The sequence below is a fragment of the Mycobacterium sp. pR1184 genome (assembly GCF_041287235.1).
Taxonomy (GTDB): domain Bacteria; phylum Actinomycetota; class Actinomycetes; order Mycobacteriales; family Mycobacteriaceae; genus Mycobacterium.
In genome coordinates this window covers 1-104,820 of record NZ_JBGGKR010000020.1, presented here as the reverse complement: position 1 = coordinate 104,820, position 104,820 = coordinate 1, and the positions used below count along the sequence as shown (strand labels likewise).

Sequence of the window (104,820 nt, the reverse complement as noted above, 5' to 3'; positions counted from 1 at the left end):
CCAACTTACCCGGCAACCCACCCAGATCAGTAGCACTCTTACGACGCACCAACTCACGCGCCTTACGCGCCGCAATACGCGCCCGGGCCGATGACGCGGTCTTGGCGACGACGACCTTGGCTTCGGCAGGGTTTGCCTCGAACCAGTAGGTCAGTTTCTCGTGGCACAACTTCTGCACGTAGGAACGAACTTCGGCGTTGCCCAGGCGAGTCTTGGTCTGGCCCTCGAACTGCGGCTCGGCGAGTTTGACCGAGATCACCGCGGCCAGGCCCTCACGGATGTCATCCCCGGTGAGATTGGCGTCTTTTTCCTTCAGCAGCTTCTTGTCTTTGGCGTACTTGTTCACCACCGACGTCAACGCACTACGGAAACCCTCCTCATGCGTGCCGCCCTCATGAGTGTTGATCGTATTGGCAAAGGTATGCACCGACTCGGAGTAACCCTCGTTCCACTGCATCGCCACCTCCACTTGACGCCCCGGTTCTCCTCCGGACAATTCGATGACGCTCTGCTGGATCGGGCTCTTGGTGCGATTGATGTGCTTGACGAAATCGACCAGACCGCCCGGGTAGTGAAACCTACGCGTCTGTGCTGAATCGGTCTCGATCGCACTGGACCGTTGATCCGTCAACGTCAGCACCAGACCCTTGTTGAGAAAGGCCATCTCTTGTAGTCGTCGTGCCACCGTTTCCGCGCTGTAGAGCGTGGTCTCGAAAATGTCGGGGTCGGCCCAGAACCGCACCGTGGTGCCGGTCTGTGCGGTCTGCGCACCACGGGTCAAGACGCCCGGAACGGAATGGTCGTAGTACTGCGACCATTGATAACCGTCGCGGCAGATCTCGACCTCGAGCCGAGTGGACAGCGCGTTGACGACGGAAACCCCGACACCGTGCAGTCCACCGGAAACGCTGTAGGAATCCGAGTCGAACTTGCCGCCCGCGTGCAATTGGGTCATGACCACGTCGACGGTTGGGATTCCGGTCGCGTGCATCTCGACCGGAATCCCACGCCCGTCGTCGGTCACCTCGACACCGCCGTCGGGTAGCAGCGTGACCTCGACACGCCGGGCATGGCCCGCCATGGCTTCGTCGACACCGTTGTCGACGACCTCCCAGATCAGGTGGTGCAGGCCTCGTTCGCCGGTGGAACCGATGTACATGCCCGGCCGCTTGCGAACGACATCGAGGCCCTCCAGGATCGTAATCGATTCCGCACCATAGTCTTTCGGAACGCCCTTGCCGGCCATCCGTCGACTCGCCTAGTCGTTGCGGGCGGGGACGAAGTCGATCGGTGCGCCCGCGGGAATCAGCTGCTCGGTCTGCGCGCTCTCCTCGAAGTTACGGATGAGACGGCGGGCGTGCTGCATGACCCACCACCGGACGAAGGTTTGGTTGACCGCCTCGCGTTCCTTGGGGTCTTCGAGAAGATTGATAATGCGGGCGAAACCGAGCGGGATCTCGGGATCGTGGAAATGCTGTTGACGTTTGAAGCTGATCTTGAACTGGGACCATTTGACCGCGTGGAGCTCTTCGTTGAGCCACACCATGCAACCTTCTCGGCCGGATTCCTCAGCGCCGCCGAAGAATTCGCGTTGATCAATACCATCTATGATGCGGTCGTCGGGGATCTCGCATCCAGCCCAGCGCAACAGCGTCGGGAACATGTCGGTGACGTGCACCATCTCGTTGCTCTCCCGGACGGCGACGTTGTCCGGCCAGCGGATCAGGCACGGGGTGCGGATGCCGCCCTCGGCGGAGCTGAAGTACGAGCCATCGAAGAAACCAGCGGTACCCCGACCCAGCAGATGATCTTCCGGGCCGTTGTCTCCGGCGAAGACGACGATGGTGTCGTCCGCGATGCCCAACTCCGTCAACGTATCAAGGATGCTGCCGAAGTCGTGGTCAAGCATCAACAACGAGTCGCCCCATTCGCCGTTGCTGCTCTTGCCCTTGAACTCCTCGCGCACCACCATCGGAAAGTGCATCAACGAGTGGTTGTGATACAGGTAGAAGGGCTTACCGGCCTCGACGCTGCGCTTCATGAAAGCCTTTGCCCGCCGGTCGTATTCGGCGTCGACCTCACCCTTGAGTTTGACGGTCAACTGCTGATCGGTCGCGCGCACACCGTCCTGCTTGGTGCCGTCATACATGTAGGAGTAGCCGTCGCGATCACCGTCGTACCAAGGGTCATCCGGCCACAGGCACTCGTCGTAGGTGCGCGCCGGTCCGTACCATTCGTCGAATCCGTGGTCGGTGGGCCAGCGGCCGTCTTCGGCGCCGATGTGCCATTTGCCGTAGCAGGCCGTGGCATACCCGGCCTCGGACAAGATGTCACCCATGGTGCGCTCCCAGGCCACGATCCCGCCGTCATTGCCGCCCAGGGCGATGGTGTGATTGCCCGAGCGGATCGGGTAGCGGCCCGTCATCAGCGCTGATCGCGTCGGGGTGCATTGGGGTTCGACGACGAAGTGCGACAGTTTCAGCGCTTCGGCGGCGAAGGCGTCGATGCGGGCGGTATCGGCGCCGCGCAACATCCCGCCGCCGTAGCAACCGAGCTCGCCGAGACCGAGATTGTCGACGTGGAAATAAACGATGTTGGGTTGTTTGGGCATGGCTGTGCTACCTCTCAATCGGGGAAAGCGTTGTCGTGGTGAGGAACTGACGCTGACTACGGTGGCGGCGGTGCGTCCTCTCGCGCGGCGGTGGTGACCAGCGAGCATCTGTCACCCCGATAGCGCACGGTCTCCAAGTCGAACGGCGTGCCGTCTCGCAGATGGGTTAGGCGATGCAGCAGCAGCAGGGGTGCCCCGGTGCGGATCTGCAGGAGTTTTGCGGTATTGGCGTCCGCCGCAACAGATTCGACAGTGATCTCGGCCCAACCGAGACGCACCCCCAGTTCCTGCTCGATGAGCGCAAAGACATCTTGCTTGTCGAGGTTGGCGTCCACCGGGATGGCCCCGACCCGAAGTGAGGTGGTATCCAGTGACAACGGCAGACCGCCGACGGAACGGAGTCGCTCGATGAACAGTATCGGAGCGTTTTCCGGCAACTGAAGTTTGGCTGCCACAAACGGGGTGGCGCTGGCTTCGCGCACCGAGAGCACCTCGTTGTCCACCGGAAGCCGGTGCCCGGCCAGCGATTCCGCCAAGCCTTCCAGGCGGTCGAGGTGCTGGCGCAGTTTTGCGCCGGTAACGAATGTGCCCGAGCCCTGCACCCGGGTGATCAGCCCTTCGCCGCGCAGCAGTTCCAGAGCTTCACGGATGGCGTTGCGGCTGACCCCGAGTTCGGCGGCCAGTTCGGACTCCGACGGCAATGGCGGTCGCGCAGCAGCCAATCCGCCGTAGACGCCTTCGAGGATCTGACTGCGCAACACGTCGCGGACCCAGCGTGCGGCGTCGGCGCGCGTGCCGGCGTACTCCCGGGTGACAGGACGGGGAAAGTCCTTGGGAGGAACGTGCGGGCGCCGTGGCATGAGCTCACTGTGCCACCAAACGCGAGGGCGGCGGTTAGCGGAATGTTACGCCACTTGTCGCCGCGTTAAGCCCTAGGCCAGGTCATATGAGCTGGCGTTAGCGACATTGTTTCGCCACCGATCGGGCCCGGGGTGTCAGCCGGCGATACAGCGGAATCCGATGTGGGTGGTCGCGCTGTCCTGTGATTGCGACGAGCGCGCCGCCGGGCGGTAGCGGTGGCAGTATTCGGGCGCGCACAAATGCGAGCCACCCTTGAGCGTCTGCATGACCGATGGATCACCGGTCGCGGGCGTCGGACAGCAGCTTGGTGACGCGTTCTCCGGATCGTGGCCCGCGCTGTAGCGGGTCGTGGTCCATTCCCAGACGTTGCCGATCATGTCGACCAGACCAAAAGCGTTGGGCGCGAACGTTCCCACCGGGGAGGTGCCCACCCAGCCTCGGGCGCCGTGGTTGAGGTAGGGAAATCGGCCCTGCCAGGTGTTTGCCATGAGTTGACCGCCGGGGGCGACGTCGTCACCCCATGCGTAGGTCGACACGGCACCGGCCCGGGCGGCGTACTCCCACTGCGCTTCGCTGGGTAGCCGCCGTCCCGCCCAGGTTGCATACGCTGCGGCGTCGGGGTAGGCCACCTGCACCACGGGGTGGTCGAGTCGATCGTCGATCGTCGATCCCGGTCCGAACGGCTCTCGCCAGCAAGCACCGGGCATCCATGTCCACCATTGCCGCCAGGCACGCAGATCGACCGGTCCCGAGGTTGGTGTGAAGACGAGCGCGCCCGCGACCAACTCCTCGGGCGGCACGCCCGGGAAAGCAGCCGGGTCCAAGGCGCGCTCGGCGATAGTGAGATAGCCTGTCGCCGTTACGAATTCGATAAATTGCGCATTGGTGACCGGATGACGCTCGATCGAAAACGGCCCGACTCTCACGTTGTGCGCGGGCGCCTCCTCTGGGTAGAAGTCGTTGGACCCCATCAGGAAGTCGCCGCCGGGAAGGGCAATCAACTCGGTGAGCATGACGCCAGGCTATGCGGTCCGCCGTCCGTCCGACGGATGCCGCGATCTCGGTGTCCCCTGGCGGGGGTGAACCCAGGCCCGGCTACATGCCTGCCTTGCTGGCCATATCGATGGCGTACTGGTTCACGAAGGTGCCCGCCGGCGGATCGCCCTTGCCGCACGATCCGTCGGATTCACCGGGTCGCTTGATCCACAAGTAGGCGTCGGCATGCGCGCCCGCCGTTGAGGCGGTAGGCGCAACGCCGAGCGCCCGACCACTGGGGTTGCACCAGTTGAGCTCGGAGTCGGGGGCGGGGCCGGCACCGTTGCGTGACGTGTCGATCACGTAGTGTGAACCATTTGTGAGCCCCGAAATCGCCTCGCCGTAACCGATTTCGTCTTCGGTGGTGAAGAAGTTCGCGGTGTTGACGCTGAAGCCCCGGGCGTGGCCGACACCGGCCTGGTTGAGTCGGGCGGCCATGTCCTCGGCGCTGTGCCAGCGCAGGTGACCCGCATCGACGTAGACGGCCGCGTTCGGGTCCCGGGTGAGCGTGTCGACGGCGTAGCGGATCAAGTCGAAACGTTCCTGGCGTGCGTCACCCGATAGGCAGTCGGCCATCGCGAGCGCATCGGGTTCGACGACGACGGCTACCCGCGAGGCGCCGATGCCGGAAGCGATGCCGTCGATCCAGCCGCGATAGTCGGCGCCTGACCCGAGACCGCCCGCGGCGAAGCTGCCACAGTCGCGGTGCGGAATCCCATAGATCGACAAAACGGGGATGGCGCCGGCAGCATTCGCGTCGCCGACGTACTTCCCGACCGTGCCCGCCGATCCACCCGGCACGATCCAGTACGCCTGCGGTGTGTTGGCGACGGCGGTCAACTGGGGACTCGGCGGGTTCGCGGCCTGCGCCGCGCGCATGGCCGCCGAGGTGGGGTTGACATAGAACGGCGCACCGGCCAATGGGTTCGCGTCACTGGCCAAACGCACCGGCGGAGCGTACCGGGGACCGGCGGGCATACCCATGCCGGCAACGACCGCGACGGTCAGGACGGGGGCAATCCACCGCGCAAACGCGCCAGCAGCTGAGGACATCACCCAGAGAAATTAGCGCTTCGCGGTATGGAGCGCGAAGCCGGGTGATCTGCCCCACGGCTTGACTCGCACATGCAGGTCTACCAGTCCCACGTCTGGCGTTCGATCTCCGCGGCGGCGCGGAACAGCAACGCCTCGTCGAACTCCCGACCGACGAATTGCAGCGCCACCGGAAGCTCCTGAGCGCCACGGCCACACGACACCGAGATCGACGGCAGGCCCGCGTAGCTGAAAGGGATCGTGTATCGGCGCCCTCGGTCGAATGCATCGGTCTTTGTGTCTAGGCGCGGTGCCACCGTGGGCATTGTCGGTGTCACGAGAAGGTCGACCTCGTCGAGCGTGGAGCGCATGGGTGCCGCGTCGGAGAAGCGGCGCGCAACCGCCGCGTCGTAATCGGCCCGGGTTAGCTTCGCTGCAGCTGCCATGTCAGCACGCACGGCGGGCCCGAAGATGCTCTTGTCGGGGGCCTCGCCGTAGATGTCGCGCATCGCTTGCGCAAACTCCCAACGCAGGATCGTGAACGCGGCGGTGAAGTCGAGCATCGTCGCAAGGTTCTCGATCTTCACGGTCATGACGCGTGCGCCGAGGCGTTCGAGCACCGGCAGGATTCGGCGCACAGCCGCATCCACGTCGGGGTCGAGGCCGGCCAGGCTGAAGTTTTCGATTAGGCCGATACGTAGGCCTGCGATGCCCCGGTCAAGGCCGGCCAGGTAGTCGGTCTTCAAAGCGCGCCGCGAGTACGGATCGCGCGGGTCGTAGCCCGCCATGGCGGTGAGCATCACCGCGGTGTCGTGAACCGTGCGTCCCAGCGGGCCCGCGACGTCGAGCAACGGCGCGCGAGGAAATGCGCCGTACAGGCTGACGAGCCCATGGGTCGGCCGGATGCCGACGACACCGTTCCACGCCGCGGGCACTCGTACCGAGCCACCGGTATCGCTACCGACGCCGGCCGCCACGATGCCCGCTGCAACCGCGGCGCCTGTTCCACTCGACGATCCGCCCGCCGACCGGTCCGGACGCAGCGGGTTGTGTATGTCGCCGTAGTAGACGTTCTTGCCGTCGATACCCGCGGCGAACTCGTTGAGGTTGGTCTTGCCAATGCTGACCGCACCCGCTTGGGTCAGTTTGGCGACCACGGCCGCATCCTCGGTGGGCACGCGGTCGGCGAACACATGCGAACCGACCGACGTGAGCACACCCGCGGTGGAGTAAAGGTCCTTGATCACAATGGGGATACCGTGCAACGGGCCGCGGTCGGCGCCACGAGCAAGCTCCGCGTCAAGGCGCGCCGCCAGGTCCAGTGCTTGCCCGGCGGTGACGGTGATGAACGCATTGAGCCGCGGCTGCAGCTTCGCCGCGGCATCCAGCGCGGTGCGCGTCAACTGCACCGACGTCACCCGACCCGCGCGGAGCATCGCACCGGCCTCCGCGATCGTCCGCGGGGGACGCATCGGCACAGCGGCGGGAGTACTGGGGAGTTCTGTCACAAGGGCTGTCGCTGCGACCGTTCCTGCCGCCGCCAAACCTGCCGTCAGCAGGCGTCTGCGAGACATGCTTGCGTGGATCGCCATACGGCTCCTCGGGTGGCGGGCACCGTCACTTCATCGCCGATACCGGCCTTGAACACTGGAAGGCGCATCGCGTCGGTGTCCCTCGATCGATACCGATTACGTTCGGCACGTTGCCAATCGGATATTTCCCGGGTGTCACGCCCATATGACGGCAGCAAGCGACCAGACGCGTTGTCAATTGGAACTCAAATAGCCCTGTTGTGTTGGTGAAGTGCCCACAAGTCGAGTAGCCGACTACTCGTGCGCCGGTTCGGTGATCCGCCATAGCGTCATCAGCATCGCCACGAACTACACCAATTTCTGGAAAGTGCGGCCACCGTGGACATGACGAGCACCCCATTGGACGAATTGATCACTCCGGTCCGGCAGGACGACGGAAATCGGCAACCGGAAAAGGGCCTGGCGCTTTGCCTCTCGGGCGGCGGTTACCGGGCGATGGTCTTCCACGTCGGCGTGCTGTGGCGGCTCAACGAGGTCGGCCTGCTGCCGAAGCTCGACCGCATCTCCAGCGTCTCGGGCGGTTCCATCACCGCCGGCGTTCTGGCGAAGAACTGGGAGCAGCTGGCCTGGGACAGCAAGCAGGTCGCCGGCAACTTCGGCGAACAGTTCGTCAAGCCCGTGCGAAAGATGAGTGCAACCGCGGTCGACGTTAAAGCGGTGCTCGAAGGCATGCTGCCGTTCGGTGATTCCGCCGCGGGCCGCGTCGCGGCAGCCTATCGCAAGCACCTCTTCGGTGACACCAGCCTGCAGCAGCTACCCGACAAGCCACGGTTCATCTTCAATTCGACCAACCTGGAGTCCGGGGTGCTGCTGCGGTTCAGCAAGCCCTATCTCGCCGACTACCGCGTCGGCCGGATCATGAATCCCGACGTACCGCTGGCGGTCGCGGTCGCCGCGTCGTCGGCGTTTCCGCCCGTGTTGTCGCCGTGCACGCTGCACCTCAAGGGCCAGACCTGGATCGACGAACAAGGCAACACCCTGACCGAACCCGGCTTCCGTGACGAGATCAAGCTGACCGACGGCGGCGTATACGACAACCTCGGTTTGGAGACTGCGTGGAAGCGATACACGTCGATCATCGTCAGTGACGCCGGCGGCGAAGTCGCCGCTGACGACGATCCCCCGACGGATCCGCTCCGACAGACGGCTCGCGTACTCGACCTCATCCACAATCAAGCCCTTGCGATGCGCAAGCGGCAGGTGATCGGCTCGTTCAAATCCGGCCTGCGACAAGGCATGTACATCGGCATCCGCAGTCAGGTCGCGAAATACGGCGGGGCGGTGCTGCCGGCCAACCCCGATCGCACCCGCGCACTCGCCGAGGTGAAGACGCGGCTTGCGCCGCTGTCCGACGCCGACCAAGAACGACTTATCAACTGGGGCTACATCATCTGCGATGCCGGCCTGCGGACGCACATGTCCGGTGACCTCGTCGATCCCGAGACGACCGAACTGCCCTATCCGAACGAGGCGTTGACATGAACGGGGAAAACTCGATCTCTCGAAAGTTGGTCGATTACATCCTGGTTGGCGCCGGCTCGAGCCGACGATACCTGCAGGGCTCACCGATCTTGGGTGACGTGTGGACCGCGTACGTGCAAGACCTGAGCAAGCCGGTCGACCTGCTGATCACGTCCTACAAGGGCAGCTCGTCCAATGCCCTGGCCGCTGAAATCTTCAACCGCCTGCAAGGAATCCGTCGCGGTGTCGCTCATGACGACGACGCGAGGGTCGCGCCGGTGCAGAACTATGTGGCCGCCCGGTTGTACTTCGACGAAGTGATCCGGGTGTTGATCCCGATGACGAAGTGGTGGCTCGATCCCAAGACCCGCAACGAAATCGACGCGTGGATGAGTTCGGATCAGTCCGACGGCGAATGCGGATCCGACAAGATCGCTCAGACGGTCGCCGATGTGCGGGTGCTGGTCGACGCATGGAACAAGGGTCCCCAGAACCTCGACGAATTGTTCAAGGATCCCGCGGTCGGGATTCGCAGTCGGCGCACCGCGTTTGAGCGCTTCGTCGCGTTATGCGCGCTGGTATCGATGGTGCAGCGGCCCCCCGAGGAGACGGACCGCGAGCCGATGGCGCAAGCCACGTTGACCAAAGTCCAGAAGAGAAAGCAGGGCCTGTTGGTCGACACCAGCAACGACGACTTGCGCGAGCTCGTGGTCGGCCTGATCTCCACGGAGATGTCCCCGGCAGATGACGCAAAGGTCTGGCAGATTTCGCGCAACCGTCCGGCTTCCACGGCGATCATGAAGTCGGTGCCCGCCGTGAAGGCTGATGCTGCCCGCCGGTTGTTCGAACTCGACTGCAGCGGAATCAACTGGGCGGTGGTCGATTCCGGGATCGATACGCATCACAGCGCGTTTGGTAAGCACCCGGTCCGCAAGACATACGACTTCACCTACTATCGCGAGGTCGTCAACCTCAGCAATGTCGACGACGTCGTTCGCAAATGCAATCTCAAGGCGATCGAGATCGCGCGGAAGAACAGCCCGCTTCCGTCGAACGCGGACCGCAAGCTGAAACAGATCGCCAAGGCCGCATGCGAGGGACAGCCGATGCGGTATGACCTCATTGCGGAGTTCCTGAAACTCGGCGATGACGACACACCGCCACCACCGCCGACCAGCGAACACGGCACTCATGTCGCCGGCATCATCGCGGCCGCGGTCGACGAAGCCGGCGGAAATCTCGTCACCGGTATGTGCCCGGGTATCGGTCTCTACGACTTGCGCATCATCGGATCCGACAAAGAGGACACCGAGCTGGCGGTGATTGCGGCGTTACAGTTTGTCCGGCACACCAATGAATTGGCGGGCGAACTGCAGATCCAGGGTGTGAACATGAGCCTGTCGATCGAGCACGACGTACGCAATTACGCGTGCGGGGCGACCCCGGTCTGCATGGAGGCCGAACGACTCATCGACAGCGGTGTGGTCGTCGTCGCGGCAGCCGGTAACTTCGGCTACCAGAACATCATGGTCAACGACCAGCCGTTCAACAACTACCTCGCCTTCAGCATCACCGACCCTGGCAATGCCGAGCGCGTCATCACGGTCGGATCCACCCACCACTACAAACCTTTCACCTACGGCGTGAGCTACTTCTCCAGCCGCGGGCCCACCGGTGACGGACGACCGAAGCCAGACCTCGTCGCTCCCGGCGAGCGCATCTATTCCCCGGTGCTGGAAAATGATTGGGGCTATCTAGACGGCACCAGCATGGCCGCACCTCACGTCAGCGGCGCCGCGGCGCTACTGATGGCACGCTATCCAGAACTCGTCGGACGTCCCGACAAGATCAAGAAGATCCTCTGTGAGACCGCCACCGATCTCGGACGAGAGCGCACCTTTCAGGGTCACGGCTTACTCGACGTCCTTCGTGCATTACAGAGTCAATAAGGTGAATTCAGATGGCCAACAACGTTTTCAGTCTCGAAATTCTGCCCGCCAAGAAGGGCGACTGCCTACTGCTTCGGTACGGGCCGAAGGCGAACAAGAAGCAGAAGCTGGCGCTGATCGACGGTGGCCCCAGCGGCGTCTACACCAACCACCTCGAGCCGCGTCTGAAGCAGTTGCGCGACGAAAAGGGCGTGCCGGCCGGCGAGCCGATGCCGCTGGACTGGGTGATGCTCAGCCATGTGGACGATGACCACGCCAACGGACTGGTGCGGCTGACGGAGGAGCTCAGGGCGCTGCCGGTCAACAGGTTCGTCAAGCCACGGCGGTTGTTCCACAACACATTTGACAAGATCATCGGCAATGACGCCGCCGAGCTGAAGAAGGCCACCTCGAACGGGTACGGAACTGCATCGCTGACCGGGGACATCCCGGTCGACTTGGTGCCCGACGACGCGAAGGTCGACGCCGACACCTTCAACGACGCGCTGATGGTGCTCGCGGGCATCGAGCAGGGCATCGACCTGGCCGGCAACGCTGAGGTGCTGCAGATACAGGTAAACGATGGCGAGGGCGGGTTGATCGTCGCCAAGGATGGCGGCAAGGCGATCGACATGGGCGACGGCCTGACCTTGAACGTCATCGGGCCGATGCTGCCCGAAGTCGAGGCGCTACAAGAAGCACACCGAAAGTGGTTGGAGGAGCAGCAAAAGCACCCGAAGCCGCCGGCTGCCGCGCTGGCGGCCTACGTCGACAAGTCGGTGCCCAATCTTTCCAGCATTGTGGTGCTCGCCGAGTTCGGCGGGAAGACGATCCTGTTCACCGGCGATGCCCGCGGCGACAAGATCCTCGAGGGAATGAAACTCGTCGGACTGGGCGACGGCTTGCACGTCGATGTGTTGAAGGGCCAGCACCACGGCAGCGATAACAATTACACACAAGAATATTTCGAGAACGTCACCGCCGATCGCTATGTGTTCTCCGGCAACGGACAACACGGAAACCCCGAGCGCGAAACGCTGGACATGCTGCGCAAGGCACGGCCGGGCGAGGACTACGAGATCTACCTGACCTACGAGATCGCCGACATCGACGCGCTCCGGCAAGCGGACTGGGAAATCAAGCAGCAACGGGCCAGCCGAACCCGTAATCCCCTGCCCGATTGGTCACCTGCCAGGCAGGGTCTCGTGGCGTTCTTCGAGAAGTATCCCGACATGGCGGCCAAGGTCGTGCCGCTGGGGGGCGATGTACCCCGGCACCGCATCGATCTGTTGGGCACGCCGTAAGCGGCCGGTCACGCGGCTCGGCCAAAGTACAGCTCTTGGGTTGCGACGCAGACCAATTGGCCCCGGCGGTTGTACATTGTCGACGTCGTCAGCCCCCGTCCCGCGACACCGCTGGTCGACACCTGATCCGAGAGGACCCAGTCAGCCAGGTCGACCGGCCGGTGAAACCACAGTGCATGGTCGATGAGAGCGTTGAAGGTACTGACCGGCGTGGCCCGCCGCATGACGAGTGCCGGCTCGACCATCGTCGTTCCGGAAAGGTAGGTCAGCAGGCAGCTGTGCAGCACCTCGTCGTCGGGCACAGATCCGTTGGCGCGCCACCACATTCGCAGTCGTGGCGACGGCTCGGCCAAGTCGATGGCAAGACGCGGCGGGGGGTCGACGTAGCGCAGCTCGAAGGGCCGAGGCGCGACCCAATGACCGTCCAGTTCGTCCGCATGGGCCGCCAACTGCTGCTGCATCGACGCCAGCGATTCGGGGTCGGCGACGTCGGGCAACGGCTGCTGGTAGTCGAGCGACTCGAATGGCACGTTGAAGGACGCGAGCGCTTCGAGCAGGATCTGGCCATCCTGGCGGGCCGTGATCTTGCGGGTGGACAGCGTGCCGCCGTCACGTGCGACGTCGACGTGCAGTTCGACCGGGTTGCGGGCATCGCCGGCTCGCACGTAGTAGACATGCACGCTGTGCGCCGCACGGCCCGGCGCAGTGCGACTCGCCGCCATCAGCGCCTGGGCGGCGATGTGGCCCCCCACGATGTGATGGTCCGGGTTGTCCAGCTGGGTGGCGACGAAGTGGTGGTCGTCAACGCGTTCAACGTTGAGCGTGTCGATGACATCGGCAAGGGTGGGCCAGTCGTAACTCACTCGGGGATCTTGTCATCCGCTGCACCGGTGCAGCGCCCGGCGGTCAGGATTACTCCTCCACGTCTCCCGTCACGGCTACCAGTACGCGCCGGAATCGTTCGACCAGCTTTTCGATCGCGGTCGCGGTAAACACGCGCGTATCGAATTCGACGCGTAGACCGATTTCGTGGCCTGGCACGGCTTGCACCGACAGTGGGTAGTGGTTGTATTCGCGGTTGGTAAAGCCACTTATCTGCAACCCGTCGACGGCGGCCAACCCTGCAGTGTCGATGGGGTAGTTCTCGTACACGAACATGGTGTCGAATAGTTGAGTGTGTCCCGCCACATGGTGGATCTCGTTCAGCGGTAAGTGTTGATGGTCAAGGGTTTTCGTATAGGCGCTTTGCAGCTGTGCAAGCAGGTCGGCGATGGTGGTCTCCGCGCCGAACCTCGCCCGCACCGGGACGGTGTTGATCAGCAGGCCCACCATGGATTCCGCACCGGCCAGCTCGGTCGGCCGTCCCGACACCGCCGTGCCGAATGCCACATCGGCCTGGCCGGTCAGCGTCATCAGCAGCTGCGCCCACGCGGCCTGCAGGACGGTGCTGACGGTCGTGCGGCACGAGCGCGCCAGCTCACCCAACGCCTTGGTGGTCTCCGCGGACACCTGGAATGACGCCGTACCGCGCGGACCGATCGCGGGCCGACCCGGCGGTCCCACCAGGCTGGGAGTGTCGAACCCGTCGAAGACCTCGCGCCAGGCTGCCTGAGCAGCGGCTCGATCCCGTTCGGACAGCCACCTGACGAAGCTGCGATACGACGGGGCCGCCGGCAGCTGCGCGCCGTGATAGATGGCAAAGATTTCCCGCAGCAGGATCGGCTTCGACCACCCGTCGAGAACGATGTGGTGGTTGGTGAGTACGAACCGATACCGGTCGCCCGCGGTGCGGATGACGGCAGCGCGGAACGGCGGTTGGGCGGCTAGGTCGCAAACCGCGACACGTTCGGCAGCACAGAGCTGCTGGACCTGTTCCTCGACGTCAGCATCGGCGGGGTTCAGCTCGACGTACTGCCAGGCCAGCACCGGATCGGCGAGTAGCACCTGCACCGGTTCGCCGAAGTCCTCGACAAAGCGCGCCACCACGTTCGGGTGGCGCGTGACCACCGCGCGCACCGCCTCGCGCAAGCGCAGCGGGTCGAGGGCACCGCTCACGGTGATATCGAGCTGCACCGCGTACAGGTCGTCACTGCTCTGTGTGCTTCCGGTGAGAAACAGCAGGCCCTGCTGCAGTGGCGTCAACGGCAGCACGTCGCCGATCCGGTACTGGCGCGCCAGCTCGTCGAGGTCGCGCTGGGTGAGCGGAGCCAGCGGGAAGTCGGACGGCGTCACGCCGCCCCCTCCGCCGCGCACGTGCGCGCACATTCCGGTCAGCGCGTCGAACCAGAGCTCGCTGAGCCGGCTGACCTGCTTGTCATCCAGCGCGGAGCGCGCCCAGGTCCAATTCGCCTGCAGGTTCGGGCCGGCCTCGGTGTCCATGGTGACGGCGTTGAGCTCCACGGTGTGCGCAAGCGGCATCTCCACTGCGCCCGCAGCACCGGCCAGGGCGAAACTGTTATCGCTGAGCCGCCACAACCCGTTGGTGAGCTCGGCCGCGCCACCCAGACGACCCAGGTAGTTGAACCCGATCCCGTGGTCGGGCCAGTCCAGATCGACGTCAGGGCTCAGGTAGCGCAGCAGTCCGTAGGTCAGGCCGTCGGGCAGGGCCCGAAGCTGCTCCTTCGCGTCCTTGATGACAGCGCCCAGGCCGTCGTCCCCAGCCACCACCTGAGCCCAGGACAGCCCGCCGACCGTGAGGGCCACCGGGTATTTGGTGGTGAACCAGCCCACCGTGCGCGACAGGTCGACATGCGGAGCCAGCTCCTCTTGGCGCCCGTGCCCTTCCACATCGATGCCGATCGGGGCCCCAGTCCCCAAGAACTGCCGCCACGCCAGGCCAAACGCAATCAACAGAATGTCTTGGACGCCGGCATGAAACGCCGCCGGGACCTCACCCATCAATAGGCGGGTCGTCTCGACATCCAGTGACACCGACAACCGGCCGGCGCTGACGTAGGTGTCCGCTGGCTGTAGCGGCGGCAGCGCGGCCGGGATCCCTGCCACCTGGCCCCACGCCTCGGCCCCAGCCGTGACATCTGCGCTCTTCGCATGCTCGGCCAGCAGTGACGACCACCGGGCAAACGACGTCCCCGGTGCCGGCAGCGCCACCGGCTGTCCACCGTGATGCTGGGCCCATGCAATGTTCAAGTCTTCCAAAAGGATTCGCCACGACACACCATCGACGGCGAGGTGGTGGATGATCAACGCCAACTGCTTCGTCGACTCGGCCCACACCGCACGCATCACTGCCCCGGTATGCGGGTCCAGGCGCGACCGGGCCGCCACCAGCGCGTCGGCAGACAGCTCGTCGACGGTGTCCACGCAGCCGCCGGCGTCCACCGCCCCGGCTTCGGGCACCCACAACGACCAACCGCCTGTGCTGTCGTCGAGGCGCAATCGCAGCGTGGCATGCCGGTCCAGCAACGCCTGCAGGATCACCACCGCGTCGGCCTGCGTGACATCCTCGGGAGCTTGCACCACGACCGTCTGGTTGAACTGCTCGACGGGGCCCTTGAGGCCCTGCAACCAGCGCATGATCGGGGTGACGATGACCGAACCGGTGCCGTCGTCGACCACGCCATCGTCGTCGGCGATCACCGTGGCGACCTGCGCGAGCCGAGCCACCGTCTGTTCGACGAAAACGTCACGCGGACGGCACATTAGGCCCGCCATGCGGGCACGGGCCACGACTTGCATCGACAGGATGCTGTCGCCGCCCAGGTCGAAGAACGAGTCATCGACACCGATCCGGTCCACGCCCAATACCTGGGCATAGATGCCGGCCAGGATTTCCTCGACCGCGCCGGATGGAGCCCGGTAGTGGTCGACATCGGAGTATTCGGGTGCCGGCAGGGCGCGGATGTCGAGTTTGCCGTTGACCGTCAATGGCAGTGCCTTGAGCACCACGACCGCGGCCGGCACCATGTAGGCCGGCAACCGATCACCCAACTGGGTGCGGAGCTCAACCGGGTCGGCGTTTCCGCTGATGTAACCCACCAGCCGCTTTTCGCCGGGACGATCCTCGCGCGCGATCACCGCCACCTGATCGACCCCGTCCAGCTCTTGCAAAGCCGCCTGGATCTCACCGAGCTCGATGCGATACCCGCGGATCTTGACCTGCTCGTCAGCACGCCCGACATAGCGCAGCTGACCATCGGCACCCCACGCCACCAGGTCCCCGGTGCGATACATGCGCGCTCCGGGTTGTCCGAACGGACATGCCACAAACCGCCCCGCGCTCAGCCCCGGCCTGCGCACATACCCGGCGGCCAGCCCAGCACCGGCCACATACAGCTCGCCGACCACCCCGGCGGGCACGGGCCGCAACCATGCGTCGAGCACAAAGAACGCAAGGTGCGCCAACGGCACTCCGATGGGGCTGGCGTTGCTGTCGACGTCATCGTCGGAGATCTCGCGTAACGAGGCATGCACCGTCGTTTCGGTGATGCCATACATATTGATCAGGCGCGGCAGTCCGCGATGCCGGTTCAGCCAGGTCGTCAGACGGTTGGGTTCGAGTGCCTCTCCGCCGAACACGACGGTCTGCAAGTTCAGTTGCTCTCCCAACTCCGGGGAGATCGCATCGGCCGTCTGCAGCGCGTAAAACGCCGACGGCGTCTGGCTCAATACGCTGACCTGTTCACGAACCAGCAAGGCGTGCAAATCTTCTGGCGAGCGAGCCACCGAGTCGGGCACTATCACCAACCGCCCGCCATACAACAGCGAACCGAAGATCTCCCACACCGAAAAGTCGAACGCCAATGAATGGAACTGCGTCCACACTTGGCCCAGCGCCAACTCGGCGTCCAGCGATCCCAGTAGCCGCGTCACGTTGCAGTGCTGCACGGCAACGCCTTTGGGCGCTCCGGTCGTTCCTGAGGTGTAGATGATATAGGCGATGTCTTCGGCCGCCGGCGCCGGCAACGCGATATCGGGCTGGGTATGCACCGCGGGGTCATCGACGACGATGATCGGTAGGTCTGTTCCGTCCAACCGAGTCCGCACGTCGTCGGTGGTGACCGCCGCAGCCGGCGCCGAGTCGGCCAACACGAACTCGATCCGCGAGGCGGGCACCGTCGGATCGATCGGCACATATGCGGCCCCCGTCTTAAGCACGGCCAAGATCGTCACCACCGCGTCGGGCGTACGCGGAAGCAACACGGCCACCCGGGTACCCGGGCCCGCGTCATACTGAATTAGCAAGTGCGCCAACCGGTTAGAAGACTCGTCGATCTCGCGGTAAGTCCACGACCGATCCCCGTAGCTGATCGCCACCGCCTCCGGGGCACGGACCACCTGCACGGCGAACAGGTCAGGAATCGAGACAGCGGACAACTCCGGCTCGGCCAGCATCGCCCGGTTGCCCCACTCGCCGAGGCAGTCGTGCTCACCCCGATCGAGCAGATCGATCGACGACAACGGCCGTGCGGGATCGGCGATCATCGCCGCCAGCACCTTCTGCAGCCGATCGATCAGCCTGTCGATGGCCGCACGGTCGAATACGTCCGTGTCGAATTCGACGCGAAGGCTCAGTAGCCGGCCCGGCGTCGCCACCACCGACAGCGGATAGTGGTTGAATTCGCGGCTGTCGAACCCGGTGACCGCCAGGTCATGGGCGCCCATCAGGGCAGCGGCGTCGATCGGATAGTTCTCGTACACGAACAGCGTGTCGAACAGCTGATCGTGTCCGGTGGCACGGTGGATGTCGGGCAACGCCAGGTGCTCGTACTCGAGGGTGTCGTTGTGGTGGCGTTGCAGCTGGTCCAGCAGATCGGCGACAGTGGTCCTTGCGGTGCCGTTGGCCCGCACCGGCACCGTGTTGATCATCAGTCCGACAATGGATTCGGAGCTGTTCAGCTCGCTCGGCCGACCCGAGACCGCGCTGCCGAACGCCACATCGGCCTGGCCGGTCAGCCACATCAGCAGCTGCGCCCAGGCGCCCTGCAGCACGGTGTTCACGGTGGTGTGACACGCACGTGCCAGCTCGGTCAACGCCGCTGTGGTCTCGGCGGACATGTCGAAGGAGGCGACCTCGCGGCGTCCGGTTCGGCCGGGCGCGCCCACCAGTGTCGGGATCTCGAAATCGGCCATCGCATCTCGCCAAACCCGTTGTGCAACAACGCGGTCCTGGCTATACAGCCAAGTCACAAAGCTGCGATACGACGGAGCCGCGGGCAGCTGCGCGCCGTAGTAGCTGCCGAACACCTCGCGCATCAGGATGGGCAGCGACCAGCCATCGGCCACGATGTGGTGAATGGTGAGCACCAACCGGTAGTGCTCTGCCGCGGTGCGGATCAACACCGTCCGGAACGTCAGCTTGTCGCCCAGGTCGCGGACCGCGGCACGCTCGGCCGCGCACAGTCGCTCAATCTGCTCATCGGCGTCGCCGCCGGTGGGGTCCAGTTCAATTTCCTGCCAGCCCATAACCGGGTTGGCCGGGATAACCTGCACCGGCTCACCGAAGTCTTCGCTAAACCGGGCCAACAGGTTTGGATGCCGGTTGACGACCGTCTGTACCGCCTCGCGCAGACGGTGCGCATCGAGGGTGCCGGTGACCGTGACGCGCAGCTGCACGGTGTACAGGTCGTCGAGGTCCGCCGCGAAGCTGGTGTGGAACAGCAGGCCCTGCTGCACCGGGGTCAGGGGCAGCACGTCCTGGACGTCACCGCGGGAGCACAGTTCGTCGAGCTGCTGCTGGGTGAGACGGGCGGGGGCGACATCAGACGGAGTCGGTCCGCCCCCACCGGCTTTGACGTACGCGCAGATACCGGCGAGGGCCTCAAACCACAACCTGCTCAGCCGGCGGACCTGCTCGCCATCCAGCGCGGAGCGCGCCCACGTCCAGTTCGCCTGTAGGTGCGGGCCGTCCTCGGTGTCTACGGTGCCGGCATTGAGTTCCACTGTGTGCGCAAGCGGCAGGGGGACCGCCGCGGCCACCGCCGCAACCGACAGACTGTCCCCGTCGATCCGCCACAGCTCACCGGGCAGGTCGGCAGCGGCCCCGAGGCGGCCCAGGTAGTTGAACCCGATGACCGGCTCGGACCCGCCGAGATCAACCTCGGCGTTCAGGTAGCGCAGCAGACCATAGGTCAGCGGATCGGGCAGGGCACGCAGCTGCTCCTTGGCGTCCTTGACCAGCGTGCCAAGAGCGGCCGTGCCCGCGGTCACCTGCCTCCACGACAGGCCGCCGACCGTCAACGCGACCGGATACTTGGCGGTGAACCAGCCCACCGTGCGCGACAGGTCCACCTCGGGCGACAGCTCCTCGTGACGCCCATGGCCTTCGACGTCGATACCGATCGGCGCATCCGCGCCGCTGCCAAGAAACTCCGCGAACGCCAGCCCGAAGCCGATCAGCAATATGTCGCCGATTCCGGTGCGAAACGCCGTCGGCACCTCACCCAGCAGCAGGCGGGTTGTCTCGACGTCCAGCGAGTCCGACAACTGGCCGGCGCTCTGATAGGTATCCGCTTCGGGTTGCACCGCCGGCAGCGCGGCCGGCATCACCGTGACCTGTCGCCACGCCTGCACCTGCGCCGCTACCTCGGCGCGGTGCGCATGCCCGGCCAATAACTCCGACCACCGCGCAAACGAAGTCCCGCCGGACGGCAATGTTACGGGCTGGCCAGCACGATGCTGCGCCCAGGCAATATTGAAGTCTTCCAACAGGATTCGCCACGACACCCCGTCGACGGCCAGGTGGTGGATGAGCAATGCCAGCTGGCCGGTCGAAGTCGCCCATACCGCGCTCAGCATCAGTCCCGCCGACGGGTTCAACCACGAGCGTGCCCGCACCACCGCCACTTCCGAAAGCACGTCGACGGTATGCAGGCAGGCGCGGGCATCGACCGTCCCGGCTTCGGGTGCCTCGAGCGACCAGTTGCCGTCCCCGTCATCGTCGATGCGCAGTCGCAAGGTGGCATGCCGATCGAGCAGCGCTTGCAACACGACCACCACGTCGGCCTCGGTCACCCCGGGCGGGGCGGAAATCACCACGGTCTGGTTGAACTCGTCGATCGGGCCCTCGATGCCGTGCAGCGCGCGGATGATCGGGGTAGCCACCACGGGACCGATGCCCTCGTCGATGACGCGGACCTCGCCGTCGGCCATCGCCGCGACCCGGGCAAGCCGCCTTACCGTCTGTTCGACGAAGACGTCACGCGGACGGCACATCACCCCGGCCGCGCGTGCGCGGGCCACCACCTGCATCGACATGATGCTGTCGCCGCCGAGCTCGAAGAACGAGTCATCGATCCCGACGCGCTCGACCCCGAGAGCCTGCGCGAAGATGTCGGCCAGGATTCCTTCCACCGCATCGGCCGGGGCGCGGTACTCACCGACGGTGAATTCGGGTGCGGGCAGGGCGCGTTTGTCGAGTTTTCCGTTGAGCGTCAACGGAATTGCGGGCAACACCACAACCGCGGCGGGCACCATGTAGGCCGGGAGCCGATCCGCCAGCGCGGTGCGAATCTCGGTCGGGTCGGCGGTGCCCGTGATGTAACCGACCAGCCGCTTGTTGCCGGGACGGTCCTCGCGGGCGATGACCGCCGCCTGCTCCACTCCGTCCAGCGCAGCCAGGGCGACCTGGATTTCGCCGAGTTCGATGCGATACCCGCGGATCTTGACCTGCTCGTCGGCACGGCCCAGGTGCCGCAGCTGCCCGTCGGCGCCCCAGCACACCAGGTCGCCGGTGCGATACATGCGTGTGCCGGGGGCCCCGAACGGACACGCCACAAACCGCGATGCGGTCAGCCCGCCGCGCCGCATATACCCCAGGCCCACGCCGCGCCCGGCCAGGTAAAGATCGCCGACCACTCCGGCGGGCACCGGCTGTAACCACTTGTCCAGCACGAACATCGCCGCCCCGGGTATCGGCGACCCGATCGGCACCAGACCCTGACCCGGCGTCAGCGGCGTACTCATGGACGCACACACCGTCGCCTCGGTCGGACCGTAGGCATTGATCATCACCCGTCCGGGTGCCGCCCACCGATCCACCACGTCGGTCGGGCAGGCCTCGCCGCCCACCACCAACACCGTCGACTCCAGCCCCTCCGGTGACAGCAGCGCCACTGACGACGGGATCTGAGCCAACACGCTGACCTGCTCCGCGACCAGCAACGCGTGCAGATCGTCCGGGGAGCCTGCCACGGACTCGGGCACCACCAGCAGTCGCCTGCCCCGCAGTAGCGCACCCCAGATATCCCACACCGACAGGTCGAAGGCCGAGGAGTAGCACTGCGCCCACACCCCACCCGGCGGCAGATGTTCGTCGAGCGCCTCGATCAGCCACGTGACGTTCTGATGCGCGATGGCAACGCCTTTGGGTGTCCCGGTGGTGCCGGAGGTGTAGATGACGTAGGCGACGTCTTCGGGCGCGGGCGTCGGAAGTGAGGTGCCGGGCTGGGCCTCGATGGCGGGATCGTGCGCGTCGATGACCAGTAGGTCGGAATCGTGCAGTCGCGAGCGCAGTTCGGCCGTGGTGATCAATGCGCTCGGAGCGGCATCGGAAAGCATGACCTCGACCCGCGCGGACGCATGGCCCGGGTCGAGCGGCAGATAGGCTGCCCCGCTCTTGAGCACCGCCAGCATCGCCACGATCGCGTCGGCACACCGGGGAAACAGCAGGGCCACACACTGTCCCGGGCCAATTCCATGACCGGCCAATAGATGCGCCATCCGGTTCGCGGCTTCGTCGAGTTCCCGATACGTCATGGAGCGGCCGTCGTAGGTCACCGCTACGGCCTCGGGGATACGTGCCACGTGCTCGGCGAACACCGACGGAATCGACCCCGTCGCGGTGGCCGGCTGGGTGAGCGCCGCGCGATGCGCCCACTCGTCAAGCCGGTCCTTGTCATCCCGGTCCAGGATGTCGAGGGCCGAGATCGGCCGGTGCGGATCGGCGGCCATCTCGATCAGCACCTGCTCCAGACGCGCCGCGAGGTGGGCGACGTCGAAGCTCGAGTACGGTTGCCCGAGACCGGCCGTGCTGAGCGACAGAAAGTCGCTTGCCCCAATGAAGAAAAGCCCGAAGTGCTCCGCGGGCCCGTTGGCGGTATAGGTCGCGGTTGCCGGAGCGCCATCGAGCTCCAAGGTCAATCGGGACGGGATGAAATTGATGCCCACCCGGTTCGCCGGCTGTCTGAGGCTGTGAAGGTTGCCTTCACCGTCAAGCTGGTGAACCGGAAAACGCTGATGCTTCAACAATTCCCGGATCTGGACGTCAACGTGCTGACAAAAATCGGCGACTGATGTGTGTGGTGAAGTTTGCAAAACCAGCGGCACCACACCAGCGAGCATCCCGGGCAGCGTCTTCGACTCGGGACGCACCCGCCGGCTGACCGGGAAATCCAGCGCCACTTCTGAACCGCTTCCCGACCACGCGTGCACCAAGAGCGCGGACGCCGCCGTGATGACCGAATAACGCCGGATGCGCAGCTTTTTGGCCAGCTCTTGCATCCGGCCGACGGCGGTCGCGTCGAACTGAACCGACGCCGACGGCGAACACGGATCTCGGTCGGCGTCGAGGTGACCGAGCTGGTAATTCTGTCCCCCTTCCGGGGGAAGGTTCTTGACCCAGTACGCCTTGTCTTCCCGAAAGTCGTTGGATACTTCGTATCCCGACTCGAGATCAACCAGATCCTGCGCCGACCCGAAATAGGCTGGGGGAACGGGCGTTCCAGCGGCCATCGCCGAGTAGACGGTTGCCACCCGACGCGACATCAGCGCCATGCCCAAGCCGTCCAGAACAATGTGGTGACAGCAACCGAACAAATAGAATTCATCGCTTCGCGTCTGGAACAGGGCGAATTTGAGCAGCGCGCCGTTCAGCGCCATCGGCGTGCGCTGGATGGCCGACGCCCTGCGCCGGACTTCCGCAACCGGATCGGGGACGCCGACCAGATGATGGAACTCGAGCTCGACGTGCGGGTCCTCGATCGGCCTTTGGACCACCCGGCCGTCGATCTCGAAGAACGAGACCCTACTCGGTTCGGCCTCCGCGACCGTCTGGCGGATCGCTCGCTCGAGAAGGTCACGGTCTACCGAGCCGTCGATCTTCACCAACAGACCAAGTTGCCAGTCCGTACCGGCATCGCCCGATTCCTGCGAGAGCCAGATGTCGAGTTGTCCACGGGTCAGCGGCAGCGCGAGGCCATCACGTCCCATCGACTCCCCCAAGACTTAACCCACTCGCCCCCGTACCCCGAGTGACTGATGATCAAAATCCTGCCCCGTCGCCGACCCGTCGCGCAGGGCTTCTGCGGAATGTCCGGTCATTCTGTCGGAAGTGGTCGCGACGCCCCCGCATCCACATACACCATCCGACACGTGACTCAAACCCAAGCGAAGGTCATTAAAAGTTGCATGATCTTGACTTAGACGCAGGGTACCCGTCGTCGTCGTTAAGGGATTGATACTCAGCATAATTGACCACGGCCGGCTGGCCACCGACCCGCAAATCCGCTGGTAGGGAAATTTACCGGCACTGGATCGGAGTTCGAAACCGCATCGCGTGAGGGCGCGGCGCTCTACCGCGCCGCTGCCTATCGGCTCATTCGCCAACGCGCGGCGCAGCCCGGGACTAAGCTTGGATTCGATTCGGGGGATTCACGGTAAGCAACGCAGCTGATCTCGGGCGATCAACCTTAGCGGAGGCGCCGTAGGACGCGGTGTGCACTCGTGCCGCTGGGGAGGGGCGTCAATGAACCGACGGTCGGACTATGTCTTCACCGAGCTCAGCCAACACACTGATGACTGGGTCCCGGTAATACAAAAGTATCTCGACTTCCTGGTCACAGGCGACGGCCGCAAAGCGCATTGCCCATTTACCGAGACGATGCTGGTGAAGCGCCAATTCTACTACGACACAAGCGATCTGCTTCTAGACGAAGAGGAATTCTTCCGCGCGATAACGGAGTTGCGTGAATTTCACGCCATACATTCCGATCGCTATCTGGTCGTCGGGGTGGCATATCAGAACCGAGAAAACTTCTTCGAAGCAATCGCCGCCAATGGCGAAGTGTGGCGGCAAGCACTGCGACTCGACCTGATAGCCGCTGGTCGGACGATCGCGTGGACGCACCCGAAAAATCCGATCGGCACCCATACGGATCGGGACAAACCCGCCGATCCGCTATGGGTCAGCGATATCCCGCTTCTCATGCTCAGAAACCTCGACAAGGGCGATGAGCCGTTCATGGTGAACGCTGATTCCAAGAAAGCTTTCGTGCTGGGTATGAGGTATCACGAGACGATACCGATCGCGGTAAGCCCCACGATATGTCCGGAGCTCGAACAGCACTACAAGGTGAACGCGCTGGTGCAACTGATGAATCATGTCCGGCTGTCCACCGTCAGATCGGTATCAGCAGATTTGGACGGCGAACTCACCACGGTATTGAAAAGCGGAAAAACCTACGCGCACAGGTGGAAACCCGAACTCATGACATCGGAGGTCACCCAAAATGCCTGACCTACCGAGCACCCGGACCTGTCCAGAACTTCGACTCGAATAACGCCCGTCGGGGGAGTCCTACCCCAAATACCTGGCGACATCGCAACTCCTAGGGCCGGAGGGAGACGCGAGGTCCGCGATTCAAACAAGGTCGAGAACGCATCCCCCACTCGACCGAGCAACTTCTCACCCGCTAATCACACCTACCGCTGCGCCCTGCACGGCGAGAGCGGGAAAGTTCTCCTCCCCAAATAGGTACTGGCTACCCGAAATAGGGCCGAAACAAGGTGGTGCCACATGGTCTTCTACTCAGCGCCTCAGCGTCCTGATTCAAGCGGGCGGTCGTAGTGACAACCGCCGAAATGGCTCCCACCATACGGCCGACGAACGAGGTAAGCGCGATCCCGCGAAGCTTCCCACCTCCTAAGTTCGCGCGGCCGACCGTCGCGATGCCAACCGTGCTGCTCTGGCTTGGGTCATTCGTTGTGTGGTGGGCCGCGACGGCCGCGGTCTTCTACGGGGTGAGCCCGTGGTGGTTGCCGGTCACCGTCGTCGTGCAAGGCCTCGTCACGTTTTCGATGTTCACCGTGTTGCACGAGTCGATTCACCACGTTGTCGGCCGGCCGATCTGGATCAACCAGCTCTTCGGTCGGTTGTCGATGCCGTTCGTTTCGTTGTTCGGAACCTTTCCGGTGCTTGCGTTCATACATCACGCGCACCACCGCAACACCAACGAAAGTATCCGAGACGACCCGGACGCGTGGAGTTTGTCCGGCCCACGTTGGCAGCTGCCGTTGCGCTGGTTCACGATCGACGCGTGGTATTGCTGGTTCTATCTGACGCGGATGCGCCAGCGCCAGCGCCCGCGCAAGGAGACCCTGGGTTACGCCGCGAATGTCACCATGTCGCTTGCCCTTATCACCACCCTGATCATTCTCGGCCACGGGCGTGAGCTGGTGCTCGACTATTTCATCCCGCAGCGGATCGGGATGGGAATCCTCGCCTGGTGGTTCGACTGGCTGCCTCACCACGATCTCGTCACGACGAAGACCGACCGGTTCCGGGCCACCCGGGTGCGGATCGGTTGGGAGCGGGTCATGTGTATGTTGCTGCTGTATCAGAACTATCACCTCGTCCATCACATCCATGCGGCGATCCCGTTCTACCTGTATGTCAAAGCATGGAAGGCCAGAGAAGCCGGCTATCTGGACCGAAACGTGCCGATCAGCACCGCGTGGGGGCGCGAGATGACTCCCTCCGAGTACCGCGCGGGGCAGAGATCGGTGGCCAGGCAATCAATTAGCTAGGCTTCCAACCGATTTGAAGCATTTCGATGGACAGCTTCTTCGAACAGGTCCGCTGTCTTCGTGACGCTTTCGGCGGGCGTGGTCATCCGTTCGGCGAGTTCGCGGGCGCGAGCGGCGTAGGCCGGGGTCAGGATTAGGCGCAGATCGGCGACCAAGAAATCAGCGGTGGTCGCCGAAAAGCGCCGAGCGGTACCCACTTTGAGCCGTTTGATCTGAGCGCCCCAGTACGGCTGATCTGCCGAGCTCCACAAGATCAGCGTGGGAACTCCCGCGCGCAAGCTTGCGGCCGTCGTGCCAGATCCCCCGTGATGCACGACCGCGCGGCACACGGGGAAGATTGCCGCGTAGTTCGCCACGCTGATCAACTTGACGTGCTCGGGGTGAAGGACGCCGGCGAAATCGGTTCCGCCAAAACAGATCAGTGCTCGCTCATCCAACTCTCGACAAGCTGCACTGATCAATTCGACAGTAGCCGACGGTGATTCGACCGGGATGCTGCCGAATGCAAAGCATACGGGAGGCGTTCCGGCAGCGATCCACGATGCGACGTCTTCGTCGGCTTCGGTTGTCAGCTCCATCGTCAGGGCGCCAACGAATGGGCGGCGGTCGCCCCATCTCGCCCATTCGGCGGCCAGCCCGGTGAACAGCAGGCCGTCGTAGGCCTGAATTTCCAATGGTTTTCGTTCGGCGATTCGCTGCTCATACCGACGTGTTGGCTTCGGCAAGCCCAGCCGGGACCGCTGGGTGCTCTCCACCTTCTTCGTCGAGCACCAGAACAGCCACTCCATCGTCTTCATCACTATGCGGAACAGCGGCGCGGGCAATGACGGGACGAGCTGACCGTTGGACCGCATGGGGAAGTGATGCAGCGCGGCCAGCGGGATGTCGTAATACTCAGCGACATTAGCGGCGGCTTGCTCGAAGTTCAGGCCAGTAGACAGCAGGTCCGCGCCTTCAGCCAGCGACAGCAACGTGCTGCCCACGACGTTCCAATACCGGATTATCGGTTCCCATCCACCGCGGATCGCCTTGACCGGAGTCCGGAAGACGTCGCGCCACATGTTGCGCAGGAATTCGTCGTCGTAGAATTCCCGCACCTCGGGACCGTACGGGACCGCGGTAATCCCCGCTGATTCAACGAAACCGACGAGTTCGGGCGGTACAGCCATGATGACGTCGTGGCCCCTGCGCAGCAATTCGCGGCCCACGCCAGCAGACGGCTCGATGTCGCCACGAGTTCCATAACATGCCAGGGCAAACTTCAAAGCCGATCCCTCCCCCTCACCGATGCCGGATGTCGGCGATGAGGACGATGCTAGCGAAGCACGTCCTCGGAGAATCCGGCAGCACGACCACCGTCATCGCTTGTACCCATAGCTCAGCAGGCGGCCGTGCAGCATCTGGTCAATCGGCTGAGATCCGGCGCACCGCAACTACATTCGCAGGCACGGCCTCGGCTCGGCCGGGCCGATGCAAGTCGCGGCGCGCAGCTCATGGATTGTCGGCGCTGGGAGAAAGTTCGGCGATCAGTGTGCGGACGTGTTGAGCGATAGCGTCGCGGATGGCACGAACAATTTCGACGGGCTGACCTGCTGGGTCGTCGAGTTCCCAGTCGCGGTAGGCGATTCCGGGGAGGTGGGGACCGATGTCGCCGCAGCCCATCGTGATCACGATGTCGCTGGCCTGAACAAGTTCGGGAGTGACGAGTTGGGGGGTTGCGGCGGCGATGTCGATGCCTAGTTCAGCCATCGCCGCGATGGCACCGGGGTTGATCGTGTAGGCGCGTTCGGTCCCGGCCGAGCGAACCTCGATGCGATCGCCAGCGAGGTGGGTGAGTAAAGCGGAGGCCATTTGAGAGCGCCCGGTGTTGTGCACACAGACGAACAAGACGCTAGGTTTGGCACTCAACGGTCGGCGCTCCTGGAAATCAGCCCAGCGCTAGCCGCTGCTGGGCCAACGACAGTTTACCCCTCGCTCTGCGGGGCCAGCTCTGTCGGCGATTCGGACCCAAGCTGCTGTGCTGTCGAGACGCAACGAAGATTGACAAGGCACGCCTACCTACTTTGACAAGACTTTGGCGCGTCGCGGAGGCCTGTCAATCTTCGCTGCAAAACCCCGCTCAGCGGGAAAGCGCGTGGCTTGGTGTGGTGAGTTATCGGGCGCGGGGGCAATTCGCTGCAGGGCGGTGCGTACGCCGCTGCGTTGCAGCGAGATTCGCCTGCCCACGCTTACTAAGCCGGGAGCTGGCGCAGGGCTGATGTCACTGTGGTGTATCGCTAGCCTGCTGCGACTGGCGGCTGTTCCCAGACGGTTCGCCAGTCGTGTTCTTCGCCTTGTTTGTTGTGGTGCAGTGTTTCTGATGGTGCGCTGAGGTGGATGGCGGGGTTGGGCATGGTGAAGAAGTCGCCCTTGCCGAGTGCAGACTGGCCGGCGCCGGTGTCGACGTAGCAGTAGCCTTCGCCCGAGAGCGCCGCACCGGTGTCGGTGACCTTGAGGTAGTGCAGCGCGTTGCGGGCGGCGGCTTTGGCGCCGTTTTTCGCGAAGATCGCCGCTTTGGGCAGTGGGCGACCCGATGGTGAGGTGATGGTGGTGGTGTCGCCGATGGCGAAGATGCCGGGGTGTGACGTTTGCATGGTGGTGGCCTCGACGCTGATCCACCCGGGTTTGTCCAGTGTCACGGCAGGTTCGTGGGGCGGCACGAAGACGAGAAGGTCGAATGTGGTGACGGTGCCGTTGCGGAAGTGGATCTCGTTGCGCTCGGCGGTGATGTGTTCGACGGCGTGCTCGCCGAAGAAGTCGATGCCGTTGTCGTGGAGTAGCTGCACAAGCTCGGGCCCGGCGTAGGGTCCTGCCGACGGCATGGGGTGTTTTTCGGGGCTGTAGACCGAGATATCGGTGTTGTGGCGATTTCCGTTGTCGCGCAGTAAGTCTGCAGCCAGCAGTGACCCCTCGTAGGGTGCGACCGGGCAGCGGTACGGCTGCGCTGTCACTAGGAAGGTCAGCTTGCCGCCGGTGAATGCGTCGAGGGCTTGGTGGGCACGTTCTGCGGCTTCGGCGCTGTAGTAGTGCACGGCGGTGCCGGCGTCGACCGCCTCAGTGAGCCCGGGGATCGCGTCGATGTTGTTGCGGGCGCCGGTGGCGATGATGAGAGCGTCGAAGGCCAGGTCGGTGCCATCGGCCAGGGTGACGGTGCGCGCTTGCGGGTTGATGTTCTGCACGGTGCCGGTGACAGTGACAAGTCCGTCAAGAGAGGCGGCGCTGGGGTGGATGGGAACGCTGTCGATGTCGCGCCAGCCGCGCATCACCCAGGGCAGCGTGAAGCCCAGGAAGTGGGAGAAGTCTGTGTCGACGACGGTGATCTCGACGTCGTCGAGGCTCGCCCCGCCGTTGCGGAGTTCGGTGATGACGCTGAGTCCGCCGATGCCGGCACCGAGGATCATTAATTTCTTCGTCATGTCTGCTCCTGTGTCGGGTTGCACGAAGTGATCGAGTTGGAGTTCGCGTGGTGATCAGGCGTGGTTTCGGGGCCGTTCGAGCTGATGGAACTGCGGGGTCGCTATCAGCGCGGTGACCGCGTCGAACACCCGCAGGGTCTGCTCGGGGTCAGGTGGGGCGCTGAACACCGGTCCGAACATGGTGCGCTCCCCGATCGAGAGCAACGGGCTACCCGCAACGTCGCCGTGCGCGCGTTGACTGGCCTCGTGCGATTCACGGATCACCGCGTCCAGGGCCGAATCTTCGAGCACTGCCGCGGTGATGGTGTCTGCAGTGGCGACGCGGGCGACCTGGGCGACCAGGTCCTTATCGACGGCTGCTGAATGGTCGAAATATTGCTGCCCGAACGCGAAATAGGCGTCATAGAGCGCGTCGGGCCCGCCGTCGCGATTCACCGCGGCCATCAGCCGGCCGACCCTGCGCGAGTCCTGCATCCGCGCCTGCTGCGTGGGCGGCAAATCACGACCCTCGTTGAGTACAGCCAGGCTCATCAGCCGCAATTCGATGTCGAAACCGGCTTTGCCGGCTGCCTCGTGAAGCCAGCGTGCGGTGTTCCACGAAAACGGACACACCGGGTCCAGCCACAACACGACTGCAGCACGGTCATCCTCGGTTGATCGGACGCTAGTCATATCCACTCCTGTTCTTGGTGGGCATTTGTTCTTGGTAGGCATTGCCCCGCGGCGCGGATAGTGCGCCGCTGCAATCAGTAACGCCAGCACCTCTCGATACCATACCCCCTATGGCATATCTGGTGGAGCGCTGGGGCGGAGGCCCGGCGTACGGATGCGGTTGTCCTTGTATGGCGGGTGCGGGCGTAGCCGATTGATGGGGCCACACGCTGGCAATGTGACCGCCGCCAAACCGCAGCCCGATACCCCCGGGGTAGAACGAACTGCGGATCAATTCACCTGGAGGACCCATGGTTCACGACGCCGAACGTATGGACGCAGTACTGAGCAGACTGCGCCGCGCCCAAGGCCAACTCACCGGCGTGATCAACATGATCGAACAAGGCCGCGACTGCAAAGACGTCGTCACCCAACTCGCCGCCGTCTCACGCGCCCTCGACCGAGCCGGCTTCAAAATCGTCGCCACCGGCCTGCGTCACTGCATCACAGACAACGAACACGGCACCCAGACACCGCTCACCGAAGACGAACTCGAAAAACTCTTCCTCTCCCTCGCCTAACAGCGCGACCCGAAAGCTACTGCCGTGCAACGGTTGTGTAGACATTGCTGGCCGGTAACTCGTCAAGCGGCGGCCGATCGGTGAGTCCATGCGGGCTATTCGCTGTAGCGGGTGTGTGGTGGCGGATTCAAACGAGCTGGTTGCCGAGGGCGCGAAGGGCCCATTGGTCGATAGCGTTATCGAACGGAGTGCCGAACACGTTGAGGTCGACCGTATTCAGAACCGGGTGTCATGCGGCTCCCGCGTTCCCGGTGCCGTCGCGCATCACGCCATCCAGCATCAGCCTGATGGCGCCGAGTTCTCATCTCGCGACAGGAGCACCAAGTCGGCCGCTTCCTCGGCGTCTTTGAGGAGAGGCTCGCGCGGCGTGCGCCGGAACAGTCGTCGCACCGGGCCCCGGCGTCGAAGAACCGAGGTCATCGGATTCCTTCCCATGACCGATCCCGGCCGCGTGCATGGTATCCCTTTGCGCCAATAACTCAGCAGCACAATGTGATTCGTCTCCGTGCGGTTACCGGCCACCGCCGCCGCCCCCGCAGCCTACCCTTTACGACGCTAGCGCACGTCCGCTGCTCTGTCGTCGGGCCATCTCCTCAGTCCGTCGCGACGCGTAGCCGGTCCTGAGACTTCATTGCGGTCAGCGTGTTAAGACACTCCAAGCTACTTTGACAAAACTGCGGCGTGTCGCGGCGTCTTGTTAATCTTCGCTGCATATCGACATCAGTGCGGTCGTTACCGCGCCATGTTGGCGAAGCGCGACAGATGCAGCTGATGCGCGACGGTGACCGTCTTGGTCGGGCCGTTGCGGTGCTTGGCCAGGATGAAGTCGGCCTCTCCCCCACGCGGATCGTCACGCTCGAAAGCGTCGGGCCGGTTCAGCAGGATGACCATGTCCGCGTCCTGCTCCAGCGATCCGGACTCGCGAAGGTCGGACAGCATCGGCTTCTTGTCGGTGCGCTGCTCGGGACCACGGTTCAGCTGACTGATCGCGACGACGGGAACCTCGAGCTCCTTGGCCAACAGCTTGAGATGCCTTGAGAATTCGGACACCTCGAGCTGACGCGACTCGACCTTCTTGCCCGACGACATCAGCTGCAGATAATCGACCACGACCAGGCGCAGGTCGGCCTTCTGCTTGAGCCGACGCGCCTTGGCCCGGATCTCCATCATGGTCAGGTTCGGCGAGTCGTCGATATACAGTGGCGCCTCGCTGATTTCGCTCATCCGCCGCGCCAGCCGCGTCCAGTCGTCATCGTTCATCCGACCCGAACGCATGTCGGCGAGTTTGATTTTCGCTTCCGCCGACAGCAGCCGCATGACGATCTCGGACTTACTCATTTCCAGCGAGAAGATGACGCTGGCCATCCGGTGCTTGATCGAGCACGACCGCAAAAAATCTAATCCAAGGGTGGAGTTATGCGTCGGAACCATCGCGTTGCTCGCCAGGTACATGTGGCTGTCGTTGTCCACTTCGACGCACCGCACGGGAACCGACTCGATCCGGCGGACGTCCACAATGAAGCGTGATCCAGAGCGCTGGGTGTTGACGGCGGCCCGACGCTCCTTGTGCACCAAGGCTTTCCGCTGCAACCCAAACACCGTGTCGTCCGTGGAGAACGTCAGCGTGTAAGCGATGCTCGACGACTCGTCGCGGCCTCGCACCGGCTTCGTCGAGGTTTGGCAGCGATAGCCAAGGCTCACGACCAGCTCGGCGACATCGGACGCCAGCCGCTGGTTAGTGACCGAGAATTGGACGGCCCCGCCCGCCGTCACCGTGCCGTCCGTGTCGAGCAGGCCCGCAAGCAGAGCACGCCGCTGTGTCTCGGCCCCCCGCAGGTATTGCATCGGAATGTGCTTGTTACCAAGCACTCCCAGGGTCCGCAGTCGCGCCTGCAACGTCCCCACCGCTGAATGGCAGTTCTGGCACAAACGCAACCCGCAGGACCGCCCCCCACAGCGAACGCAGCTCGGAGCCGGCACCGGAGCAGAGACAAACCTGGCCCGGCCACCGCAGGAGCGTCCACAGGTGCGCACCTGGTTGGTCTGGGGAACGAACGGCTTGCCGCAGACCACGCACGCGCGGGGCGCCGTCTCGGCCTCGGCAGGCAACCGCAGCTGGTAGCGGTACTTAGCCGAGGACGACGGAACCGCCACGAAGCCATCGGCTTCGATGCGCATGATGATTTCGGGATCGGCCGTGGTGATCTGGGCGGCGGCACTGGTGCCGTCACCAAGCCAGGCGCCGAGAGTATATGCGGGGACTAAGAACTCGCGCTCCGGCAGGTTGAGTGCACGCGCGTTGACCACGCTATGGTTCAGTCGCCGGTCTTGAGTGTCGCAGCGCAAAGTTCCGGCGATCTCGGCCGTGGTGCGCACCGCCGCGAAGGTGCGCTGATTCTTGTAACGGTTGTAGCCCACCGCCGCCGCTTGTGCCGACTTCCTGGAGGCGCGGGTATCGGTCAACCACTGATGCTCGGCGTCGGCGACGATCACCGTCCCGTCGGAGAACTCCACCTCGTAGCACGGGCGCCCGAGCATGATTTCGGTGGCGGCCACCACCCGCGTCGGCAGCCCGTCGCCGCCGATCAGCTCGTCGCCGACCGCGACGTCACGCATGGTCGTCCAACCAGTCGGCGTGGGCAGCGGCGTGTCCAACGCCAAGGCCTTCCCGACTCCAGGTCTCGCCGCGACGATGATCATCTGCCCGGCGTGCAGACCGTTGGTCACCTCGTCGAGTTCGGTGAAACCGGTCGGCACGCCGCGCGCGACTCCGCCGTTCGAGGCGATGGCGTCGATCTCGTCCATCGTCGGCTGCAGCAGATCCTCGAGCGGAACGAAATCCTCCGAGGTTCGCCGCTCGGCGACTTCATAGATCTCCGCCTGGGCCCGGTCCACCACCTCGGCGACGTCGGCGCCCTCGGCACCGGCGTAGCCGTACTGCACGACCCGCGTTCCGGCCTCCACAAGCCGGCGCAGCAGCGCCTTCTCGGCCACGATGTCCGCGTAGTAGCCGGCATTGGCGGCGGTCGGCACGGTGGAAATCAGGGTGTGCAGATAGGGAGCTCCACCGATCCTGCGCAGCATTCCACGGCGGTCCAGTTCGGCGGCCACCGTCACGGCGTCGGCGGGCTCCCCGCGGCCGTACAAGTCCAGGATCGCGTCGTAGACGTTCTGGTGGGCGGGACGATAGAAGTCGCCGGGCCGCACCCGCTCGAGCACGTCGGCGATGGCGTCCTTGCTCAGCAGCATCCCGCCCAGCACCGACTGCTCGGCGGCCAGATCCTGCGGCGGTTGACGGCTGAACTCCTCGCTGGGTGGCGACGAGTCCATCCCGGGCGCCAGGTCATCTACGACAGCCACGGACTCACACCTCCCTCAGGTAAACATGATACGAACATACATTCGATAGGCGACACTCAACAACGTCGATCAGGGCACTCCCACTCCGGTCCCATGCGCCCGCAAAGCCTTGCGCCGGGAAGACCGTAAACGTTGCTGGCCTGCTGTTAAAAGGGCCGCTGTTCATAAGGCTGTGCATCGTGTGTGCATATCCATCGACACCTGTGTTGAGTGGGGTGTGGAGAACCTGTGGAACAAAACGCGGCACTGCGACATCCCTGCAGATAAGGGTCGTACAAGGGCGGTGGATTCGTGTGGAGAACAATCTCTTCGGCGTGTCGTCGCAGGTTACTGCGCCGGGCGTGTTGGCTTTCGGCCATATTTTCGCCGCGTTACGAGGGGGTTAAGGGGTCCACTCGGGGACGTTGCCCAAATAGTTCGCCAGGCGGACCATCCACAGGGGAACCCGGTGGTGCGCTGAGGGCACGACAAAATCCGGCGGCCGTCGATTAACGACAGCCGCCGGATATGAACGAACGGTGCTGAGTTAGCTATCCGCGACGACGTTGAGCGCAACGTCGACATTGATCTCGGGGTGCAGATGCACCGCGACCGAATGGGTGCCGACCGCCTTGATATGCGACTTGGGCAACCGAATAATGCGCTTGTCGAGATTCGGGCCGCCGGCCTTCTTGATTGCTGCGGCGACATCCCCGGCCGTCACCGAGCCGAACAACTTGCCCGAATCGGCGGCCGTCTTCACCGGCAGCGAGACCGGACCGAGTGCCTCGATCGCCGTCTTGATCTCGTTGGCGTGGCCGAGATCGCGCACGGCCTTGGTCTCGCGGGCCCGGCGGATCTCGTCGGCCTGCTTCTGTGCGCCGCGTGAGGCAACGATCGCCAGGCCACGCGGAAGGAGGAAGTTACGGCCGTACCCGTCCTTGACCTCGACAGTCTCGCCGACGGTACCGAGATGGTCGACGTCGGCCGTCAGAATCAGCTTCATCGTTTTCGTACTTTCGGTTAGGTCCGGCGGTTATCGCGCCGACGACGTGAAGGGCAGCAGAGCCACCTCGCGGGCGTTCTTCACCGCGATCGCGATGTCGCGCTGGTGCTGCACGCAGTTACCGGTGACCCGGCGGGCCCGGATTTTGCCGCGCTCACTGATGTAGGTGCGAAGCAGTGTCGTGTCCTTGTAGTCGATCGATTGCCCCTTCTTCGAGCAAAAGACGCACTTACGCGTCTTGATCGGCTTTTCCGGGGCCGGGCGCCGTTTCGTGGACTTGGGCATGTGTTTTTACTTTCCGTTTGCTACTGGTCTTGTGTGGTCCGAAGGTGTTTGACGTCAGAACGGAGGTTCTTCGTCGCCGCCGGCGAAGGAACCCGATGCGGGGGCACTGCCCCACGGGTCGTCCGCCGGTGCGCCGCCGCCCGACTGCGCAGGAGCCGACTGGCGGGATCCGCCGCCGCCGCTGCCGAATCCGCCGCCTCCGCCGCCACTGCGGCTGGCCTTGTTGACCTTGGCGGTCGCGTAGCGCAGCGAAGGCCCGATCTCGTCGACCTCAACCTCCATGACGGTGCGCTTCTCACCTTCGCGGGTTTCGAACGAGCGTTGCTTGAGCCGTCCGGTGACGATCACCCGTGATCCACGGGTGAGGCTTTCCGCGACGTTCTCCGCAGCCTCGCGCCAGATGTTGCACCGCAAGAACAGCGCCTCGCCGTCTTTCCATTCCCCGCTTTGGCGGTCGTACATCCGGGGGGTGGACGCCACGGTGAAATTCGCGACGGCAGCACCCGACGGCGTGAACCGCAGTTCAGGGTCGGCAGTCAGGTTTCCGACAACGGTGATAGTGGTGTCACCAGCCACTGGTGCCTCCTGGGTCTGTCCTGGTTCTCGGTGGTTTCGCTGAGCCTACGCAGCCGTGCCGACGGCCGGAACTCAGTGCTTGTCGGTGCGCATCACCTTGGTGCGCAACACCGACTCGTTGAGGCTCAGCTGACGGTCGAGCTCGGACACCGTGGCCGGGGCCGCCTTGAGGTCGACGACGACATAGATGCCTTCGGCGTGCTTGGCGATCTCGTAAGCCAGCCGGCGCTTGCCCCAGATGTCCACCTTGTCGACGGTTCCGCCGTCTTTGCGGACGACGTTGAGGAACGTCTCCAGGGACGGAGCAACGGTGCGCTCGTCAAGTGTGGGGTCAAGAATGACCATGATTTCGTATGGACGCATGGAAACCTCACCACCTCCTCTGGTCTAAGCGGCCACGGCCGATCCGTGGCAGGAGAGTCGCCTGCGTCGGCAACCGCCCCAGGGTACCGGACTACCAGCCGACCAGCGAAATCCGTGCAACGAATATCTCAGCCGCGGCCGAATAGGGGTGGTTACTGCCGTGCTTGCAGGTATTCGTTTGCTCGGGCCACCGTCGCCTCGTCGGCTTTGGCAAGCGCGCCTGAGTCGAACGGCGGCTGTGGGTCGTATTCGATGATCAGCTGCGCGGCCTGCGCGGCGACGCGGTCGACGAGCAGCTCGATGAGCCGCAGCGCCATATCGATCCCGCTGGACACTCCGGCGGCAGTGATGATGCGCTCCGGTCGATGCTCGACGACACGGTCCGGGACGTAGCGCGCGCCCAACTCGTTGAGCAGATCCGCGGCGCGCCAATGCGTCGTCGCCGTCAACCCGTCGAGCAGTCCGGCACCGGCGAGCAACAGCGCTCCGGTACACACCGAGGTCGTGAAGACGGTTCTCGGGTGCACCGCCTGCAACCACCCGCAGATGGTTTCGTCGTGGATCAGCTTGCGGGTCCCGATGCCACCAGGCATGACGACGACATCGGGGGCGTCGATCTCGTCGAAGGTGGCGTCGCAAGCCACGCCGAGCATGCCGTTCTCCGTGCGCACCTCGCCGCGCCGGTGCCCGATGAACGTCACGTCGATCGACGGAATGCGTTGCAACACTTCATACGGTCCGACGGCGTCGAGTGCGGTGAAGCGTGGGAACAACGGGATTGCGACCAGCATCACGCCTGCCTTTGACCGATTGTCGTCTCGAGTTCGGTAGCGGTGTCGAGCGTAGGCGCCGATACGGCCGGCCGTCGTGCCCGGGGCGGACGCAGCCAGTCCGGCAACCAGCCGGGTGGTGCATCGGGAGCACGGTCGAACGGCCCGCCGGCCGGGTCATCCACCCGCCCGTTCCACCGCACCAAATCCTCGCCGGGGCGGTAGATCTGGCGGATCACCAACGCGCACAACACAACAACGGCGATGTCACGCAACAACACCGTCGTGGTGAAAAACTGCTCCGGCAGCGAACGGTTCGGGTTCCCGTACAGGTAGTACATCCGCGGCACCCACACGACCGCGTCGATCGTCATCCACGTCAGCAGCACCCGGCGATGTGGCAACGCCAGCACCGCAAGCGGCACCAGCCACAGTGAGAATTGCGGGCTCCACACCTTGTTGGTCAACAGGAACGCGGCCACGACGAGAAACAGCAACTGCACCACGCGTGGCCGTTGCGCAGCGGTGAGCGCGATGTAAGTGATTGCCACACAACAGACGACGAACGACACGGCGACCACGGAGTTGAGCACCGCGGGCGGTTCCCAGAAGCCCAGCTTCGGATCGAAGCCTGGCCAGCCAGTGAACGACTTGACGACGTTGTACACCGAGTCCATGTCGTCGCCGCGTCGGGTGTTGAGTCGGAAGAACTCCGACCAGCCGCGCGGAAACAGCACCAGCACAGGCAGATTCACCAATGTCCAGGTCAGCACGGTGGCCAACACCGTACGAACCAGCGCACGAACACGGCCGGTACGGATTGCCAGCACCAGCATCGGCCCCAGGAACAACAGCGGATACAACTTTGCCGCCGCACCCAGCCCGATCAGCACACCGGCCAGCACCGGTTTACGTCGTGCCCAGGCGAGCAGCCCGCTCATCGCGAATCCCGTTGCGAGCGCATCGAAATTAGTGAATATCTGGAAGATCAGCAGCGGCGAGGCGGCCACCAGGGCCGCATCCCAGATGCGGCGGCCGGACAGGCCCGCAGTGGCCCACACGGTCGCCAGCCATGCCAGCGCCAACCCGAACGCGGCGATGTCGAAGAACACCACCACCTCGGCGATCACCGGAAGCGGTGCCACCTTGCTCAATGCGGTGTAGGTCTTGGCCAGCGCCATCGACACGTACTGGTAGACCCCGGTCAACACCGGATACTCCATGTAGCGCACCGCGGGCTTGCCGTCATAGCGGGTCTGCGGTGCACCGCTGGAATCGGTTTCGATCCAGCTCGACTTGTACGGAAACTTGCCCTGATTCAACAACTCCGCGCCGTACAGCGGAACCGTGTCCGAGTAACACAACTCGTAATAGGCGCGCTGATTGTCCCAATTGGCCACGCGCTGATCACCGGTTCCGGTGCCGGAACTCTGCAGGCACGCCGCCTTCGTCGACCAGCCCAGCGCCAGGAACACCAGGGCGAACACGAACATCACCCGAACCGGCGTCATCAGCCGAGCCCGGCCGATCAGCGCGTGCCGTCCCACCGGCCCGCCGACGGCATCGGCTAAGGCGGCGCCCAAAGAGTCTGTGCGGCTGGGGCAGTCGCGATTGTCCGCGCTACGCAGATCATCGGCCAGCGTGCGAGGGGAAATGGTGGCGCTCTGCTGCTGAGCGCCGGTCACGGTGGCGGTTGTCCGAATGGCGGCGGAGCCGGTTCGGGCGGTGGTGCCTGTCCCGGTGGTGGCGGCGGCGCCCCGGTGATCGTCGTCGGGGGGCCCACCGGGATGGTGATACCCGGGGCGACTTCGATCGTGGGCTGGATGACGGTCACCTGGGGTGGCGGTGGTGGCGGGGCCGGCACTCCCGCGTAGCCACCGATCTCGGTCGGCTTGGGGAAGGTCTCGTTGGGGGTGCCCTTCAGCGCGCCGTCCATCGTCGACTTCCAAATATCCGACGGCAACCCCGACCCGTAAACCTCTGCGCCAGAAGCGGTTACCAGCGGCACATTATCCTGGACCGTCCCGACCCACACTGCCGTCGACAGGGACGGGGTGTATCCGACCATCCACGCGTCCTTGTTGGCCTGGGTATCGCCCAGCTGCACCGTGCCGGTCTTGGCCGCCGACGCCCGGCCGCCCGATAGGGCATGGCCTCTCGAATAGGCGGCGATCGGTTGCATGGCCGCCGTGGTGTTGTCCGCGACCGCCTTGTCGATCCGTTGGTCGGCGCCCTTGTCGGAGGTTCCGGCGTCGAAAAGCACTTGGCCCTCGGCATTGACGACCTTTTGCACCAGGTGCGGCGGGTGGTACACGCCGGACGCGGCCAGGGTGGCATACGCCGAGGCCATGTCGACCGGTCGAGTTTGGTACTGGCCCAGCACAATTCCGTTGTTCGGCGGACCACCCTTGCCGTCCTCGGACAACGTGTGCGGGACGCCGGGGAAGCTCTTGGCGACGCCGGCCTGGTGTGCGGCGTCGGCGACGGCCGCCGGTCCGTTCTTGAGTTTGAGCATCAGCCGGTAGTAGGCGGTGTTCAGCGACATCTTCAGTGCTTCGGCGATATTGCAGGTGCCGCAGTTTTCGCCGTCGACATTGGTGATCTTGATGCCGTCGACCGTCAGCGGTGAGCTGTCGACCTGGTAGCCCAATCCGATGCCCTGCTGCAGCGCCGCGACCAACGCGAACACCTTGAACGACGATCCGGTCTGCAGCCCGGCCTGCGCGAAGTCGAAACCGTTGGCGTCCGAGCCGCCGTAGTAGGCGCGGATGGCGCCGGTGTGCGGGTCGATGGACACCACCGCCGAGCGCATGTCAGGGTCTTGTCCGTCAAGGTATTTCGAGACGGCCTTCTCCGCGGCCTGCTGAGCCTTGGGATCGATCGTGGTGGTGACCTGCAATCCCTGAGTGTTCAGGGTCTGCTCGTCGATGTTGAACAGCTCCATCAGCTCTTTGGTGACCTGACGTTCGATCAGGCCGTTAGGGCCGGTGGTCTGGTTCTGTGCGCGCGCCTGATCCGGTGGGACGGTCTGAGGGAATTGCTGTGCCGCACGATCGCTGGCCGATAACGCCTTGGTTTCCACCATGCCGTCAAGCACCCAGTTCCAGCGGGCCTCGGCACCCTTGGGATCGACGGCCGGGTCCAGCGAGGACGGCCGGCGAATCAGCGCCGCCAGCAGCGCTCCCTCGGAAACGGTCAGCTGGTCGACGGGTTTGTCGAAGTAGGCCTTGGACGCCGCCGAGATCCCGTAGGCGCCGCGCCCGAAGTAGATGATGTTCAGGTAGGCCTGCAGCACTTCGTCTTTGGACCACTCCCCCGACATCTTGGTGGCGATGACGAGTTCCTTGGCCTTGCGCAGCAGGCCCGCGAACCCGTGCTGCGCGGAGCCGACGAGCGCGTTCTTCACGTACTGCTGCGTGATCGTCGACCCGCCCTGCAGGTCGCCGTTGCCGAACAGGTTGTTCTCCACCGCGCGCGCAAAGCCGGTGAAGTCGAACCCCGGGTTCGAATAGAAGTTACGGTCCTCAGCGGCGATGACGGCCTGGCGCACGTGCACCGGCACCTGGTTGATGTTGACGTCGATCCGATTGCCCTCGGGCGGAACGATTTTCGCGATCTCCGAGCCGTCGCTGGCCAGGATGGTCGAGACCTGGTTGGTGCGGATGTTGCCCGGCTTGGGAATGTCGACAATGAAGTACGCCATCGTGAAGGTGACGATCGGCAACAGGATCAGCACGGCCGCGCTGAGATAGGCCGCGCGGCGCACCCAGCGCCAGTTGATCTGCTCGGTCCAATTCGGCGTCGCCGCCCGGTGGCTCGGCACATCGGGGCCCCCGGCATCTCCGGGCCTTCGCGGCGGAGGCGGCGGCGGAGGGCCTTCCGGCGGCCGACCGGACATCGGGCGGTCTCGCCTCGGCGGGCTCGACGACCGGCCGTCGAGCGCGGCCTTCACTTCCTCGATCGCATCGCGGGGCGCGGGCCTGGATCCCGGAGCACCCAGGGCGGCTTTGACCTCGTCGATCGGGTCGGACCGACGGGGCGAGCGGTCGTCGGCGACCGCCGGCAGGATCGTCGTCTGCCGATCGTCGGGTGGAACGCGGCGACGAGTCCCGGCATCGCCGCGATTCGCCGAGCGATCGGACTCGTCCGGACGATCGGCGTCGGGTTCCTTGCTCATACGCTCAGTCGCGGACCTGCTCGGCTCGTCGGGCGACTGATCGTGGCGCCCTTCGTTATTCAATGGCCGCGCTGGCGCCGTTGCGTGCCGTCCGCGGACCGCGGGTTCCCTTGGGAGGGCGTTCCGCGCCGAGCACATACGACTTGACTAGGTGGTTCCAGCTGCAGGTTCGACATACCTCGACCACGTGAACCGAGAACTCCGTGAACTTCAGCGCCAGCAATACCAGCTCCTCTGCGGTGCGGGCCGAACCCGACACCGCGCCCAGGTGATCACCGAACACCCAGGACACCAGCGTGAGCTGTTCCTTTCGGCAGATCGGGCACATCACCTGGCTCGTCTTGCCGTGAAACTTCGCGGCGCGCAGCAAATAGGGATTCGCATCGCAGACCTCGGTCACCCCCGTGCGGCCCGAGTAGACCTCGGCCAGCAGTGAGCGGCGCCGAAGCGCATAGTCCACCACTTGTCGCTGCAGTCGCACGTTCACCAGAGTACGTCCCCCTCCGCACCGCGGATACGCAACCGAGGCTGTCGGCACCGCTGCGCCGCGGTAACAACAGGTGACTTCTACGATCATCCGCATGGCGAAATGGCTGGGCGCACCCCTCGGCGGCGGAGTGACCACCGCGACCCGCGCCAAAGACACCGACCGGCAAGACACCTGCACGGTGCTCGACAACGCCCTGGCCGACGGCGAACTGTCCGGCGAGGAACATCGCGAGCGCGTCAGCAAGGCCACCAACGCGGTGACACTCGGCGACCTGAAGCTTCTGGTGCAGGATCTGCAGGGCAGCACCCCGGCGCGGCTGCGCGCGGCAAAGCCCACCGCCTCGCCGGCCGTTCGCTCGCGCGGCATCGCGATCGCCGCATTGGTCGTGTCGGTGTTGTTCGGCATGGGCCTCGGCTGGGGGCTGTACGGGAACACCAGCTCGCCGCTGGACTTCACCTCCGACCCGGGCGCCAAGCCCGACGGTGTCGCGGCCGTGGTGCTGACTCCGCCTAAACAACTGCAATCGCTCGGCGGGCTCACCGGTCTGCTGGAGCAGGCCCGCAAGAAATTCGGCGACACCGTCGGTTACCGGCTTCTCGTCTATCCCACCTATGCCAGCTTCTATCGCCCGGATCCGGCCGACGACCGCCAGGTGCTGGACTACGACTACCGCGGCGGCTGGGACGACCCGACCGTCTCCCCCAGGACCGACGCCAAGGCCGTCGCGGCCGACTTGGCCAAGTTCGACGTCAAGACGGCGGTCGGCATCATGCGCGGGGCCCCCGAGACGCTGGGCATCAAGCCGTCCGAGGTCAAGTCGACGTACCTGATCGTCGAACCGGCCAAGGATCCGACCGCGCCCGGATCGCTCACGCTGTCGGTGTACGTCTCCAGTGACTACGGCAGCGGTTCGATCGATTTCGCCGGTGACGGCACCGTCAAGCGGGTGAACTACCCCTCGAGCTGAATCGCCCGAGGCGCGCGCTCGCAGCGTTGACGACGCCCTCACGCGGCGTGTCGCCACCCTGGACGCACACCGCACAACATTGGCGAATCTTGGGGACAAACTGTATGCCAACACCAGGTAGTGTTGTGGCTAATATATCGAGGCGATACTATTACGCGACGCGTCGGCAGGACCTAACCAGTTATGCAAAGGAGGTGACTCGATGCTGGAGCTTGCGATCCTTGGGCTCCTGATCGAATCGCCGATGCATGGTTATGAGCTGCGCAAGCGGCTGACCGGTCTACTCGGCGCGTTCCGTGCGTTTTCGTACGGTTCGCTCTATCCGGCGCTGCGGCGCATGCAGGCGGATGGGCTGATCGCCGAGAACGCGGCGCCGGCCGGTACGCCGGTCCGGCGGGCCCGTCGGGTCTACGAGCTGACCGAGAAGGGTCGTCAGCGTTTCGGCGAGTTGGTGGCCGATACCGGTCCGCACAACTACACCGACGACGGCTTCGGGGTACACCTGGCCTTCTTCAACCGCACTCCGGCAGAGGCCCGGATGCGGATCCTGGAAGGTCGCCGCCGTCAAGTCGAGGAACGCCGTGAGGGTCTGCGTGAAGCCGTTGCGCGGGCCAGCAGCTCACTCGACCGTTACACACGTCAGCTCCACCAACTCGGGCTCGAGTCCAGCGAGCGCGAGGTCAAGTGGCTCAACGAGCTCATCGCCGCCGAGCGCGCGGCACCCGGGCTCACCGAGCAGGCATAACCACCCACGGCATTCGAGACATAGGTAATTGAAGGTAAGGAGAACGCCCTATGAGTGAGCACAACGCGCCCCAGGCGTCGACGGAGGTTCGAGTCGCCATTGTCGGCGTCGGTAACTGCGCGTCGTCGCTGGTTCAGGGCGTCCAGTACTACTACGACGCCGACCCGAACAGCACCGTGCCCGGTCTGATGCACGTGACGTTCGGCCGCTACCACGTCCGCGACGTGAAGTTCGTGGCCGCGTTCGACGTGGATGCCAAGAAGGTCGGCTTCGACCTGTCGGAGGCGATCTTCGCGTCGGAGAACAACACGATCAAGATCGCCGACGTGCCGCCGACCAATGTGACGGTCCAGCGCGGCCCGACACTGGACGGCATCGGCAAGTACTACGCCGACACCATCGAGGTCTCCGACGCCGAGGCCGTCGACGTGGTTCAGGTGCTCAAGGAGGCCAAGGTCGACGTCCTGGTGTCCTACCTGCCGGTGGGCTCCGAGGAGGCCGACAAGTTCTACGCACAGTGCGCGATCGACGCCGGCGTGGCGTTCGTCAACGCGCTGCCGGTGTTCATCGCCTCCGACCCGGTGTGGGCCAAGAAGTTCACCGACGCCGGTGTGCCGATCGTCGGTGACGACATCAAGAGCCAGGTCGGCGCGACGATCACGCACCGCGTGATGGCCAAGCTGTTCGAGGACCGCGGTGTGCAGTTGGACCGCACCATGCAGCTCAACGTCGGCGGCAACATGGACTTCCTCAACATGCTCGAGCGTGAGCGGCTGGAGTCCAAGAAGATCTCCAAGACGCAGGCCGTGACCTCAAACCTGCAGCGCGAGTTCAAGACCAAGGACGTGCACATCGGCCCGTCCGATCACGTCGGCTGGCTCGACGACCGCAAGTGGGCCTACGTGCGGCTGGAAGGCCGTGCGTTCGGCGATGTGCCGCTGAACCTGGAGTACAAGCTCGAGGTGTGGGACTCGCCGAACTCGGCCGGCGTCATCATCGACGCGGTGCGGGCAGCGAAGATCGCTAAGGACCGCGGCATCGGCGGACCGGTCGTGCCGGCATCGGCCTACCTGATGAAGAGCCCCCCGAAGCAGCTGCCCGACGATGTCGCGCGGGCCCAGCTCGAAGAGTTCATCATCGGCGCCGACTAGTTCGAACGACGATGCGCGCCGCATAGCGGCGGGCTGAGGAGTCGAACCGTCGACCCAGTCGAACTGGTGCGCCGCCCTGCGGCGCGCTACGGAATCGAACGCACCGGGCAGTTCGATTCACTCATCGGGTGTGCGGTGAGGTCGCGTTTCACAACGAAACTGCGACCTCACCGCACACTCTTTTTTGTGCGTCAGTGTGCGCCGGCGGCTTTCAGTGTGTGCTCACGGCTGAACTATCCCGATATCGGCGCCCTGGCCGCACACTCGAAGCCGGGAGTGCACACTCCGTGACAGTGTGCTGTGCAGTCGCTTAGCATTACGCGCAGCACCCCTCGACGAGTCAGGCGTTGTCCCGGATGAAAGTTCAGCCCGCCGCGTTCCTGCGTACCACCCTGCCCCTGGACATGTCCCGGCTCGCCGAGCTCGACGGCGGGCGTTACCACTCGATCTGGCTGCCCGATCACATGGTCAGCTTTTGGCCGGACTCGATCTGGACGCCCGAGTTCACCGACCTCGCCACCGCGTCGCCGTCGCCGCACCGCCATCTCGACGGCCTCTCGGTAGCGGCCGCGGCCGCCGTGCTGACCGAGCGCGTCCCGCTGGTGAGCGCGGTGGTCGACACCGTGCGGCGCCACCCGTCGTTGCTCGCCCAGACCGCGCTGACCATCGACCATCTCTCGAAGGGACGCTTCATCCTCGGCCTGGGCAGCGGCGAGAGTGAGAACACGTTGCCCTACGGCTTCGACTTCTCCCACCCGGTCGGCCGTTTCGAGGAAGCCCTGACGGTCATCAGACTGCTCTGGGAAAGCGACGGCCCGATCGACTTCGAGGGACGGTTCTACACGTTGCACCACGCGCGGTTGGACACCGAGCCGTATCAAGGACGGTTCCCACCGATCTGGATCGGCGCGAGCGGCCCGCGCATGCTCGACATCGCCGGCCGGCACGCCGACGGTTGGTGGCCCGCCGGCGCGTGGACCCCCGAGCATTACGCCGAGATGCTTTCGGCGGTAAGGAGATCCGCCGAGCGCGCCGGACGCGATCCGATGGCGATCACGCCGGGCTTCATGCAGGTGTGCCTCATTGGCGCGAACGAAGACGCTCTTGCCGAGATCCTGCAGGCGCCGCTGGTCAAGGCGTTCCTGCTACAGGTATCGGCAGAGACATTGCGTGGCTTCGGGTTCGAACATCCGATGGGCCCGGGCTGGCGCGGCTTCCAGGACATCGACCCCGCAGTGCTCACCCGGGAGCGAATCCTGACGTTCCTGGACGACGTGCAACCCGAGATGCTGCTCGCCGTCGTCCCGCACGGCACTGCGCGCGAGGTCGCGAAAATCATCAAGACCTACGTGGACGCGGGACTGCGGGTGCCCAAGATCCTCGACTACGGCGCCATGGCCGGCCTGACGTATGCCGCCGCGTCGGCCGCGAATGTCCTTGCCGCAGAAGATGAACTGATGCAGCTGTGCGGAGATCTGTCGTGAGCACATACCTGGACGCCGCCGAGTTGCTGCGTGCCGCGCAAGCCGAGACGGGCCTGCACGACTACGGCGACCCGACGTTGCCGGAGCGCTTCGCCGTCGCCGCCGACCATCTCAACAGCCTCGGTATGGACGCCGCGGGCGCCGCTGCGGCCGCGCACGTATGCCACTGGCTGCTGACTTCGCGGCTGGAATTCATCGAGGACCGCAATCGCTACCCGATCGGCGACGAAGTGATCGAGGCGCCGATGTTCGTGACCGGCGAACCACGTTCGGGGACAACGCTGATGCACGCGCTGATGTCCGTCGATCCACACGGGCGGGCGCTGCGCTTCTGGGAGGTGATGTACCCGTCGCCGCCACCGGGGCTGGCCGCAGACGACGACCCGCGTCGCGCGTGGGCCGACGCCGACTGGCGCGAGATCAACGCGAAGATGCCCAAGTGGCTGCACAGCCACCCGTACAACGACATGCTGGGCGACGGCCTGCCCGAGGACGAACGCACCTGGGCCTTCGACTTCCGGGTCATGACGCCGACGGCGTGGTGGCGGGTGCCGATGCAGTCGCTGGTCGGCGGCCTGGCCACCGATGCGAGCGCGCAGTACCGGTTGCACAAGGCGATGCTGCAACAGCTCCAGTACCATCGACCGCGAAAGTACTGGGTACTCAAGGGCTTTCACGGCTTCCGACTCAAGGAGATGTTCGAGACGTACCCCGACGCCACCCTGGTCTGGCTGCACCGCGACCCGGTGCAGGTCGCGGCGTCGCGCACCATGATGATGGCTGACATCGCCGAAGGGATGGTCGGCCCGGTCGACCTGCACGCCCTGGCGAAGATGCATCTGGAGTTGACCCGCGCCGGCGTCACCAACACGATGACCGATCCTATGGTGGACGATCCCCGCATCCTGCACATCCGCTACACCGACTTCATCGCCGATCAGGTGGCGACGGTGCAGCGTTACTACGCGTTCGCCGGCCGTCGGGTCACACCGGAAGCCGAGTCGGCGATGCGCGACTACCTGGCCAACAATCGCGGCGACCGCTACGGCAAGTTCCGTTACTCCACCAAGCTGTTGATCGACATCGGCGAAGACCTCGACGCGCTGCATGCGGAATTCCGGCCGTTCCGTGAGCGATTCGGCGTCGAGATCGAGAATCGTGGCTGACGCGATGCCGGCCCACCCGCGTCTGTCCGTACACAATGTCACGTTCTACGGTGCTGAGTTGGCCGAGCTGGAGACCCACTGGGTGGAGTTGGGGGTTTCCCGGCTCAGCGTCCTGGACAGCCAGCTACTCGACCCGGAATTCCCAAAGTTGGTGCAACGCAACAACTTTGCCGTCGAGGCGGTCTATCATCTGTTCGCCGGCGGCCGCCTGACCTCCGATCCGCAGGCCGCGCAGGACGCGCTGACGCCGGTGATCGACGCCGCAGCCGGCGTCGGGGCGCGAATGATCTACGTGCTCACCGGGGGCCGGGACACCCTCACGTGGAACCGGGCCGCCGACCGGTTCCGGACGATGATCGCGCCCTGCGTCACGCATGCACAGCAGACCGGTGTGGCGTTGGCCGTCGAGAACGCCTCCAGCTTGTATGCCGACCTGCATCTGGCACACACCCTGCGCGACACCGTTACGCTGGCCGAGATGAGTGGGCTGGGTGTCTGCATCGACGTGTTTCACTGCTGGGCGGAGGGCGATTTCGACGCCATGGTGCAGCGCGCCCTGCCGCGAACCGAGCTCATCCAGCTCAGCGACTATGTACTCGGCGATCGCGCGCTGCCGGGCCGGGCGGTCCCCGGCGACGGCGCGATTCCGATCGAAGGATTCCTCGCCAACGCGCTGGCGAGCGGCTACTCGCACGGGTTCGACCTGGAACTGATCGGACCGCGAATCGAGCAGGAGGGCCGTCTCGAATCCGCCCGTCGCGCCTGCGCTGTCGTCGGGGCGATGTTGGACAGATTGACTGCGTGACAATGGCGTTCGGCGACGGTGTGGACGATGCGGCGCTGCGTTCGGCGTGGGTCGAGTTCTGCGCGCAGCTGGCGCGGGCGGGCGAACAGGTGTTCAAGGACGCCAACGCCACGTCGGGGGCGCAGCGGGTCGACGCGTTCCGCTTCCTGACGCAGAACCTGGGCCAGGCCTTCGATCTGTCGCTCGAGACCCGCGACACCGACTACCCGGTGCTGCATACGTTTTGTGGTCCAACCCGCAAGCTCGGTGGGGACTGCGCCGATTTCACCTACCAACAGGTGTGGATCAACGGGCAGTCGACCTACCGCTTGCACGGAAACCGCGGAACCGCACCGTTTTTCAACATCACCGTGCAGGGCGCGCGGATCCCCGGGCCCGGCGTGCTGCACGAGCCGTTCGGTGACACACCCGAGGCCAACCTGTCCGGGCGTCAACTGAATGTCGGCGCCAACGGTGAATTCGAGATCTACATCGGTGGACCCGAGCGCGGCCCGAACTGGCTACCCACCACCGGGCAATCGCGAAAGCTGTTCATTCGCCAGGGATTCGACGCCTGGGATGAGCTGCCCGCGCAGCTGCGGATCGAGCGGGTCGACATGGCCGACCCCAAGCCGCTGCCCAGCCCGCAGGCCATGATCGAGGCGATGGAATGGGCCGGTGATTTCGTCACCGGCCTGATGTCGGACTGGCCCGAGTTTCCGTTCACCTATGGCGGCGTCGACGCCGAGCATCCCAACGCGTTTCCGCGAGTCGGCGCACGCGAAGCAGACAGCAAGCGCGGCCGCGCCGCCGCCAACATGTATTGGGAGCTGGCGCCCGACGAGGCGCTGATCGTCGAATTCGACGCCCACGACGGACTGTGGATGTTCACCAACATGGGTGTCTTCTTCAACAGCATGGACTACCTCTACCGCCCAGTGAGCTACACCCCGAGCCGCACCGCAATAGATGCCGACGGGCGCATCCGCCTGGTCATGGCGCATCGTGATCCGAATGTCCACAACTGGGTGGACACCCAGGGCTTCCAGCGCGGGAACCTGACCTATCGCCACATGCTCGAGGGCGAGCCCGCCGTGCTGGAGACCAAAGTCGTCAAACACGACGACATCGCGAGCATGCTCCCGCCGGACACCGCCACGGTGGGCGCCGCCGAGCGCAGCGCCGCAATGTGGGAGCGATTCCACGGCATTCGGCGCCGTTACTTCCTCTAATGTCAAAGATCGTGACCGAGATCTCCGAAGACGAACTGGCCGGGCTGTCCGAATTCTCGTTGCTGTCCGAGAACGCCGAGCAGGCCGGCATCACCGGTCCGCTGCCGGACGTGGAACGGATCGAGGCCGAAACGCCACACGGCTCCATCAGCGCGCTGCGCTGGGGCGGCACTGCGCCACGGATCGTCTTCCTGCACGGTGGCGGACAGAACGCCCACACCTGGGACACCGTCATCGTCGGGCTCGGGGTGCCGGCACTGGCGGTCGACCTGCCCGGCCACGGCCATTCCGGCTGGCGCGAAGACGGCGACTATTCGCCGCAGCACAACGCCAATGCCGTGGCGCCGGTACTGCGCGACTTGGCACCTGATGCCGAACTGATCGTGGGCATGTCGCTGGGCGGGCTGACCGGGATCCGGGTCGGTGCGATCGCACCGGAGCTGGTGCGCGAACTCGTTCTCGTCGACGTCACCCCGTCGGCATTGCACCGCTACGCCGAGCTGACCACCGAGCAGCAGGGCACCGTCGCGCTGGTCCAGGGCGAGCGCGAGTTCCCCAGCTTCCAGGCCATGCTCGACCTGACGATCGCCGCGGCACCACACCGCGAGGTCAAGGCACTGCGCCGCGGTGTGTTCCACAATTCCCGACGCCTCGACAACGGGAACTGGGCATGGCGCTACGACACCATCCGCAAAGTCCCCGACTTCGGTGATCTGTGGAACGACGTCGACGCGCTGACCGCACCCGTCACGCTGGTGCGCGGTGGCTCGTCGCCCTTCGTCACCGACGAGGATGCGGCCGAACTCGCCAGCCGCGCAACGCATTTCCGTCAGGCTCACGTTGTCGAAAACTCCGGACATTCGGTGCAAAGCGATCAGCCCCGCGCACTGATCGAACTGTTGACCGGGGTCCTCAACGCACGCTGAGAGGTCGCGGCTCCTACGGTGGTCGTATGACCCATCCCGTTCGCATCGGTGTACAACTGCAGCCTCAGCACTCGCCCGAATACCGCCACATCCGCGACGCCGTGCGGCGCTGCGAGGACATGGGTGTCGACGTCGCATTCACCTGGGATCACTTCTTCCCGCTCTACGGTGATCCCGACGGCGCGCATTTCGAATGCTGGACGGTGCTGGCGGCCTGGGCCGAGCAGACATCGCGCATCGAATTCGGCGCGCTGGTGACGTGCAACTCGTACCGCAACCCCGAGCTGCTGGCCGACATGGCTCGCACCGTCGACCACATTTCCGACGGCCGGTTGATCCTGGGTATCGGATCCGGTTGGAAGGAAAAGGACTACGACGAGTACGGCTACGAATTCGGTACCGCGGGCAGCCGCCTCGACGACCTGGCCGCGGCCTTCCCGCGGATCACATCGCGGCTGGCCAAACTCAATCCCGCACCCGCCCGCGACATCCCGATACTGATCGGTGGCAAGGGTCCGCGAAAGACCCTGCGACTGGTTGCCGAGTACGGCGACATCTGGCACGGCTTCACCACGGTCGAGACCTACCCGGCCGCTGCGGCCGTGCTGGACGAGCATTGCGCCGCGGTCGGGCGCGACCCGGCCACGATCGAGCGGTCGGCCGGTGTGGAGGACAACAGCGGCGTGCGCCGCGGCGAGGGGGTCGACGGGTTGATCGCCAATGCCGAGGGGCTCACCGCGTTGGGCGTGACACTGCTGACGGTCGGCGTCAACGGTCCCGATTACGACCTCGGTGCGGCCGAGGCATTGTGCCGCTGGCGCGACGCGCGTTAATTGGGGTTCGCCTCCAATTCATCCGCCAAACACCTTAACGAATGCGCAAATACATGAGAAACTTTCCACCGCTGCTCGCTGGTGCGCAACTGCAACAGATTTGAAAGAGACTCATGCCGAAGAAATATGGGGTCAAAGAAAAGGACCAGGTTGTCAACCACATCCTGAACCTGGTGCTGACGGGCAAGCTGCGCAGCGGCGACCGCGTCGACCGCAACGAGATCGCACTCGGCTTGGGCGTCAGTCGCGTGCCGATTCAAGAAGCCCTGATTCAGCTCGAGCACGACGGCGTCGTGTCGACCCGCTATCACCGGGGCGCGTTCGTCGAGAGGTTCGACGAATCCACCGTCCTTGAGCATCACGAGCTTGACGGCATGCTCAACGCCATCGCCTCGGCTCGCGCTGCGAGTAACCCGACGCCGCGGATCCTGGGCGAACTCGATGCACTGATGCGCGCGATGCGCATCGCGAAAGACTCCCGGGTCTTTTCCGAACTCGCCGCGGAGTACCGGCGCGCCGTCAACGACGATTACGCCGGGCCTCGACTGCACGCCACCATCCGTGCCTCGCAAGACCTCATCCCCCACGCGTTCTGGTTGAGCTACCACAACAATCGCGACGACGTGCTGCCCTACTACGAGGACGAAACGGCCGCGATCCGCCGCCGTGACCCGGACGCCGCGCGGGCGGCGTGCGTCGGCCGCGCCTACCTGATGGCGCAGACCATGCTGGCCGAACTGTTCCGGCGCAGGGTTTTCGCGCCACCCGACGACGTTCGCCAGGTTGTTTCCGCGCCGCTTTCCGTTCTGGCGAAGACGGACGCGGTCTGCGCCGAGCCGTCGATGGCGCTCTAAATCGACTCTCGCCGCGACGAGTTGCCGACCGGTCGATACGGTGGCGGTGATGAACTCGTGCGAAGGCCCGCGCGCGAAGCGCGGAGCCAAGCTGTTCGGACTAACCACGACAATTTTGATCGTGGTCGGCCTGGTGCTGGCCGGACCCGCGTTCGCCGACCGAAACCAATGCGCGCCGGGCGGACCCGAGAGCGCGTCCGCCCTACCGAAAGACCTGACCACCATCGGCGGCGTCGGACGCGACGACGACCACACGACCGCCTCCGTCGAACCGCTCAGCGAGATCAACGTCAACTCGCTGGGCCTGAATTCACCCGGCGTTCTCAACGTCGGCACCCTGTCGGATGCCCCGCCCTCGGTCTGTGTTGACGCCAACGGCACCTTCAGCGGATTCGACAATCAGCTGCTGGCCGCGATGGCGAAAAAGCTGGGCCTGCAAGTCCGTTTCGCCAGCACCGATTTCTCGGCACTGCTGGCCGAAGTGGCGTCGCGGCGCTTCGACGTGGGCTCGTCATCGGTAAAAGCCACCGCTGCCCGGCGGCGTACCGTCGGGTTTACCAACGGCTACGACTTCGGCTACTACGCGCTGATCGTGCCACCCGGATCGCCGATCAAAGCCTTCAGTGATCTCGCTGCCGGGCAACGGATCGGCGTCGTCCAGGGCACCGTCGAGGAGTCCTACGTCGTCGACACCCTGCACCTGCAACCGGTGAAATACCCCGGCTTCGCCACCGTGTACGCCAGCCTCAAGACCCGCCAAATCGATGCCTGGGTAGCGCCGGCAGCCCTGGCCGCCAACGTGATGCATCCCGGCGATCCCGCGATGGTCGTGGCCAACGAGTTCAGCCCCGGCGACTTCGTCGCGTACCCGGTTGCCAACGACAACCCGGCACTGATCTCCGCGCTGAACTCCGCGCTCGACGCCGTCATCGCCGACGGCACCTGGTCGAAGCTCTACTCGGAATGGGTTCCGCGCCCGTTGCCACCGGGCTGGAAACCCGGATCCCGCGCCGCCCCGGCCCCGCACCTGCCGGACTTCGCGGCGATAGCGGCCAGCAACCACCACAAGTCGATGCACCCCCCGGCCCCGAAATCCGTACTGGCACAACTGCGCGACCAGTTCTTGGACTGGGATCTGTACAAACAAGCCGTCCCCGCGTTGCTGATGACGGGGCTGCCCAACACCTTGATCCTGACGAACAGCGCGCTGGCGATCGGGCTGGTGCTCGGCATGGTGCTGGCCATGGCGGGCTTGTCGAACTCATGGTGGCTGCGCTGGCCGGCGCGGATCTATACCGACATCTTCCGTGGTCTTCCCGAAGTCGTAATCATCTTGATCATCGGGATGGGGATCGGACCGCTCGTGGGCGGGTTGACGAACAACAACCCGTACCCGTTGGGTATCGCCGCGCTGGGACTGATGGCGGCCGCCTACATCGGCGAGATTCTGCGCTCGGGAATCCAGAGCGTCGATTCCGGCCAACTGGAGGCCGCGCGCGCACTCGGATTCAGCTATCCGGCCGCGATGCGGCTGGTCGTGGTGCCGCAAGGGGTCCGGCGGGTATTGCCCGCGCTGGTCAATCAGGCCATCGCGCTACTGAAGGGCTCGGCGCTGGTGTATTTCCTGGGTCTGGTGGCCCAGGAGCGAGAACTGTTCCAAGTGGGTCGCGACCTCAACGCGCAGACGGGCAACTTGTCGCCGTTGGTGGCCGCGGGCCTCTTCTATCTGTTATTGACTGTTCCGTTAACGCATTTGGTGAACTACATCGACGCGCGGCTGCGCCGCGGCGGCTCCAGTGACGAGTCAGAAGAGTCCGCCGCCATCTTCACCTCCACCCTCGGCCCGGGAATGACATGACCGACGCCAACGCTAGCCATGCCTCAGTCTCGTTGGAAGCCAGGGATATTCACAAAGCCCTCGGCGGGAACAAGGTCCTGCGCGGCGTCAGCTTCGAAGCCCCCGCGGGCACCACGGTGGCCGTCGTGGGACCGTCGGGCTCGGGTAAGTCGACGCTGCTGCGCGCGCTGAATCGACTCTACGAACCCGACAAGGGCGACATCCTGCTCGACGGGCACTCGGTGCTGCACGACGATCCCGACGAACTGCGTCAGCGCATCGGCATGGTGTTTCAGCATTACAACCTGTTTCCGCATCTGAGCATCCTCAAGAACGTGGCGCTGGGCCCACGCAAGTTACGCGGGCTGTCCGCGGACGAGGCCAAGGAACTCGCGCTGACTCAGCTGGAGCGAGTTGGCCTGAAGCACAAGGCCGGTGCCCGCCCCGGCATGCTGTCCGGGGGACAACAGCAACGGGTGGCGATCGCTCGGGCGTTGGCCATGGGTCCGCAGGTGATGTTCTTCGACGAGGCGACTTCCGCGCTGGATCCTGAGATGGTCAAGGGGGCATTGCAGCTCATCGCCGACCTCGGCGCCGGCGGTATGACGATGATTGTGGTCACGCACGAAATGGGTTTCGCCCGGTCGGCGTCGGACATCGTGGTATTCATGGATCGCGGCAAGGTGGTGGAATCCGGGCCACCAGAGCAGATATTCGAAGCGGCTAAGACCGAAAGACTGCAGCGATTCCTGTCCCAGGTGCTTTGACGGGCTAAAAATAGTCGCCGTAGCTACCTTGTACGCCACCCATATCGGGTTAGACTGCCGACTTATGGCGGACAGCGACTCCACCGCGGCCGAGGTGACCGAGCTTGCGGAAGGCTTGCACCGCGCGCTGTCCAAACTGTTTTCGATGCTGCGCCGCGGCGACCCCAGCGGAGTGGTCGCGGGCGAATTGACCTTGGCGCAGCTGTCGATCCTGGTCACCTTGCTCGATCAAGGCCCAATCCGGATGACGGATCTGGCCGCACACGAACGGGTGCGAACGCCCACCACGACGGTGGCGATCCGCCGGCTGGAGAAGATCGGATTGGTGAAGCGCTCGCGCGACCCGTCCGACCTGCGGGCCGTGCTGGTCGACATCACGCCGCGCGGCCGGGCCGTTCACGCCGAGTCGCTGGCTAATCGGCACGCGGCTCTGGCCGCGATGCTCAGCCAGCTCAACGAGTCCGATCTGAACATGCTGACCAAGGCGCTGGCACCGCTCGAGCGCCTGGCCTCGGGCGAGCCGACGTCGGGTCCCGCCGGCGGAGAGCCCCCCGCACGCAAGCGGGCCTGAAAGTACCTGTTTTCCAACGATATTGGTGCTGTCCGTAAACTGAGCTTCATGCCAACTGCACTCATCACTGGCGCCGGCGGAGGTATCGGTTCCGCCATCGCCACCGCGCTGGCCCCGACGCATACGCTGCTGCTGGCCGGTCGGCCCTCCGCCCGGCTCGACGCCGTCGCGCAGCGACTGGGCGCCACCACCTTCCCTCTGGACTTGACTGACATCGACGAGATCGCGGCCGCGTGCGAAATCGTGGACGCGCTCGACGTGTTGGTGCACAACGCGGGGGTGTCCGTCCCGGGCCGGGTCGCCGAGTCCCACGTCGACGAGTGGCGTGCCACCTTCAGCGTGAATGTCTTTGGGGCGGTTGCCCTTACGCTGGAACTGTTACCGGCCCTGCGCAGCGCTCGCGGTCAGGTGGTGTTCATCAACTCCGGAGCGGGGCGCGCGGTTTCACCCGGTATGGCGTCCTATTCGGCCAGCAAGTTCGCGCTGCGCGCGTTCGCCGACTCGCTGCGCATCGACGAGCCGGACCTGCGGGTCACCACGATATTTCCCGGCCGCACCGACACCGAGATGCAGCGCGACCTGGTCGCGTACGAGGGCGGTGAGTATGACGCCGACAAATTCTTGCAGCCCGAAACCGTCGCTGCCGCCGTCGCCCAAGCGGTGGCCACGCCACGCGACGGCCACGTTCACGAGGTGGTGCTGCGACCGGGCCGACGGTAATCGGCTTCAGACCACCAGGTTGACCAGCCGGCCGGCGACCACGATCACCTTGCGCGGGGTGGCCCCGGCCAGGAATGCCTGGACCTTTTCATCGCCCAGCGCGGCGGCTTTCAGCGTGGCGTCATCGGCATCGGCGGCCACCACCACCCGTCCGCGCACCTTGCCGTTGACCTGCACCGGGTACTCGACGGTGTCGGCCACCAGGTAGGCGGGGTCGGCTTCCGGGAAGGGGCCGTGCGCCAGCGACGTGGTGTGCCCCAGCCGCGACCACAACTCCTCGGCCATGTGCGGGGCCAGCGGTGCCAGCATCAGCACCAGCGGTTCGACCGCAGCGCGAGGTACCGCGTCGCGGTGCTCTTTGGTGAGGTGGTTGGTGTACTCGATCAGCTTGGCTGCGGCGGTGTTATTCCGCAGGGCCGCATAGTCTTCCGCGACACCCTCGATGGTGCGATGCAGTGCGCGCAGGGTCTCGGTGTTCAGCTGCTGCTGTTCGTCGGCCACCCGGGATTCGCCGGTGTTCTCGTCCACCACCAGCCGCCAGACCCGCTGCAAGAAACGGTGCGCGCCGATCACGTCCTTGGTCGCCCACGGCCGGGAAGCCTCCAGCGGGCCCATCGACATCTCGTACACCCGCAGGGTGTCCGCACCATACTCGTCACAGATGGTGTCCGGTGAGATCGAATTCTTCAGGCTCTTACCGATTTTGCCGAATTCCTGAAAGACCTCGATCTCGCCGTCGGGCCCCGCGTAGAAGTACTTGTTGTCCCGCTCGATCACCTCGTCGGCCGCGACATACGATCCACGCGAATCGGTGTAGGCAAACGCTTGAATGTAGCCCTGATTGACCAGCCGGCGGTACGGCTCTCGAGAACTGACGTGACCCAGGTCGTAGAGGACCTTGTGCCAGAACCTGGCATAGAGCAGGTGCAGCACGGCGTGCTCTGCTCCCCCGACATACAAGTCGACGCCGCCGGGGTCCTGCACACCGTGCTCGGCCGGGCGTGGGCCCATCCAATACGCCTCATTTTCCCTGGCGCAGAACCGTTCCGAGTTATGCGGATCGGTGTAGCGCAGTTCGTACCATGAGCTGCCGGCCCACTGCGGCATCACATTGGTATCGCGACTGTAAGGCTTGAGGCCGTCGCCCAAGTCCAGCTCGACGTGCACCCAGTCGCTCGCCTTGCCCAGCGGTGGTGACGGCTCGCTGTCGGCGTCGTCGGGGTCGAACAGTACCGGCGAATAGTCCGGGACGTCGGGCAGCTCCACCGGAAGCGCGGCCTCGTTCAGCGCGTGTGGGCGTCCGTCGTCGTCGTACACGATGGGGAACGGTTCGCCCCAATACCGCTGTCGGGCGAAAAGCCAGTCCCGCAACTTGAATTCGATTCGCGCACGGCCGCGGCCCTCGGACTCCAGCCGGGCGGTGATGGCCTCCTTGGCCGCCGCGACATCCATTCCGTCGAGGTAGCCGGAGTTCACCAACTCGCCATCGCCCACATACGCCGATTCCGAAATATCACCGCCCGCAATGACTTCGACGATCGGCAGACGGAATGTGCTGGCGAAATCCCAGTCCCGTTGATCGTGGCCCGGCACCGCCATGATGGCCCCGGTGCCGTAGCCCACCAATACATAGTCGGCGATGAACATCGGCACCGGCTTGCCGTTGGCCGGATTGGTCGCATAGCTACCCAGGAAGACGCCGGTCTTCTCCTTGCTCTCCTGACGCTCGAGATCCGACTTCGCGCCGATCGCACGCCGGTAGGCCGCGACGGCTTCCGCGGGCGTGGCGGCTCCGTACGTCCAGCTGGGGTCGACCCCGTCCGGCCAGGCGGCGGCGACGAGTTCGTCCACCAGGTCGTGCTCGGGAGCCAGCACCAGATAGGTTGCGCCGAACAAGGTGTCGGGCCGCGTGGTGAACACATCGATGTCGATGTCGGAGCCCTTGCGGTCGCCATTTTGGATGGTCGCCGAGAACAATGCCTCCGCGCCGGTGGAACGGCCGATCCAGTTGCGCTGCATGGACTTGACCTGATCGGGCCAGTCCAGCACGTCCAGGTCGTCGAGCAGCCGGTCGGAGTATGCGGTGATCCGCATCATCCACTGCCGCAACCGTTTACGGAACACCGGGAAGTTGCCGCGGTCGCTGCGGCCGTCGGAGGTGACCTCTTCGTTGGCCAGCACCGTGCCCAGGCCGGGGCACCAGTTCACCATCGAGTCCGCCCGGTACACCAGCCGGTAGCCGTCGATCACGTCGGCCCGCTCCCCCGCCGACAATGTCGCCCAGTCCCGGCCGTCGTCGAGACGACGGATACCGGAATCGAATTCGGCGACCAGTTCCGCAATGGGACGGGCCTTGGCGGCCGCGGTGTCGAACCACGCGTTGTAGATCTGCAAGAAGATCCATTGCGTCCATTTGTAGAACTCGACGTCGGTGGTCGAAAAGGATCGCCGATTGTCGTGCCCGAGGCCCAACCGACCCAGTTGCCGGCGGAAGTTGACGATGTTGGCCTCGGTCCTGGTGCGCGGATGGGTGCCGGTTTGCACCGCGTATTGCTCAGCGGGCAGCCCAAACGCATCAAAACCTAAGGCGTGCAGGACATTACGGCCGACCATCCGGAAGTAGCGCGCGTAGACGTCGGTGGCGATGTAGCCCAACGGGTGTCCGACGTGCAGACCGTCCCCCGACGGATACGGAAACATGTCCTGCACGAACAGTTTGTCGTCGGGGACCGGGGTGCCGTCGGTCGGCGCCAACGACCCCACCGGGTTGGGCACATTGAATGTCCCGAGCCGCGCCCAGTTGTCCTGCCAGGTGCCCTCAATGCTGGCAGCCAGCTCCGCCGTGTAACGGAATGGCGGCGCGTCGGACTCCGTCTGGGCATCCGCGGGGATGCTCGGCGACGAGGTGGTCGGCGGTTGGGTCACGTGAACAGCGTATAAGGACCGACTTGCCGGGCCCGCCGGCCACAGGTTGGTAAAGGTTGCGTTGCGCACAGATCAGAGGTTCATCCCAGCTCTATTTCGGCCCTGTCCAGCGCCTTTGGCCTCTGGTTACAGTCGGCCTCTATACGACGGATGCCGGTAGACCGGCCATTCGGAAGGACCGACAGAGATGACGCAGATCGCCGCCCCCTGGCACGCAGTCGCAGGCGGTTTCGCCGCCGGTGTGATCGGGTTCGCCCTGTTCTCAGGCGCGACGGCTTCGGCCGATCCTCTGGTGCCTGTTCCCCCGGGTCCTATCGTGCCGGTGCCGGCGAACCAGTACTACCCACCGGCGCCTGCTCCGGGCACAGCCAACAGCAACCGGTTCGTCCCCACCCCGCCGTCGGCGAACCCGTTCGCGCCGCCGAGCCTGGCCTCCGCGCCCATGGCACCCAACAGCATCGCGGCTCCGGCCGCGACGCCTAACGCCGCCGCGGTCGCGCCGGCGCAGCCGGCCATCACGCCGGCGGCCTCCGGAACCCTGCGCGACTACTTCCAATCGAAGGGCGTCAAGCTCGAGCCGCAGAAGCCGCAGGGCTTCAAGGCGCTCGACATCACGCTGCCGGTGCCCCCGCGCTGGACCCAGGTGCCCGACCCCAATGTGCCCGACGCGTTCGCGGTGATCGCCGACCGGCAGGGCAGCAGCGTCTACTCGTCAAACGCGCAGGTCGTGGTCTACAAGCTGGTCGGTAATTTCGATCCCCGAGAAGCCATCTCGCACGGCTACGTCGACAGTCAGAAGCTGCTGGCCTGGCAGTCGACGAACGCCTCGATGGCCGACTTCGACGGGTTCCCGTCGTCGGTGATCGAAGGCACCTACCGCGAGGGCGATATGACGCTGAACACCTCGCGCCGTCACGTCCTGGCCACCTCGGGCCACGACACGTACCTAGTGTCACTGTCGGTGACCACCGACCGGGCCGTCGCAGTCGGTGACGCGCCCGCCACCGACGCGATCATCAACGGTTTCCGGGTGACCGCGCCCGGGTCCGCCGCACCTGCCCCCGCCGCCCCGACTGCCGCACCCGTCGCGCTTCCGGCGCAAGCGGCCGCCGTCCCCGCGCAGGCGCCCGCCGTCCCCGCGCAGGCGCCCGCCGGCGTTCCCGCGCAAGCCCCCGCCCCGGTTGCGGCCCAGGCTCCCGCCGTCGCACCCGCGCAGGCTCCCGTTGGTGCGCCGGCCCGGCTTCCCGCGCAGCTGGCCGCGCCCAACCTGCCCTCCCCGCAGCCCGCGCCCAACCTGTTGGCCCTCGTACCCGGGCTTCCGCCGCTGCCGAACTTCAGTAACCTCGGCTCGCGCTAATTCGGCGCCGACACAAGGGTTGTGGAGCCCGGCGCGCGGATCGGTGACCGGCCTCGTATTGTGAGGCAATGCTGATCGCTGGGGTGGTGTGCGTATGTGCGGCGGTAGCTTCCGCCGGGTTCGGGGCTTGGTCGCTGTCTCACAACCACGCCGTCGACGGCACGCAACTGGCGTTGCGCGCAATGGCGCCGACCCAATTGGCCGCCGCGGTGATGCTGACCGCCGGTGGTGTGGTGGCACTGGCCGCATCGGCGCACACCGCGCTCGTGGTGCTGATCGTCTGCGTGGCCGGCGCGCTCGGCACGCTGGCCACAGGCTCGTGGCAGAGCGCGCGCTTCGCGCTGCGCCAGGAGGCGGCCGCACCCAGTTGCGCCGGTGCGTGCAGCGTCTGCACACAGTCCTGCCACTGACGTAATCCCCCGACGCCACGTCGTGCGACAGGCCGGCATGCTGAGGCGCTTGTCGTCGATCTTCGATCTGTTTCTGCTGGCTCTGGCCACCACCGTCGCGATTGCCTCCCTGTTCCCTGCCCGCGGCGATGCCGCCCAGGTGGCGTCAATCGCCGCCGAGTCCGCGATCGCGCTGCTGTTCTTCCTGTACGGCGCCCGACTGTCGCCGCAGCAGGCCTGGCACGGCGTGCGGCAATGGCGTTTGCACCTGCTGGTGCTGGCCACGACGTTCGTGCTGTTCCCGTTGCTGGGGCTGGCCGCTCGGGCCTTGGTGCCCTCGGTCCTGACGATGGACCTCTACAACGGCCTGCTGTTCCTGTGCCTGGTCCCGTCGACCGTGCAGTCGTCGATCGCCTTCACTTCGATTGCGCGGGGCCATGTTTCGGCCGCGATTGTCAGCGCGTCGCTGTCGAACATCCTCGGCATCGTGTTGACCCCGCTGCTGGTGGTGTCGCTGATGAACACCAGCGGCGCGGTCCACGTGGACGGCGGCTCGATCCGCGACATCGTCGTGCAGCTGTTGCTGCCGTTCGGCGCCGGCCAGCTGGCACGGCCCTGGATCGCAGGATTGATCCGTCGCTATGCGGCGGTGCTCAAGGTCGTCGACCGGGGATCCATCCTGCTGGTCGTGTACACGGCCTTCTCGATGGGCGTGGTCGAGGGCATCTGGTTCAGTGTCGACGTGTGGCGCCTGATCCTGGTTGCCTTGGTCGCGGCGGGACTGCTCGCCATCGTGCTGGCCGCCACCACGCTGACCGGCCGAATCGCGCGGCTGGACCGTGCCGATGCAATCGTGCTGCTGTTCTGTGGCTCGAAGAAGAGCCTGGCGTCTGGGCTGCCGATGGCGCTGGTGTTCTTCCCGGGCAACATCGTGGGCCTGACGATGTTGCCGCTGATGATCTTCCACCAGATCCAGCTGGTGGTGTGCGCGGTGATCGCCGCCAGACTCGCGCGGGAGGCCGACCAGACGTCGGCGCCGTCGGAGGTGGGGGAGCAGCCCTAGTTTCGGCTGACGTCGATCGGGTGGGTGGCCAGCAACGACAGGGGCCACGGCTGCCGGCGCAGAACCTGGCCCCACAAGTCTTCGTTCGCCCCGACCAGAACATCAGATGGCAACGCGGACAATACAATCCAGTCGTCGCGCTCGATCTCGCCCTCGAGCTGACCGATGGTCCAGCCCGAGTATCCGGCGTAGATCCGGACACCCTCGATCAGCGGGGCGATCAGGTCGGGCTCGGCGTCGAGGTCGACCATCACGATCCGTCCCGCGACATGTCGCAAACCCGGCACACCCTGTGGGTCCGCTCCGATCCTCAGCGCCGCCAGACACAGGGCGGCATCGCGCTTCACCGGGCCACCGATGAACATCGTCTTCGGCTTGGCGGCGAGTTTGGCCCACTGCGGCAACACGTTGTAGACCGCGGTCTCGCTGGACCGGTTGAGAACCACGCCCAGCGTGCCACCGTCGTTGTGCTCGACGATGTAAATGACGCTGCGCCGAAACGTCGGTTCGAGGAGATCGGTATTGGCCAGCAGCAAAGTGCCCGCACGCACCCGCTGAGCAGCGGGTGCGATGTAGTCTTCGGGATCTTCCGGCTGGGGCATCAGTCCATCATCGCACTCCCGTAGCATCGCTCGGCACAAGCAAACGCCGGGCGTAAATATTTGTACTGTTATTACTGCGGCATCGCGTGCGATGTCTTTGTCCAGCCCAATCGTGGAAGTCGGTTCTGTGTTCCAAACCCGGATGCCCTCGCGTGCACCCGTCGAACTCTGGCAGTCGGTGCGCGCCATGCCGGATTTCCGGCGGGTGATTCAGGTGCGCATGGCGAGCCAGTTCGGTGATGGGCTTTTCCAGGCGACGGTGGCCGGCGCGCTGCTGTTCAATCCGGACCGGGCGGCCGATCCTCTGTCGATCGCGTTCGCATTCGCGGTGCTGTTCTTGCCCTATTCGCTACTGGGTCCGTTCGCCGGGGCGCTGATGGACCGGTGGGACCGACGCTGGGTGCTGGTCGGCGCCAATGTGTGCCGGATGGTCCTGATCCTGGTGATCGGCACGATTCTCGCGGTGCGGGCCGGTGAGATGCCGCTGCTGCTCGGTGCCTTGTTGTTCAACGGCTTTTCCCGGTTCGTAGCCTCGGGCTTGTCGGCGTCGCTGCCGCACGTGGTGCCGCGCGAGCAGGTGGTCACGATGAACTCGCTCGCCACCGCCTCCGGCGCCATCGCGGCCTTCTTCGGCGCCAACTTCATGCTGATACCGCGCTGGTTTGTCGGCGGCAGCGATCGAGGCGCATCCGTCATCATCTTCATGGCGTTGATTCCGGTGCTAGGCGCGCTGCTGCTGTCCCTGCGGTTCGGCCCGCGGGTGCTGGGACCGGATGACACCAAGCGGGCGATCCACGGATCGGTTATATATGCGGTGATCACCGGATGGTTGCACGGTGCGCGCACGGTGGTGTCTACGCCGACGGTCGCTGCCGCGTTGTCCGGATTGGCGTCACACCGAATGGTGGTCGGTATCAACTCGCTGGTGATCCTGTTGCTGGCGCATCACACGAAAAACCCCGCGGTCGGCGGGCTGGGGATCGCGCTGGTGTTCTTCGCCGCATCGGGGCTCGGGTCGTTCATCGCCACGGTGCTGACCCCACCGACGGTGCGGCGCTGGGGACGCTATGCGGCCGCGAACGGCGCATTGGCCGCGGCCGCGCTGGTCCAACTGGCCGGAGTGGGGCTGACACTGCCGGTCATGGTGGGATGCAGCTTCTTCCTCGGCATCACCGGCCAAATGATCAAGCTGTGCGCCGACTCGGCGATGCAGATGGATGTCGACGACGCGCTGCGCGGCCATGTGTTCGCGGTGCAGGATGCGCTGTTCTGGGTGTCGTTCATCGTCTCGATCACGGTGGCCGCGATGTTGATCCCCGCCGACGGGCATGCGCCGACGTTCGTATTGTTCGGTTCGGCGATCTACCTGGCCGGGCTCGTCGTGCACAGTGTCATCGGCAGGCGTGGTCAGCCGGCGAACAGTCGTTAGGAGGTCAGGATGGCTGATGCGGGTCCGATGGTGGCCGATCTGCGTGCCGAAAGCGACGATCTCGACACGCTGGTGGCGCCGCTGACCGAGGCGCGCTGGTCCGACCCGACGCCCTCGCCGGGCTGGACCGTCGCACACCAGATCGCGCACCTGTTGTGGACCGACCGGGTCGCACTGCTCTCGGTCACCGACGAGCCGGGGTTCGCCGAGGTGCTGGCCGGCGCGATGCAGAACCCCCTCGGCTTTGTCGACGCGGGCGCCGAGGACCTGGCGGCCACGCCTCCGGCGGAACTGCTCAGCGATTGGCGGGCAACCCGCGGCCGGCTGCACGACGCGCTGCTCACCGCCGAGGAAAGCCGGAAGCTGCCGTGGTTCGGACCGCCGATGAGCCCCGCGTCGATGGCCACCGCCCGGTTGATGGAGACCTGGGCACACGGACTGGACGTCGCCGACGCGCTCGGCGTCAAGCGAGCGCCCACCGCCCGTCTGCGCTCGATCGCCCATCTGGGGGTGCGCACTCGCGATTACGCGTTCGCGGTCAACGAGCTCACTCCGCCGGCCGAGCCGTTCCTGGTCGAGCTGCGTGCGCCCGGCGGCGACGTCTGGTCCTGGGGGCCGGCCGATGCGGCCCAACGGGTCACCGGAGCGGCCGAGGATTTCTGCTTCTTGGTCACGCAGCGCCGGCCGCTGAGCGCTCTCGACCTCACCGCACACGGGCCCGACGCCCAACGCTGGCTGGAGATCGCGCAGGCATTCGCCGGCCCACCCGGGCCCGGTCGATAGCCGAGAGTAAAGCCGACGCTAGGTCTCGTCGGGCGGTTCGCCGCCGCCTACGACGACACGAGCGCGCGTGACATCCTTATCGGCTTGGCCTTCCTTGCCGTGCCCGAGCATGCCGGCCGGAGACATCGGCATCGGCGAGCCCCCCATGCCGCTGCTGGTCGGAGAGGTAGGCGGGCGCAACTCGGACGCGTTCAGCACGCCGGCGCGCAAGCTGGTCGGTCGCCCGCCGGCTTCGGGTTCGAAGCTGCTGGTGGGGCGGGTGTAGCTGGTCAGGCCGGCGCCCGGGAAACCGCCTCCACCGCCCACGCCGCCGCCTCCGGCCGCGCCGCCAAGCGGACTGGTCGCTCCGGCCAGCACGGCTGGCTCGGCAGCGACACCAGCCGCGCCCGCATTGCCCGCACCGGCCGAGGAAAACGCGCCCGTCAACGACTGCATCAGCCCTTGCGGCATGCTGGCCATCCCCTGAAACGCATCCATCGGAGCCTTGACCACCTCTTGCAGCTGACCGGTCAGGCCGGAGATCATCTGCAGCGGCTGCTGCATCATCGAACTGAGCTGGCTCCCGCCTTCGGCGGGTGCCGCCGCTGCCTGGCCCGCGCCCTGCGTCGCCTGACTCCCTGCCTGCATCGCGCCATTCATCCCGCTCTGGGCCGCCGCCTGCGCCACGGCCGATGCGGCCACCGCGGGCGCGGCTGGTGAGGCGCCCATCGGTGCCAGGGGTGGTGGAACGGCCAACGCCGCGACGAGTGTCGCCAGTGTGCTGGAGTACGCCCAACCGATGGCCGAGTTAGTCGGCCAGTGATGCCCGTAGTACTCGGCGTCCCGCTCGCCCATCGGCATGGTGTTCTGCCCGAACCAGTTGGTATGGGCCAAGACGACCCACTCGAACCGGTTGGTCGTCGACACGACGGACGGGACGACCGTGGACCGCGCGAGCATGAAGGCCTCGACTGCGGCCGTCGTGACGCCGATCTTCTCCGCGGTCCAGCCCATCAGCGTTTGCAGGCCGGTGTTGAGACCGGTCGAGGTGATCATCGAGGCGATCGCGCCCGCACCCTGCCAGTGCGCGGCCGTGGCCACCGCGTTGGCGCTGGAAAGACCGGCCGCGACTCCGTTATTGGTGGTCTCGGTGACCCACACCGCATTATTGGCGAGGACCGAGGCCGGGTTGCCTGCCTCGAAGATCTGAGCGACGATCTCGGGCGGACCATTGAACCTAGGGTCGGCCATGCTGGCTGCTTAAGCAGAAACAGCGCTCGCGGCCGCGTTGGCCATATCGGTGCCGACGCCAGTGGCAGACGCAAGACCCTGCGCGCCGGAGAAGGCGGCCCGTTGCCCGGCGTGCTCGGCCGCGGTCGCCAAGTAAGCCGCACCGGCCGCGTTCAGCGCGGCGGCGAATTCGATGGAATCGGCATCCGGCGCCATCGGCAGCACACCAACCAGCGCCGCCGAGCCGGCTGCTGTGGTGGCCGCCATCTCCTGGCTGAGTGCTCCTTCGGTGGCCGCCGACAAGTCGACGGCGCCCGGCACCATATCAAACAGACCGCTCATTGTGACCCTCCGTATTTGCGAATGCCCGGTTTCAACCGTGAGGGGTATACCCCCTTTTGGCTGGCTCCCCACCAGGCAAGTTGTGTCCGTCGAAACATCGCGGAATGGATCGATTCTATGGGGGTCTGCAGCAGCTGTCGATTCACCTTTTCGGCACCCCCGGCCGATCCCTCAGATTCGGCCTATTCCGGAGTTCCTACCAGCACACCTTCGATCGCACCATCGGTGGTGACGAGCAGGCCGCGCCCCGGCGGTAGTTGCTGAGCGCTGACCCTGGCGAATACCTTTACCGTCGCGGGGTCGTTGTCCATGAATAGGGTCGGCGCTCGCGAACTCGTCATCTTCTGCAGGAATGGATTGGTCACCGAGACCCCGGCCCAGTTTCCGGGCAAGCGCGACGCAATCACGTGCAGGCCTATCTCTCGACTGCGCTCGATCAGTCCCCACAACGGAGCGCTCGCGCCCGCCTTGCCGATCGCCCCGTGTGGGCGCAGTTCCTGCTCGTCGTCGATCAGAAGGAAATGGTGCGGGCCCTCCCACGTACTGCGGCTCAGCAACTCTTCTTGACTCAGACCGGAGGGAGGAAGCCGGTCGCGCATCAGCGCCGCCAACTCCTCGATCACGGTATCGATGTCGTCGGCGGTGTAGGCGTACGCCCGTACGTGCGGTCCCCGAATTTTGCCGATCAGCGACGTCTTGGGATCGATGATGGTGATCTGCGCCTGCTCGGGACTAAACCGGCTCATGACCGCCTGACCGAAGGCAGCCAGCGTCGTCGTCTTGCCGCACAACTGCCGACCCAGCACCAACATGCTGGGCACCGTTCGCGTCGGCAAATACGTTGGCTGCAAAGCGCTTTCGCCGATGGCGAAGGGAACATTGAACGGATCGGCTGCCACATCGGTCTGCGCGAACGCCTCGATGATCTGGGCGAGCTGAATTTGTTCGGGCAACCGCGCCAGCTTCTCCAGCCTGCCCACACCGGTCACTTCGGCAATGACCGCACCGAGTTGCCGGGTCGTCACCCGTTCACCGGCGGCCGAGATGATCTCCGGTACGCCGACCAGCAACTCGTGGCCTTCACGGGTGACGCCGAACCCGGGTCGATCCAGCGTGTTGCGCGCGGCCTTTCGGCGCTCGAGGCCCTCGCCCATTTGGGTTTCGTCCGGGTTGCTCAGCCGCAGCTGGATGCGGGCATTCGACACGTTGACCAGCGCCTGCTTTTGCCCTACCAGCCACGCGGTGGCAGTCGTCGCGACATGGACCCCGTACGAGAGGCCCTGGCGTGCGATCGACACCACCCGGTCTCCCATCGCAGCATCCTTGTCGTACAGGTCGCTGAAGTTGTCGACGACGAGGAAGACGTCGCCGAACTTGTCGGCCGGATCAGTGCTGCCTTCCCGCTCGGTCCCGAATCGCCGTTCCCGAAACTCTGAGATGTCGATCTGGTACTGCTTGAACGCTGCCTCGCGCGCGAGGATCAAGCCTTCGATCGACGCGACGGTCCTCGAGACGCCCTCCTTGTCCGTTTGGCTGACGACGGACGCCACGTGCGGTAGCTCTTCGACGGGATACAGCGAAGCGCCGATGCAGAAGAACGTCACCCGCTCGGGCCGATACATCAATGCGGCCGAGGTGATCAGCGACATCAGCGTGGTCGATTTGCCGCGCTGAGCGGTCGCCACCACCATGATGTTGTCCATCTCGGCGTCGATGGCGTGCACCCGCTGCGCGTGGTCTTCGGGGATGTCGACAACGCCCACCGGGAACACCAGACCGGGGTTGTCGCCGTAGTCGACGTACCACGGCTTGCGCCGCCAGCTCGCCACCAGCACGTCCATCGTCTCACTGACTTCCAAAGGCGGCAGCCATATTTGGTGGGGCGGACGCGCACTGTGCGACATCAGCGACTCGCGGATCACGTCGACCAGTTTCTTCTTCCGGAATCCGTCGGAGTGGAACAGGAACTCGTCGGGCTCCTCGGGCTCGTCCGCGACGGCCAACGCTTCGCTGTCGGCTTCACTGAGCGGCTGGTAGGCCCAGGTGAGCGCCCGTGGTTGCGAAAAGCTCATCGCCACAGTCTTATTCACGTTGACCGCCCGCTTGGGTACCACGAACGGGGCGGATACATAGAAGCACCGGAACTGCTCGAGGTCGCGTGGGCCAACCTTGAGCAGGGCGTAACCGTTCTCCTTCGACGGCAGATGCAGGGCCGCGTCGCTACCGATCACGTCGCGGGAGTCCTCCGCGGTCTCCGCACGCAGGGCTACCCGAAAGGCGATGTTGCTCTTGACTTTGCTGAGCGACGACAGATCCAGCCGCTGACCGCCAAGCGTGAAGAAGACGTTACAGCCGCGGCCCTCTTGCCCGATGTGGATGACCAGATCGATCCATTCCGGATGATGAATGAACAATTCGAGGTATTCGTCGATGATCACCAGCAGAATCGGCACGGGCTCCAGGTCGCGGCCGGCGAGGCGCATTTCTTCGTACTCGTTGGCGTCGCGGGCCCCGGCTTGGTTGAAAAGCCGGTACCGCCGTGCGATCTCGCCGTTGACAGCCTTGCGCATTCGCTCGGCTAGATGACGGTCGTCCTTGCCCAGGTTGGACAGCGAACCCGCGACGTGGGGGAACCCCTGTAGATCCTGGGCCGCGGATTCGAACTTCATGTCGACGAAAATCACGATGAACGTCTCGGGGGAGTGCGTCAACGCGATCCCGGTGCACAGCGAAAGGAAGTATTCCGACTTGCCGGAACCGGACGTTCCGATCACCACCGAGTGGAATCCGAAACCACCAAAGTCTTTGGCGCGCAGGATAATCTGTTGCAGCTCACCGCCTTGCTTGACACCCACCGGCATCATCGCCCATTTGTGGTCGCCGCGACCGCGGCTCTCGCCCCAGAGGCGGTCGACGTCGAGTTCGCGGGGGTCGCTGATGCCCAGCGCGCGCAACAATTCGCCGCCTTGGCTGTCGGTTTCCGACAGGTCTCCGGCGCTCATCGGGGACCAGCGGGCGAGTGCCCGCGCGTACCGGTTGGCGGTGCTTTCGGCGAGCATGTCCGCCACGGCGTAAAACGTGCCGCGGTGGGTGAGTCTGCCTTCCCGCAGCACGAAACGTTCACTGTCGTCGCTGAATCCGACGCCGAGACCGGCCCGGGTGGCCAGCCGCAACACCGTGATACCGGCCATGCCCTTCTGCCCGGTGACGCCCTCCCATTGCTCGGGGGTGCCGACGTTGTCGTCGACAATCACCCAGTGCGGCCCCAGCGCCAGACCGGGGCTGGACTCGATCGGCGATGGCATGGACGTCGGGCTCATGCCGACCGGCGGTGTCCACGGTCCGCGGCCCTTGCGGTGCAGCTCGGCGTCGAGCGCCTCTTCTAGTTCGGTGGGGGAAGTGAAGATCAACCGGCGCAGTCCGCACGCGTCGAACATCTCGTCGTGCTGGTTGTGCGGCAGCCACACCAGCCAGGACCACAATTCGGGGTGGCGGGTGACCACCATGACTTTGAGATCGCTGGAGCTGTGGTAGACGGCTAGCGAGCACAGGATCGAACGGGCCAGGCTGTGCAGTTCGCCCGGATCGTCGCCGACGAAGCTGAAGCCGGGTTTGGACCGCAGGCTCAGCACCTTGCCGATTCCGCGGATCTTGCTCTGCTCGAGAATGAAATCTCTTAGTGCACCGCCGGTTACGGGTTCGAGCTCTTCGCCGATCGGAACATCGGGCCACTGCAGCGACACCGCGGATTCGCTGGCTTGCTGGATCCCGATCCCCAGCCGGACGTCGAGGAAGTCCGGGTCGGCAGGGCGCCGTTCCCACATCCGCGGTCCACCGATCACGGTGTCGAGCTGCTGCGGATCGCCATGCACGAACAGCTGGCTGCGTCGCTGATCCTGAGCGGCGCGTTGCACTTCGTCGCGGTCGTCGTCGAGCTGACGCAGGTAGGCCCGGCGCTGCTTTTCTTGTTCGCCCCAACTGATTCGGCGCCCGCGCCCCAAACGCCCGCTGAACATCAGCGTGCCGAACCCGACCAGACCGATCATCGGGAAGAAGCCTGACTGGAGGGATCGAATCCCGGACGCGTACATCACCACGAGCGTGCCGATGATTCCGACCAGCAACGCGGGAACCGCGATCATCAGCAGGATGTTGCGGGGCTCACGTTCGGGCAGTGCCAGGGGTGCGGCGACGGCGATGCGCACCGGCGGAACATTCGGCGCGGGCTTGCGGCTGCCGCGGACGAAACCTCGTTTGGACATCGTTGTCTAACCCCCGACTGGCAGCTCGTTGAGATCGGGAATCGGCGCCACAGCACCGCCTCCCGAGACGGCGTCGCGCGCCACCAGCGCAGCGTCACGACCGATCGCGGGCCCGGGCGCGAAAGTGCGCACGATCGGCCAGGGCGCTTGCACCGCAAGCTTTGGATCCAGCCCCAGCGCCTGCAAGGTGGCGTGGTCGGATTGGATCCCGTACCGAACACCCTGCGGTGAAATCCAATACAGGCTCTCGCGGCTGTCGGCCGTCGCGACGCCGCTGGTTGTCGTCACGAAGTTCGCCGCACCCGGTAGCATCAAAGTCTGTTGCGCCTCAGCAGAATTGGGGTCACGATCGTCGCGAACCAGGCTTACCACCCGGGAATCCATGCCGATCGAAACCGGCAACCCGCGGCCGCTGAAGACCGTAATCCGAGCCTGCGGGTCACCCGATTGCTTCTCCCAGCCCACGCACGTTGCCGGATTGGCAGACGTGTCAACGAATTCCAGCTTTTCAGAGGGGTAGTAGTCGACATCGAGCACGTCGACCACCGGGATTTGAATCAGCTTGTCGGGAGCGACCAGGGTGGGTGTCGTCGCGCCTTCCGAATCCGCAGTCCGTAACAGGTCGGCGACGAAGCTGGTGATCTTCTGGATACCGTCGGGCAGCAGCACATAGAAGCCGTTGACGGCGCCGCTCGCGTCGCGGGTTTCCAGGACCCTGCCCACAATGGAACCGGGTAGCCATCGCGATGGCGTGCCACGGCCCGGAATGACCGGCAGCACAATGGGTTCCGTTGACGGCATTGCGTCGAACAGAGCGTTGGAGATTTCGATCGGATAGGTCACACCGGGATCGAGACCGAGGTTGAATGTCACCGACCGGTCCGCCGGATCGATGCGGGACCGCTGCCCGTGCCAGATCACATAGGTTGCACCTTTGTGCGTTGCCAGGATGGCCTGCTTCGGGCGCATCGGTTCCGACCGGCCAATGGGGGAGAGCTGCCCGGCAATGGCGGTCACCACTGGCGCGGTTCCGCTACCGCGGGGGGCTGCGGCGTCGCAGACCGACCATGCCGATTCGGCGCTGGACGTGATCGGCAAGCTGTCGGGTGCCCCGGGAATGCCGATGATCGGGCCCGTCGGGTACTTGGCGATCTCGCTTGCTCTGACCCATGTCGGGGCGCCGGCAGTGCCGACCGCCAGCCGGGCCGAGGTCAAGTTGAGCGCCGGGTAGAGCCGCCCGTTGATCTTCGCGTAGACCGCACCGGTGTCGCGGTCGCCGATGATCGACGCCTGGCCGACCAGGCCCGAGGGCTTCATGACATGGAGCAGCGCCATCCACCCGACACCGATCAGGACGAGCACGATCGACAGCGCCACGGCCGCTTGCTGTTTGCGGTCGTCGTGCTTCATCCGGACCGAGAACCGGGTGATCGCGGCGCGCAGCCGCCGGTTGTAGAACAGGTGCCCCGAATTCTGATCCCGGTTGGACAGATTGAGTGGCACGGTCATTCTCCTTCAGGCGGTCGGATGCAGGACCGCTGCATCGACACCGACATCAATGCAGCTCGCCGCCGTACCTGGCCCGATTCTCGGCTTCTGCCTCCTCGCGAATCGCCGCGATCGCGAGGTTGAGCCTGTCCGCCAATTCGGCGTGGCCGTAACCGGTCATTACGCCAGGATGCAGCGACAACTCGACCAACCTGCCGTCGGAGTTCGTCACGGCGCGAATATCCCCCAAGTCCACGCTGTACGTGACCGTCTCGGCTTGCGCGACAAGGGCTTCCCACTTGTCAGCTGCCTCGCTCAGCTCACGCAGAACCGCTTCGACGAGATCCTTGTCGCTCAGATTCGTGCGACCGCCCGACCCCGCCACCCTGTCAGTATCATCGACCCCTCCAACCAGCGTCAATTCACAATCTGACGAGTGCCTTGGCAGGCGTGAATGAAGGAGCGTCCGTCAATCCTCGCAGTGGCGTTCGTAATCCCAGCGCTCCAGCCAGGCGGAGAGGTGGTGAATGCCGATGCTCATCACGATCAGTACGACGCCTTCAACGACCATCAGAAGTTCGTTCACAGCCGCTCCATCTCTCGGGCCATCGCGGCCTGCTCGAAGTACCTCGTCCGCCGTGGCGGGTAGTGGCGACACGGCTCATGCTCGACACTGACGCTCATGATCAGTCGTTGCCAGAGCGTGGTGGGCCAGGGACGCGGTGCAGTGCGGGGCCGCGGATCGGCGACGACGGCGGCGGTGGCGAACACGACCTGGCGTTCGGTGATGAGGACGGGGTCAGGGATCACACCGTGCCGCGCGTGTGTGGGTGCAGCGGTATCACGAAGCAGCGCCGCTGTTTTCGAGATGGCTAGCATTTCGATCACCTGAGAGGGGTTTGCGCCCGGTGGGTCCGGCCGTCAATCGAAATCTATGGAGTCAGCGGCGTTGAGCGCATGCGTAGTCGACTACCTGTCTTGCTCTTGCCACGGCGTGCCCGCGATAGCGGCGGCGCGCGGCGGTCAGGACTCGGCGTTCCACTGGCTGACCGGGGGTTCGTCGAGCTTCTGGAACCATGCCAGGTGATAGTTCGCCGATGTCGTGTCGCCGGCGACGCTGCTTTCGGTGGCAGCCAGCAACAGACAGTTGAGCAACAGTGCGGGCACGACGTCCGGGTACTGGCTCAGCAACTGATAGCGGGCGGTCTCGAGATGCACACGCAGCAGGTCGGCTTCCTCTTCCACGACGCCGGTCCCCGACGTGGCGGCTTTCGCCAGGGTATGCACCAACCGGGGAAGCCCGTCGCGCCAGTGTGTGACTCGACCCAGCTCCCATCCCAGATCTTCGACGGGCGGCAGTTCGCGCGCCTGCACTGAAGATTCTGTCGGCGGGAAGTCCGTCGCCCGGCCGACTCGATCGCCGGGCGTGTAGGTCGCGGTCCGGGTCGCCTCGCCGAGCAGGGCGGAGGCTTTGCCCCGGCGGCGACCGGGTGCCAGCAACCGCACGCCCACCGGCAGCGCGATGCCCGGCGGGATCCAGCCGTGCGCGAGGTCGGTGACCAGCAGCGTCGTGCCGTCCGCGAGATCGCCGACCGCCCAGTTCAGCCCGGGTTCTTGGCGGACCACGTAGGAGAGCAGCCGGTGCAATCGTTCCGAATCGGATTCGACGGCGGCGGGAACCGCAGGTGGTGCTGGCATGTGCGCGGGTTCGGGTTCCGGCTCCGGCTGGATGACGGCCTCGGGTTCCGGTTCCGGCTCGGGTTCAAGCTCGGGCTCGCGGACCGCCTCGGGTTCCGGCTCCGGCTCGGCGACGGCCTCGGGTTCCGGTTCCGGTTCCGGTTCCGGCCCGGGCTCGCTGACGGGCTCGGTTTCCGGCTCCGGCTGGCGGACGGCCTCAGGTTCCGGTTCCGGCTCGGGCTCGCTGACGGGCTCGGGTTCCGGCTGGCGGACGGCCTCGGGTTCCGGCGCCGGCTGGCGGACGGCCTCGGGCTCAGGCTCCGGCTCGCTGACGGGCTCGGTTTCCGGCTCCGGCTGGCGGACGGCCTCGGGCTCAGGCTCTGGCTCGGCGACGGCCTCGAGTTCCGGTTCCGGTTCCGGCTCGGGCTCGCTGACGGGCTCGGGTTCCGGCTCCGGCTGGATGACGGCCTCGGGTTCCGGTTCCGGCTCGGGTTCAAGCTCGGGCTCGCGGACCGCCTCGGGTTCCGGCTCCGGCTCGGCGACGGCCTCGGGTTCCGGTTCCGGCTCGGCTTCAAGCTCGGGCTCGCTGACGGGCTCGGGTTCCGGCTGGCGGACGGCCTCGGGTTCCAGCTCCGGCGCCGGCTCGGGCTGCCTGACGGCAGGTTCCACCGGCGGCACCAACTTCTCCGCCGCCGAGACTTCCCGCCACAGCGGAACCGCGACGTCCACCGTGGGCTCGCGGGACGGAGCTCGATGCCGGCCACCCGAAGCGTCGTCGTCATCGGCGGAAACCTCGGTCAACGGCTCCTCAACAGGTACCGCGGGCTCGGCGGGGATGACCGGTATGACCTGTGTCTGATCGAGCGTCCGGGGCCTGATTTCGGGCTCCGTCACCGGGACCACCGGGATGACCTCGGTTTCGGCGGTCGCCGAGGCGGCGACATTGGGTTCGGCCGGCGGTACCGCCGGGATGACTTGCGTCTTTTCCAAGTCGGCCGTGCTGAAACGTCGCGCGACCTGCGCGGTTTGACGTCGCGCGCGCGTCTGCGCCTTCATCAACTCCAGCTGGCGAATCGTCGACTCGACGCGACGCACGGCGCGGGCACGCGCTTCGTCGATAACGCGGGCTTCTGCCGCCCGCCGGCCCACATCGGTGAGTCCCGCTCGCTTGACCATCCCCAACTGCTTGTTGGCGCTAGCGGTGATTCGCTGCAGATCTTTCTCGAGATACTCTGCGAGAGTGGCGGTTTCGTCTGTCGCCGTCGACAGTTCGGCAGGCCAAAGCCCACCGATCACCCATGGGGTGCAATCGACAGGAGAGCTGAAGGCCGGCATCGACAATGATTCCCGGGTAGCTCTCCGGAGGCGCTGGCGCGCCGTCTTTCGACCGAAGATCGCCACCGGGCCAGACTACCGACATATGCCGAACGCTCTTTACCAAAGGTGAATTGTGCGGGTGTGAAGGGCTCGGTAGCGTATGGCCATGGTTGATTCTGCGCTGCAGCAGCAACTCGATGAGGTGCGCACCCTGCTCGGTCGCGCCCGAGAGTTGTTTGGCGCCAACCCCATCGAGCCACCAACGGATATCGCCCCCGATCCCGACGCCGTCAAAACCTGGCTGATCTGAACGCGGGACGGTTAGTCGGTGCCGTCGCGGCGGCGCAGCTTGTGCGCCAACAGCTTCTCGATCGCCGCATCGAGATCGTTCGGGGTGGGGACCTCCGCCGACGGGGTGTGCCCGGCCGCCACGATCTCGTGACGAACCTCCAGTAACGCCTTCAGCCAGGACACATCCGCGGTCAACAGGATGCCCTGCGCCAGGGTCGCCGCGTCGGTATCCATCGCCTCTTCGCTCAACGCCACGCTGTGCATGTATCCGCCGCGGCACGAGCGGACCAGGATGTGCCCACTCGGGTGAACAGTGTCGAACGCGGGATTGGCGTCGGTCATCGACCGCCGTCGACGATGCGGCCGAGTTCGCCGGCTGCGTCTTGCTCATGCTGATCCCAGGTCCGGGCCGTCACGGCCAGATTGTGCGCCATCTCGGCGTGGTCGTCGGCCTGTTGCTCGTAGCACTGGCGTCGCAGTTCGAGCAGTTCACGTCCGGCATCGCGAAGTTCACCGAAGATGGGCCCCAACGAGTCCAGGCTCTCCTGGATAGCGGCATGCGACGACGGCACGGTGCGCAGGTAGTCGGAGGTCTCTTGGTGATGCGCAGCCGCTTCACGTAAGTGCGCGGGCACCACATGGATTCGATCTGCCATCCGCTTTCTCCTGTTTCTGCGCCGCCGGCCGGTCCGGCGAGTTCACTATTATCCAGTGGTCGGCGTGGCCGCCGGCCGGGTCGGTGTCGGTGCCTCGGTTGTGGCCGGCGTGGTCGCCGTCACGGCAGGCGGATGCTCCCAGCCTAGAAAGCTCGGGCCGCTTACGGTGGCGATGTGCTGAATCTGGCCATCGAGGAGTGCCTTGGTGTGGCCGAGGGCCAGCGCATGGCGATCGGTGAAAATTCCGACATCTCCGGGCACGACCTGCACCGGATCAATCGGATTGGCGACCGCGGTTCCAGGGGCGGGAATGGTGATTCCCTGCTGATGGAATGCATCGGGGATCGACGCACCGCCCACCGCGGCCTCGATGGCCGCCGCCAGCTGCGGGCTGGCCGCCGTCACCGTGTCACCGTCGGGCAGGGTCACCGTCGTAGGACCCGCTGCCGGCGATTCGGCGGTCGGCGCATCCTCACCGTGCTCATCGTCTTTGCGTTCCTCCGGGTCATCCGATTGGTGATCGGCGGGGTTCGTATCCGGGTCTGCGTCGTCCAGGCCCGTCTGAGCCGGATCGGATTCGCTGCCATCCTGACGCCAGGGCATCGGCATCCCACCCGGCGTCCCCCAACCACCCATCGAACCTGTTCCCGGCGCAGAGCCCAGTCCAAGATTGGGAATGCTCGGCATCGCCGACGGCATCGGAGGCGCCGGCGCACTTTCGACCGGCCCTGGTCCCGGATCCCCGGTCAACAGGCCAGGGTCGTCGGCCAGCAGCGAATCCAGTAGCGGATCATCCCCGGCCCCGGCTGGGTCGGCTGCCGGGACGGGCGAGGCAACCGAAGCCGGCCGGGTTTCGCCGGCAACAGTCGGCACGCTCTTCGAGGCGTCGTAGAGCGAGGTCCACGCGGCCATCAGTGCTGACTTCGACGTGTCGTCGAGGCTGGCGGTCAGCACCACCGCGCGGATGTCCCGCAGCTTGCCAATCAGGAAGCGTTGAAAGTCGCGCGCGCCCGCCGGGGTATCCAGATCCGATCGGGTTTGCACCGCGGCCTCGGTCTCGCGTTGCAAGGCGCTCAGCGCTTCAGCTCCTTCGACCGTCTTCAGGTGGGCGTTCATGATGGCCGAAATTACTTGCAAGTCTAGCTGGGAACTGGACGAATTCTGGTGTGCCAGAGCAGCTTCGGCGCCCGCGATGGCCTCGGCGGCGGCTCCCTCAGTTCGCTGCGGCGCTGCGGCGGGCGGTGCCGCTGGGGAGCCGAACAGGACCGGGTGCTGTCGGCGGATCTTGGCCAGAATCGTGTCGAGCTGTTCTGGATGTGTCGTGGGAGTGATCACCGCGGTCAGCTCCGTTGGGGTCAACCCCGCCTGCCACGCATTCGGATCGCCGGTCCGGTCGCGCACGACTCGGACCGTGGCAAGCAGTTCGTCATACGTCGACATCGCCTAGCCAGACGACGCTGCGGCCCAACGCGGGCGGTGTCGCGACCCCTCCATGCCGGGTGACAGTACTGAGGCCCTGAGCTGTCGACAATTCACCGCGATGAGGCTGTGGATGAATGGCCGGGGGCTATCCCGCGGAGACGCCGTATTCTCCGCGTAGGCGTTCCAGCACAGCAGTTTTCGCACGGTCAAGCTCGCGCGCGTCCGCCACGACCGCCGCGATCTCACGTTGCTTGGCGACCAGAAACTTCTGAAACTCCCTCGCCCCCAAGGGTGTATCGATTCCCAGGCTCTGCTGCTGCGGAATGGCACGCTCGATCTCGTCGCCGATCGCATCCAGACGCCTGATGCTCTCCCGCATCGCGGCGTGTGCGCTGGCAAGCACGTCCACCAGCACACGGTCTGCCTCGGCAACCGAGTCGTGCCGGGTCGCCATCGCCGACTGCCGCGCCTGAATGGCGGCTAGCGAAGGGCCAGTCTGTTCCGACATAGGCTCAACCTAATCTCATATCGGCCGACGAATCGCGACGTAGTCGCCCAACCGGCTGATCCGAACCGAAGCGCCCGAATAGGGGGCCTCGACGACGAGATTGTTGCCGATCGCCATCTGCACGTGTCCGGTGTGCGGGAAGACGAGATCGCCGGGCCTGACTTGCGAACGGGGCACTGGAATCCCGTCGTTGATCTGCTCATACGTGGTGCGGTCCAGATGAATTCCTGCCCGCGCGTATGCCCACTGCACCAGCCCGGAACAGTCGAACTGATCGGGGCCGGTCGCGCCCCACACATACGGGCGACCCAGTCGAGAAAGCGCCGCGCGCACCGCGATTCCCGCACGACTACTCGGCAAAGGCAGTCGCAGTCCGCGCTGGTGCAGCATTCGGTAGCGCAGTGTCCGCAGCGCCGCCGAATGCCGGCGGGCACGGATCCGGGCGGTCAACACGTGTGCGCGCTGGGCGCGAAGGCGTGCTGCTCGACGACGCATCGCGTCCCGCTGGGCCATCGGCGCCATCTGGGGAACAGCGGCATCTGCGCGGGCTTCGTCGAGGACGTTCTTGGTCAGCTCACGGGCTTCGGTCCGGTCGCGGTGCGCGGCGGCGATGACGTCCGCGGCCGCGGCATCCGTGCGCGCCGCCGAGAGCAGCGCTTGGTGGCCCCGGTTAGCTCGAGCTTGGTAAGTGTCATGTCCCACAAGGGTATTCACCGGCGATGCCGACACCACGTGGACAGGCGCAACCAGCTGCGGCTGCCGGATGGCGCCCGCGAACAATTGGTGAGCTCGGCTCAACGCCTCAATATCGCTTGCGGTCATCGGTCCCCCTCGCCGTTGCCCTGATCAACGCTGTCCTCGCTCGTCGACCGCACCGCGTCGGCGAAGGCACGGACGCGGGGAAGTACCCCCGCCGGGATCACCCCGCGGTTGCGGATGTCCCACATCTCGTCACTGCTCACACCGAGCAGCGCCGCGATGATCGCGTCCGGCAGCGACGACTGCGCACAGGCCTGGTCAAACCGCGCGCTCAAACTGGTCGGCATCCGCCTGAGCAGCGCGCTGCGCGTTTCCTCGAGCGCCCGCAGATGCTCCATCAGCCGGTCGGTCGAGTCCGCACCGGCGTTCACGGCCACCCGCCAGGAGCTGGCGGCCAGCATCTCGGCCTTCACGCACTGCGCGATCACAGAGAGAATATACGTCTCATATTCGTTTGATGTCGTCGCCGGCAGCCGATCGATGACAGATTTGAGCGCATCGAGCTGAGCTTCGGCATATCCTTCCAGCACTTCGGTGTCGCTGTGGCGGTCGACAACCACGGCCCCGGACCGCGGCGGCGACATCGGTTCGGGGGGCTGCGCGGCGATCAACCGGGCCAGCTCGGCATCGGGATCAGCGGCAACCAACAGTCGCGAGTAGGTGCCGGGTGGCAGACCCAGGCCGTTTTCAACCTTCTGAACAGTGCTTTTATGGGCCTTGCGGGCACCGCGCTCCAGATAGCTCAAGCCCATGATGCTCACGCCGGTCGCGGCCGCAAGCTCCGCCAGGGACCAGTCACGCGACTCACGCAATGCCCGGATGGCCGCACCTGCCGATTCACGGCTCACCCGCTGGCTCCGGCCATAGGCCGGATATTACACAGCTGGTCGCCTATCGCTATGTATATACGCTTTTATCACGTTTCTCTTGCGCCGACCCAGTTCCTGTGTATACGCTTTCGTATACGTTTCGCCCTTTAGCCGAGGAGACTGACATGGGCCACCCCTGCGCAACCGATCCGGAACTGTGGTTCGGCTACCCCGATGACGACAATGGTGATGGCGCTGCCAAGGCGCGTGCCTATGAGCGCTCCGCCACCGAAGCCCGTATTCAATGCCTGCGGCGTTGCCCGTTGGCACAGCAGCGACGGTGCGCGCAGTACGCGATCGCACACCGCGAGGAATACGGAGTGTGGGCGGGCGTCAAGCTTCCCGGGGGCCAGTACCGCAAACGCGACCAGCTGGCTCGAGCCCACGACGTCTTGCGGCGCATCGCCTCCGGCGAGATCAACTCCCGCCAGCTGCCCGAGAACGCGGCGTTGCTGGCACGCAGCGAGCACGAAGCCATCCCGGTGCCCGCGGTGGTGCTGCACCTGCCGATCGCACAGGTTGGCCCGCGGTCAGCCGCCTGACCGGTGCAGCGCGCCCGTGAACGTTTGTTCACCGAGTCGACCGGGTAGTCGACCGCGACGGAACATCAGACCGTCGACCGGGAGGCGCAGCATGACTTTCGACCTGACACCGACGGCCGCGCAGCACGACCTTGCCCGGCGGACGCACGAATTCTCCGAGTCCGTGATCCGCCCGGTCGCGCTCGAGTACGACCAGCGGCAGGAGTTTCCCTGGCCGGTCCTCGAGGAAGCGGCCGAACGCGGCTTCTACAGTCCGCTGTTCTACCGCGACCTGATCGGTGATCGCACCGGTCTGTCCCTGCCGATGTTCATGGAGGAGTTGTTCTGGGGCTGCGCCGGAATCGGCTTGGCGATCGTGATGCCGGCGCTGGCTCTTTCGGCGATCGGCCAGGCCGCATCGCCCGAACAGATGCTGCAGTGGGCGCCCGAATGTTTCGGCACCCCAGGCGATCTCAAGCTCGCTGCACTGGCGATCTCAGAACCCGAGGGCGGCAGCGATGTGCGCAATCTTCGCACCCGGGCACGCCGCGACGGCGACGACTGGATCATCGACGGGCACAAGATGTGGATCGGCAACGGCGGCATCGCCAACGTGCACGTCGTCAATGCCGTCGTCGACGAAGAGCTCGGCCACCGCGGCCAGGCCCTCTTCGTGGTGCCGGGTGGCACCCCCGGACTGGAACTGGTGCGCAAGCTCGACAAGCTGGGCTGCCGTGCATCCCACACCGCGGAGTTGCGGTTCAACAGCGTTCGCGTTCCTGGCGCCAATCTGCTTGGTGGAGAAGAGAAGCTGGAGCACAAACTCGCGAAGGCACGCGAGGTCGTCGCGGGGGGACGGCGCTCGGGCTCGGCGACGCTGGGCACTTTCGAACAGACCCGTCCGATGGTCGCGGCCCAGGCGATCGGCATCGCGCGCGCGGCATTGGAGTACGCGACGGCCTACGCCACGGAGCGCGAGGCGTTCGGCGGACCGATCATCGACAACCAGGGCATCGCGTTTCCGCTGGCCGACCTGGCCACCCAGATCGATGCGGCCCGCCTGCTGACCTGGCGGGCTTCCTGGATGGCGGCCAACGAAGTCCCCTTCGAGCGCGGCGAGGGCTCGATGGCCAAGCTCGCCGCCAGCGAGGTCGCGATCAAGGCCACCGAGCGCGCGATCCAAACCATGGGAGGCTGGGGGTACATCACCGATCACCCCGTCGAGAAGTGGTATCGAGATGCCAAGCTGTACACCATCTTTGAGGGCACCAGCGAGATTCAGCGGATGGTCATCTCAAACGCGCTGGGCGCCGCCGTGGGCACCCCGCCGCTGCACGTCGTGCTGGAACCTTCCGGCGGGCCGCTGAACCGGATCTTCGGCCGGGGAGCCCCGTTGCGGTCCCGCGCCGCCGACGCCGCGCTATCGGTCAAGGATCAGGTCCCCGAGCCCATCATGCGGGTGGCCATGCGGATGATGCGGCCGCCGGGCAGGTAAACCGTCGAGCACGGGTACCGTCGCCGTATCCGCCCCACAACGAAGGGTGCACGGTGAGCAATCTCGAGCACGCGCCGGCCGAAGTCGCCTGCAGCGCTTCAGGGGTTGTGGGGACCGAGGTGCTACATCCGCGGGAGGTTCCGCTCGGCGGGCCACGGGCCATCCGGGTGCAACGCACCCTGCCGCAGCGACAGCGGTCGCTGATCGGAGCCTGGTGCTTTATCGACCATTACGGCCCCGTCCGGGCCCGCATGGATGTACCCCCTCATCCGCACACGGGACTACAGACGGTCAGTTGGCTGTTCAGTGGGGAAGTGGAACACCGCGACAGTGCAGGCGTGCACGCCTTCGTCCGGCCCGGCGAGTTGAATCTGATGACCGCGGGTGCCGGAATTTGCCATTCCGAGGTGTCGGTCGACTCGGACGGTGTTCTGCACGGAGTGCAGCTGTGGGTCGCCCTGCCCGATTCCGATCGCGGCACCGGACGTGGCTTCGCCCACTACGTGCCCGAGCCCGTCTCGCTGGCGGGTGCGCAAGCGCGGGTGTTCCTGGGCGAACTGGCCGGCAGCCGGTCTCCGGTGCATACATTCACCCCGCTACTCGGAGCCCAGATCGATCTCGACGCGGACGCCGAACTGCACCTCGACGTCGGGCCGGCGTTCGAGCACGGCGTGCTCTGCGATGCCGGAACCGTGGCGATGGGCGGAACGACCTTGCCCGTCGGCTCGCTCGGCTATCAAGGCCCGGGCAGCGCCGCTGTGCACCTGCGCAATGTTGGGCACCAGCCGGCGCGGGTAGTGCTGTTGGGGGGCGCGCCCTTTACCGAAGAGCTGCTGATGTGGTGGAACTTCGTCGGGCGCACCCACGACGAGATCGTCGGGTTTCGCCGGCTGTGGGAGGACGCCGACGCACGCTTCGGCGTCGTCGACGGCTACCGGGGGACGGTCACGCGACTGCCGGCCCCACCGCTACCGGCCGCCCGGCTACGGCCACGACCAATACCGAACGAACCGCCTGGAAAGGAACCGACATGACGACGACAGATAAGACCGGCGCGCAGGTCACCGTGACCGAAGGACATCAGACGTACGCCATTGCCGTCGAAGGCAAGACGGTCGGCCACGCCGATTACGCCGACCGCGGCGAGCAGCGCGTTTTCTACCACACCGTCGTCGACCCGGAATTCGGCGGACGCGGTCTGGCGACCATCCTCGTCGAGGAGGCCCTGAACGGGGCCCGGGACGCCGGCAAACGAATCGTCCCGGTGTGCTCGATGGTCGAGAGCGTGCTCAAGAAGCACCCCGAATTCGACGAGGTCACCGACCCCGTGACCGCCGAGGTCCGAGGCTGGGCCCAAACCCAGCCGAGCAGCTAGCCAGCCGCCGGTCACGACGGCCCATCGGCGGCTTTACTGGAGGCGAACCTCCGGCACGGCCACTGTCAACTCGCAGCTAAATTCCGGTCGGCGCTGTTGGCGGCCCATGCGATTTCGACGGACAATGCCACGTGACTTAACGTGTTATCGCAGGGGAGCTGGGTGAATCGGGTACTCCCTTAGCTAGACATTGAAGCGGCGGCAGTAGTTGCGGACCTCCCAGCTAACTCACAGTCTCCGTGAGCAAAATGATGGACTCAGGCGGCCAGGCCAGGTCATGGCGTCGCGTTCGTTTGCCGTTTACCCACACGGCGCGCGCCGGGCCTGCTCGATCGGAGGGAAAATTGGACTTCGGGGTACTGCCGCCAGAGATCAACTCCGCGCGCATCTACGCCGGACCTGGCTCCGGACCGATGCTTGCCGCGGCGTCGGCCTGGGAGACCCTGGCCGCGGAGCTGTACTCGACAGCAACCTCCTACCAGGCGGCGATAGCTGAGCTGACCGCTGGACCCTGGCTGGGTCCGGCGGCAGCAACCATGGCCGCCGCCGTCGCTCCGTATGTGGCCTGGTTGAGAACCGCTGGCGAGCAGGCCGAGCAGACGGGCAACCAGGCCATCGCGGCGGCCGCGGCCTACGAGGCCGCGTTCGCGGAGACGGTGCCGCCGCCGGTGGTCGCCGCGAATCGCACCCTGCTGGCAGCGCTGGTCGCGACGAACTTCTTCGGGCAGAACACGAGCGCGATCGCGACGACCGAAGCGCAGTACAGCGAAATGTGGGCTCAGGACACCAGCGCCATGCAGACCTACGCGACCTCCTCGGCATCGGCTACATCACTGACGCCGTTCGAGTCGCCGTCGTCGAGCACCAGCGCCGACGGGACCGCCTACCAAGCCGACGCGGTCGCCCAAGCCGCCGGTACCAGCGTCGGCAACGCACAGCAGAACGTCCAGCAGGCCATCTCCGCCGTCCCCAACGCGCTGATCAACCTGGCCAGTCCCACCGACGCCTTTGGCTTCGGCGGACGGGACTTGCTCGGCCTGCTCGCGGACCTGAGCGCCGTTTTTCTCGATCCGGAAATCGGGGCGGCCGGACTCGCGGCGGACACCTCGCTAGGGACGACGGCGCTGCCCTACGACGTGGGCGGATATTGGACCGGTGTGCACACCGACGACATCGTCAGCGGCTGGGCCGGTGTACAACCATGGCCGGGCAACGCGCCGGCACCGCCGACGTCCTTTCCAGTGCTCACCGAACCGGCATCGACGGTTTCCGGGCAATTCCGCCACGCGCCCTCGGTCGGACGGCTGTCGGTGCCGCCGGCATGGGTGGCCGCGGCCCCGGAATTACGCGCGATGGCCACAGCACTGCCCGCTGCGACCGTCGGCGCCGCCGCCCAGGCCACCGGCTCCAGCGCGGGAAGCCTGTTCAGCCAGATGGCCCTGGCGAGCATGGCCGGGCGCGCTATGGCCGGCACCACCGGCGGAGCCGGTGCTCGAACCCAGGAGCGCGTCGGGATACCCGGGCGCAAACCAAAGGATTCCAAACCCGCGATCGAAGCGGCCCAGATTCCAGCGGGTGGCCCGATCACGAGCATCGCCGCCGAGCTGCGCGAGCTGGCCTCCCTGCGTGACGCCGGAATTCTCACCCAAGACGAATTCATCGAGCAGAAGCAGCGCCTGCTGCCGCGTGATCCTTAACGCTAGGCCGAGCTCAAATGCGCACTAGCGTCGTGTAACTCATTGCGGCGCAGCGCCATTGGCGTTACTGCGAGGACGTCGCCGCCTTCGACGACCGCCCGGGTGATGGGCGTGAGGGCCCCGAACAACGCCTCCACCTCGTCGTCGCTGAGTGCGTCGAGCGCCGACAGACCGAGCGCATCGGTGCTCGATTCGACGTGGTCTTTGAGTTCGGCGCCGGCCGCGGTGAGCGAGCCGTCCTCGTTGAGCAGCCCGCGCTCGGCCAGCCGCTGCTCGAGGTGCCGCCATTCGGTCTCGTCGTAATCGCGAGTGCGCGCGATGTAGTCGCGCGGGACGCGGTCGGCCGCGGCATGCAGCACATTGCATTCCCGACCCGAGATGCCCGCGGCGGTCAGTACCGCCACATGGCCGTCACCGCGGTGCTCACGCAACAGCGTGGTCGCATGCCACAGCGCGTCGAGCGGATTGTCCGGCCACGGCAGCGCGCGGTTCGCGGCGAACAGCGGCCGCCCGTCGACACCCGCCTGGCGCGCCGCCTTTCCCGCTAATTCCGCTGCGACACTGACGTTTTCGTCTTCTTGCAGCCCGTAGCGGCGCAGCGCCGCGACCGCTGAGTCCCGCCGGGCCCGCAACGCGGCATCCGGGTCGGCGATCTGCCAGGCCGCCGGCAAGGCCTTGGCCACCCGCTGGGGAGCGAAGTTGTGGAAGATCGCGGTCACCAGCTCGGGCGGGGCCATGCCCAGCGGGGCGGACCGGGCCGCGAAGTAGCCCATCCAGAAGCCCCGGTATCCCAGGTCGTCGAGTGCTGCCCGCGCCTCCGGGGCGAAGTACGTCACCGCGTGCACCGGCTCGAAACGGTCGTAGAAGCGTCGCGCCAGCTCTGGTTTTCTGCGCATGGTTGCAGTGAAGCACCCCGAAGGAACGCGGCCGATCCCGGTCCTTACGTGGGACCGGGAAGCTCGCCCAGCGCGGCGAGTTCGGCGTGTACTTGGCCGATCGCGGATTTGTACTGCTCGTCGCTGAGGGTCTTCGCGTAGTAGCGGTCATTGCGCAGTTGATACTGCTGGGCGCGCAGGTCGCGGATGCGTTCGAGGCGGGCGGTGTCGTCCGCGGAAAAGGTGAGCTCCTGCAAGGAGATTCGGCCCGCGAGAACTTCTTCGACCTCGCAGAGTTGATAGCCGCATCGTGCCAGGAATTCGAAATACACCTTGCAGTAATCGCGTTGGCCGCCTTGCCAGCTGCGGTTCGCGGTATTCCATTCGAAAGCGGCGAGCACCGTCGCCATGATCACCGCCGCGGGCCGACTGTCGACATCGACCAGCGTCTCCAAGTCCTCGTATTCGGCGTCGTCGGTTCCCAGCAGCGCGGCCGCGACCTTCATGCTGGCGGGGCAGTGCAGCCTGGCGAGGAAATGAAAACTGCGGGCGACGAAGACTTCGGAACCGGGCGGCGGCGGTGCCGCCCAGACGATGTTGTCGCGAATCCAGTCCCGTCGCGCGCCAGCGACGGCAGCGGCTCGCCGATCCAGTTCACGGAGCAGAACCCAGTCGCGCTTGGCCTCGGCAGCAGCTTCGGATTCCAGTTTCACCGGTTGAGAACCGGTGTAGGTGCTGCTGGCCGTCACCTCGCTAAGAGCAAGCGGGCGCCCCATGTCCCAGGTCATATACCTGGCACGGACATCGAGTTCCACGGAATTGGCGCGTCGGACCAAATCGCCCAATGTCGTTGTACCGGGCACCAATCGGCAGATCTGGTCCTCCTGACGCAGGTCGTCGCGCGTGTAGATCAGGCCGATGTCGCTGCGGCGGTTCAACTCATCGGTGTTGACGCTGACAGACCATCCGGCGGGCCCGGCAACCCCCGGGATGTAGTGCGCCGAGATCTCGACCAGCAGGTCGTCGACGGTCGCTTCGTCGGGGAAAATCCAAAATTCTCGATGGGATTCGACGTCGTCTCCCATCGCCACCGAGCTGCGGTCGATCGTGACCTTGACGGTGTCGGTCATGGCTCAAGTTCTACTGATCGCGACGCCGACCGGGTAGTCACCCGATCGCTAATCGCGGTCGACGGGTGGCAGTTGGGAAAGGCCACGACCCCTCGCGGAGTTCGTGGCCTTTGCGCCTGCGGTTTCATCCAACCGCTGTGGTGGGCGAAGGGGGACTTGAACCCCCACGTCCCGAAGGACACTGGCACCTGAAGCCAGCGCGTCTGCCATTCCGCCACTCGCCCGGGGAAAACAACCGATGGACCATATCACTGTAGTGGCCGTTCGCCCTAACCGCTCCGGTGACCGGGCCAGCCTGTTCGGCGCCGGCGGTCGTGCCGCGGTATCGGTTTGACCTGCATCGATGCGATTCTCAGAATTCTCACGGTGACGCAGCCTCGCCGTGTCCCGATAACATGCATGGGTGATGCGACACGCGGGCAAGTGGTTTGCCTTGCGCCGGCGATATACCGCGACAAGTGCGGGCGAGCGCTGAACCATGGGTAGCCAACGGGGGCTCGCTGCCCGGATCGAGCGCAAGCTGGAGTCGACTGTCGGCGACGCGTTTGCCCGCATGTTCGGGGGTTCGATCGTCCCTCAGGAGGTTGAGGCGCTATTGCGCCGTGAAGCCGAGGACGGTCTGCAGCCGCTTCGTGGGAATCACCTTTTGGCGCCTAACGAATACGTCATTACCCTCGGTGTGCACGACTTCGAGAAGGTGGGCGCCGATCCGGATCTCACGTCGGGCGCATTCGGTAGATACCTGGCCGACTATATCCATGAACAGGGGTGGGAAACGTATGGTGATGTCGTCGTTCGGTTCGAGCAATTGCCGAACCTGCATACCGGACAGTTTCGCGCCCGCGGTTCTGTCAACCCCGATGTCGAGCCCCGCCCGAAGTTCAATGACCCCGCCCGGCGACAATCAAGTCAGGCGTTCAGCGCAGAACCAGGAGTACCACCAATGACTGACAACTCGAGCTACCGCGGTCAGGGGCAGGGGCGTCCCGGCGACGAGTATTACGACGAGCGTTACGGACGTCCGCAAGACGACCCGCGCGGCGGGCAGGAGCCCCAGGCCGGGCACGACCCTCGCGGCGGATATCCGCAGGAGCAGGGTGGCTACCCGCCGCAGGGCGGTTACCAGGCGCCTCGCCACCCTGAGCAGGGCGGCTACCCCGACCAGCGCGGCGGGTACCCCGAGCAGGGCGGCTACCCGCCGCAGGGCGGGGGCTATCCCGACCAAGGCGGCTATCCGCAGCAGGGCGGCTATCCCGGCCCGGGCGGCTACCCGGAACAGGGTCGCGGCTACGACCAGGGCCAGGCCGGCTACCCGCCGTCGTACGAGCAGCGTCCGCCTGCCGGTGGCGGCTATGGCGGCCAGGGTTACGACCAGGGCGGTCAGGCTTACGACCAAGGCGGGCAAGGTTATGACCAGGGCTACCGCCCGGGCGGTGGCTATGGTCAGCCCGGCGGTGGCCAGGCGGGCTACGGCGCGGGTTATAGCGAGTACGGTCGCGGCCCGGCTCGTCCCGAAGAAGGCGGCTATGCGCCCCCAGGCGCCCCCAGCGCTCCCGAACAGCCGCGACCGTCCTATCCCGAGCAGGGCGGCGGATACGACCAGGGCTACCCGCAGGGTGGCCCGGGTTACGGCGGCCAGCAGGAGTACGGCGGCGGGGACTACACGCAGTACGCGGAGAACGTTCCGGCCGGTGGGTATGGCCAGCAGGCCGGAGCCGGATACCCGGAAACCGCCCATCGCGATTACGAGTACGGCCAGCAGGGCGAGTACGGCCAGCAGGCCGACTACGGTCAGCCGGCCGGCGGCGGCTACGGCGGTTACGGCCAGGGTGGTTATGGGTCGGCCGGGGCGGCGGTCACGCTGCAGCTCGACGACGGCAGCGGCCGTACCTACCAGCTGCGCGACGGCTCCAACATCGTCGGTCGCGGACAAGATGCCCAGTTCCGGTTGCCAGACACCGGTGTGTCACGGCGCCACTTGGAAATCCGCTGGGACGGCCAGGTAGCGCTGCTGTCCGACCTCAACTCCACCAACGGCACGACTGTGAACAACGCGCCGGTACAGGAGTGGCAGCTGGCCGACGGCGACGTGATCCGTTTGGGCCACTCGGAGATCATCGTTCGGATCCACTGAACGCACCGGGCATAAGCTGCCGTGCTTCGCCCCGCGTCGACCGCCCTCCAAGTATCGTGACGTTGCTTGGTTTCATGAGGTGCGGCGCCAGGACGGAAAGGACGCCAGATGCAGGGACTGGTACTGCAGCTGACGCGCGCCGGATTCTTGATGCTGTTATGGGTATTCATCTGGTCCGTTCTGCGGATCTTGAAGACTGACATCTACGCACCAACCGGTGCGGTCATGGTTCGCCGCGGTTTGGTATTGCGCGGCACGTTGCTGCCATCCCGCCAGCGCCGCCATGCCGCCCGCTATCTGGTGGTGACCGAAGGAGCGTTGGCAGGTGCACGCATCACGCTCAGCGGGCAGCCGGTGTTGATCGGACGCGCGGACGACTCGACGCTGGTGCTGACCGACGACTACGCCTCGACGCGGCACGCCCGGCTGTCTCAGCGCGGCTCCGAATGGTATGTCGAGGATCTAGGATCGACCAACGGCACTTACCTTGACAGGGCGAAGGTGACCACTGCGGTACGAGTTCCCATCGGAACGCCGATTCGGATCGGCAAGACGGCAATCGAGCTGCGCCCGTGACCCGCGACGACGACGATGACGCCGGCGTAGCCGGGGTCATGGGGGCGCGCCCCCAACGGGAGATACCCCCACCCGCTCGCGGGGGAGAGTGGCGCCCGTGACCTTGGTCCTGCGATATGCCGCGCGCAGCGACCGCGGCCTGGTACGCGCCAATAACGAAGACTCGGTCTATGCCGGCGCTCGACTTCTGGCCCTGGCCGACGGCATGGGCGGCCATGCGGCCGGCGAGGTCGCGTCCCAGCTGGTGATCGCCGCGTTAGCTCACCTCGACGATGACGAACCCGGTGGCGACCTGCTCGCCAAGCTCGATGCGGCAGTGCGCGCCGGCAATTCGGCCATCGCCGCACAGGTAGAGATGGAGCCCGACCTCGAAGGGATGGGCACCACGCTGACCGCAATCCTGTTTGCGGGCAACCGGCTTGGGCTGGTGCACATCGGAGACTCGCGCGGCTACATGCTCCGCGACGGCGAGCTGACCCAGATCACCAAGGACGACACCTTCGTCCAGACCTTGGTCGACGAGGGGCGGATCACCAAGGAAGAGGCGCACAGCCACCCGCAGCGATCGCTGATCATGCGGGCGCTGACCGGCCACGAGGTCGAGCCCACCTTGACGATGCGCGAGGCCCGCGCCGGTGACCGCTACCTGCTCTGTTCCGACGGGCTGTCCGATCCGGTCAGCGACGAGACCATCCACGAGGCACTGCAGATTCCCGACGTCGCCGAAAGTGCTTACCGCCTCATCGAATTGGCGCTGCGTGGCGGCGGTCCCGACAACGTGACGGTGGTGGTCGCCGATGTCGTCGACTACGACTACGGCCAGACGCAACCGATTCTTGCCGGTGCGGTATCCGGTGAGGAAGATCAGCTGACGCTGCCCAACACCTCGGCGGGCCGGGCTTCTGCGATCGGTCCCCGCAAAGAGGCCGCCAAACGCGTTGTGCCGCAAGAGGAGCCCGCGCCCCGGCCACGCTTTGCGTGGCGCCGGATGGTGATCGTCGTGACGCTGGTGGTTCTGCTGGAACTCACCGGCCTGGCCATCGGGCGGGCCATCATCCGGAGTAACTACTACGTCGCCGAAAACGACGGCGCGGTCTCGATCATGAAGGGCATTCAGGGCTCACTGCTGGGCATGTCCCTGCACGAACCCTATTTGGTGGGCTGTCTGAACGCACGCAACGACCTGTCGATCATCAGTTTCAGTCAATCCGGTGGCCATCCCGACTGCCGGCTCATGCAGTTGCAGGATCTGCGCCCCGCCGCACGCGCGCAAGTGTTGGCCGGGCTGCCGGCCGGGACGCTCGATGAGGCCGAATCGCAGCTGAAGGAGTTGTCGGCCAACAACCTCCTGCCGCCCTGCCCGCCGCCGCGCGCGACGTCGCCGCCCGCGTCGCCGAGCCCGGCGACCAGCGGGACGACACCGCCGAGCGCCCCCGTGCCCACCACGCCTACCAGCGGCCCCCCACCCAGCAGCACAGCTCCGAGTACCGCCCCCGCCAGTACCCCGCCAGCAGCGCCTGCGACCCCGTCGCCCACGACCACTTCCCCGGCGGTGACTACGCTCCCGCCACCCCCACCTCAGCCGGGCATCGACTGCCGGGCGGCTGCATGACCACCCAGGTCCAACCGCCGGTCACGGTGACGCCGCCGCTGCGGACCCGGCGCAACTCCGAGTTCCTGTTGTTGTGCTTCGCCGCGGTGATCACCGTCGCCGCGTTGCTGATCGTCGACGCCAACCAGGAGCGCGGCCTGCGCTGGGGTGTGGTCAGCTACGGGCTGGCCTTCCTGGCCTTGTTCGGTGGCGCGCACCTGGCCATTAGGCGTTTCGCGCCCTACACCGACCCGCTGCTGCTGCCAATTGTGGCGCTGCTCAATGGACTTGGCTTGGTGATGATCCATCGACTCGACCTGGTCGGCAACGAGCTCAGCGGTCGTCATCACCCGAGCGCAACCCAGCAGATGCTGTGGACCCTGGTCAGTGTTGCCGCGTTCGCGCTCGTCGTCACGTTCCTCAAAGACCATCGGCAGCTCGCGCGCTATGGCTACATCTTTGGGCTCACTGGTCTGGTCTTCTTGGCGATCCCCGCCCTGCTGCCGGCCTCGCTGTCCGAGCAGAACGGCGCCAAGATCTGGATTCGCTTGCCCGGCTTCTCGATTCAGCCTGCCGAGTTCTCCAAGATTCTGCTGCTGATCTTCTTCTCCGCGGTGCTGGTCGCCAAACGCAGCCTGTTCACCAGCGTCGGTAAGCACCTGATGGGAATGACCCTGCCCCGCCCGCGGGACCTCGCGCCACTGTTGGCGGCGTGGGTGACCTCGATCGGTGTGATGGTCTTCGAGAAAGACCTCGGCACTTCGCTACTGCTGTACGCGTCGTTTCTGGTGGTGGTCTACTTGGCTACCCAGCGCTTCAGCTGGGTGATCATCGGCCTGGTGCTGTTCGCCGCGGGAAGCGTTGTGGCGTATTTCATTTTCGCGCATGTACGGACGCGCGTGCAGATGTGGTGGGACCCGTTCTCCGACCCCGACGGCAGCGGCTACCAAATCGTGCAGTCACTTTTCAGCTTTGCTACCGGGGGCATCTTCGGGACCGGTCTGGGCAACGGCCAGCCCGACACGGTGCCGGCCGCGTCCACCGATTTCATCATCGCCGCCTTCGGTGAAGAGCTCGGACTGGTCGGGCTGGCCAGCATCTTGATGCTGTACACCATCGTGATCGTCCGGGGCATGCGCACGGCGATCGCGACCCGCGACAGCTTCGGCAAGCTGCTGGCCGCGGGTCTGGCATCGACGCTGGCGATCCAGCTGTTCATCGTCGTCGGCGGCGTCACCCAGCTCATTCCGCTAACCGGCCTGACCACGCCGTGGATGTCCTACGGCGGATCCTCGCTGCTGGCCAATTACGTGCTGTTGGCCGTCCTGGCGCGGATCTCACACAGCGCCCGACACCCGTTGCGATCCCGCCCGCGCGATACGTCGCCGATCGCGGCGGCCGGCACCGAGGTGATCCAGAAGGTATGAACACCTCTCTCCGCCGGATCTCGATGACCGTGATGGCGTTGATCGTGCTCCTCCTTCTCAACGCCACCATGACCCAGGTGTTCGCCGCCGACGGGTTGCGAGCCGACCCACGCAATCAGCGGGTCCTGCTCGACGAGTACTCGCGTCAGCGCGGCCAGATCATCGCGGGTGGCCAGTTGCTGGCCTACTCGGTGGCCACCGACAGCCGGTTCCGGTTCCTGCGCGTGTACCCCAACCCCGCGGTATATGCGCCGATCACCGGCTTCTATTCGCTGCGCTATTCGAGCTCCGGTCTGGAGCGCGCCGAGGACTCGCTGCTCAACGGTTCCGACGAGCGGCTGTTCGGGCGCCGGCTGGCCGACTTCTTCACCGGCCGCGATCCCCGCGGCGGCAATGTCGACACCACGATCAACCCCCGGATGCAGCAGGCGGCCTGGGACGGGATGCAGCAGGGTTGCGGCGGCCCGGCGTGCAAGGGAGCGGTGGTGGCCCTAGAGCCGTCCACCGGCAAGATCCTGGCCATGGTGTCCTCGCCGTCGTATGACCCCAACCTGCTGGCGTCGCACGACGCCGAGGTGCAGGCCCAGGCGTGGCAGCGGCTGCGCGACGATCCGGACAACCCGCTCACGAACCGGGCGATCTCGGAGACCTACCCACCGGGGTCGACCTTCAAGGTGATCACCACCGCGGCGGCGCTGCAGGCCGGCGCCAAGGACGATGAGCAGTTGACGGCGGCGCCGACGATCCCGCTGCCCAACAGCACCGCGACGCTGGAGAACTACGGCGGCACGCCGTGTGGCGACCAACCGACCGTGTCGCTGAGCGAAGCCTTCGCCAAGTCGTGCAACACCGCATTTGTCCAGCTGGGCATCCTTACCGGGTCCGAGGCGCTGCGGAGCATGGCGCATTCGTTCGGCCTGGATTCCAGCCCGAGCGTCATTCCGCTTCAGGTGGCGGAATCGACGGTTGGGATAATCGCGGATGCCGCCGCTCTCGGGATGTCTAGCATCGGGCAGAAGGACGTGGCGCTGACTCCGCTACAGAATGCGGAGATCGCCGCGACCATCGCGAACGACGGCGTGACGATGCAGCCTTACCTGGTCGAGAGCCTCAAAGGACCGGACTTGGCCAACATCAGCACGACTGCGCCCTATCAGCAGCGCCGCGCGGTATCCCCGCAGATCGCCGCTAAGCTGACAGAGCTCATGGTCGGTGCCGAGAAGGCTGCACAGCAGAAAGGGGCCATTCCCGGCGTGCAGATCGCATCCAAGACCGGTACCGCAGAGCATGGCGCCGACCCGCGCAACACTCCGCCGCACGCGTGGTACATCGCGTTCGCGCCCGCGCAGGCGCCGAAGGTTGCCGTGGCCGTGCTCGTGGAGAACGGTGCCGACCGCCTCTCCGCGACCGGCGGTGCGCTCGCGGCGCCGATCGGACGGGCCGTCATCCAGGCCGCATTGCAGGGGGGCCCATGAGCCCGCGAGTTGGAGTGACGCTGTCGGGCAGGTACCGGCTGCAGCGCCTCATCGCCACCGGCGGCATGGGCCAGGTCTGGGAGGCGGTGGACAGCCGGCTGGGCCGGCGGGTGGCCGTCAAGGTCCTCAAGGCGGAGTTCTCTCAGGACCCCGAGTTCATCGAGCGGTTCCGCGCCGAGGCGCGTACGACCGCGATGCTCAATCACCCGGGTATCGCCGCCGTGCACGACTACGGGGAAAGCCAGATGGACGGCGAGGGCCGCACCGCCTATCTGGTGATGGAGCTGGTCAATGGTGAGCCGCTGAACTCGGTGCTCAAGCGCACCGGCCGGCTGTCGCTGCGGCACGCACTGGACATGCTCGAGCAGACGGGCCGTGCGCTGCAGATCGCGCACGCGGCCGGGCTGGTACACCGCGACGTCAAACCCGGCAACATCCTGATCACCCCGACCGGCCAGGTGAAGATCACCGACTTCGGTATCGCCAAGGCCGTCGACGCCGCGCCGGTCACCCAGACCGGCATGGTGATGGGCACCGCTCAATACATCGCGCCCGAACAGGCGCTGGGCCACGACGCCACCCCGTCCAGCGACGTGTACTCCTTGGGAGTTGTTGGCTACGAAGTGGTTTCAGGAAAGAGACCGTTTACCGGTGACGGCGCCCTGACGGTCGCGATGAAGCACATCAAGGAGCCTCCGCCGCCGCTGCCGCCCGAGCTTCCGCCCAACGTGCGCGAACTCATCGAGATCACGCTGGTGAAGAACCCCGGCATGCGCTACCGCAGCGGCGGACCGTTCGCCGACGCCGTGGCCGCGGTCCGCGCCGGGCGCCGTCCACCGCGGCCCAGCCAGTCACCGCCGCCCGGACGGGCCGCGCCGGCGGCCATACCGTCGAGCCCGCAGACGCGTACGACCGCCGCACCCAGTGCACGAGGCGGTGCGCCCAGCCGGTCGCGGCCGGCCACGAGCAGTCGTCGTCCACCACCGGCCCGTCGCACCTTTTCGTCGGGTCAGCGCGCACTGCTGTGGGCAGCCGGCGTGCTGGGCGCCCTCGCCATCATCATCGCGGTGCTGATCGTCATCAATTCCCGTGGCGACACCCAGCAACAGCCTCCGCCTCCGACGGTCACCGACACCGGGACGCCGCCGGCGAGCAAGACCCCCAGCGGTTCCGGCCCGAGTTTGCGGCTGGATTGGACGGATCGCGGCGCGATAAGTAATTCTGGATTCCACAGCAGGCCACCCGAACTGAGCTGGGCTACCCCCTCAACGCCCAGCCGGTCGACGGCCCGACACGAGACAACGCAATGACCACCCCGCAACACCTGTCCGACCGTTACGAACTGGGCGACATCCTCGGTTTCGGCGGTATGTCGGAGGTTCACTTAGCCCGCGACGTCCGTTTGCATCGCGACGTCGCGGTCAAGGTGCTGCGCGCCGATCTGGCCCGCGATCCGAGCTTCTACTTGCGCTTCCGTCGCGAGGCGCAAAACGCCGCGGCGCTCAACCACCCGGCGATCGTCGCCGTCTACGACACCGGCGAGGCTGAGACGCCCGCGGGTCCGCTGCCCTACATCGTGATGGAGTACGTCGACGGTGTCACGCTGCGCGACATCGTGCACAACGACGGCCCCCTGCCGCCACGCCGCGCGATCGAGATCATCGCCGACGCGTGCCAGGCCCTGAACTTCAGCCACCAGAACGGCATCATCCACCGCGACGTCAAGCCGGCGAACATCATGATCAGCACGACCAACGCGGTCAAGGTGATGGACTTCGGCATCGCGCGCGCGATCGCCGACAGCGGCAACAGCGTCACCCAGACCGCGGCCGTGATCGGTACCGCGCAGTACCTCTCGCCGGAGCAGGCTCGTGGCGATTCTGTCGACGCCCGCTCCGATGTGTACTCGCTGGGCTGTGTACTTTACGAAATCCTCACGGGCGAGCCACCTTTCACTGGTGACTCACCGGTTTCGGTTGCCTACCAACATGTCCGGGAAGATCCGGTGCCGCCGTCGAAACGGCACGCGGGCATTTCCCCCGACCTCGACGCCGTGGTGCTCAAGGCGTTGGCCAAGAACCCGGACAACCGGTATCAGACCGCGGCGGAGATGCGTGCCGACCTGGTTCGCGTGCACAACGGGGAGCCCCCGGAAGCCCCGAAGGTGCTGACCGACGCCGAGCGGACCTCGCTGATGGCCTCGACCGGACCCGGCCACGGGGGTCCGCGCAGCGACCCGCTGCCTCGCCAACGGCTCACCGAGGCCGACCCGGATCGGATGGGCGGTCCGATCGGTCGCTGGGTCGTCGCGGTCGCCGTGCTGGCAGTGCTCACGATTGTCGTCGTCATCGGATTCAACACGTTCGGCGGCTCGACCCGCGACGTCCAGGTGCCCGACATGCGAGGCCAGGTGTCCGCCGATGCCGTTGCGGCCCTGCAGAATCGGGGCTTCAAGACCCGCACGTTGCAGAAGCCCGACTCGTCGATCCCGCCCGACCATGTGATCAGCACCGACCCCGGCGCCAACGCATCGGTGGCGGCGGGCGACGAGATCACGATCAACGTGTCGACCGGACCCGAACAGCGCGAAGTTCCCGACGTGTCCTCGATGAGTTACTCCGACGCGGTGGGCAAGCTGAAGGCCGCCGGGTTCACCAAGTTCAAGCAGGCGAACTCGCCGTCGACCCCGGAGCTGCTGGGCAAGGTGATCGGCACCAACCCGCCTGCCAATCAGACGTCGGCGATCACCAACGTGATCACCGTGATCGTGGGCTCTGGACCCGAGACCAAGCAGGTCCCCGACGTCGCCGGTCAGACCGTCGACATCGCGCAGAAGAACCTCACCGTCTACGGCTTCACCAAGCTCACCCAGACGGCGGTGGACAGCCCGCGGCCCGCCGGCGAGGTGATCGGGACCAATCCGCCCAAGGGACAGACGGTTCCGGTGGACTCGATCATCGAGCTGCAGGTGTCCAAGGGCAATCAGTTCCTGATGCCCGACCTGACCGGCATGTTCTGGACCGACGCCGAGCCGCGGTTACGCGCGCTGGGCTGGACCGGGGTCCTGGACAAGGGCGCCGACGTCGACGCCGGCGGCTCTCAGTCTCACAAGGTGGTGTATCAGAACCCGCCCGCCGGCGCCGGAGTCAACCGGGACGGCATCATCACGCTGAAGTTCGGTCAGTAGCCGCCGGTTCGGCCGGGAAAAACGGCCGCACCGCGGAACGAACCTCGTTCTCGAGCCGGCGGATCAGGGTGTCGTCGCGCGACCATCCGCAATCGGCCAGCCAGTTGGCCAGCATCCGGTGACCGCCCTCGGTGAGGATCGACTCCGGATGGAACTGCACACCGTGGATCGGCAGCTCGGTATGACGCACCGCCATGATGACACCGCTGCGGGTGTGGGCCGTCACCTCGAGCACCGGCGGCAGCGATTCGGGCAGTATGGTCAGCGAATGGTACCGGGTCGCGGTAAAGGGATCCGGAAGCCCTTGCAGCACACCGGCATTCGTGTGATAGACACTGCTGGTCTTGCCGTGCAGTAGTTCGGGCGCGCGGTCGACGGTGGCGCCGAACGCGACGCCGATGGCCTGGTGCCCAAGGCAGACGCCGAGCAGCGGGGTGGCCGCCGCGGCACACGCGCGAACCAGGTCGATCGAGGCGCCCGCACGTTCCGGTGTGCCCGGCCCGGGGCTGAGCAGCACACCGTCGAACTGCGCGGCGATCGCGGCTTGATCGGAGAGCCTGGCGTCGTCGTTGCGCCACACGTCAGCCTCGACTCCGAGTTGCCCCAAGTACTGGACGAGGTTGAACACGAAGCTGTCGTAGTTGTCGACAACCAGGATGCGCATCGTGTCAGGTTACCGCCCTGCCGACCACTGGTCAGTGGGCCCTCAGTAGCCGACCGGTCCGGCCGGCTGCGCAAAATGCGTCCGGACCGGTTCGGTGTGGCCGGCGATCTGCACGTCGGGCTTGACGTCCTCGTGGTAGCCGAGCCCGAACCGGACGACGTACTGCTTGTAGAGGATCACCAGGGGAGCGGCGGCCAGGGCCGCCTGCATCGCCGCCGCGTTACCGATCGCGGTGACCGTGTAGGGCGGGCTGTAGGTGCGGCCGTTCAGCAGCAGCGTGTTGCCGACGCAACGCGGCACCGACGACGCGATGAGCCGTTGATCCTGCATCTGGATCGCCTCCGCGCCGGCGCTCCACAGCGCGTTGAGTACGGCCTGGATGTCTTGTTGATGCACTACCAGGTCATCGGGGGAGGCATCCCGGGGGAAGCGGCCGTTGGCGTCACGCTGGGCGTCATCGAGCGTCACCACCAGGCCGGGCCCGTGCACCGGGGTCATGTCCGCCTCGGCTGCCAACTCGGCCGAACGACGCAGCATCGCCGCCAAAGCGGCATCGGAAGACCGCAGATGCGTCGATTCGATCTTGCTTTCCAGTTCGTCGCGTTCGGCCTTGAGGCGATTCACCGAGGATTGGGTCTCGCGCACCAGATCGACCAGTCGGGGTGCATCGCTGCGGCGAATCTCGGCACCACCGGACACCCCATGGGTGGCCGCCAGCAGTAGTCCGGCCAGCAGGCAAACCAAGGGGACACCGAAGCGCCACGGTGACCGGCCGGTCGGCATCATCGAGTCTCCAATTTCCTGGTCGGGGGGCCAGGTGGGTTAATCTCGTAGCCAAGTCCCGCGGGTAGCTACAACCGCTATCGTTGCACCCCGTCCCGCTCACCGTGATCCCGAGGTAATCATGCCCAAGTCCAAGGTCCGCAAGAAGAACGACTTCACCGTCAGCGCGGTCAGCCGGACGCCGGTGAAAGTGAAGGTCGGACCGTCCAGCGTGTGGTTCGTCGCGCTGTTCGTGAGCCTGATGCTGATCGGTCTGGTTTGGCTGATGGTGTTCCAGTTGGCCGCCGTCGGAAGTCAGGCACCGACCGCCCTCAACTGGATGGCACATCTCGGTCCGTGGAACTACGCGATCGCGTTCGCTTTCATGATCACCGGTTTGTTGCTCACGATGCGCTGGCACTAACCAAGATCAAATGACGAATGAATTCATCTCGGGGTCGATCCGCGGCTGAGCCAGCAACCTTGTGAGTACCCAATCACACGCGTGTGATTTATCCCCACTGTTGATAGCTGATGTGGATAACTGCATCGGCAGTGGTGGGAGGGGTTAAGCACGACATGCAGCAAACACGATGGGAGCCGCGCGCGGCGGGAGTCGCTGGTTGTGGCCTCGGCGGGTTGTTCATGGCTATCGCCAGTGTGACCGTGGTCACAGAACCGCCCGGGCGCGTCCTAGTAGGGATTGCCGGGGCGGGTCTGCTCTTGTTTGCGGGCGCGACGTGGCGCGCGCGCCCGAAGCTGGCAATTACCCCCGCCGGTCTGGTGATTCGGGGATGGTTCCGATCGCAGGTATTACAGCACTCCGACATCAAGATCATCCGGATCACCGAGTTCCGTCGCATGGGGCGCAAGGTGCGGTTCCTGGAAGTGGAAACCTCCGACGACAGCCTGGTGCTGTTTTCCCGCTGGGACCTCGGCACCGAGCCGCTGGACGTGCTCGATGCGCTTACCGACGCCGGCTACGCCGGTCGCAACGGAGCCCGGCCGGCGTAGCCAGAAACGGTCTAGGAGATCGTGATCGACTCGATGACGACCGGTTCGGTCGGACGGTCGTTGCCGTCGGTGGGTGTCGTCGCGATCGCGTCGACCACCTTCTGCGACTCGGGCTCGGTCACCTCGCCGAAGATGGTGTGGCGCCGGTTCAGGTGCGGCGTCTGCCCGACGGTGATGAAGAACTGCGATCCGTTGGTGCCCGGGCCTGCGTTGGCCATCGCCAGCAAGTAGGGCTTGTCGAACTGCAGCTCGGGGTGGAACTCGTCGGCGAACTGGTAGCCCGGGCCGCCGCGGCCGGTACCGGTCGGATCGCCACCCTGGATCATGAAGCCCTGGATCACTCTGTGAAAGACCGCGCCATCGTAGAACGGACCGGAAGGACTGCCCGACGCGTTTTGGGTCGAGTACTCCTTGGTGCCCTGCGCCAGGCCGACGAAGTTGGCGACGGTCTTGGGGGCGTGGTTTCCAAACAGGGCGATCTTGATGTCGCCGCGGTTGGTGTGCAGTGTGGCAGTGGCAGTCTGATTCGGGCTGTTGGTCACGACACCAAAGTCTGCCACTCCTCGCAGACCCGCCCGCACCGGGTGTCGCTCGACGCAAGCCGGTGGCCGAAAATCCTGCCGGCACGCGGCAATAGGAGCGCCGGTGTTCTCATGGTGGCAGTCTGTAGGTTCCACGACCCGGCACGGAAAGGCGGCAGATGAACGCGAAGGCGGAATCCCAGCTGACCCCTAGGCAGCGACTGTCCCGGGGCCTGGCTTATTCGGCGATAGGACCGGTGGACGTCGCGCGCGGTGCCATTGGTGTGGGGGCCCACTCCGTGCAGTCGGCGGCATCGGAGCTGCACCGCCGCTACCGCGAGGGCCAGCTGGCTCGCGACATCGCCGCGGCGCAGGAATCCCTCGCCCAGGAACTGGCCGCCGCGCAGGAGGTGGTTTCGAACCTGCCGCAGGCACTGCAGGACGCACGCAAATCCCAACGCCGGCGGGGCAAGCGGCCGTTGCTGATCGCGGGCGTCGCGGTCGTGGTGCTGGCCGGTGGCGCGGCCGCATTCAGCATCGTCCGGCGCTCAACCCGCCGCGAGAATCCCGAGCCGTCGCCGCGGCCGCCGAGTGTGGACGTGCAGCCACGCCCGTAACGCGGTCTGACCGTAAGGGCCAATATTCACCAATTGCACTGTCTCCGTTCGCCATCCGTTGCGACGGGCTGTCTGGCTAACCACCGTTGTCAGATTTACCGTTTCGCACAGGGGGCCGATATGAACGGAGCTGTCAATTATGTCTCGTCTTCGCACCAAGATTGTGGTCGCCGCAGTACTGTCTGTCGCCGCCCTGGCCGTTGCCGGATGCGGTTCCACGGTCGCGGGCACCACGGGGGCTAATACGGGGGTCGCGGCCTAGCAACAGCCTTGCCGACTCCGGGCGGCACCGTGCTATCGGTGCGGTGCCGCTTGGTGTTGAATCGCCTGTGCGCCCAAAGAATTCGGGCCATCCGAGTTAGCGGATTTCGGTCCGCGTGGCGATCCCGGCTGTGGCCAGTGACTAAACCGGGACAACGACGGGATCGCCTGCGAATCGCACCAGGTGACTTAGATCCTTAGTCGTCGATGTGGGTCGGCGGCTGCCCCAGCGGCACCGGCTGAGCCGGGTCGACCGGGTAGCACTCGGGCGGCGGGGTTACGTCCTCGATCACGCCCCGACCGCCGAAGACCGGGTAACTGGGGGCCTGATGGCACCGCTCGAAGATCCCGTTCGGACCTACCGGCTTATCGCAGTAAGACTCGCCCGGGATGAGGGTGCCCTGACAGCCCGCCGACGCGGGCGGAGCCATTGCGATGCCAATTCCAATTCCGCTGACTGTTAGTGCCGCTCCCAGCGCCGCGGTTCCGGCGACGCGCGCTGATTTCATCATGAGCCGCACGATACAGCTAATAGTCCCGGCTGTCGCCTCGCCTGGCGAAGGAGTTTAGGTAGTCAGAGCAAACGACGCGAAGCTCTGCGATCCACCCGGACAGGCGGCGAACATGCATGGGGGAGTCGGCAATTCGGCGCCACATTCGAACTACTGAGTTCCACCCCGCGCACCGGACCAAGATGGTCCCGCAACAACCGAGCGCCTTTTCAATTTCTGGCACCGACGAGAATACGACCACCGGGCGAACACAATTTGAATTTGTGGAGCCTAGGGGAATCGAACCCCTGACACCTGCCTTGCAAAGGCAGTGCTCTACCAACTGAGCTAAGGCCCCTCGCCAATAGGTGTGGGATCAACTGCCACGTGCCAGACCTCGACCCCGCGGCGCGACCACACTGCCGCCGACACCAAGGCAATCAGCGCCAACGGCAATGCAAGTCTCACACAACGTCTTGACGGGCACATGGTTGTGGGCCTAGGAGGACTCGAACCTCCGACCTCTTCGTTATCAGCGAAGCGCTCTAACCGCCTGAGCTATAGGCCCGTACACGCGTACGGCCGAGCGACGAGATTACCGCAATCGTCGCCCCACCCCAAAACCCGCACTAATCCCGGTCTGCCAACGTCACTTCGACGCCCCCGATCAGATCGGTCGTCAGGTTGTAGACGAACGCCCCGATCGTGGCCATCGCCGTCAACAACACGATGTTGACCAAGCCGATCAGCACAGCGCCGCCGAAGATCGTCCCGCTCGACACGAGTTCGCCGCTGCTGCCGCTGGTGTTGTTCAGCAAGTCACCGACGTTGCTGTTGAGCTTGGCCCACACACCCATGCCGCCGAGCACAAGGTAAAGGAACGCGACGGCGATCATCCACACGAAGAACAGCGCCACCGAAAGCATCAGAGACACCTTCAAGGTGCTCCACGGATCGATCCGGCGGATCTGCATGCTGGCCCGGACCGGGCCCCCGCGTCGCCGCGACACCTGAATCAGGCTGTCCCGATTCTCGCGCGACTCCGTACTCGTCGAGCGCCCCGAGCCGGCCGGCTGCGACGGCTCCGAGCTGCGCTCCGGCGTGCTGCGCTGCGAACCGCGCGGAATCCCGCCGGACAGGTCCGGCAATTCGCTGGCATAAGCCTCGTGGGCCGGGCCGTCACCACGGTTCGGTGCGTCGAAGTCGTCCCGCCGCGACGGGGCTTGCCCTGCGGCGTTGCCGCCGGAGATGAAGCGGTTCACGCGGGCGTCGACACCCGCGGGCGGGCCCTGCGGCCGCGACTCCGTCGACGGTTCGCCCGGACGATTCCCGGGATTGGCGGCCCGGGCCGCTCCGCGCTGCCACGGCGGGGTTTCCCCGCCCTCCTGGGCGCGACCCGCCTGGCCGGCCGTCCCGCGCGGGTGCGCACCGGCACGCTCGCCCGATACGTCCCCGTTCTGGCTGTCACCCTTCTTGGGGGCACCCGGCTCGCTCGGTGAGGTCACCCCGACTCCTTACCTCTGCTGCCTGGGCCGCCCGGTCGGTGGCCCCCGCATTGTCTCTGGTCGGGCTGAGTCTAATTGCCCGTGCCCGGCGGCAGTCCTTCGGCGGGCGACTGCCGACCCGAACTAGCTCTCCGACTCCCCGGCGCCGCCGACTTCCTCGATGTCGTCCTCCGCGCTTTCCTCGGCGTTGCGGGCGATGGCCAGCAGGGTGTTGTCCTCACCCAGGTTCATCAACCGCACGCCCTTGGTCTGGCGTCCGGCCTTGCGAACCTGACGCGCCGTGGTGCGGATGACACCGCCGCCCGAAGTGATCGCGTACAACTCGCTGTCGTCATCGACGATCAACGCCCCCACCAGCCTGCCACGCCGGACGTCGTACTGGACCGTGAGGACTCCCTTGCCGCCGCGGCCCTGCACCGGGTACTCCTCGATCGCGGTGCGCTTGGCGTAACCCCCGGAGGTGGCGACCAGCAGATAGGTGTCCTCGCGAATCACGTTGAGCGACAACAGATAGTCGTCCTCGTTGAAGCGCATGCCCTGCACACCGGAGGTGGCGCGGCCCATCGGCCGCAGCGCCTCGTCGGTGGCCGAGAAGCGGATCGATTGACCCAGCGCCGAGACCAGCAGCAGATCTTCCTCCGCCGAGCAAAGCACGGCGCCGACCAACTCATCGCCGTCGCGCAGGTTGACGGCGACGATGCCACCGGAGCGGTTGGAGTCGAAGTCGGTCAGCTTGGACTTCTTGACCAATCCGTTGCGGGTGGCCAGCACCAAGTACGGCGCATCTTCGTAGCTGCGGATCTGGATGACCTGCGCGATGCGCTCCTCGGGCTGGAAGGCCAGCAGGTTGGCGACGTGTTGACCGCGCGCGGTCCGCGACGCCTCGGGCAGCTCGTAGGCCTTGGCCCGGTACACCCGCCCCTGTGTGGTGAAGAACAGGATCCAGTCGTGCGTCGAGGACACGAAGAAGTGCGCGACGATGTCGTCCTGCTTGAGCCCGGCACCCTGCACACCCTTCCCGCCGCGCTTCTGGCTGCGGTACAGGTCGGTCTTGGTGCGCTTGGCGTAGCCGGTCTCGGTGATCGTGACGACGACGTCCTCGCGGGCGATCAGGTCCTCGTCGTTGACATCGCCGTCGGCCGCCACGATCCGGGTGCGACGGTCGTCGCCGTGCTTCTCGACGATCTCGGCAAGCTCGTCGCGCACGATGCCGCGCTGGCGCTCCGGCTTGGCCAGGATGTCCTCCAGGTCGGCGATCTCGGCCTCGATCTTGGCCAAGTCGTCGACGATCCGCTGGCGCTCCAGGGCGGCCAGGCGCCGCAGCTGCATGTCGAGGATCGCCTGGGCCTGGATCTCGTCGATGTCCAGCAGCTCGATCAGGCCGGCCCGCGCGATGTCGACGGTCTCCGACGCACGGATCAGCGCGATGACTTCGTCCAGTGCGTCGAGGGCTTTGACCAAACCGCGCAAGATGTGCGCGCGTTCGTTGGCCTTGCGCAGCCGGTAGGTGGTGCGCCGGATGATGACGTCGAGTTGGTGGGCGACGTAGTAGCGGATCATCTGGTCGAGCCGCAGCGTGCGCGGCACTCCGTCGACGATCGACAACATGTTTGCGCCGAAGCTGGTCTGCAGCTGGGTGTGCTTGTACAGGTTGTTCAGCACCACCTTGGCCACGGCGTCGCGCTTGATTTCGACGACGATGCGCAGGCCGACGCGGTCACTGGACTGATCCTCGATGTTGGAGATGCCGGCCAGCTTGCCGTCGCGGACCTGCTCGGCGATCGAGGTGATGAAGTTGTCGTGGTTGACCTGATACGGCAGCTCGGTGATCACCAGCGAGGTGCGGCCGCGTGAATCCTCTTCCACCTCAACGACTCCGCGCATCCGGATCGACCCGCGGCCGGTGGTGTAGGCGTCGTGGATGCCTTGGGATCCGACGATCAGACCGTGGGTCGGGAAGTCCGGGCCCTTGACCCGCTCGCAGACCGCGGTGAGGGTCGCCTCTTCGTCGGCCTCGTGGTTGTCCAGGCACCAGTAGACGGCTTCGGCCAACTCGCGCAGGTTGTGCGGCGGGATGTTGGTCGCCATGCCGACCGCGATGCCGCCCGACCCGTTGGCCAGCAGGTTGGGGAACCGGCTGGGCAGGACGGTTGGCTCCTGCACCCGGCCGTCGTAGTTGGGGATGAAATCGACTGTCTCCTCGTCGATTTCGCGCAACATTTCCATCGCCAGGGGAGTCAGGCGCGCCTCGGTGTACCGCATGGCGGCCGGCGGGTCGTTGCCTGGCGAGCCGAAGTTGCCCTGGCCGTCGACCAGCGGGTAGCGCAGCGACCACGGCTGCGCCATCCGCACCAGGGTGTCGTAGATCGACGAGTCGCCGTGGGGGTGGTAGTTGCCCATCGTCTCGGCCACCGACCGCGCCGACTTCGCGTGGCCGCGGTCGGGGCGGAAGCCCGAGTCGTACATCGCGTAGAGCACCCGGCGGTGCACCGGCTTGAGGCCGTCGCGCACCTCGGGCAGCGCGCGGCCGACGATCACGCTCATCGCGTAGTCGATGTAGCTGCGCTGCATCTCCTGCTGAATGTCGACCGGTTCGATCCGGTCCAGGGAGTCGTCCCCCGGCGGCAGCGTGGTGTCAGTCATGTATTCCTCGTTGGTCGGTCACCGATGAACGTGGGTTAAACGTCTAGGAAGCGAACGTCTTTGGCGTTGCGGGTGATGAAGCTGCGGCGTGCGTCGACGTCCTCGCCCATCAGGATGGAAAACAGCTCGTCGGCCGCGGCGGCGTCGTCGAGGGTGATCTGGCGCAGCACCCGCACGGTCGGGTCCATCGTGGTCT

General features: G+C 65.6%; 84 protein-coding genes, 3 tRNA genes and 3 pseudogenes. 41 read left to right on the top strand and 49 right to left on the bottom strand.

Going from position 1 to position 104,820, the window contains the following annotated elements:
* From ACAG21_RS26905 to ACAG21_RS26880, 6 genes are all read right to left on the bottom strand, one after another.
* The coding region (locus ACAG21_RS26905) for an ATP-binding protein (protein WP_370499300.1) at positions 1-1,246 on the bottom strand (1,246 nt) is incomplete at its 3' end.
* A gap of 12 nt (positions 1,247-1,258) precedes the next feature.
* Positions 1,259-2,611: an arylsulfatase gene (locus ACAG21_RS26900; RefSeq protein WP_370499299.1), complete on the bottom strand. Its 1,353-nt coding sequence runs from the start codon at positions 2,609-2,611 to the stop codon at positions 1,259-1,261.
* Positions 2,612-2,667: 56 nt separating this feature from the next.
* Positions 2,668-3,471, bottom strand: coding sequence for a GntR family transcriptional regulator (locus ACAG21_RS26895; RefSeq protein WP_370499298.1), 804 nt, complete (start codon positions 3,469-3,471; stop codon positions 2,668-2,670).
* Positions 3,472-3,606: 135 nt separating this feature from the next.
* Positions 3,607-4,485 (bottom strand): formylglycine-generating enzyme family protein, encoded by an 879-nt coding sequence (locus ACAG21_RS26890; protein ID WP_370499297.1) that lies wholly within the window; start codon positions 4,483-4,485, stop codon positions 3,607-3,609.
* 82 nt (positions 4,486-4,567) lie between these two features.
* Positions 4,568-5,560, bottom strand: a complete 993-nt coding sequence (locus tag ACAG21_RS26885) for a glycoside hydrolase family 6 protein (RefSeq protein ID WP_370499296.1) — start codon at positions 5,558-5,560, stop codon at positions 4,568-4,570.
* An 80-nt stretch (positions 5,561-5,640) separates the two neighbouring features.
* The gene (locus ACAG21_RS26880; protein WP_370499305.1) at positions 5,641-7,011 is read right to left on the bottom strand and encodes an amidase; all 1,371 of its coding nucleotides are present in this window, start codon (positions 7,009-7,011) and stop codon (positions 5,641-5,643) included.
* A 444-nt stretch (positions 7,012-7,455) separates the two neighbouring features.
* Between ACAG21_RS26880 and ACAG21_RS26875 the strand changes: the two genes are divergently transcribed.
* From ACAG21_RS26875 to ACAG21_RS26865, 3 genes are read left to right on the top strand one after another with little or no spacing between them, the layout of a single operon-like run.
* Positions 7,456-8,613: a patatin-like phospholipase family protein gene (locus tag ACAG21_RS26875; protein WP_370499295.1), complete on the top strand. Its 1,158-nt coding sequence runs from the start codon at positions 7,456-7,458 to the stop codon at positions 8,611-8,613.
* Positions 8,610-10,541 (top strand): S8 family peptidase, encoded by a 1,932-nt coding sequence (locus ACAG21_RS26870; protein ID WP_370499294.1) that lies wholly within the window; start codon positions 8,610-8,612, stop codon positions 10,539-10,541. Before ACAG21_RS26875 ends, ACAG21_RS26870 begins: the two co-directional genes overlap by 4 nt.
* 11 nt (positions 10,542-10,552) lie before the next feature.
* Positions 10,553-11,824 (top strand): hypothetical protein, encoded by a 1,272-nt coding sequence (locus ACAG21_RS26865; RefSeq protein WP_370499293.1) that lies wholly within the window; start codon positions 10,553-10,555, stop codon positions 11,822-11,824.
* Between the two features lie 8 nt (positions 11,825-11,832).
* Here ACAG21_RS26865 and ACAG21_RS26860 read toward each other — a convergent pair whose 3' ends face one another.
* Both ACAG21_RS26860 and ACAG21_RS26855 read right to left on the bottom strand, forming a co-directional pair.
* The gene (locus tag ACAG21_RS26860; protein ID WP_370499292.1) at positions 11,833-12,687 is read right to left on the bottom strand and encodes an acyl-CoA thioesterase; all 855 of its coding nucleotides are present in this window, start codon (positions 12,685-12,687) and stop codon (positions 11,833-11,835) included.
* A 49-nt stretch (positions 12,688-12,736) separates the two neighbouring features.
* Positions 12,737-22,990, bottom strand: a complete 10,254-nt coding sequence (locus tag ACAG21_RS26855; RefSeq protein WP_370499291.1) for an amino acid adenylation domain-containing protein — start codon at positions 22,988-22,990, stop codon at positions 12,737-12,739.
* Positions 22,991-23,525: 535 nt separating this feature from the next.
* Between ACAG21_RS26855 and ACAG21_RS26850 the strand changes: the two genes are divergently transcribed.
* Together ACAG21_RS26850 and ACAG21_RS26845 are read left to right on the top strand one after the other, a co-directional pair.
* A complete protein-coding gene (locus ACAG21_RS26850; protein WP_370499290.1) occupies positions 23,526-24,296 on the top strand; it encodes a 1-aminocyclopropane-1-carboxylate synthase in 771 nt (256 codons plus the stop codon).
* Positions 24,297-24,640: 344 nt separating this feature from the next.
* Positions 24,641-25,585: a fatty acid desaturase gene (locus tag ACAG21_RS26845; protein ID WP_370499289.1), complete on the top strand. Its 945-nt coding sequence runs from the start codon at positions 24,641-24,643 to the stop codon at positions 25,583-25,585.
* On the opposite strand, the gene ACAG21_RS26840 is transcribed toward ACAG21_RS26845, so the two are convergent.
* From ACAG21_RS26840 to ACAG21_RS26825, 4 genes and pseudogenes are all read right to left on the bottom strand, one after another.
* A complete protein-coding gene (locus tag ACAG21_RS26840; RefSeq protein WP_370499288.1) occupies positions 25,582-26,850 on the bottom strand; it encodes a glycosyltransferase in 1,269 nt (422 codons plus the stop codon). The genes ACAG21_RS26845 and ACAG21_RS26840 overlap by 4 nt on opposite strands.
* Positions 26,851-27,076: 226 nt before the next feature.
* A pseudogene (locus ACAG21_RS26835) lies at positions 27,077-27,484 on the bottom strand (arsenate reductase ArsC); the annotation flags it as partial.
* Positions 27,485-27,861: 377 nt separating this feature from the next.
* A complete protein-coding gene (locus tag ACAG21_RS26830) occupies positions 27,862-29,040 on the bottom strand; it encodes an NAD(P)/FAD-dependent oxidoreductase (protein ID WP_370499287.1) in 1,179 nt (392 codons plus the stop codon).
* Positions 29,041-29,094: 54 nt separating this feature from the next.
* The gene (locus tag ACAG21_RS26825) at positions 29,095-29,712 is read right to left on the bottom strand and encodes a hypothetical protein (protein WP_370499286.1); all 618 of its coding nucleotides are present in this window, start codon (positions 29,710-29,712) and stop codon (positions 29,095-29,097) included.
* A gap of 290 nt (positions 29,713-30,002) precedes the next feature.
* Here ACAG21_RS26825 and ACAG21_RS26820 point away from each other — a divergent pair, with 290 nt between their 5' ends.
* Complete coding sequence (locus tag ACAG21_RS26820) at positions 30,003-30,272, top strand: metal-sensitive transcriptional regulator (protein ID WP_370499285.1); 270 nt, start codon at positions 30,003-30,005, stop codon at positions 30,270-30,272.
* Between the two features lie 732 nt (positions 30,273-31,004).
* Here ACAG21_RS26820 and dnaB read toward each other — a convergent pair.
* The 9 genes from dnaB to ACAG21_RS26775 all read right to left on the bottom strand — a co-directional run bounded on the left by dnaB (position 31,005) and on the right by ACAG21_RS26775 (position 41,269).
* On the bottom strand, positions 31,005-33,632 hold the full coding sequence (gene dnaB, locus ACAG21_RS26815; RefSeq protein ID WP_370499284.1) for a replicative DNA helicase: 2,628 nt from the start codon (positions 33,630-33,632) through the stop codon (positions 31,005-31,007).
* A gap of 526 nt (positions 33,633-34,158) precedes the next feature.
* A complete protein-coding gene (rplI, locus tag ACAG21_RS26810) occupies positions 34,159-34,617 on the bottom strand; it encodes a 50S ribosomal protein L9 (protein WP_036465646.1) in 459 nt (152 codons plus the stop codon).
* A gap of 30 nt (positions 34,618-34,647) precedes the next feature.
* On the bottom strand, positions 34,648-34,902 hold the full coding sequence (gene rpsR / locus ACAG21_RS26805; protein ID WP_066819628.1) for a 30S ribosomal protein S18: 255 nt from the start codon (positions 34,900-34,902) through the stop codon (positions 34,648-34,650).
* A 54-nt stretch (positions 34,903-34,956) separates the two neighbouring features.
* Positions 34,957-35,478: a single-stranded DNA-binding protein gene (locus tag ACAG21_RS26800; RefSeq protein WP_370499283.1), complete on the bottom strand. Its 522-nt coding sequence runs from the start codon at positions 35,476-35,478 to the stop codon at positions 34,957-34,959.
* A 72-nt stretch (positions 35,479-35,550) separates the two neighbouring features.
* A complete protein-coding gene (gene rpsF / locus ACAG21_RS26795) occupies positions 35,551-35,841 on the bottom strand; it encodes a 30S ribosomal protein S6 (RefSeq protein ID WP_036465644.1) in 291 nt (96 codons plus the stop codon).
* A 152-nt stretch (positions 35,842-35,993) separates the two neighbouring features.
* Positions 35,994-36,632, bottom strand: a complete 639-nt coding sequence (locus tag ACAG21_RS26790; RefSeq protein WP_370499282.1) for a DJ-1/PfpI family protein — start codon at positions 36,630-36,632, stop codon at positions 35,994-35,996.
* Positions 36,632-38,296, bottom strand: a complete 1,665-nt coding sequence (locus ACAG21_RS26785) for a glycosyltransferase family 87 protein (protein WP_370499281.1) — start codon at positions 38,294-38,296, stop codon at positions 36,632-36,634. The genes ACAG21_RS26790 and ACAG21_RS26785 overlap by 1 nt, the downstream gene beginning before the upstream one ends.
* A complete protein-coding gene (locus tag ACAG21_RS26780) occupies positions 38,293-40,788 on the bottom strand; it encodes a transglycosylase domain-containing protein (RefSeq protein ID WP_370499280.1) in 2,496 nt (831 codons plus the stop codon). Before ACAG21_RS26780 ends, ACAG21_RS26785 begins: the two co-directional genes overlap by 4 nt.
* A gap of 55 nt (positions 40,789-40,843) precedes the next feature.
* A complete protein-coding gene (locus tag ACAG21_RS26775; protein ID WP_370499279.1) occupies positions 40,844-41,269 on the bottom strand; it encodes a DUF5318 domain-containing protein in 426 nt (141 codons plus the stop codon).
* A 100-nt stretch (positions 41,270-41,369) separates the two neighbouring features.
* On the opposite strand from ACAG21_RS26775, the gene ACAG21_RS26770 reads away from it, so the two are divergent.
* From ACAG21_RS26770 to ACAG21_RS26705, 14 genes are all read left to right on the top strand, one after another.
* Positions 41,370-42,245, top strand: coding sequence for a DUF1707 domain-containing protein (locus ACAG21_RS26770; RefSeq protein WP_370499278.1), 876 nt, complete (start codon positions 41,370-41,372; stop codon positions 42,243-42,245).
* Positions 42,246-42,447: 202 nt separating this feature from the next.
* On the top strand, positions 42,448-42,990 hold the full coding sequence (locus ACAG21_RS26765) for a PadR family transcriptional regulator (RefSeq protein ID WP_370499277.1): 543 nt from the start codon (positions 42,448-42,450) through the stop codon (positions 42,988-42,990).
* A gap of 50 nt (positions 42,991-43,040) precedes the next feature.
* Positions 43,041-44,141: an inositol-3-phosphate synthase gene (locus ACAG21_RS26760; protein WP_370499276.1), complete on the top strand. Its 1,101-nt coding sequence runs from the start codon at positions 43,041-43,043 to the stop codon at positions 44,139-44,141.
* 356 nt (positions 44,142-44,497) lie between these two features.
* Positions 44,498-45,625 carry an LLM class flavin-dependent oxidoreductase gene (locus ACAG21_RS26755; protein WP_370499275.1) on the top strand — a complete coding sequence of 376 codons (1,128 nt, stop codon included), beginning with the start codon at positions 44,498-44,500 and terminating at the stop codon, positions 45,623-45,625.
* Entirely contained in the window at positions 45,622-46,791 is a 1,170-nt protein-coding gene (locus ACAG21_RS26750) for a sulfotransferase (RefSeq protein WP_370499274.1), read from the top strand. Before ACAG21_RS26755 ends, ACAG21_RS26750 begins: the two co-directional genes overlap by 4 nt.
* 4 nt (positions 46,792-46,795) lie before the next feature.
* Complete coding sequence (locus ACAG21_RS26745) at positions 46,796-47,596, top strand: sugar phosphate isomerase/epimerase family protein (protein WP_370499304.1); 801 nt, start codon at positions 46,796-46,798, stop codon at positions 47,594-47,596.
* A 2-nt stretch (positions 47,597-47,598) separates the two neighbouring features.
* Positions 47,599-48,807, top strand: coding sequence for a DUF1214 domain-containing protein (locus ACAG21_RS26740; protein WP_370499303.1), 1,209 nt, complete (start codon positions 47,599-47,601; stop codon positions 48,805-48,807).
* Positions 48,807-49,733, top strand: coding sequence for an alpha/beta fold hydrolase (locus tag ACAG21_RS26735; protein WP_370499273.1), 927 nt, complete (start codon positions 48,807-48,809; stop codon positions 49,731-49,733). The genes ACAG21_RS26740 and ACAG21_RS26735 overlap by 1 nt, the downstream gene beginning before the upstream one ends.
* A gap of 26 nt (positions 49,734-49,759) precedes the next feature.
* Positions 49,760-50,566 (top strand): LLM class F420-dependent oxidoreductase, encoded by an 807-nt coding sequence (locus ACAG21_RS26730; RefSeq protein ID WP_370499272.1) that lies wholly within the window; start codon positions 49,760-49,762, stop codon positions 50,564-50,566.
* Positions 50,567-50,679: 113 nt separating this feature from the next.
* On the top strand, positions 50,680-51,420 hold the full coding sequence (locus ACAG21_RS26725; RefSeq protein WP_370499271.1) for a GntR family transcriptional regulator: 741 nt from the start codon (positions 50,680-50,682) through the stop codon (positions 51,418-51,420).
* Between the two features lie 49 nt (positions 51,421-51,469).
* Entirely contained in the window at positions 51,470-53,278 is a 1,809-nt protein-coding gene (locus ACAG21_RS26720) for an ABC transporter substrate-binding protein/permease (RefSeq protein WP_370499270.1), read from the top strand.
* Complete coding sequence (locus ACAG21_RS26715) at positions 53,275-54,024, top strand: amino acid ABC transporter ATP-binding protein (RefSeq protein WP_370499269.1); 750 nt, start codon at positions 53,275-53,277, stop codon at positions 54,022-54,024. Before ACAG21_RS26720 ends, ACAG21_RS26715 begins: the two co-directional genes overlap by 4 nt.
* A 64-nt stretch (positions 54,025-54,088) precedes the next feature.
* Entirely contained in the window at positions 54,089-54,595 is a 507-nt protein-coding gene (locus ACAG21_RS26710; protein WP_370499268.1) for a MarR family winged helix-turn-helix transcriptional regulator, read from the top strand.
* Positions 54,596-54,643: 48 nt separating this feature from the next.
* On the top strand, positions 54,644-55,315 hold the full coding sequence (locus tag ACAG21_RS26705; protein WP_370499267.1) for an SDR family oxidoreductase: 672 nt from the start codon (positions 54,644-54,646) through the stop codon (positions 55,313-55,315).
* A 6-nt stretch (positions 55,316-55,321) separates the two neighbouring features.
* On the opposite strand, the gene leuS is transcribed toward ACAG21_RS26705, so the two are convergent.
* Positions 55,322-58,240, bottom strand: a complete 2,919-nt coding sequence (gene leuS / locus ACAG21_RS26700; RefSeq protein ID WP_370499266.1) for a leucine--tRNA ligase — start codon at positions 58,238-58,240, stop codon at positions 55,322-55,324.
* A gap of 187 nt (positions 58,241-58,427) precedes the next feature.
* On the opposite strand from leuS, the gene ACAG21_RS26695 reads away from it, so the two are divergent.
* The 3 genes from ACAG21_RS26695 (at position 58,428) to ACAG21_RS26685 (ending at position 61,049) form a co-directional block, all read left to right on the top strand.
* A complete protein-coding gene (locus tag ACAG21_RS26695; protein WP_370499265.1) occupies positions 58,428-59,597 on the top strand; it encodes an LpqN/LpqT family lipoprotein in 1,170 nt (389 codons plus the stop codon).
* Positions 59,598-59,665: 68 nt separating this feature from the next.
* Positions 59,666-60,007 (top strand): hypothetical protein, encoded by a 342-nt coding sequence (locus tag ACAG21_RS26690; protein ID WP_370499264.1) that lies wholly within the window; start codon positions 59,666-59,668, stop codon positions 60,005-60,007.
* A 37-nt stretch (positions 60,008-60,044) separates the two neighbouring features.
* A complete protein-coding gene (locus ACAG21_RS26685; RefSeq protein ID WP_370499263.1) occupies positions 60,045-61,049 on the top strand; it encodes a bile acid:sodium symporter family protein in 1,005 nt (334 codons plus the stop codon).
* Here the strand turns inward: ACAG21_RS26685 and ACAG21_RS26680 are convergent.
* Positions 61,046-61,651, bottom strand: a complete 606-nt coding sequence (locus ACAG21_RS26680; protein WP_370499262.1) for a YqgE/AlgH family protein — start codon at positions 61,649-61,651, stop codon at positions 61,046-61,048. The genes ACAG21_RS26685 and ACAG21_RS26680 overlap by 4 nt on opposite strands.
* Before the next feature lie 91 nt (positions 61,652-61,742).
* On the opposite strand from ACAG21_RS26680, the gene ACAG21_RS26675 reads away from it, so the two are divergent.
* Complete coding sequence (locus ACAG21_RS26675) at positions 61,743-63,080, top strand: MFS transporter (RefSeq protein WP_370499261.1); 1,338 nt, start codon at positions 61,743-61,745, stop codon at positions 63,078-63,080.
* Between the two features lie 9 nt (positions 63,081-63,089).
* On the top strand, positions 63,090-63,863 hold the full coding sequence (locus ACAG21_RS26670; protein ID WP_370499260.1) for a TIGR03084 family metal-binding protein: 774 nt from the start codon (positions 63,090-63,092) through the stop codon (positions 63,861-63,863).
* 18 nt (positions 63,864-63,881) lie between these two features.
* Here the strand turns inward: ACAG21_RS26670 and ACAG21_RS26665 are convergent, their stop codons facing one another.
* The 8 genes and pseudogenes from ACAG21_RS26665 to ACAG21_RS26630 all read right to left on the bottom strand — a co-directional run.
* Positions 63,882-65,093, bottom strand: a complete 1,212-nt coding sequence (locus tag ACAG21_RS26665) for a PPE domain-containing protein (RefSeq protein WP_370499259.1) — start codon at positions 65,091-65,093, stop codon at positions 63,882-63,884.
* Between the two features lie 9 nt (positions 65,094-65,102).
* Positions 65,103-65,414 carry a PE family protein gene (locus ACAG21_RS26660; RefSeq protein WP_370499258.1) on the bottom strand — a complete coding sequence of 104 codons (312 nt, stop codon included), beginning with the start codon at positions 65,412-65,414 and terminating at the stop codon, positions 65,103-65,105.
* 182 nt (positions 65,415-65,596) lie between these two features.
* A complete protein-coding gene (eccCa, locus tag ACAG21_RS26655) occupies positions 65,597-69,676 on the bottom strand; it encodes a type VII secretion protein EccCa (RefSeq protein WP_370499257.1) in 4,080 nt (1,359 codons plus the stop codon).
* 6 nt (positions 69,677-69,682) lie between these two features.
* Positions 69,683-71,179, bottom strand: coding sequence for a type VII secretion protein EccB (eccB, locus tag ACAG21_RS26650; RefSeq protein ID WP_370499256.1), 1,497 nt, complete (start codon positions 71,177-71,179; stop codon positions 69,683-69,685).
* A gap of 52 nt (positions 71,180-71,231) precedes the next feature.
* Positions 71,232-71,549 carry a DUF2710 family protein gene (locus ACAG21_RS26645; protein ID WP_370499255.1) on the bottom strand — a complete coding sequence of 106 codons (318 nt, stop codon included), beginning with the start codon at positions 71,547-71,549 and terminating at the stop codon, positions 71,232-71,234.
* A 197-nt stretch (positions 71,550-71,746) separates the two neighbouring features.
* Positions 71,747-72,043: a hypothetical protein gene (locus ACAG21_RS26640; protein ID WP_370499254.1), complete on the bottom strand. Its 297-nt coding sequence runs from the start codon at positions 72,041-72,043 to the stop codon at positions 71,747-71,749.
* A 144-nt stretch (positions 72,044-72,187) separates the two neighbouring features.
* Positions 72,188-72,862 (bottom strand): DUF5631 domain-containing protein, encoded by a 675-nt coding sequence (locus ACAG21_RS26635; RefSeq protein WP_370499302.1) that lies wholly within the window; start codon positions 72,860-72,862, stop codon positions 72,188-72,190.
* Between the two features lie 1,046 nt (positions 72,863-73,908).
* Positions 73,909-74,242, bottom strand: a pseudogene (locus ACAG21_RS26630) (hypothetical protein); the annotation flags it as partial.
* 82 nt (positions 74,243-74,324) lie between these two features.
* Between ACAG21_RS26630 and ACAG21_RS26625 the strand changes: the two are divergent.
* Complete coding sequence (locus tag ACAG21_RS26625) at positions 74,325-74,468, top strand: hypothetical protein (RefSeq protein WP_175364318.1); 144 nt, start codon at positions 74,325-74,327, stop codon at positions 74,466-74,468.
* A gap of 11 nt (positions 74,469-74,479) precedes the next feature.
* Here ACAG21_RS26625 and ACAG21_RS26620 read toward each other — a convergent pair whose 3' ends face one another.
* The 6 genes and pseudogenes from ACAG21_RS26620 to ACAG21_RS26595 all read right to left on the bottom strand — a co-directional run bounded on the left by ACAG21_RS26620 (position 74,480) and on the right by ACAG21_RS26595 (position 78,642).
* Positions 74,480-74,791, bottom strand: a complete 312-nt coding sequence (locus ACAG21_RS26620; protein ID WP_370499253.1) for a DUF2694 family protein — start codon at positions 74,789-74,791, stop codon at positions 74,480-74,482.
* A complete protein-coding gene (locus ACAG21_RS26615; protein ID WP_370499252.1) occupies positions 74,788-75,105 on the bottom strand; it encodes an ESX-1 secretion-associated protein in 318 nt (105 codons plus the stop codon). The genes ACAG21_RS26620 and ACAG21_RS26615 overlap by 4 nt, the downstream gene beginning before the upstream one ends.
* Positions 75,106-75,153: 48 nt before the next feature.
* Complete coding sequence (locus ACAG21_RS26610) at positions 75,154-76,545, bottom strand: DUF4226 domain-containing protein (RefSeq protein WP_370499251.1); 1,392 nt, start codon at positions 76,543-76,545, stop codon at positions 75,154-75,156.
* Positions 76,546-76,672: 127 nt separating this feature from the next.
* Complete coding sequence (locus tag ACAG21_RS26605; RefSeq protein WP_370499250.1) at positions 76,673-77,035, bottom strand: DUF4226 domain-containing protein; 363 nt, start codon at positions 77,033-77,035, stop codon at positions 76,673-76,675.
* A gap of 15 nt (positions 77,036-77,050) precedes the next feature.
* Positions 77,051-77,695: pseudogene (locus ACAG21_RS26600) on the bottom strand (C40 family peptidase); the annotation flags it as partial.
* A gap of 158 nt (positions 77,696-77,853) precedes the next feature.
* Complete coding sequence (locus tag ACAG21_RS26595) at positions 77,854-78,642, bottom strand: helix-turn-helix domain-containing protein (protein ID WP_370499249.1); 789 nt, start codon at positions 78,640-78,642, stop codon at positions 77,854-77,856.
* A gap of 146 nt (positions 78,643-78,788) precedes the next feature.
* Here ACAG21_RS26595 and ACAG21_RS26590 point away from each other — a divergent pair, with 146 nt between their 5' ends.
* From ACAG21_RS26590 to ACAG21_RS26570, 5 genes are all read left to right on the top strand, one after another.
* Positions 78,789-79,205 (top strand): WhiB family transcriptional regulator, encoded by a 417-nt coding sequence (locus tag ACAG21_RS26590; RefSeq protein ID WP_370499248.1) that lies wholly within the window; start codon positions 78,789-78,791, stop codon positions 79,203-79,205.
* 91 nt (positions 79,206-79,296) lie between these two features.
* Positions 79,297-80,679 carry an acyl-CoA dehydrogenase family protein gene (locus ACAG21_RS26585; protein ID WP_370499247.1) on the top strand — a complete coding sequence of 461 codons (1,383 nt, stop codon included), beginning with the start codon at positions 79,297-79,299 and terminating at the stop codon, positions 80,677-80,679.
* Between the two features lie 53 nt (positions 80,680-80,732).
* A complete protein-coding gene (locus tag ACAG21_RS26580) occupies positions 80,733-81,713 on the top strand; it encodes a pirin family protein (protein WP_370499246.1) in 981 nt (326 codons plus the stop codon).
* On the top strand, positions 81,710-82,054 hold the full coding sequence (locus tag ACAG21_RS26575) for a GNAT family N-acetyltransferase (protein ID WP_370499245.1): 345 nt from the start codon (positions 81,710-81,712) through the stop codon (positions 82,052-82,054). Before ACAG21_RS26580 ends, ACAG21_RS26575 begins: the two co-directional genes overlap by 4 nt.
* Positions 82,055-82,398: 344 nt before the next feature.
* Positions 82,399-83,751, top strand: coding sequence for a PPE domain-containing protein (locus tag ACAG21_RS26570; protein WP_370499244.1), 1,353 nt, complete (start codon positions 82,399-82,401; stop codon positions 83,749-83,751).
* A gap of 2 nt (positions 83,752-83,753) precedes the next feature.
* Here ACAG21_RS26570 and ACAG21_RS26565 read toward each other — a convergent pair whose 3' ends face one another.
* The 3 genes from ACAG21_RS26565 to ACAG21_RS26555 all read right to left on the bottom strand — a co-directional run bounded on the left by ACAG21_RS26565 (position 83,754) and on the right by ACAG21_RS26555 (position 85,980).
* On the bottom strand, positions 83,754-84,647 hold the full coding sequence (locus tag ACAG21_RS26565; RefSeq protein ID WP_370499243.1) for a hypothetical protein: 894 nt from the start codon (positions 84,645-84,647) through the stop codon (positions 83,754-83,756).
* 44 nt (positions 84,648-84,691) lie between these two features.
* Complete coding sequence (locus ACAG21_RS26560; RefSeq protein ID WP_370499242.1) at positions 84,692-85,756, bottom strand: hypothetical protein; 1,065 nt, start codon at positions 85,754-85,756, stop codon at positions 84,692-84,694.
* Positions 85,757-85,894: 138 nt separating this feature from the next.
* A tRNA-Leu gene (locus tag ACAG21_RS26555) sits at positions 85,895-85,980 on the bottom strand.
* A gap of 254 nt (positions 85,981-86,234) precedes the next feature.
* Here ACAG21_RS26555 and ACAG21_RS26550 point away from each other — a divergent pair.
* The 7 genes from ACAG21_RS26550 (at position 86,235) to pknB (ending at position 96,146) form a co-directional block, all read left to right on the top strand.
* Positions 86,235-87,890: an FhaA domain-containing protein gene (locus ACAG21_RS26550; RefSeq protein WP_370499241.1), complete on the top strand. Its 1,656-nt coding sequence runs from the start codon at positions 86,235-86,237 to the stop codon at positions 87,888-87,890.
* A gap of 108 nt (positions 87,891-87,998) precedes the next feature.
* On the top strand, positions 87,999-88,466 hold the full coding sequence (locus ACAG21_RS26545) for an FHA domain-containing protein (RefSeq protein ID WP_025738168.1): 468 nt from the start codon (positions 87,999-88,001) through the stop codon (positions 88,464-88,466).
* Positions 88,467-88,563: 97 nt separating this feature from the next.
* Positions 88,564-90,078 carry a PP2C family serine/threonine-protein phosphatase gene (locus ACAG21_RS26540; protein WP_370499240.1) on the top strand — a complete coding sequence of 505 codons (1,515 nt, stop codon included), beginning with the start codon at positions 88,564-88,566 and terminating at the stop codon, positions 90,076-90,078.
* Entirely contained in the window at positions 90,075-91,484 is a 1,410-nt protein-coding gene (locus ACAG21_RS26535) for an FtsW/RodA/SpoVE family cell cycle protein (RefSeq protein ID WP_370499239.1), read from the top strand. The genes ACAG21_RS26540 and ACAG21_RS26535 overlap by 4 nt, the downstream gene beginning before the upstream one ends.
* Entirely contained in the window at positions 91,481-92,959 is a 1,479-nt protein-coding gene (pbpA, locus tag ACAG21_RS26530) for a D,D-transpeptidase PbpA (RefSeq protein WP_370499238.1), read from the top strand. Before ACAG21_RS26535 ends, pbpA begins: the two co-directional genes overlap by 4 nt.
* Positions 92,956-94,269 carry a serine/threonine-protein kinase gene (locus tag ACAG21_RS26525; protein WP_370499237.1) on the top strand — a complete coding sequence of 438 codons (1,314 nt, stop codon included), beginning with the start codon at positions 92,956-92,958 and terminating at the stop codon, positions 94,267-94,269. Before pbpA ends, ACAG21_RS26525 begins: the two co-directional genes overlap by 4 nt.
* Entirely contained in the window at positions 94,266-96,146 is a 1,881-nt protein-coding gene (gene pknB / locus ACAG21_RS26520; protein ID WP_370499236.1) for a serine/threonine protein kinase PknB, read from the top strand. The genes ACAG21_RS26525 and pknB overlap by 4 nt, the downstream gene beginning before the upstream one ends.
* On the opposite strand, the gene ACAG21_RS26515 is transcribed toward pknB, so the two are convergent.
* Together ACAG21_RS26515 and ACAG21_RS26510 are read right to left on the bottom strand one after the other, a co-directional pair.
* Entirely contained in the window at positions 96,124-96,810 is a 687-nt protein-coding gene (locus tag ACAG21_RS26515; RefSeq protein ID WP_370499235.1) for an aminodeoxychorismate/anthranilate synthase component II, read from the bottom strand. The two genes, pknB and ACAG21_RS26515, sit on opposite strands and share 23 nt — an antisense overlap.
* Before the next feature lie 42 nt (positions 96,811-96,852).
* Entirely contained in the window at positions 96,853-97,596 is a 744-nt protein-coding gene (locus ACAG21_RS26510; RefSeq protein ID WP_096290714.1) for a DUF881 domain-containing protein, read from the bottom strand.
* Positions 97,597-97,714: 118 nt separating this feature from the next.
* Between ACAG21_RS26510 and crgA the strand changes: the two genes are divergently transcribed.
* Together crgA and ACAG21_RS26500 are read left to right on the top strand one after the other, a co-directional pair.
* Positions 97,715-97,996, top strand: coding sequence for a cell division protein CrgA (gene crgA, locus ACAG21_RS26505; RefSeq protein ID WP_090598002.1), 282 nt, complete (start codon positions 97,715-97,717; stop codon positions 97,994-97,996).
* 155 nt (positions 97,997-98,151) lie between these two features.
* Positions 98,152-98,586 (top strand): PH domain-containing protein, encoded by a 435-nt coding sequence (locus ACAG21_RS26500; protein ID WP_370499234.1) that lies wholly within the window; start codon positions 98,152-98,154, stop codon positions 98,584-98,586.
* A gap of 11 nt (positions 98,587-98,597) precedes the next feature.
* On the opposite strand, the gene ACAG21_RS26495 is transcribed toward ACAG21_RS26500, so the two are convergent.
* The gene (locus ACAG21_RS26495; protein WP_370499233.1) at positions 98,598-99,146 is read right to left on the bottom strand and encodes a peptidylprolyl isomerase; all 549 of its coding nucleotides are present in this window, start codon (positions 99,144-99,146) and stop codon (positions 98,598-98,600) included.
* 140 nt (positions 99,147-99,286) lie between these two features.
* Here ACAG21_RS26495 and cwsA point away from each other — a divergent pair, with 140 nt between their 5' ends.
* Complete coding sequence (cwsA, locus tag ACAG21_RS26490) at positions 99,287-99,724, top strand: cell wall synthesis protein CwsA (protein WP_370499232.1); 438 nt, start codon at positions 99,287-99,289, stop codon at positions 99,722-99,724.
* 458 nt (positions 99,725-100,182) lie between these two features.
* Here cwsA and ACAG21_RS26485 read toward each other — a convergent pair whose 3' ends face one another.
* The 6 genes from ACAG21_RS26485 to ACAG21_RS26460 form a co-directional block, all read right to left on the bottom strand.
* Complete coding sequence (locus tag ACAG21_RS26485) at positions 100,183-100,497, bottom strand: hypothetical protein (RefSeq protein WP_370499231.1); 315 nt, start codon at positions 100,495-100,497, stop codon at positions 100,183-100,185.
* Between the two features lie 264 nt (positions 100,498-100,761).
* Positions 100,762-100,834 (bottom strand) — tRNA-Ala (locus ACAG21_RS26480).
* 136 nt (positions 100,835-100,970) lie between these two features.
* Positions 100,971-101,044 (bottom strand) — tRNA-Ile (locus ACAG21_RS26475).
* Positions 101,045-101,105: 61 nt separating this feature from the next.
* Positions 101,106-101,981, bottom strand: a complete 876-nt coding sequence (locus ACAG21_RS26470) for a DUF3566 domain-containing protein (protein WP_370499230.1) — start codon at positions 101,979-101,981, stop codon at positions 101,106-101,108.
* A 123-nt stretch (positions 101,982-102,104) separates the two neighbouring features.
* Complete coding sequence (gyrA, locus tag ACAG21_RS26465; protein WP_370499229.1) at positions 102,105-104,624, bottom strand: DNA gyrase subunit A; 2,520 nt, start codon at positions 104,622-104,624, stop codon at positions 102,105-102,107.
* A gap of 35 nt (positions 104,625-104,659) precedes the next feature.
* Positions 104,660-104,820 (bottom strand): hypothetical protein (locus tag ACAG21_RS26460; RefSeq protein ID WP_370499301.1); only part of this gene is annotated, 161 nt, incomplete at its 5' end.

What these genes read in the sequence shown, in the direction of transcription:
- ACAG21_RS26900 (WP_370499299.1), bottom strand. Translation starts at nt 2,611, where the DNA reads ATGCCCAAACAACCCAACATCGTTTATTTCCACGTCGACAATCTCGGT.
- ACAG21_RS26895 (WP_370499298.1), bottom strand. Translation starts at nt 3,471, where the DNA reads ATGCCACGGCGCCCGCACGTTCCTCCCAAGGACTTTCCCCGTCCTGTC.
- ACAG21_RS26890 (WP_370499297.1), bottom strand. Translation starts at nt 4,485, where the DNA reads ATGCTCACCGAGTTGATTGCCCTTCCCGGCGGCGACTTCCTGATGGGG.
- ACAG21_RS26885 (WP_370499296.1), bottom strand. Translation starts at nt 5,560, where the DNA reads ATGTCCTCAGCTGCTGGCGCGTTTGCGCGGTGGATTGCCCCCGTCCTG.
- ACAG21_RS26880 (WP_370499305.1), bottom strand. Translation starts at nt 7,011, where the DNA reads ATGCGTCCCCCGCGGACGATCGCGGAGGCCGGTGCGATGCTCCGCGCG.
- ACAG21_RS26875 (WP_370499295.1), top strand. Translation starts at nt 7,456, where the DNA reads ATGACGAGCACCCCATTGGACGAATTGATCACTCCGGTCCGGCAGGAC.
- ACAG21_RS26870 (WP_370499294.1), top strand. Translation starts at nt 8,610, where the DNA reads ATGAACGGGGAAAACTCGATCTCTCGAAAGTTGGTCGATTACATCCTG.
- ACAG21_RS26865 (WP_370499293.1), top strand. Translation starts at nt 10,553, where the DNA reads ATGGCCAACAACGTTTTCAGTCTCGAAATTCTGCCCGCCAAGAAGGGC.
- ACAG21_RS26855 (WP_370499291.1), bottom strand. Translation starts at nt 22,990, where the DNA reads ATGGGACGTGATGGCCTCGCGCTGCCGCTGACCCGTGGACAACTCGAC.
- ACAG21_RS26850 (WP_370499290.1), top strand. Translation starts at nt 23,526, where the DNA reads ATGAACCGACGGTCGGACTATGTCTTCACCGAGCTCAGCCAACACACT.
- ACAG21_RS26845 (WP_370499289.1), top strand. Translation starts at nt 24,641, where the DNA reads ATGGCTCCCACCATACGGCCGACGAACGAGGTAAGCGCGATCCCGCGA.
- ACAG21_RS26830 (WP_370499287.1), bottom strand. Translation starts at nt 29,040, where the DNA reads ATGACGAAGAAATTAATGATCCTCGGTGCCGGCATCGGCGGACTCAGC.
- ACAG21_RS26825 (WP_370499286.1), bottom strand. Translation starts at nt 29,712, where the DNA reads ATGACTAGCGTCCGATCAACCGAGGATGACCGTGCTGCAGTCGTGTTG.
- ACAG21_RS26820 (WP_370499285.1), top strand. Translation starts at nt 30,003, where the DNA reads ATGGTTCACGACGCCGAACGTATGGACGCAGTACTGAGCAGACTGCGC.
- rplI (WP_036465646.1), bottom strand. Translation starts at nt 34,617, where the DNA reads ATGAAGCTGATTCTGACGGCCGACGTCGACCATCTCGGTACCGTCGGC.
- rpsR (WP_066819628.1), bottom strand. Translation starts at nt 34,902, where the DNA reads ATGCCCAAGTCCACGAAACGGCGCCCGGCCCCGGAAAAGCCGATCAAG.
- rpsF (WP_036465644.1), bottom strand. Translation starts at nt 35,841, where the DNA reads ATGCGTCCATACGAAATCATGGTCATTCTTGACCCCACACTTGACGAG.
- ACAG21_RS26790 (WP_370499282.1), bottom strand. Translation starts at nt 36,632, where the DNA reads ATGCTGGTCGCAATCCCGTTGTTCCCACGCTTCACCGCACTCGACGCC.
- ACAG21_RS26780 (WP_370499280.1), bottom strand. Translation starts at nt 40,788, where the DNA reads ATGAGCAAGGAACCCGACGCCGATCGTCCGGACGAGTCCGATCGCTCG.
- ACAG21_RS26770 (WP_370499278.1), top strand. Translation starts at nt 41,370, where the DNA reads ATGGCGAAATGGCTGGGCGCACCCCTCGGCGGCGGAGTGACCACCGCG.
- ACAG21_RS26765 (WP_370499277.1), top strand. Translation starts at nt 42,448, where the DNA reads ATGCTGGAGCTTGCGATCCTTGGGCTCCTGATCGAATCGCCGATGCAT.
- ACAG21_RS26760 (WP_370499276.1), top strand. Translation starts at nt 43,041, where the DNA reads ATGAGTGAGCACAACGCGCCCCAGGCGTCGACGGAGGTTCGAGTCGCC.
- ACAG21_RS26755 (WP_370499275.1), top strand. Translation starts at nt 44,498, where the DNA reads ATGAAAGTTCAGCCCGCCGCGTTCCTGCGTACCACCCTGCCCCTGGAC.
- ACAG21_RS26745 (WP_370499304.1), top strand. Translation starts at nt 46,796, where the DNA reads ATGCCGGCCCACCCGCGTCTGTCCGTACACAATGTCACGTTCTACGGT.
- ACAG21_RS26740 (WP_370499303.1), top strand. Translation starts at nt 47,599, where the DNA reads ATGGCGTTCGGCGACGGTGTGGACGATGCGGCGCTGCGTTCGGCGTGG.
- ACAG21_RS26735 (WP_370499273.1), top strand. Translation starts at nt 48,807, where the DNA reads ATGTCAAAGATCGTGACCGAGATCTCCGAAGACGAACTGGCCGGGCTG.
- ACAG21_RS26730 (WP_370499272.1), top strand. Translation starts at nt 49,760, where the DNA reads ATGACCCATCCCGTTCGCATCGGTGTACAACTGCAGCCTCAGCACTCG.
- ACAG21_RS26725 (WP_370499271.1), top strand. Translation starts at nt 50,680, where the DNA reads ATGCCGAAGAAATATGGGGTCAAAGAAAAGGACCAGGTTGTCAACCAC.
- ACAG21_RS26720 (WP_370499270.1), top strand. Translation starts at nt 51,470, where the DNA reads ATGAACTCGTGCGAAGGCCCGCGCGCGAAGCGCGGAGCCAAGCTGTTC.
- ACAG21_RS26715 (WP_370499269.1), top strand. Translation starts at nt 53,275, where the DNA reads ATGACCGACGCCAACGCTAGCCATGCCTCAGTCTCGTTGGAAGCCAGG.
- ACAG21_RS26710 (WP_370499268.1), top strand. Translation starts at nt 54,089, where the DNA reads ATGGCGGACAGCGACTCCACCGCGGCCGAGGTGACCGAGCTTGCGGAA.
- ACAG21_RS26705 (WP_370499267.1), top strand. Translation starts at nt 54,644, where the DNA reads ATGCCAACTGCACTCATCACTGGCGCCGGCGGAGGTATCGGTTCCGCC.
- ACAG21_RS26695 (WP_370499265.1), top strand. Translation starts at nt 58,428, where the DNA reads ATGACGCAGATCGCCGCCCCCTGGCACGCAGTCGCAGGCGGTTTCGCC.
- ACAG21_RS26690 (WP_370499264.1), top strand. Translation starts at nt 59,666, where the DNA reads ATGCTGATCGCTGGGGTGGTGTGCGTATGTGCGGCGGTAGCTTCCGCC.
- ACAG21_RS26685 (WP_370499263.1), top strand. Translation starts at nt 60,045, where the DNA reads ATGCTGAGGCGCTTGTCGTCGATCTTCGATCTGTTTCTGCTGGCTCTG.
- ACAG21_RS26680 (WP_370499262.1), bottom strand. Translation starts at nt 61,651, where the DNA reads ATGCCCCAGCCGGAAGATCCCGAAGACTACATCGCACCCGCTGCTCAG.
- ACAG21_RS26675 (WP_370499261.1), top strand. Translation starts at nt 61,743, where the DNA reads ATGTCTTTGTCCAGCCCAATCGTGGAAGTCGGTTCTGTGTTCCAAACC.
- ACAG21_RS26670 (WP_370499260.1), top strand. Translation starts at nt 63,090, where the DNA reads ATGGCTGATGCGGGTCCGATGGTGGCCGATCTGCGTGCCGAAAGCGAC.
- ACAG21_RS26665 (WP_370499259.1), bottom strand. Translation starts at nt 65,093, where the DNA reads ATGGCCGACCCTAGGTTCAATGGTCCGCCCGAGATCGTCGCTCAGATC.
- ACAG21_RS26660 (WP_370499258.1), bottom strand. Translation starts at nt 65,414, where the DNA reads ATGAGCGGTCTGTTTGATATGGTGCCGGGCGCCGTCGACTTGTCGGCG.
- eccCa (WP_370499257.1), bottom strand. Translation starts at nt 69,676, where the DNA reads ATGTCCAAACGAGGTTTCGTCCGCGGCAGCCGCAAGCCCGCGCCGAAT.
- ACAG21_RS26640 (WP_370499254.1), bottom strand. Translation starts at nt 72,043, where the DNA reads ATGCTAGCCATCTCGAAAACAGCGGCGCTGCTTCGTGATACCGCTGCA.
- ACAG21_RS26635 (WP_370499302.1), bottom strand. Translation starts at nt 72,862, where the DNA reads ATGCCAGCACCACCTGCGGTTCCCGCCGCCGTCGAATCCGATTCGGAA.
- ACAG21_RS26625 (WP_175364318.1), top strand. Translation starts at nt 74,325, where the DNA reads ATGGTTGATTCTGCGCTGCAGCAGCAACTCGATGAGGTGCGCACCCTG.
- ACAG21_RS26620 (WP_370499253.1), bottom strand. Translation starts at nt 74,791, where the DNA reads ATGACCGACGCCAATCCCGCGTTCGACACTGTTCACCCGAGTGGGCAC.
- ACAG21_RS26615 (WP_370499252.1), bottom strand. Translation starts at nt 75,105, where the DNA reads ATGGCAGATCGAATCCATGTGGTGCCCGCGCACTTACGTGAAGCGGCT.
- ACAG21_RS26610 (WP_370499251.1), bottom strand. Translation starts at nt 76,545, where the DNA reads ATGTCGACGTATGACGAACTGCTTGCCACGGTCCGAGTCGTGCGCGAC.
- ACAG21_RS26605 (WP_370499250.1), bottom strand. Translation starts at nt 77,035, where the DNA reads ATGTCGGAACAGACTGGCCCTTCGCTAGCCGCCATTCAGGCGCGGCAG.
- ACAG21_RS26590 (WP_370499248.1), top strand. Translation starts at nt 78,789, where the DNA reads ATGGGCCACCCCTGCGCAACCGATCCGGAACTGTGGTTCGGCTACCCC.
- ACAG21_RS26585 (WP_370499247.1), top strand. Translation starts at nt 79,297, where the DNA reads ATGACTTTCGACCTGACACCGACGGCCGCGCAGCACGACCTTGCCCGG.
- ACAG21_RS26575 (WP_370499245.1), top strand. Translation starts at nt 81,710, where the DNA reads ATGACGACGACAGATAAGACCGGCGCGCAGGTCACCGTGACCGAAGGA.
- ACAG21_RS26565 (WP_370499243.1), bottom strand. Translation starts at nt 84,647, where the DNA reads ATGCGCAGAAAACCAGAGCTGGCGCGACGCTTCTACGACCGTTTCGAG.
- ACAG21_RS26560 (WP_370499242.1), bottom strand. Translation starts at nt 85,756, where the DNA reads ATGACCGACACCGTCAAGGTCACGATCGACCGCAGCTCGGTGGCGATG.
- ACAG21_RS26550 (WP_370499241.1), top strand. Translation starts at nt 86,235, where the DNA reads ATGGGTAGCCAACGGGGGCTCGCTGCCCGGATCGAGCGCAAGCTGGAG.
- ACAG21_RS26545 (WP_025738168.1), top strand. Translation starts at nt 87,999, where the DNA reads ATGCAGGGACTGGTACTGCAGCTGACGCGCGCCGGATTCTTGATGCTG.
- ACAG21_RS26535 (WP_370499239.1), top strand. Translation starts at nt 90,075, where the DNA reads ATGACCACCCAGGTCCAACCGCCGGTCACGGTGACGCCGCCGCTGCGG.
- pbpA (WP_370499238.1), top strand. Translation starts at nt 91,481, where the DNA reads ATGAACACCTCTCTCCGCCGGATCTCGATGACCGTGATGGCGTTGATC.
- ACAG21_RS26525 (WP_370499237.1), top strand. Translation starts at nt 92,956, where the DNA reads ATGAGCCCGCGAGTTGGAGTGACGCTGTCGGGCAGGTACCGGCTGCAG.
- pknB (WP_370499236.1), top strand. Translation starts at nt 94,266, where the DNA reads ATGACCACCCCGCAACACCTGTCCGACCGTTACGAACTGGGCGACATC.
- ACAG21_RS26515 (WP_370499235.1), bottom strand. Translation starts at nt 96,810, where the DNA reads ATGCGCATCCTGGTTGTCGACAACTACGACAGCTTCGTGTTCAACCTC.
- ACAG21_RS26510 (WP_096290714.1), bottom strand. Translation starts at nt 97,596, where the DNA reads ATGATGCCGACCGGCCGGTCACCGTGGCGCTTCGGTGTCCCCTTGGTT.
- crgA (WP_090598002.1), top strand. Translation starts at nt 97,715, where the DNA reads ATGCCCAAGTCCAAGGTCCGCAAGAAGAACGACTTCACCGTCAGCGCG.
- ACAG21_RS26500 (WP_370499234.1), top strand. Translation starts at nt 98,152, where the DNA reads ATGCAGCAAACACGATGGGAGCCGCGCGCGGCGGGAGTCGCTGGTTGT.
- cwsA (WP_370499232.1), top strand. Translation starts at nt 99,287, where the DNA reads ATGAACGCGAAGGCGGAATCCCAGCTGACCCCTAGGCAGCGACTGTCC.
- ACAG21_RS26485 (WP_370499231.1), bottom strand. Translation starts at nt 100,497, where the DNA reads ATGATGAAATCAGCGCGCGTCGCCGGAACCGCGGCGCTGGGAGCGGCA.
- gyrA (WP_370499229.1), bottom strand. Translation starts at nt 104,624, where the DNA reads ATGACTGACACCACGCTGCCGCCGGGGGACGACTCCCTGGACCGGATC.